The following is a 113,531-nucleotide window of genomic DNA, read 5'->3' as shown; positions in this document are numbered from 1 at the left end:
CTGAACACCTTCACCCCGGTGGGCACGGCGATCACCATCGTGGCCAGCATGAAGTAGGACTGCTGCGTCAGCGACATGCCCACGGTGTACATGTGGTGCGCCCAGACGACGAAGCCCAGAACCCCGATGGCCACCATCGCCCAGACCATCGGCAGGTAGCCGAAGATCGGCTTGCGCGAGAAAGTCGCGATGACATGGCTGATGATGCCAAAGCCGGGCAGGATGATGATGTAGACTTCCGGGTGGCCGAAGAACCACAGGATGTGCTGGTAGAGGATCGGGTCACCGCCACCGGCCGGGTCGAAGAAGGTCGTCCCGAAATTGCGGTCGGTCAGCAGCATGGTGATGGCGCCTGCCAGAACCGGCAGCGACAGCAGGATCAGCCAAGCCGTGACGAAGATCGACCACGAGAACAGCGGCACCTTGAACAGGGTCATCCCCGGCGCGCGCATGTTCAGGAAGGTGGTGATCATGTTGATCGCGCCCAGGATCGAGCTGGCGCCCGACACGTGGACCGCGAAGATCGCCAGATCCATCGACATGCCGGCCTCGGTCGTCGAGAGCGGTGGATAGAGCACCCAGCCCACCCCTGAACCAAGCTGGCTGTTGCCCCCCGGTGTCAGCATCGAGGCAACGCCCAGGCAAACGCCGGTGACATAGAGCCAGAACGACAGGTTGTTCAGACGCGGAAACGCCATGTCCGGCGCGCCGATCTGCAACGGCATGAAATAGTTGCCGAAACCGCCGAACAGGGCCGGAATCACCACGAAGAACATCATCAGGACGCCGTGATAGGTGATCATCACGTTCCAGATATGTCCGTTCGGGGTGCAGGGGTCGGCCATGAAGCCTTCCATGCACATGAACTGCACACCGGGGCTCATCAGCTCCAGCCGCATGAACACGGTGAAAAGGACCGAGATCAGACCGACAACACCTGACACGAACAGGTAGAGGATCCCGATATCCTTGTGGTTGGTAGACATGAACCAACGAGTGAACCAGCCGCGCTGGTCTTCATGGTCATGGCCGTGAATGGCTGCGTCCGCCATACGTGCCTCCCGATTGCTAATTCCTACCGGACGCAGGGGTCCGGACTTCACGATGTTTGTAGTCGTCCGCCCATGCCGGTGCAATGACAGACAGCGGTTTGATCTGTGTCATTGTACCGCCACTGTGTGCGCCCTTAGCGTGGCAGTCTCGGCGCGTAAAGCGCCATTGAAGCTTGGAAAATCAGACTATCGCATATGAGCATGCGAAGGCCGCGACATTTTGTTACGGTTGTTTCGGGCAAGTCTGTATCCAACGGTGTGTGACGCCCTGCGGCATTCGCCTCACCCTCGTTGTGCTTGATCCAGTTTGCACAATCGGCGCAGCAGATCCGCGATGCTCTTGTCGGCGCACGTGACATCGACACCTTTGGACCAGCCCTCCACTTCCGCAATCAACTCTGCCGGCAGCGCGCAATCGCAGGACTGCAAGCGATCGATCATGGCCTTCGCGAGGTCTTGCAACGCCGGAGGCTGGTTGTAGGTGTCGGGATCCACAAGGGTGCGGGCCTTGTAATACTCATAGTCCCACCACTTGGGATCCTTGTCGACGGCGGTGCGGTCGGCGGGACTCATCCGGCCCATCAGGTTCCGGTTGGCCGGATACAGATGGTGGAGCGCATAGGCTACAAGATCCTCGCGCAACACCCAAGGCGTCGGTTCTTTCCAGTTCAGCTGCCGCGCCGCGATGAATTCCACCTGTGGTGTGTGCGCGTTTTCCCGGAATTCCCGGTTGCGGGTCATGAAGTACAGCAACGACGTCGGGATACCCGAGTTGCTGTTGGCCAGCGCCGGCGGCTCTGCATCCAGAATGTCATAGAAGGAACTGACCGCATCCGAACTGGCCAGCCGGACCGACACACGTTCCACACCCGGTACCTGGGACCAAACATGCGCAAGCGCGTTCCAACGCGCCGACTCGATATTGGCGCGCACAAACCGGTCCAGCGTGACATCGGACCACACGCCCCATTGCCACCAGGCGCTGTTGAGCCATTCCACCGGCGGCCGGACGAAGACCACCGCATGGGCTGACAGGTTTTCCTTTTCGAGGAAACGTGCTTCGGCGAACTGTTTGGCGCGATTGATCCAGCCCTCGGCTGACAGGATGGGCGTGCGGCCGTCCTCGACAATCTTGCGCAGGTGGCCCGGCATCTGTTCCATCCAAGGGTTGGGCTGGTTCGGGCTGGCATCGGGGGATGATGTATACCCGAAGACCGACTTGCGGGCGTCTTTGGTGATGTCATCGCCCGCGATCAACCCGCCACGATGATGCGCCGCGACATAGGAAAATCGTTGTCCCGTGCGCGACTGGAAGTCCGGCTGTTGCGACAGCGTCGCCTGCAGCGAACTGCTGCCGCATTTCGGCGCGCCAATGTGCAGGACAATGTCTTCCTTGATACTCATGACTGCAACTTTCCATGTCGTGCCCATGGGGCGGGGCGTCACCACTTACATCGTGGTTTGGTACGATTTCAGTTTCGACCGTTCAAACGTCTTGCAAACGTCTTGCGCAGGGCAGCGTCCACATCGTCCATGGTCACCGGAAGCCCCAGATCCACAAGGCTGGTGACGCCATGTTCACGAATGCCACAGGGGACAATGCCGTCGAAATGGCTCAGGTCGGGTTCCACGTTGATCGACAGGCCGTGGAAGCTGACCCAGCGGCGCAGGCGCAGGCCGATGGCGGCGATCTTGTCTTCTTGCGGGGTGCCATCCGCGTTCAGGGGTTTGTCGTGGCGCACCACCCAGACCCCGACGCGGCCCGCGCGGCGTTCGCCCTTGACGTTGAACTCGGCCAGCGTGTCGATGACCCAATCCTCGACCTGCGCCACGAACTGGCGCACGTCGCGCCCGCGCTTTGTCAGGTCCAGCATGACATAGGCCACGCGCTGGCCCGGCCCGTGATACGTGTATTGCCCGCCCCGGCCTGCATCAAAGACCGGAAAGCGGTCCGGATCGGTCAGGTCGGCGGGATCGGCGCTGGTTCCGGCGGTGTAGAGGGGCGGATGCTCCAACAACCAGATCTGTTCATCGGCGGTGCCGTTGCGGATGGCCGCGGCACGGGCTTCCATGGCCGCCAAGGCGTCCGGGTAGGGCGTCAAGCCGTCTGTGATGGTCCAGGTAACCACGCGGGTCCTCATGCGTTTTCGGGGGTTCTAGCGGGCGCCGGGGCGCGGGGCAATCGGCAAAGCCGCGCGGTTTGACGGTGTGAATATCCGTCCCAAAGGCCGGGATCCCATGCTGCGAAAAAAGTGCCTTTCGGGCCGGGAAAACCGCTTCACATCCTTGAAACGGTCGGATACACCCCCGCCACTGTCACTGAGATGCGGTCGTGGCGGAATTGGTAGACGCGCAGCGTTGAGGTCGCTGTGGGGTAACTCCCGTGGAAGTTCGAGTCTTCTCGACCGCACCAGGACAGTCCTTCGGACATGATGACTTTGCTTCTGCCCGACCTGGCAGAGGTCGACGGTCTCTAGCCGAGCACTTGCAGCCAGAACCAGACTGTTCCCACCGACACTGTCGTGCCCAGCAAGACCGCTGACGCCGCGACCCGGCGGGCCGAACCGTACATGTCGGCAAAGACATATGTGTTGACGCCCGGCGCCATGGCGGCGGTAAGAACAGCGGCGCGGAACGCGTCGGGCGGCAGGTTCAGAACCTGACCCATGATCCAGACGATGGCCGGATGCACCAGCACCGAGATCGCCACGATAAAGGCGATGGCCTTGGCGTCGCCTTCGGGGCGATAGCGGGTCAGAACGCCGCCCAATGCAAACAGCGCCGCCGGAAGGGCGGTGCGGGCGATAAGGTCGGCGGAGTCGTTCAGTGCGCCGGGCACCGGCAGCCCGGTCAGGTTGACCAGCAGACCCAGCGCCAGCCCGATCACCAGCGCGTTCGAGAACATCGCCTTGAGAATGCGCAGCGAGGTGCGCCAGGTGCTCTGGCTGCCGCCGCGCACAATCTCCATCGCGGTGATGCCCACCAGGTAGCAGAACGGCGCGTGGATCGAGATGATGGCGAAATTCGGGGCCAGCGACTCGGCCCCATAAGCGCGTTCAGCGATCGGCAGTCCCAGCATGACCGAATTGGAAAACAATCCGCAAAAGCCGATGGCGACGCAATCGCTCCAGGATCTGTGAAACAGGAAGCGCGCGCCCAGAAGGCCCAGCACGAACCCCGAAAACGCGCCGACATAAAAGCTGGACAACAGGCGCAGATCAAAGCCTGCCGACAGGTCCAGCGTGGATATCGCGCGGAACAGCAGGCAGGGGATGGCGAATTTCTGCGTGAACTGCATCAGCCCGTTCACGTTGCTGTCACTGAACAACCCGCGCGCCGTGGTCAGATAGCCCGCCCCGATCACCAGAAAGACGGGCAGGACGACCTCGATCAGCGCGCCCAAGGATCAGACCGGAAAGCTGAGGGTGAGGCCGTCATGCGCCGGTACCACGTGGTCCGGGGTTTCGGCGGCCACCGTGGCATAGTCCAGATCGATATGCATGTTGGTCAGCACCGCGCGGCGCGGGGCCAGCTTGGCGATCCATTCCAGGCTGCGCGCCAGATGCGCATGGGTGGGATGGGGTTTGCGGCGCAGGGCATCGACGATGAAACAGTCCAGCCCTTCCAGCATTGGCCAGGCAGCATCCGGAATCTCGGAGACATCCGGCAGATAGGCCACGTCCCCGATGCGAAACCCCAGCGCCTCGATGCCGCCGTGGGCCACCGCGAAGGGCCGCAGCACCACATCGCCGCCGGGGCCGGGCACCACCACATCACCGCGGATGAGCTTCAGGTTCAGGATCGGCGGATAGGGAGAGCCCTCGGGCTGCACGAAGGCATACCCGAAGCGCGACAGCAGGTTGTCGCTGGTTTCCTCGTCGGCCCAGACATCCAGACGCTCGCGGGTGTTGAACACGATCTGGCGCAGGTCATCCAACCCGTGCACATGGTCGGCGTGGCTGTGGGTATAAACGACGCCGTTCAGCACACCGACGCCGGAACTCAGCAATTGGTCGCGCATGTCGGGCGAGGTGTCGATCAGCACCGTCGTGGTTCCCGCGTCGCCCTCACGCTCGACCAGCAGTGAACAGCGCCGCCGCCGGTTGCGGGGGTTGTCGGGGTCGCATTCACCCCAATGCCCGCCCAGTCGGGGGACCCCGCCCGACGATCCGCAGCCCAGGATGGTCAACCGGATCTCGCCCATCAGGCGGCATCCGCGGCACGCCAGGCGGCGGCCTTGGCGAACAAGCGGTCGAAATTTTCGCTGGTCTGGCGGGCGAACTCTGCCGTGCTGACGCCGAAAACCTCGGCCCCGACGGCGGCGGTCTTGGCGACATAGGCCGGTTCATTGCGCCTGCCACGATGCGGCGGTGGCGCGAGGTAGGGGGCGTCGGTTTCGACAAGGATGCGGTCCAGGGATGCTTCCTTGAAGATGTCGCGCAGCTCTTGCGAGCGCGGGAAGGCCGCGATGCCTGACATGGACAGGTAGAAGCCCAGCTCCAGCATCGCCAGTCCCAGGTCGCGCCCCGACGAGAAGCAATGCATCACGCAGTCGAAGGCCCCGGCCCGGTGTTCCTCGGTCAGGATGCGGGCCATGTCGTCGTCGGCGGCGCGGGCATGGATGATCAGCGGCAGGCCGGTCTGACGGGCGGCCTCGATATGGATGCGCAGGCTGTCCTGCTGCACGCCCGCGCTTTCCGAGGTGTAATAATAGTCCAGCCCGGTCTCGCCGATGCCCACGAATTTCGGATGCGCGGCCAGTGCCACCAGATCGTCGACCGCGGCCAGAGGCTCCTCTGCCGCGCTCATCGGGTGGGTGCCCCCGGCCCAGAACACCGGATCATGGGCCTCGGCAATGGCGCGCACCTGCGGGGCGTTGCGCAGCCGGGTGCAGATGGTGACCATGCGGCTCACGCCAGCCTCGGTGGCGCGGGCAATCACCTCGGGCAGCTCGTCCTGGAAATCCGGGAAATCAAGGTGGCAATGGCTGTCGACCAGCCGGGGCTGTGGGGAATCTGTCATGACGCGATGGTTACCTTCCGGCGGCGCAGTCTGCTGCCAGCTTGTCTATTCTCAGAACCATATCGAGGATGAGGCTGTGAGCGTCAAGATTGACCGCCAATCCGCGCCGAACCCGCGCGGATTCGTCCTGCTGTGCCTGCGCCCATCGGCGACCCGCATCCGGGCCGGGCGCCAACCGCGCCAGCGGGTCGTCACCGCCCAGAACACCGGCGCGGGCGATCCGCGCCATGGCCTGATCCATCAGGTCCAGACACAGGCTGCGCTTGTCCTGGGCATCGCGCGCCGACAGACCCGCGGCCAGCGCCACCGCCCGCATCCGGTCGACACCGGGCATGGAGGCCAGAAGCGCGTCGATCTCGCGGCCCAGCGACACCCCGTCATGGACCTGCAGGCGCAGCGCGCCGCCGGGGCTGCCGTCGGCCAGTTGCGCAAGTGCTGTGCGTTCTTCCGCAGGCGTGTCGGGCAACAGGCGCGCCAGCACCTCGGCCATCTGCGCCTCGGGCAACCGGGCGCAGGGCAGGGTGCGGCAGCGTGAACGGATGGTCGGCAACAGGCGCGAAGGCATGTGGCTGACCAGCAGGAAAACCGTCTGCGCGGGCGGTTCCTCCAGCCGTTTCAGCAGCGCGTTGGCGGCATTGGCGTTCATCTCGTCGGCGGCATCAACGATCACCACGCGGCGGCCGCCGTCGGGCCGCGACAGGGCGAAAAACCCGTTCAAGGCGCGCACTTCGTCCACGGTGATGACCGTGCGCAGCTTCCTGGTCTTGGCGTCCCAGCCGCGCCGCAACAGGAACAGGCCAGGTTCGGAAAGCGCCTCGATCCGGCTGAGCGGCGCGGGATCGGGACCGGGGTCAAGGCTGGTCAGCGGCTCGGGTGCCCCGAACAGGCCCGCATCCGAGGATGGCTCGGGCGAGGTCAGTAGGAACCGCGCCAGCCGCCACGCCAGCGTGGCCTTGCCGATACCGGGCGGGCCGGTGATCAGCCATGCATGGTGCAACCGGCCGGTATTCACCGCTTCCAGAAACTGGCCTTGTGCCCGCTCATGGCCCACCAGCGACGGCGCAAACCTTGGATGCGCGGCCCCTTCGGCGCGGTCGGGTTCGGGCAGGTCCGGGGCGGTGCCGATCATGCCTTTTCGGTCTCGAACGCTGCCCGTACACGGGCGGCCACGGCGTCAAGCGACCCGGTGCCGTCGATCAGGCGCACACGCTCCGGCGCTTGTCGGGCAAGATCGTGAAACCCGGCGCGCAGACGTTCCTGAAAGCTCAGGCCGAACCCTTCGAACCGGCTTTCATCCTGCGCCGCGCCGGCCTCGCGCGCGACAGCGCGGTCCAGGCCTTGCGCCGGGGGCAGATCAAGAACGAATGTCAGGTCAGGCTGCACCCCGATCATCAGCGTGTGCAGCCGGTCCACCATGTCGGTCAGGTCGCCGCGCGTGGTGCCCTGATAGACCCGCGTGCTGTCGGCGAAGCGGTCGGTGATGACCGTGGCACCCCGGTCAAGGGCCGGCTGGATGGTGCGTTCCCAATGATCGCGCCGGGCGGCGGTGAACAGCAGGATCTCGGTTTCCGGCGACCAGCGGTCGGGTTCGCCGCCCAGGACCAGACGGCGGATGTCCTCGGCCCCGGGCGAGCCGCCGGGTTCGCGGGTCAGCACCACCTCGCGGCCCTGCGCCCGCAGATGCTCTGCCAGCAACCGCGCCTGTGTGGACTTGCCGCTGCCGTCGATGCCTTCGAAGCTGATGAACCGGGGCGGCTGGTGCGCGGCGCTCAAAACAGCCCTTCCGCCTGACCGATGACCCGCGACACCAGCACCTGACCGGCGCTGCGCAGGCGCGGGACGAATCCGCCGAAGGTCACATCCTGATCCGACACCAGCGGCAGGCGGGCCTCGGGCAGGCCGGGGCGGGTGATGACCAGTTCGGCCACCGGCTGACCTGCGGCGATCGGCGCCTGCAGCGGGCTGTCAAAGACCACTTCTGCCGCGACATCGTTCTGCACAGCGCCGGTCAGGACCTTCAGGTCATCGGGGACCACCAGTCCGATCTTCTGGACGTTGCCCATCCAGACATCCGCCTCGGCGATGCGTTCGCCTGCCTCGGCCACCTCGACCTCGACGAACTGGCGGAAGGCCCAGCTGACGATGCGCTCGGCCTCCTGCGCGCGGGCGGCCGCCGACGTCAGGCCGGTGACGACAAAGACAATGCGCCGTGTGCCCTGCCGGGCCGAACCGACCAGCCCGTAACCGGCTTCCTCGGTATGGCCGGTCTTCAGCCCGTCGGCGCCGATATCCAGCTTCAGCAGCGGATTGCGGTTGAACCGGTTGTCCGGCGCGCGACCGTCGAATTCATACTCGGGCATGGCGAAGAAGCCATAGTATTCCGGGAAATCCTCGATCAGGTGCTCGGCCAGAATGGCCAGATCCCGCATGCTCATCCGGTGGTTGGGATTGGGCCAGCCCGACGCGTTGGCGAAGGTGGAATTTTCCATCCCCAGCTCTTTCGCGCGGGCGTTCATCATCCGGGCAAATGCGTCTTCGGTGCCCGCCAGCCCTTCGGCCACGACCACGGTGGCATCATTGCCCGATTGCACGATGATGCCCTTGATCAACTCTTCGGACGAGGGGCGGTCACGTTCGTTCAGGAACATGGTCGAGCCGCCCATCTGCCGCGCCTTGGTGGACACGCCAAAACGGGTGTCCAGCGTGACGTTGGGATTGTCGCGCAGGGCCTCGAACAGCATCAGCAGGGTCATCAGCTTCGACATGGAGGCCGGCGGCAAGGCAATATCGGGCTGCTTTTCCAGCAGCACGGTGTCGGTGCCAAGATCCACGACAAAGGCCGCTTTGGCTTGCGTTTCGAACGCGGTCTGAGCCGCGGCCGGAAGGGAGAGAAGGGCCAGAGTAAGGCCGGTGGTCACGAAGGCGCGCAGCATGTCAGGTCCTTGTCTGATCCGCATGGCGGCACCCTAGCACCGGGTTTGGGCAAGTCCAACCACGCCGGGCGCGGAGAATCGGGATCCGGTCCGGTGCGGTGACGTACCGGGGAGGGCCGTGGTCTTCGGATCAAAGGTCTTTCGGTTGCGAAAAGTGCGGCGTTCGGCACGCGGACGGCGGCAAGGCAGGGGATCCGGGCGCAATGCCACCCTTTCCTGACGCGGGCAGTTGGCCGCTTGCGACAAAAACCGCGCCCTCCAGCGACAGCATTGCCTGCCGCGGGTCAGGGGATCAGGATAACATCAACGGCGCATGACAGCGGCACGACCTTGGGTCGTTTCCCGAAGATGCCGCCCGAACCCTGTTGGAAAGGCGTGCCAATGGCAGAGATCAACTGGGACACGCATCGCCGTGAGGAACACGGGCTGGGGCGGCTGCAGGAGTTTCTCAAGCAGATCGTCTACGGCGGCAATGACGGGATCGTCACGACCTTCGCCATCGTCGCGGGTTTCGCCGGGGCTTCGGCCGAGGGGGCTGCGCAGATCGGGGCGCTGGCGGTTCTGGTGTTCGGTCTGGCCAATCTTTTCGCCGACGCGGTGTCGATGGGGCTGGGCGAGTTCCTGTCAACCCGGTCGCAGCGGGATCTGTACGTGTCGCAGCGCCGGGTCGAACTTGCGGAACTGCGAACCAACCCCGAGCAGGAGCGGCGGGAGATCGTGCAGATGCTTGCCGAACGCGGGATGCCGCTTGAAACGGCAGACCGTGTCTCGCACGACCTGATTGATTGCCCGGAACTGGTTGCCGACATGATGATGAGCTACGAATTGCAGATGCAGGACATGCGCAACGGCTCCCCGGCGCTGGATGGCCTGATGACCTTCCTGTCCTTCGTCGCCTTCGGGGTGATTCCGCTGACGCCCTATTTCCTGTTCGATCCCAGTCAGGCGGTGTTCCTGGCCTCGGTCTTGGCAACGTTCACCGCCCTTGTATTGCTGGGTCTGCTGCGCTGGTGGTCGACGCGGGAAAGCGTCTTGCGCTGTGTCGGAGAGACGGTTCTGGTGGGCACCACCTGCGCCATCGTGGCCTTTGCCGTGGGCGCGATTGTGGCAGGCTAGAACGATCAGGGGTCAAGGGCCGTGCCGGAGTTTGCGGGGATAAGGTGCCGCGCCGCCGCGCGGTATCCGTTCGGAAAGCAGGCGTGATGCGTCTTCTGTTTCCCGGCGGGTCCGGAAACGCCGGGCGGCATGTCGGCCGGCACCTGAGGGATCTCGGTCAGCAGAAGGTCAACACGGACCTGCTGCCCGTGGACAGGGATCAGGGTGTTTCCAACCGCAAGATCAGGACGATGCCGGGCTTCAAGGAACAGCCCGACGGGCAAACCCCCATCGCAGAGGCTGACCGGAAAGCGTGCGATCCGCGCCAATGTGCGAGGGATCAGAGCCGGCCAGCTAGGCCAGCACCTTGATGCGGGTCATCATGCCCGAGGCGGCATGGGCCAGCATGTGGCAATGGAACACCCAGTCGCCGGGATTGCTGGCCACGAAGGCGATCTCGCGCTGCTCGTCCGCGAACATCAGCAGCGTGTCGCGCAGCGGACCCAGGGTGCCGTCGGGGTGAACCTCGCGGAAGTGATGGCCGTGCAGATGCATGGCGTGCGGAAACATGGTGTCGTTCTGCAGTGTCACGCGCACCGTCTGGCCCCGCTCGGCCACGAACAGCGGTTCCTCCGGCATGCCGACCATCCCGTTGAAAGCCCAGAACTGGCCATTTTCCGCCGCCTCCCGGAAACTGACCTTGCGGTCGTCCATCCGGGCCGAGGCAAAGCCCCGCATCGCGCCGCCATCCATCTGAAGATGGCTTTGCAACGCGCCGTCCAGCCCCGCGACCACCATGTCCGGATTGGGCGGCAAGGGGGACGGGGTGCCCCTTGGCTGAGTCGCGGCCACGCCACGCACCTCGAAAAGAACCTGCGAAAATGCTTCGTCGCCCTCGATCCGCACAAGATGCGCGGCGCTGCCATCTCCGGCGGTGACGTCGACGATCAGGTCGATGCGTTGCGCCGGGGCAAGCAGAAGTGACTCGTTCAACGGGCGCGGGGTGTCGAGCGGCATTCCGTCCAGCGCAACGACCCAACCCGCCAGCCCCTGAACGTTCAGGTCGAAAATCCTGGCGGTGGCCACATTGATCAGGCGCAGGCGCAGGCGTTCGTTCTGACGGGCCTGCAGGGTCTTGTTGAAGACGCCGTTGGTTATGGTGATGTTGCCGATCCGGCCAGCATGGCTGAAGTCATGCATGTTTCCGAAACCGGCGATCTGGCCGGTCTCGGGATCCAGCCGGAAATCGTCCAGCATCAGGATCTCGTCGCGATCCACGTCGGGGCCTTCGCGTTCCTCGACGATCAGCGGGCCGTGCAATCCGCGCGCCACCTGTTCGTAGGACTGGTTGTGCGAATGGTACCAGTAGGTGCCGGCATCGGGCAGATCGAAGTCATACAGAAAGGTCTCGCCCGGTGGCACGGCCGACTGCGTGACCCCCGGCACCCCGTCCATGGCATTGTCGATACGGATGCCATGCCAATGCACCGAGGTCGGCGCGGACAACGCATTGACCAGCGTGCGGGTCAGGCGGCTGCCCTGCGGCGCGCGGATTTCCGGCCCCGGCAGTTTTCCGTCAAAGCTCCAGACCTGCGTCAGCGGATAGCCTTCCGGCGCGATCTGGGCCTGCGCCAGTCGCGCCTCGATCACCTCGGCGGTCGGTGCGGCGGCCTCCAGGGACTTTGGCACCAACGGCAGGGCCGCAAAGCTGGCACCGGTTTTCAGAAGCGTTCTGCGGGCGATCATCGGGCAGGTTCCTTGCATGTGCGCACAAGTGGTCTGGGTGTTGGCACGGTGTCGACCACGTCTGGATATTCGGACAATAGCACCGCTGGGGCCGCTGGCCAGAGGGCTGGGGCAAACCCCGGCGGAGCGGAGGCAGTTTGCAGGTGTTCGTCAGTGCAGCCCATGAAATCGCCAGCCGTCGGAAACTCCCCTTGCGGGCCGCAAACACCGCCGCGTAAGCTTTGACCATTCAACAGTCAGGCCATGCGACACCCGAAGACTTCACGTTAATCCAGTCAGTTAATCGCGGACGCGCCATGGGGTAACCGGAGAAATCCCGGTCCGGAGCCGGTTCGCCATTTCACTGCGGGCGCCGCAGCACAGGGAGATACTGCTTTGACCACGGAAAAATCGACGGCCGCCACGGACAGCATCGAGGACGAGATCTACGGCGCGAGCGATCAGGCGCGGCAACTTCCGCGGGCACAATTTCCCGATGGGGCACGCCAACCGCAGCATGTCTATGCCGCGATCCGGGATGAATTGATGCTGGACGGCAATGCCCGTCAGAACCTTGCCACCTTCTGCCAGACCTGGGAGGAGCCGGAAGTTCACCAGTTGATGGAAGATTGCATCGACAAGAACATGGTGGACAAGGACGAATACCCCCTGACCGCCGAGATCGAGGCGCGCTGCGTGCGGATGCTGGCGCACCTGTGGAACGCGCCGGAAGGCCCCGCGGTCGGCACCTCGACCACCGGATCGAGCGAGGCGGCGATGCTGGGCGGGCTGGCGATGAAGCGCCGCTGGGAAGCGCGCCAGAAAGCCGCTGGCAAACCCATCGGCAAGCCCAACCTGATCACCGGACCGGTGCAGATCTGCTGGCACAAGTTCACCCGCTACTGGGACATCGAGCACCGCGAAATCCCCATGGAAAACGGCCGCCTGCTGATGACGCCGGAAGAGGTTCTGGCGCGCTGCGACGAGAACACCATCGGTGTCGTGCCCACTTTGGGCGTCACCTTTACCGGGGAGTACGAGCCGGTGCAGGCGGTCAGCGATGCGCTGGACCGCTATCAGGCCGAAACCGGACTGGACATTCCGATCCATGTGGACGGCGCCAGCGGCGCTTTCCTGGCCCCGTTTTGTGCCCTGGATATCCCGTGGGATTTCAGCCTGCCGCGGGTCAAGTCGATCAACGCCTCCGGCCACAAGTTCGGCCTGGCGCCGCTGGGGGTTGGCTGGGTCATGTGGCGCGAGGCAGCGGATCTGCCCGAGGACATGGTGTTCTGGGTCAACTACCTTGGTGGCAACATGCGCGACATCGCGCTGAACTTCTCGCGGCCGGGCGGGCAAGTGGTTTGTCAGTATTACAACTTCCTGCGGCTGGGGCGCGAAGGCTACCGCAAGGTGCATTCCGCCTGCTACCAGAGCGCCGCGTTCATTGCGCGCGAGATCGCCGCGATGGGCCCGTTCGAGATTGTCTTCGGCGGAGAGCCCGACAAGGGAATCCCGGCAGTGTCGTGGAAACTGAAAGACGGTGCAGACCCCGGTTTCACGCTGTTCGATCTGGCGGATCGCTTGCGCGTCCGTGGGTGGCAGGTGCCGGCCTATACGCTTCCGGCGAACTGTCAGGAACAGGCGATCCAGCGGATTCTTGTGCGCAACGGGGTCAGCCATGACCTGTGTTCGCTTCTGATCATGGACATGAAAAAGGCCATGGAGCACTTCAAGGCGCACCCGATCCAGCGGCCCATGACCGATGAAGATGCCACGGGTTTCCATCATTGAAGACAGGGATGGCGGCAGGCCGGCTGGCTGAGGGCATCGCATGACCGGACATCCGGCGGATTTCAGAACTGCGGGGGCCTGGCGATTTGTCACCCTGCGCCGGTATTCCAATCGCGCCCGCCCCTTGGTCTGGCGCGCCCGCCAGAACCGCAAGGGTCTGCTGCGGGACGAGCGCGGGCACGAGGCCCTCGCCATTCCGTTCTGGCACAGCAGCACCTACAACTGGATCATCGGACTGGTGTTCGCCATCGGGGCGATGCTGTTCATGCTGGGCGCGGGGGCATCCTTGCTGCCGACAAGTTGGGGCGGCATCCCTTCCGGCACCCAGATCGCGGTGATTTTCTTCCTTGGCTCCATCCCGTTCACCACGGCGGGCTACCTGCAGCACTTCCAGGCCGCCAATGCCGATGACTTCCGCCCAGATCCGAAGGACATTCGCCGAGGCGACCGCATCGCGCTGATCGGCTGGCATCCGAAAAACCCCGGCTGGCTGAGCACCTTTGCGCAGTTCGTCGGCACGGTCGCCTTCAACTTCAACACCTTCGATGCGATCAACGCACCGTCGCAATGGCTTCTGCAGGACCTGGTGATCTGGGGGCCGGGCATGATCGGCTCGATCCTGTTTCTGCTGTCCGGCTACCTGGCCTTCATCGAGGTCTGCCACGGCTACTGGGCCTGGCGACCCAAGGACCTGGACTGGATCATCGTGAGCATCAACATGCTTGGATGCGTCTTTTTCCTGGTGTCCAGCCTGTTGGCCTTCGTGCCCGCGCAGGCAGAGCCGGGATGGATCCTGATCGTGGCCAATGCGCTGCTCGGGCTGGGCGCGCTGTGCTTTTTCATCGGGGCGGTGCTGCTGATGCGTGAAAGCGCCCAAGCTCGCAGGGCGGGAGCGCCCACATCAGCCTAGGGTGACCATCACAACCGCCCCGCTGTCAGCTTGCCTTCCGGGTGAGGTAGATTGGACGGTACGCGATCTGGGGCGCAATTCTGGCCTTTGAAGTCAAACCACGCCCCCATCGCTTGATATGTATCAAGCGGGGAGATGCTTGCGGCGGCGTATCATGCCCTAACGAAGCCGTTTGAGGCCGTAAGAATGACACGGACGAAATCGGAGACCGGGCGTTGCCACCGGCTCTGGCCGTTCCGCAGAGGCACTTCGCCGGTCGTCACCAGAGGCAGCAGAAATGAAGAGGTCCAGATGAAATCCACAGCCCTCACCGGGACAATCGCGGCGACATTGATTGCCAGCGTCCTGCCGGCCGCCACACGGGCCGACGAGGCGGACGCGCGGCGCATCCTTCAGTCCATGTCGAATTACCTTGGGGCGCTCGACGCGTTCTCTTTCAACTTCGACACGGAACAGGATGTGGTCACCGTCGATGGCGAGAAACTGGGGCTTGCGCACTCGGGCCATATCGCCGTGGCGCGCCCCGGTCAGGTCCATGTGACCAGCAAGGGCGGCTTCACCGATCTTGAGATGGCCTTTGATGGTACGATCCTTGCCGTGGCCGACGCCGACACCGCGCTCTATACCAGCGTGCCGTTCGCGGGCGATCTGGCCGGTCTGATCGACGCCCTGCGCGACACCTACGCCCGGCCGCTTCCGGCGGCGGATCTTCTGATCCCCAATGCAGCGGCAACGCTGATGGAGGGGGTGACCGAGGTGAAGGATCTGGGCAGCGGTGTGATTGGCGGCATCGAATGCGATCATCTGGCGTTCCGCAACCCCCAGGCCGACTGGCAGCTTTGGGTCGCGCAGGGGGACACGCCGTACCCGTGCCGCTTTGTCATCACCTCGCGCGACGTGGCCCAGGCCCCGCAATACCGCGTCACCGTGCGCGACTGGCGCGAAACAGCTGACGGCGCCGCGTTTTCCTTCGCACCCGCCGACGGGATGATGGAAGTGGACATGGAAACCTTTGCCCTCAAAGCCCCGAATTTTCCCACCCATCTGACGCTGGAGGCCAGCCAATGACCCGTACTGCGCGCTTTGCTTGTGTTCTCGCCGGCCTGTTCGCCCTGACTGCCGCTGTCGAATTTGCCGGAACCCAATTCGGAACCGGCTCCATTGTCCCGGCGGCAGAGGCGCGCGTCGGACGCCCGCTGACCCCGGTCAGTGTTGCGGGTGTTGGCCGACGCACTGTGCGCCGCTGCGCCGTGGGTGTATACGATTGCTAAGGCCACAGGGGGGCACGCCGTGACATCCCGGCTGTTCCAAGAGTCTCTTCGAAAGGAATGATGACATGATCAGACCGAACTCAAAACTCATCGCATTCTGCGCCGGTCTGGCATTGGCGCCGGCCTGTGCGGGCGCGCAGGACTGGAATTACGCGGCCTCGATCTATGGCTGGCTTCCCGGCCTTGGCGGATCCGTCGACACTGCGTACGGCAAGGTTGATCTGGAAAGCAGCGGCGGCGATATCCTGGACAACCTCAAGGGCGCGTTCATGGGCACCTTCGAGGCCCGCAATGATCGCTGGGGCTTCGTTCTGGACGGGGTCTATGCCAATCTTGGAAAGAAGGAAGACGCCCCCGCAGGAACCGCTTTCGACACCGTAGAAGTGAACACCAAGGTCACGGCGGTCAGCGGCTATGCGCTGTATCGGGCCTATGATGCGCCCAATGCGGATTTCGACGTCGGGATCGGCTTTCGATCCTTCGGCGTCGAATTGGAGACCGATTTCAACGCGTCAGGGTCTTCGGGCAGCCAGTCCAACAAGGCCGACTCCAACTGGACCGTTCCCCTGGTGGTCGCACGTCTGCGGGTGCCTTTCGGCAACGATTGGTACGGCAGGGTGGTCGCCGATGTGGGCGGATTGTCGTCCGACACCTCGACCTGGCAGGCGCTGGCCAGCGTCGGCTACCAGTTCAATGAAAGCTGGTCGGCGGAAGTCGGCTATCGCTACATGGACATCCAGAAGAAGATCGGCGGTTCGCAAGCCGATCTCGGTCTTGGCGGTTTCCTGATCGGCGGCACCTATCGCTTCTGACGCACCGTTTGATCCCGGATGATCCAGACAAAACGCCCGACCGAAATCCGGTCGGGCGTTTCTTGTTGGTCGCATCAATGCGTGCCGCAGAGAGTGCTCAGAACATGAACTCGTCGACCGGCGCATAAAGCTGGCTGGGATTGTACCAGGCCGGATCCATGTTGACGTTTTCAACCGACAGGGTGGTGCCGTCGTACCGGTAGAATTCCCAGCCGGTTTCATAGGTGGCGGCGCGGAACACCAACTCGCCATCGATGACATCCAGGTTGGTGACGCCGGATCCGCCGGGACCGTCTGCGATGTTGAAGACCATCTCGTCGACGCCAGTGGTGCCGTCGATCCGCCAGAGCTCCTGTCCGTGTATCCCGTTGTCGGCGGCGAAATAGAGGTCGCCGTCGAACACGGTCAATTGCTGCGGGTTCGATCCCGCGCTGCCGCTGTTGATGTCGGCCACAAGGCTGACCGCGCCGGTGGTGCCGTCCATCTTGTGCAATTCGGTGCCGCTGGTCGGACTGTCGGCGGTGAAATACAGATCCCCGTTGAAGGCGGTCAGTTCCGCCGGGTTCGAACTGGCGCTGCCGGGCTGAATGCTGGTCACGGTGGTGACGGTGCCGGTGGTGCCGTCCATCTTGCGCAACTCGACCCCGGTGGTCACGGTTTCGGCGGTGAAATACAGATCCCCGGCAAATTCGGTCAGTTGCGAGGGGTTCGAACTGCCGATCCCCAGATACAGGTCCGCAACAAGACTGACCGCGCCGGTGGTGCCGTCCAGCTTGCGCAACTCGGTGCCGATGGTGGCATCGCTGGCCCGGAAATAGAGGTCGCCGTTGAATTCGAACAGGTTGCTGGCATAGGAGCTGCCGTTGCCGGCATTGATGTCGGCGACAAGGCTGACGGTGCCGGTGGTGCCATCCATTTTGCGCAGCTCGAATCCGTTGGTCGGATCGAAGGCCGAGAAGTAGAGATCGCCGTTGAACGCGGTCAGATCCATGGGGCTGGAACTGCCACTGCCGCTGCTCAGGTCGGCCACAAGGCTGACGGTGCCCGTGGTGCCATCCAGCTTGCGCAACTCGGCCCCGTTGGTCAGATCGAAGGCGGTGAAATACAGGTCGCCGTTCAACGCGGTCAACTGGCTGGGGGTACTGCTGCCGCTGCCGGTGAAGATGTCGGCGACAAGGCCGACATAGCCAGTGGTGCCTTCCAGAATATGCAATTCCGTGCCGCTGCTGCCGTTCGACGCCGTGAAATAGAGATCGCCGTTGAACTCGGTGAACAGGGCCGGGCTGGAGAACCCCGCACCGGGATTGATGTCGGCCACCAAGCTGATCGTGCCTGTGGTGCCGTCCCGCTTGTACAACTCTGCACCGCTGGCCAGATCGTAGGCCGAGAAATAGGTGTCGCCGTTGAAGGCGAAAAACCCGGTGGTGGCGGCATTGGAGGACGCGTCGTTGATCGGCGCGACCTTGGTGGTCGCCGTGCCATCGTGAGAGAACAGGGCATTGCCAGAGCCGTCGTTGGCCTGGAACACAAGCTTCCCGTCGACCACCACCAACTCGCTGGGGAAAGAACTGCCGCTGCCTGCGAACAGATCGGCCACCAGGCTGACCGCGCCCGTAGTGCCGTCCAGCCGGCGCAACTCATAGCCGCTGGTGGCGTCATAGGCGCTGAAATACAGGTCGCCGTTGTACGCCGTCACATGCGCGATGTTGGAACTGGCGCTGCCGCTGTTGACGTCCGCGGCAAGGCTGACCCCGCCGGTGGTGCCGTCCAGCTTGAACAACTCGGACCCATGGGTTGCATCCGTGGCGCGGAAGTATAGGTCGCCGTTCAACTCGGTCATGTCCGAGGGCGAAGCGCTGGCGCTGCCGGGGTTCAGGTCCGTCACAAGTCCGACCATGCCGGTGAGGCCGTCCAGCATGCGCAACTCGGCGCCGTCGGCATCCGAAGCGGAGAAGTAGAGGTCGCCGTTGAACACGGTCAATTCCTTGGGCGACGACCCGAAGCTGCCCGGTTCAAGGTCGGCCACAAGGCTGACCGCACCGGTGGTGCCATCCATGCGGCGCAATTCAGTGCCGTTCGCGGCGTCCTTGGCTGTGAAATACAGATCCCCGTTGAACGCGATCAACTGTGCCGGGTTCGACCCGCTGGCACCAGCGTACAGATCAGACACCAGGCTGACGGCGCCGGTGGTGCCGTCCATCTTGCGCAATTCCTGCCCGTTGGCCGGATCGCTGGCGCTGAAGTAGAGGTCGCCGTTGAAGGCAAACAGCTCCTTGGGGGCAGAGCCGCCGCTGCCGGGGTTCAGATCGGCCACCAGGCTGACCGCGCCGGTGATGCCATCCATCTTGCGCAACTCGGAGCCATGGGTGGGATCGGAGGCGGTGAAATACAGATCGCCGTTGAGTGCCAGCAGGTTGGCGGGTGTAGAGCCGCCGCTGCCGGCATTGATGTCGGCCACCATGGAAATCGCACCGGTCGCGCCGTCCAGCTTGCGCAACTCGTTGCCGTTGATCGGATCGCTTGCGGTAAAATACAGATCCCCATCCAGTTCCGCGAAATTCTTGGGGAAGGTGCTGTCAGTGCCGGCGGCAGAGTCGGCAATCCGGCGCGCGACCCCGTCCTCGTCCAGCCCCCACAACTCGTAGCCGCCAGACACATCGTAGCCCTGATAGAACAGGACATAGCGGTCCGCGCCCGCGATGGTCACGGTCACGGTTGCCGTATCGGTGCCGCCGTGGCCGTCGTCGATGGTATAGGTGAAGCTGTCCAGGGCGCTTTCGCCGCCGTGCAGGGCGTCGAACTGGCCGTTGGGATCATAGGTGAAGGTGCCATCGCCATTGTAGCTGACCAGCCCGCCTTCCACCGAGACCGCGTCGAAACCCGTCACCGTCAGCGTGTCCGAGGTATCCGGATCGGTGTCGTTGGCCAGCACATTGATGGTCACGACGGAAGAAGCCTCGCCGGTCGCCGCAGTGTTGTCCTCGGCGGTGGGGGCATCGTTGGTGCCGGTGATGGTGATGGTCACGGTGGCGGTATCGGTGTCGCCATTGGCGTCGGTGGCGAGATAGGTGAAACTGTCGGTCAGGGTTTCGCCCACCGCCAGCGCCTGCACGGCCGGATCCCCATTGTTCAGGCTGTAGGAATAGCTGCCATCGCCATTCAGGGTCAGGCTGCCCAGGGCAGGGCCCGTCACCAGACTTACCGTCGCCGGGGCGTCCAGAAGGCTGTCGTTGTCGGTGACATTGCCGGACAGGTCAGGGCCATCCTCGGCCACGGTCACCAGATCATCGACAGCGATGGCAGGCGGGTCGGTGGGATCGACCGGGTTGCCATCGACGTAGACCTCCAGGTTCTCCACCCGGTTGACCCGCAGCGTCTGTCCTTCGAAGCAGGTGAAGTAGAAGAATTCCTTCTCGGCTTCCTGGGTGCCGCCGGCGGTCTTGTCGGACATGAAGACCAGGTAGGCGGCGATCTGCGTCTGAACCTCAGGATCCAGCCACTCGGCCGATGACATCAAAAGTCGCAGGGTGTCGTAGCCAAGACCGCCATCAATGGTGTCCGTTGCTCCAGCATTGATGGCCACGTCATAGAGCAAGACGTCATCGCCCCGTCGCCCGCGCAGCGTGTCGCTGCCCGCGCCGCCCGACAGCACATCGTCGTCGCGGGTACCATGTATGTCTTCATCCGCCGGTGTGCCGTTGATGATAATTCCGGACATGGGCAATTCTCCTTGAACGTCATGCCTAAAAACAACTTAGAGGATACACAATCTTTACCTGTGATTGTGCGGAGATTTGGACAGATTCGTATCGATCTGGCGCTGAAATCTAGGGAAAATGCTGATTTGAGGGTGAAAACTGGTCGGGAGGGGGCTGCTGGACCCCGTGGTGCCTGCCCGAATCGCACAGTGCCCTGCTGTGCGCGGAAGGCCGCCACGTCCCGCGCGAACGCGGCAATTCCGAGGGATTTCAGTTCACGATCGCGACCCGGATGCGGTCGATGTCCCAACCCGCGTCACATTGGGCGGCGGCCGATCACCGCTGTTCTACAGGCGGCGGTCGGGGCAGTCCCGGCGGTATCGCAGGGCGGCCCGGAGGGTCAGGCGGTTTTCCCGGTGAATGCCTCGCGCAGCAGGTTCTTTTGCACCTTGCCCATCGTATTGCGGGGCAGTTCATCGAGAATGCGAATGGCGCGCGGGTGCTTGAACCGGGCAAGTTGCGGGCGCAGCGCCTCCAGCAACGCTTCCGGGTCGGGGGTGGCGCCGGTGGCGGGAACAACGGCAGCGATCACCGCCTCGCCGAAATCGGCATCCGGCACGCCGACCACGGCGGATTCGCCCACGCCGGGCAAGGTGTCGAGCAGAACCTCGATTTCCTTGGGGTAGATGTTGTAGCCGCCCGAGATGATCAGGTCTTTCTGCCGGCCGACAATCGACAGATACCCAAGCTCGTCGATCTGGCCGAGATCGCCGGTGATGAAAAAGCCGTTCTCGCGCAGTTCCTCGGCGGTCTTTTCCGGCATCCGCCAGTAGCCCTTGAAGACGTTTGGACCGCGCACTTCGATCATGCCGATGTCGCCGTCGGGCAGCACCTTGCCGGTCTCGGGGTCGGTGATGCGCAGATCGACGCCCGGCAGTGGAAAACCGACGGTGCCGGCGCGGCGGGCGCCGTCGTAGGGGTTTGAGACGTTCATGTTCGTCTCGGTCATGCCATAGCGTTCGAGGATCCGGTGACCGGTACGGCTTTCGAATTCCGTGTGCGTTTCTGCCAGAAGCGGCGCCGAGCCGGACACGAAAAGCCGCATATGCGCCACCAGATCCCCGGTGAACCGATCGTCGCCGAGAAGCCGGGTATAAAAGGTGGGCACGCCCATCAGCGCCGTGGCGCGGGGCAGGTCGGCGATGATGGCATTGATTTCGAACGCGGGATGAAACAGCATCGCGCCGCCCGTCAGCGCGACCACATTGACGGCCACGAACAGCCCATGCGTGTGAAAGATCGGCAGCGCATGCAGCAGCACGTCGCTGTCCGAAAAGCGCCACAGATCGGCCAATGACTGGGCGTTCGACAGCAGGTTGTCATGGCTCAGCATGGCGCCCTTGGAGCGTCCGGTGGTGCCGGATGTATACAGGATCGCGGCCAGGTCTTCGGGGCCGCAGGGCAGGGGCGCCTGGTCCGCGCTTGCCGCCTGTGCCCGGTCCATCAGGCTGCCCGCGCCTTGTGCGTCGAGGGTCAGCAGGGTCGTGTCTTGCGACAGCAGAGGCGCAATCGCGTCTTCCTTGCCCGGATCACAGATCACCAGTCCCGGCTCGGCGTCGCCGATGAAGTACCCAAGCTCGGACGGCGTATAGGCGGTATTGAGCGGCAACAGCACCAGACCGGCGCGCAAACAGGCGGCGTAGATGGCCAGCGCCTGCGCGGACTTTCCGGTTTGCACCGCAACCCGGTCCCCCTTTTCCAGCCCCAGATCGGTAAACACATTGGCCATGCGCGCCGAAAGCGTGAGGAAATCCCTGTAGGTCAACGCCTCGCCGTCGGGCAGCAGCAGAAAAGGCGCCTCGCTTGTCGCGTGGCGTCCGAAAAGGCTGTCGAAAAGATAGTTGGTCATGTCTGGTGTCTCAGTTCTTTGTCTTGGCGGCATGTGATTTCAGCAGGCTGGCCAGCGCGCGTGTATGGGCGACCGAACCGCTGGCCGAATGGCCCTCGATATTGCGGTCGATCTGGGCGGGATCATAGAGATAGTTGACCATCGCCCCGCAGGATTGCCGCAGCCCGTTGGCGGACAGATCGGCGCCGAGGTTGATCTCATGCACCAGTGCGCCATTGCCGAGGTGAAAGCGCGCCACCGGATCGAGCGGTCCGCCGCGCGGGTGTTTTTCCTCGATCAGGTAGCGGGCCACATAGCCGCGCAAGGCTTCGGCCCCGGCTTCACCGTCTTCGGCGGCGGCCATGGCGCGGGCCAGCGGGGCGGTGTCTGCCGCACCTTCTGGCAGTTCGGCAAGCTGACGTTCAGCCCAGCAACGAAAGCCGGGGATCGGGGAAAGGGTGACGAAGGTGGTCAGGCCGGGCAGGGCGGTCTTGAGGTCTTCGACCACCTGCTTGATCAGCGAATTGCCGAAGGAAATGCCGCGCAGCCCCTTCTGGCAGTTTGAGATCGAATAGAAGACCGCGGTATCGATCTTCTCGGGCGACAGCGCAGGCCGGTCCTCGGCCAAAACATCTTGGATGTTGCCCGCAATGCCCTCGGTCAGCGCGACCTCGACGAAGATCAGCGGCTCATCCGGCATGGCGGGGTGGAAATAGGCGTAGCAGCGGCGATCCTCGGGCAGAAGTCGCCGGCGCAGTTCTTCCCAACTGTTGATCGCATGGACCGCCTCATAAGCGATGATCTTTTCGAGAATGCTGGCGGGGGTGTCCCACGAGATCCGGCGCAGCACCAGAAAGCCCTGGTTGAACCAGGACCGGAACAGATGCAGGTAATCGAAATCGATCACCTCAAGTTCGGGTGCATCGCGCATCGCGGCCAGAAGTTCCAGACGCATCGCAACCAGATCGGCCGTGGCCCCGGACACCCGGTTCAGCCGGCGCAGCAATTCCTGACGGCGTGGCTCGGCGCAGGCGATGACCTTGGCCAATGTGTCGGCCGATTTTTCTGCGGCGTACTGCGTCGCCAGGTCGGCAAGTTGTGGGGCATCAATGTCGAAGTCTCGCGCCAACATCTCGAAGAAGGCAAGTTTTTCTTCGGCGGTCAGGTCACTGTATTTCGCCAGCAGGGCGCGCGAGACCTGGCTTGACTGCACATCGCCAAGATCGGTCAGCAACAGATCGCACAGTTCTCGCAGAGAGCGGCGGTCGGACGGCCGACCACCCAGACGCGGACGGGCCGTGATGGTCGAAAGCAGATCGACCAGATAGCTCGATTGGATTTTCTGCATGTCGATCTAGAGCCTCGCGCTATAAAATCGATAATTCAAGACGAATAACATTTTTGTCGTCAACAAAATGGAAAGAGGGCCAACGGATCGCGCCGTCCGACCGCCTTCCTGCCTTCCGGACCGGGGCGACGGCGCGGCCCGCCCAGACTGGGATTACTCCTGCAACGCATCCGGGGTCTCGGCCAGAAAGGTTCCGGTCTTTTGGTAGTGGTCGAGCAGCCGTTCAGAGGCGAGATCGGCATCCCGTGCCACGGCGGCGTCCAGGATGCCCTGATGTTCCCCGGCTACGTCGCGACGAATGTACTTGCGCGACCGCGCCGCAAGATACCGGTAGCGCACGTTGAGATCATAGAGCTGGCTGCAATAGCGCAGCAGGATCGGCGAGCGGCACCGCGCCAGCAGCGCCATGTGGAACGCCTTGTGGCAGGTTTCAAAGGTGGTCAGCTCGCCGCCGTTGACACGGGCCATGCGGTGATGGGCCAGCACCAGCGCTTCTTCCCACGGGTTGTCGCCGCAGGCGAGGGAGTCGCGCAGGGCCATATCCTCCAGCGCGCAACGCAGCTTGAGGATTTCGCCGAAATTCTCCTGGCTGACCGGGGCGGCGCGAAAGCCGCGCTGGTCAAGCCGCTCGACCAGTTGGTCCGAAACCAGAAGCGTCAGCGCCTCGCGGATCGGCGAGGCACCGGTTTTCATCCGGTCCTTCAGGTGCTCGATCTTCAGCTTCTCGCCCGGCGCCAACTCGCCGGTGATGATCATCTGACGGATCGCCTGATAAGCGCCTTGCGTGGCCGACACGGACGCTGGCGGTACTGCGGGGGAGGTCTCTGGAAGCGGCTCGATCATGAACATCTCGTATCCTGCTCGATCTGCAAAGCAAAGCGCTTGCGTTCGTCGTGCGGGGCGAAGCGCGAATAATCGCAATCAAAATAATACTGTTGAATGGCCATTGTCATGCCTCGGTTGTCGCAAGCGCCGGATGTTCCCGGCGCCTGCCCGATAAGGGAATTCAGCGTGTGTCAGCCGTGCCGACCCGGATTTCGTCGCCGATGGTGATCGTCATCAGATCCTCGCCGATCTCAAGCGGACCGTCATAGGTCGTACGTGTCAGAGCCAGAACGTCGCTGGCCGTTGGCGCGGCACCCGGCGGGCCAAGCAGAACGAAGTGCGAGAAGACCGCAAGCCCCGGTTCCGCCGAGGCGAACACCTCGCCCGCTTCGTTGGGCAGGGTATGGTGCCCCATGATCGCCTTGATCGGGGGTCTGTCAGCGATGGCCTGTGCCGCCATAGCCACCTGGTGCACAAGCAGGTCCGCGCCGGTGGCGGCGTCGATCACCGCGTTATCCTTCCTGGTGTCGCCGCTGAGCACCACCGAGTGCCCCGCGTAGTCGATCCGGTAGCCGACGGCAGGCTTGATCTTTTCACCGTGGTTCACGGTAAAGGCGGTGACGGTCACGCCGTTCTTGTCAAAAACCACCCCATCCTCGGAGAACTCGTTCAGGTCAAACGCGACCCCGGCGGCGGGCAGGTTCTGATCGGCGACGCGGATCCTGATATCGTCACCGTAGGCCATGGTCAGGCCTTCTGTCAGCTTGGACAGACCCGTGGGCCCGGTGATGCGGAACGGCTCGGAATTTGCACCATAGGGCACCAGCCAGGACGTCAGCCAGAGGTCGGGAAGACCGATCACATGGTCCGAGTGGTAGTGGGTGACAAAGACCTCGTCCACGTCGCCGGGCAGAAGGCCGACCTGCCACAGCCGCTGGGTGGCGCCGCGGCCGATGTCAAACAGCAACAGATGCCCGCCAGCCGATACCAGCGTGGAATAGCCGAAACGCGTCAACACCGGTGCCGGCGTGCCAGTGCCAAGAAGGGTGACGACCATGTCGGTTCCGGTTGCGGTGACGCTGTCGGCCTCGGCGAGCGAGGGCAGTTGCGCCATGCCCAGGGTGGCAAGGGCCGCAGCAAGCGCGGTCAGGCGTCGTTTCGGGCGTTGGGTCATGATCTTCCTCCAGTTGCGGTGTCGGGCCGGATCACGACAGGGCCACGGCATTCGTGGACAATCCGACAGTCAGGGTGATGGACCCTTCATTGATCATCCAGCGACGAAGCACATAGGACCGGGCGCCGGACAGGTGCATCGGATCCTTGTCAGCAAGCGCACGCGCTGCCTCCAGGCTGTCGGCGCGATAGATGATCAGTCCCATGCCTTCCATCTGCTGGCCGCTTTCGTCGGACATGGGGCCGGCAAAGGCGAGGCTGCCGTCACGCTCCAGCTGACCCTGGTAGGCCAGATGATCAGGCAGGGAGGCCTTGACGTCCTGGGGAGCTTTCGCCGGCGTGGATATCGCGACGTAGAGCTCCAGCGCCAACGCCCCGCGTGACTTGGCTTCTGCCTTGTAGTCCGCCCATGCAACCATGGTTGGCCTCCCTCTAAAAAATCGATATAAGTTGACATATACAGAAATAATAGGCAAAAATCCTTCAACTGACAAGGAAGAAGAATATGCGATATCTGGTTGGTTCTGACCATTCTGGTGCGGCGGTGTACGCTGTCGAGGGCGATACAGCGGTGAATCTGACCGCACTGAACCCGGCGATCGGGGTCGATCTCATGGCACTGATCCGCGATCCGTCCTTGCTGGATTCGATTGCGGGAGACCTTGCCGACGCCCCCCGTGTTGCGGTCACGTCAATCATTCCTGCGCTGCCCGTTGCGACACCGGGCACGATCATCTGCCTCGGCTTGAACTACACCGACCACATCAAGGAAGGGGGCTATGACATCCCCGACTACCCGGCGCTGTTCATGCGTGGCCGGAATTCGGTCATGGCTGCCGGTGCGCCCATGGTGCGTCCAAGCTGTTCGGAACGGCTGGATTACGAGGCCGAGCTGATGCTGATCGTCGGCAAGGGCGGGCGGCATATTTCCGAAGCCGATGCGCTGGATCATGTCTTTGGCTACACGGTGTTCAACGACGGCTCGGTGCGCGACTACCAGCGCAAGACGCATCAATGGACCCCCGGCAAGAACTTTGACAACACCGGCGCGATCGGCCCGTTTGTCGTGACGCCGGATGACCTGCCCCAGGGTGCTGGCGGTCTGAAGATCGAAAGCCGGGTCGGGACGGAGATCCTCCAGTCCTCCAACACCGGCAACATGATCTGGTCGGTGGCCCAGACCATCGCCACGATTTCCGAATACACCACGCTGGAACCCGGCGATCTGATCGCAATGGGCACACCGCCGGGTGTTGGCCATGCCAAGAAGCCCAATCCGCGCTGGCTGAAGCCCGGAGAGGTTGTCGATATCGAGATCGAAGGCATCGGCATCTGTTCCAGCCCCGTCATCGACGAAAAGGACCTGCCCGTGAAAGTGGCTGCAGAATGACCGCGCCCGTCGGCAAGGCGCTGGAAGAGGCGCGGGCGAAGGCGCAGGCCGATGTTCGCGACTTGCGGCAGCGGCTTGAACGCCTGTCTGACGACGCGATCGACGTGGTGCTGCGCGGCGCCCGCTCACACTATGCGTGGACGGACAAGCCGGTCAGCGATGAGCTGCTGCACGAGCTGTTCGAGATCACGATCAACGGGGCCACCAGCATGAACACGCTGCCGGCACGCTTCGTTTTCGTGAAGTCGCCAGAGGGCAAGGCGCGGCTGGCCAAATCCCTCAAGGCAAAGAACATCGACAAGATGATGGCCGCGCCGGTCACGGTGATCGTGGCCTATGACATCGATTTTTGGAAGCATCTGCCGTTCCTCTTCCCGCACGAAGACCGCCGCCCGCATTTCGAAGGCAAGCCCGAGCATTGCGAGACCACGGCGTTTCGAAACGGCACGCTGCAGGGCGCGTATCTGATGATCGCGGCGCGGGCGCTTGGTCTGGATGTGGGCGCGATGTCAGGGTTTTCGAACGCCATCGTGGATGAGGAGTTCTTTGCAGGCACACCGCTGAAATCGAATTTCCTGTGCAACCTCGGCTACGCCGACGAAAGCGCGTTGTTCCAGAAGTTGCCGCGGTTCTCGTTCGATCAAGTCTGCAGCTTCGCCTGAAGGTGGGAAAGACCATGGCAATCAAACCAAAGTCTGTCGTGACATATCGGACCACGGCGCAATGTCCGACACATGCGCGCACCGAAATTCCCCTGCGCGATCTGCAGGTGGTCATCGATGAGCCAAAGGAACGCGGCGGCACCAATCTGGGACCGTCGCCGACCGAGGCCGCGGTGGCGTCCCTGATCGCCTGCACCAATGTGATCGGCCACAAGAACGCGCACCGTCTTGGCATCGATCTGGGCGACGTGACCATCGACGCGGCCGCCCGGTTCGATCGGCGCGGCGTCCTGATGGAAGAGGAAATCGACCTGCCTTTTCCCGCGATCGCCCTGACCGTGAACTGCACCACGCCGGCGAACCAGAAGGACCTGGATCGCGTCGGTGCCGAAACCGCAAAGTACTGTGCCATCGCCAAGCTTTTCGTGGCGGCAGGGACGGACCTGACGGTGACCTGGGTGAAGACCAACTGAAGCAACCGGGCGAAACGTCCGAATTTCTGGGAGGAAAACAAATGATCAACTGGAGCAAACGCTGCCTCATGGGGGTTGCCCTGGCGGGCATGACCGCGATGCCCGTCGTCGCGCAAGAAACGATTTCCGCGGTCGTGATTGACGGCTACCCCGACCGCTCGCTCTGGGTGCGGGAATTCAGCAATTTCTTCATTCCCGAAGTCGACCGCCGTCTGGCCGAGAACGGCAACTACGTCATGGACTGGCAAGAGAACTATGGCGGGTCCATCGTGAAGCCGCGCGGGGTGCTGGAAGGCATCCAACTGGGGCTGGGCGATATCGGGATCGTCACAACGATCTTCCATTCGTCCAAACTGCCCAGCCAGGGGATTTCCGCCGTGACGCCCTTCGTGTCATCGGATGCCCGCGCCGTGGCAAAGGCCGTGGACGAGATCGCGCGCGAATTCCCCACAATGCAGAACGAATTTGCGGCCCAGAACCAGGTCTACCTGGCGACCGGAGTGGTGCTGGACAGCTATCAGGTGTTTTCGTCGTCCGAAGTCGCCAGCCTCAAGGATCTTGAGAACAAGAAGATCGCGGGCGCGGGGATGAACCTGCGCTATCTCGAAGGCATCAATGGGGCGGCCGGCGTGCGTGGCGGGCTGACCGATTTCTACAACATGGTGCAGACCGGCCTTGTCGATGCTGCCATGCTTTGGCCCGAAGCCGGCGCGACGTTCAAGATCTCGGAAGTTGCGCCCTATATGCTGAGCGTCGATCTGGGCGCGGTGAACACCAAGACGGTCACGGTCAACCAGGACTATTGGAATGGCCTGCCCGACGAAGTGAAAGGCGTGCTGCAAGAGGTTGCCGTTGCATACCGCGACCATCTCGCCGGCATTGCCATGGATATCGCGGCGGACTCCGAAGCGGCCTATGTCGCGGCAGGTGGCACCATTGTCGAAGTCTCGCAAGAGGATCGCGCGGCCTGGGCAGCAGCGATGCCCAACATTGCGCAGGAATGGGCGCAGACCCTGAATGATGCGGGCGAACCGGGCAGCGAAATGCTGGCAGCCTATCTGGCCAAGCTGGAAGCCGAAGGCTTTGTCGGCGTGCGCGACTGGACCCAGCCCTGATCCCATGGCGACCCGACAACCGAGGCCGACAACATGCTGAAAACCGTGACGCTCGGCCTGAGCCGGGTCGCCAATGCCCTTGCGATCGCTGCCAACGCCATCGGAACCCTCGCGGTTCTGGCGTTGGTGGTCATCCTCAACGTCGATGTCATTGCGCGGGGGGTCTTCAGTTCCCCGCTCAAGGGCACCTACGAAATCGTTCAATTCTCGGTGGTGTTTATCGTCTTTCTGCAACTGGCCGATGTGGTGCGGGTTGACCGGCTGACACGCTCGGACGGGTTTCTGAACCTGCTGCACGACCGCAGACCGCGCCTGACCTCTGGACTGCGGCGGATCATCAACGCGGTCTCGGCCATCTTCATGGCGCTGATCGCCTACATCATGTTCCCCGAGTTCCTGCACATGTGGGAAACGCAGGACTATTTCGGCGTTCCGGGGCTGTTCACCCTGCCGTGGTGGCCGGTGAAACTGGTGATCGCGCTCGGCTGTGCCCTGTCCTGTGTGATCTTCATCCTCAAAGTTGTCTCAGCGCAGGATCGGCCGCAACTGGTCCGCGTTCCCGAACATGACGAGCCCAAAACATGAGCCCGATTGAAATTGGCCTGATCTCGGTCGCCGCGATCGTTTTCCTGATCTATGCCGGGGTCTACATTCCCGTGGCCCTGGGGATGGTGTCGTTCATCTCGATCTGGTTGATGCGCGACAACTTCACCCTGGCCCTGAACCTGCTGAAAGTCGCCGTTGGCGATTCGGCGATGGAATACAGTTTCGCCACGATCCCGCTGTTCACCTTCATGGGGCTGATCGTTTCAAAGGCCGGATTGGGCAGGGACATCTATGAAGTCATGACCTTGCGGTTCCGCAAGGTGAAGGGCGGCATCGGCATGGCAACGGTTGGCGCCAATGCCGTCTTCGCCGCGGTGACCGGATCCTCGATTGCCTCCGCCTCGGTCTTCACCAAGGTCTCGGTTCCGCAGATGATCGCCCAGGACTACAACCCGCGCTTTGCGGTGGGCGTAGTCGCGGGATCCTCGGTGCTGGGGATGATCATCCCGCCCTCGGCGATGCTGATCATCTATTCCTTCGTGTCCGAGCAATCGGTGGGCGACATGTTCCTCGCCGGTGTCATCCCCGGCATCATGCTGGCCATTGCCTATGTGGGGGCGATCTGGGTCATGGGCCGCTACACGCCCGGTTTCGTCGGGGGCCGCATGGTCGAGGACACCGAATGGATGTCGGGGCGCGAGATCGCCTCCAAGACCCTCCCGACGGTTTTCCTGATCACCATCGTACTGGGGGGCATCTACACCGGCTGGCTGACCGCGGTCGAGGCCGGCGCCGCCGGTGCTCTGGTCGCCCTGATCATCGCTTTGGTGCGCCGCTCGATGAGCTTGCGAACCTTCTGGGACGCCTTGCTGGAGACCGGCCACATCACCGCGGCGATCCTGTTCCTGATCACCGCCGCCTCGATCTACAGCCGGATGCTGGGCATGGCCGGTCTGCCGAACCAGTTGCAGGACCTGCTGGCAGGCAGCGAGGCTTCGTTCTGGGGCATCATGATCCTGTACATCCTGCTCATGCTGTTTCTGGGCACGCTTCTGGACACCGCCTCGATCATCCTGATCGTCGTGCCCCTGTTCCTGCCGCTCGTCGAAGCCCTTGACATGTCCCTGATCTGGTTCGGCATCGTCACGGTCGTCGGTGCCGAGATCGGGCTGCTCACGCCGCCCCTGGGGATCTCGTGCTTCGTGATCAAATCGACGCTGAATGATGACAGCATTTCGCTCAAGGACGTGTTCATGGGCGCACTGCCCTTCGCCTTTGTCATGCTGATCATCCTGCTGATCCTGATCCAGTTCCCAATTCTCAGCCTTGCTCTCATCTAAGGAGACATCCGATGCGCAACGTCACCAAGGACAACATCACGGACGTGTTCAAAGGCTATCTGGCTAACGACATGGCACCCCGAACGCGGGAGGTCATGAGCGCATTGGTTCAGCACCTTCACGACTTCGCGCGAGAGACCAACCTGACGCACGAAGAATGGCGTCACGGCATCGCGTTCCTGCAAGGCTGTGCCGCGGTCGAGGCCGAGGACAGGCACGAATTCGTTCTGGCCTCGGATGTGCTGGGGCTGTCGTCGCTGGTGGACATGCTGCATTCCCAGGACAACGCGACATCCTCGTCGGTGCTGGGGCCGTTCCACGTATCGGGGGCCCCGCCGCTGGCGGTTGGCGGCGACCTGAAGCGCGATTTCGGCGGGCCGGTGTTGCTGGCCGAAGGGGTTATTCGGGATACCGATGGCAATCCCATTCCGAACGCCGAGATCGATATCTGGCAAACCGCCCCGAATGGTCTTTATGCCAGCCAGGACGAGAACCAGGACACCTATTCCTTTCACGGTCTCATGACCGTCGGTGCGGATGGCCGCTATGCCTTCACGACGGTCAAGCCGGTAGAATACACCGTGCCGTCGGATGGTCCGGTCGGTGAAATCCTGCGGGCCTGCGGTCGCCATCCGTGGCGGCCATCGCACCTGCATTACATCGTGAAGGCGCCCGGATTCCGGACGCTCGTGACGGAAATTTTCCCCGACGATGATCCGTATCTTGACGAGGATACCGTCTTTGGCGTGCGCGAGGATCTGGTCATGACCTATGTCGAAAAACCCGCCGGTGAATTCCCCGATGGGATGGAACTGTCGGGCAAGATCGATGCGCCCTTCCTTTACGTGAACTTCGACGTCATCCTCGCGGCTGAATAGAGCGGGCGGCGGCTTGACGACCGTTAAGGGGGCGCCGTGAACGGCGTGTCCGGCACGCGATCACCCCAGTGTCACCTTCACAGCGCACCACGCAACAAGGGGCCGACGGAGCGATCCATCGGCCCTTTATCCTGCCCACAAGCTTCGGGCCACAGCACTGCCAGCGGCGGCGGGCTCTTTTCCTCAGCCAGGTTCGTGGTTTTCAGAATTGCGCAAGATCCCGGATGCCCCGCGCGAACCCGCGCTGTGACGTCCAGGTCAAAAAGTGTTCAGGCTGTCTTGTCGTCCGGGAAAGGAAGGGCAATCCCGCAATCCGCCGCCAGGGTGTTCAGATCCCGGCGCAGCGCCGGGTTCAGCGTCAACCCGGTGGTGCGGCGCATCGCGGCCATGGCGGTCTTGCCATCCCCCGGTATGCGCACGGGATCACGGTCGGGCAGCGGGGTTGACGCGCGCATCTCGGCAAAGACCCTCGCCGCGGCTTCCGCGAAATCGCCGTGCAGGCCAAAGGCTGCCGGATCCAGCGCCACGACGAATTGCCCCGTGTTGGTGGAAGATGTCGTATCCTTGGTGAAATCCACCACGTCAGACCCGAAGGCGGCGCCGTTCAGCACCCCGGCCAGAAGGCCGATCGCCAGCGACAGGCCGTATCCCTTGGGCCCGCCGATGGGGAGAAGGAAGCCTTCGGACTTGCGGGCGGGATCGGTCAGGGGTTGACCGTCGCGACCCACCATCCAGCCCTCGGGCATGGGTTCGCCCTGTTGCAACAGGGTCTTGATCTTGCCCATGGCCGCCACGGTGGTCGCCATGTCGAAGACAAAGGGATCAGGCCCGGTCGAGGGGGCAGAGAAGGCAATCGGATTGGTGCCGATCAGCAGATCCGTGCCTCCATAGGGGGGCACGTGGTTGGCACTGCCCACGGCGGCCGAAAAGCCCAGCAAGCCGGCCTCGGCCAGCGGACGGACGTAAAGCGCCAGTGGGCCTGCGTGGTTGCCGCGCCGAACGCCCACCCATCCGACACCGACGGCCCGGGCCTTTTCGATGGCCAGATCGCGGGCGGCAACCATGGACAAATGCCCCAGACCGTCATCGCCATCGATCACCGCCGTGGCGACGGTTTCCTGCGCGATGGTGATGTTGGAGGCGGGGTTGCAGCCGCCTCCCGCAAGCCGGGCAAGGTACTGGCGCAGACGAAAGACGCCATGGGTGCCGTAGCCGTAGATATCCGCCTCGACCATGAGGGATGCGACCGTTTCCGCATCCGCCGCAACGACACCGCGCGATGCAAGCGCCTGCGCCACGAACGCACGCAGTCGGTCGACGGCAATGGGAGAAAGCTCAGTAGTCACCGGCGCCAACCCTTTCCTTGTGCCAGAAGACAACCTTGCGTTGGGTCCATTGCACGATCAGGTACAACGCCAGTCCGACAAGGCTGAGATAGAGGATCAGGGAAAACACCCGGGGCGTGTTGAGCTGCGAGGCCGCGACCCGGATCAACTCGCCAAAGCCCTTGCCGCCACCCAGAAATTCCCCCGTGATCGCGCCAGCCATGACGCCAACGGCGCCGATTTTCACGCCGGTGAAGATCTGCGGCAGGCCCGTGGGCAGCTTCATCTTGATCAGGGTCTGCATCCGGGTCGCCCCCATGGTCTTGAACAGCATCCGCGCGTTTTCATCTGCGGCGTGCAGACCCGCCGCGGTTCCGACGACAATGGGGAAGGTCGCGATGAAGGCCGCCAGGGCGACTTTGGATTCGATGCCAAAGCCCAGCCAGGCGACGAACAACGGCGCGAAGGCGACCTTGGGCATGGTGTCGATCGCCACCAGATAGGGCATCACGGCTTTTTCACCAAAGGCCGTTTCACCGACCAGAACGCCCAGCGAGAACCCGATGGCGATGGCCAGCGCGAAGCCATAGATCACTTCCTTGATCGTGATCCAGAGCGAGGTGAGCATATAGCCGCCGGTCAGGAGGTTCTTGCCCACGAAGATCATGTCGTTCAGCGTTTCCAGCGGCGTCGGCAGGATGATCGGGGACACAAGGCCAAAGCTCGTCACCAGTTGCCAGGTGCCGATGAACATGACGAAGACGAAGGTCATGGCGATCGAACGCGGAACCGAGTCGATGAAGGCGATTTCCTGGACCCAGACAGTGTCTTGCACCGTCTCGACGTCGGCGGACTGGTTGGTCTGAAGCTCGGTCACATGTCCTCTCCCTTGTCCAGCATGCCGCGGATGTGATCCACGATTTCGCCGAATTTCGGCGTCGTCATCATGTCGAGCGTGCGTGGGCGCGGCAGGTCGACCTTCACGATCTCGGCGATCCGGCCCGGCCGTGGTTTCATCACGACGATGTCGTCGGACAGGATCACGGCCTCCTGAATGGAGTGCGTGACCAGAAAGGCCGTCGCGTTCTGCTCCATGCAGATACGCTGCAATTCCATGTTCATCATGTCTCGAGACAGCTCATCCAGCGCGCTGAACGGTTCATCCAGCAAAAGCACGGCGGGTTCGGTGATCAGCATCCGGCAGATCGAGGCACGCTGTGCCATGCCACCCGACAGCTCGTTCGGATAGACGTTTTCGAACCCTTTCAGACCCACGATGTCCAGAAGCTCATGCGCCTTGTCCATGGCCTTCCGGGCAGCGGCCTTGCCGTCGCGGATTTCGATCGGCAGCACGATGTTCTCGACAGCCGTCTTCCATGGAAACAGCGTCGCCTGCTGGAACATCATCCCGATGTCGCGGCGGGGGCCGGTCACCGGCTTGCCTTGCAAGACAACACGGCCCTGCGTCGGCGGGATCAGTCCCGCCATGACCTTGAGAAGGGTAGATTTTCCACAGCCACTCGACCCGATGACGGACGTGAAGCTGCCTTTCTTCAGGGTCAGATCGACCTTCTCCAGCGCGACCACCAGGTTGCGCGCATAGGTCTTGCTGACGTTGGTCAGCTCATAGACCGGCGCGCCTACGGGCGCGCCGGAGTAATCAGTTGCCACTTCAGCGTTCATCCGCCGGCGGCCTCGCTGCCCATGGCGGCGAACTCGTTGGTCCAGGCGGCATCCAGGTCATCAAGAGGGGCCGCAATCTCGCCCCCGGCGACAAGGGCATCCTGCCATTCGGCCCAGACCTCTGCCGGGTACCAACCCAGATGCGGGCTACCTTCGGGCGGGATCGTCTTGGACCGGACCGCATCGAACAGGGCGGACTGGAATTCAGGATCTTCGCCTTCCTGCGGATTGCCCGCTGCCAGATGCGCAAGCACGGCTTCCCGATTGGCGTCATCCAGTGCGAATGCATGACCACGGGCGAAGGCCCGGCTCCAGGCCTCGACCAGTTCGCGGTCATTGGCGATGGTGTCGGCCATGGTTGCAATGCCATTGCCGAAGAAGCGTCCGAATTCAGGGGGCGTGATGTCACGAACCTTCATGCCACGCTGGTTCAGGATGGCCGTGTCGGCGGTCGAGGCGGAATAGGCCGCGATTTCATCGTTCAGGAAGGCCGCAGTTGCGGGGCCGCCATCGCCTACGGTGAGGAATTCGAAATCTTCACCTTCGACCATGCCCGCGCTGGTCAACACGTTGCGGGCAAAGCCCACTTCTGCGCCATCGGCGGTGCCGGTGCCGATGATCTTGCCGCGCAGTTCCTCGACGTTCTGATAGTCGGAGTCTTCCTGCACGGAGATCCCGAAGTTGCTGCGGGCGGCCACGTTGTAGATGTGCACGGCCTCCACTCCGCGCGAGCGGGCCGCGATAAGCGGGCCGGGGCCGGGTCGCCCGAAATGGGCCTGACCTGCGGACAGGGCCTGCAACACCGCGCCGGAGCCGTTGATCGCCTCGACCGTGACCTTCAGACCTTCCTCTTCGAAGTAGCCTTCGCCAATCGCGACAAAGACAGGGAACGAGTTAATTGCGGACGGGCTTGGCTGAACGAAGGTGATCTCGCGCAAGTCCTGCGCGAAGGCGGTTGCTCCCATCAGGCATATTGCCGGCACAGCCGACAGCACCGAGGCTGTAAATGCTCTTCTCTTCATCATGGTGTTAGGTCCTCCCATTGGTCCTTTGATGAATCCCTTCCTCAAGCCACGCGGTGGCGAGGAAGAGACCTTTTATACGGCGCGCACGGTGTTGCTGAGCGTGCCGATCCCTGAAACTTCACAGACCACCGTGTCGCCGTGCTTGAGGAACTTCGGTGGGTCCATCGCATAGCCGACGCCCGAGGGGGTGCCGGTGGCAATGATGTCGCCCGGTTGCAGCGTCAGCCCTTCGGACAGGGCCGCAACAAGGGTCGGAATGTCGAAAATCATGTCGGCGGTGTTGCCGTCCTGACGTTGTTCGCCGTTGACCTTCAGACCGATCGACAGCGCATGCGGATCGGCAATCGCGTCGGCGGTTTCGATCCAGGGGCCCAGCGGGCAGGAGCCATCGAGCCCCTTGCCCTTGAAATACTGGCCACCGTGACGGCGCTGGATATCCCGCGCGGTGATATCGTTGAGGATCGTGTAGCCGAACACGTGATCCATGGCGTCCGCCTTGGAAATGTTGCGGCCAGCCGTGCCGATGACCACGGCCAGTTCGACCTCGTAGTCGATGCTGGTGGACACCTGCGGAAAGATCAGGACATCGCCACCGGGTGCCACGATGGCGGTCGGGGGCTTGGTGAAGAAGACCGGATGTTCGGTCACGCCGACGTTCTGCTTCTGGGCACGGTCGCCCTCGGCGATATGTTCGGCATAGTTTCGGCCAACGCAAAAGACGTTCTTGCGCGGTGTCGGGATCGGTGCTTGCAGGACAGCCTCTGCCGGGACAATCGCATCGGCGTGCTTGCCGGCCTCGGCATCGGCCACCAAGTCCTTCAGGGCAACAAGCGCATCGGCCCCGCCTTCGATGAGGCGCAGCATCGAGGCCCCTTGAAGCGCCCCGGCGCCGGGGCCTGTCAGACCCTGAGCCGCCTTGGCAATGTCCATCATCTTGTCGTTGTTCAATACCGCCGCGCAAACCTCTTGCCCGTCCACGGAAACCGTTGCCAGTCGCACTCGGCAATCCTCCCTCGTGCTGATTTCTGTGGTGGTTGCGCAAGAAAGCCTGCGACTCACCGCCACACTCCTTGCATGTAGTTTGAACGAGTCAGAGAGTGGATCAATCAACCAATCACTGAATTGGGCGGGCTAATGGCCGGGACGAACGACCTGTCGCAACGACTGCGCGACCTCATCGACAACGCGGGATACCGGCACAATGACCGCATCCCGCCTGAGCGCGAGTTGTGCAAGCGCCTGGGGACGACGCGGAACCAGATGCGTAAGGCGCTGTCCGAACTCGAAGCCCAGGGCCGCATCTGGCGTCATGTGGGGCGGGGCACCTTTGTGGGCGCGCGGCCGGTGCTCAATCTTCAGGACGTTACCTTTCTGCGCGACCTGATAAAGCCCGAACAGGTGGTGGCGGTCCGCCTGAATATCGAACCGGAGCTGAGCCGACTGGCGGCGCTCCACGCCCGGAAATCAGACCGCGAACAGATGAAACTCTGCGCTGACAAATGCCGGAACGCCGTGGATTGGCGCACGTACGAGGCTTGGGACAACAACCTGCACCACGCAATCGCCCGCGCCACGCAGAACCAGTTGTTCCTGTATTTTTTCGAAACGTTGAATTCGGTGCGGCGGTCCATCGTCTGGGGACAGCCGCGTGAAACGCTCGGGCCGGATGCCGACTATTCCAGTTTCCGCGAACATGATGAAATCGTAGCGGCCATCACGGCCGGAAAGGGGGATCTTGCCGCCAGCGCGATGCGGCGTCACCTGCATTCGGTCTACTCTCGTGTCTTGCCCGAAAGCGTTTCGGAGGAGGACTGACCGCGCCGAATGCCTGAACCAATCGGGAAAATGGTTGGCGTCACGGCCGTTGTGACGGCTTGCAAATCCCGCGCATACGCATCGAATAAACCGACATTGGCCGTGTCATGCCGGGGGAGTGCGACGCGTGTCATCACCGGTTCGACGGTTCCGCAACCGGAACCTGGAAATCAAACGCCCAGGAGGAAAGTAATGTCCGACTATGTGATTCCCGCGCCTCAGGTCCATGTCATCCCGACGGAGGGTGGCAAGGAATTCCCGGTGCGGCGCGTCTATTGTATCGGCCGCAACTTTGCGGCCCATGCCGTGGAAATGGGTCACGATCCAGATCGTGAACCGCCGTTCTTTTTCCAGAAGAACCCCAACAACCTGGATGCATCGGGGGAGTTTCCCTATCCGCCGCATACTTCAGATGTGCATCACGAAGTGGAACTGCTGGTCGGCCTGAAATCCGGCGGCACGAATATTCCGCTGAGCGAGGCGCTGGACCATGTCTGGGGCTATGGCGTGTCGCTCGACATGACCCGCCGCGATCTGCAGGGCCAGATGAAGAAGATGGGGCGTCCGTGGGAGATTGGCAAAGCCTTCGAACGCTCCGGTCCGGTTGGCCCGCTGCGCCCGGTTTCGGCGGTCGGTCATCCCGATCAGGGGCGCGTGGCGCTTCTGGTGAACGGTGAATTGCGGCAGGAAGGCGACCTGAACCAGATGATCTGGAAGGTGCCGGAAATGATTTCCTACCTGTCGGAGTATTTCGAATTGGCAGCCGGTGATGTCATCATGGCGGGCACGCCATCGGGTGTGAACGCTGTTGTGGCGGGCGACGTCATGGAAGCCACCATCGAAGGTGTCGGGACGCTCAACGTCAAGGTCGTGTGATCCTGCCACGATATCGGGTCGTGGCACGCCTTGACCCTTTTGGCGCAGCCTTGGGGGGCAAGCGTGCCCGATCTTTCTGAAGCGGTGCCATTGCTGGCATTCCTTGTGGCCATCGGCGCGATGGCCGGCGTCCTTGCCGGCCTTCTGGGCGTCGGTGGCGGCATCATCCTTGTGCCCGCTTTCTACTATGCGTTTTCCTCCCTGGGATACGGGGGCGACTACATCATGCAGATTTCCATCGCGACGTCGCTGGCAACAATCGTCGTGACCTCGCTGCGGTCGGTCGCCAGCCACAACCGCAAGGGCGCCGTTCAATGGGACACCTTGAAAGGCTGGGCGCCGGGCATCGTGGCAGGCGCCATCCTTGGCGTGTCCGTAACCACCGTTTTGCGCACGTCCGTTCTGCAAGGTGTTTTCGGTGTTCTGGCGTTGCTGGTTGGAAGCTACATGCTGCTGGCGCGGGACAGCTGGCGTCTGGGGGAGGCGATGCCCACCGGTGCGCTACGTCATGGCTTTGCCATGGCCGTCGGGGGGCTGTCCGTCGTGATGGGCATCGGGGGCGGGGCCTTCGGGGTCACGCTCCAGACGCTGTTTGGCCGGCCGATTCATCAGGCCGTTGCGACTGCGGCGGGGTTTGGCGTGTTGATCGCCGTGCCGTCGGTTGTGCTGTTCCTGTTCGTCAATCCGCCGACACATGCACTGCCGCCCTACACGGTCGGTGTGGTCAACCTGATCGCCTTTGCCATCATCGTGGGGATGACCTTGCTGACAGCACCCTTGGGCGTCTGGTTGGCGCATCGGACAGACCCCCGACCGCTCAAGCGGTACTTTGCGGTGTTCCTGATCTTCATGGCGCTGAACATGATCCGGAAGGCCGTGGGCTGGTCATAGCCGGCTTGCTGGTCCGGCAACCCGTCGCGCGGGGCTGGCTTACCCGGTGTTGGCGCTGCATCCATTCCGCTCGATGGCCGCGACGGCGCAGCGTTCATCATTGTCCGAACTGTCGCCGGTGATCCCGATGGCCCCGATCAGAATGCCGTCGCGTTCGATCAGGACACCGCCGGGAACCGGAACAAGATGGCCTCCGTTGAGCGCGTTCATCGCATCGATGAAATACGGCTGCTCCTGCGCGCGGTTGAAAAGCGCGCGCGACCCAAGACCCATGGCCACCGCGCCCTTGGCCTTGCCCTGCGCGATTTCGGGTCGAAGATTGCTGGTGCCGTCTTCGCGTTGCAGCGCCACCAGATGCCCGCCGGCGTCGATCACGGCGATTGTCAGCGGGTTCATGCGATTTGCGCGGCGATGGTCAAGCGCGGCGGCGATCAGGGCGTTGGCGAGGTCAAGGTTCATGTCAGGGCTTTCTGAAGGTCAGGTGGCCCGCTGGCAGTTTGTCTGCGCGCGGGGGCACCCATGGGCTTGTGGAAACGGTCAACCAAGAACTGGGACAGGGGGCGAGGTATTTCCGTTCCCATGGTCCCCATCCTAGCGGCATTCTTCTGCGGTGTGCCGGGATTATTCCGAGGTCTTGAGACACGGCATTGCGGCCAGCGCCGCGCCGGGGCCAGATGAGGGCAGGAGGAACACATCCCGCTCGGTCCTGAAGACCAACTTCATCCCCGCAAGGGCCTTCTTGCCGACCGGGGCCAAATCCGGCCTCCGGTGGTTGATGGTTGGCTGGTCGATGGCCTTCAGGCTGCGGTCTGGCACCGCGCTTGGCCCCGGAACCTGGAAGAAGTGTTTTCCCGCCTGACGCATCGGATTTGATCCTCCCAAGGCGCCGTAGGCTGGCGCGAACCCCTGTTGCCAGGGTGTAATTATGAATTCATAATTCAGTCAGTCGCCAATTTCTGCAGTGAAATCGGTGCCGGAATAGGGGAAACCCAAAGACACATGCGTGAAAATGCCCGTCTTTCCAGCCGTTTGCGCGGGGCTGTCACGGGCGATGTGATGGCCGACGCCGCATCACGTGCGCGCTACGCGACCGATGCCTCGATCTACCAGATGGTGCCAGAGGCCGTGGTTGTGCCGCGGTCGGTGGAGGATATCGAGGCAACCATGGCCATCGCCCGCGAAGAAGGCACTCCGATCCTTCCACGCGGTGGCGGCACGTCGCAATGCGGGCAGACGGTCAACCGCGCCATCGTGCTGGACAACACCCGCCACCTGAACCGCATCCTGGACATCGACGCCGAAAACCTCACCGCACGGGTTCAGCCCGGCCTGGTTCTGGACGAGTTGAACCGCGCGCTGAAGCCGCACGGGCTGTGGTTTCCGGTGGATCCCTCCACCGCCTCGCGCTGCACGCTTGGGGGCATGGCCGCGAACAATTCATCGGGCGGCAAGTCCCTGCGCTATGGCATCATGCGCGACAACGTGCGGGCGATCTCGGCCCTTCTACCGGATGGAACGAAGGCGCAGTTCAACCGGGATGATCCCGCGCCGGGGTCCTATGCCGATCTGGTCAGCGACATGCGTGCCCTGGGGCGACGCGAGGCCGATGAAATTGCGGCGCGCTTTCCCACCGTGCAGCGCCGGGTGGGTGGCTACAACATCGACGTGCTGACCGGTGCGGATGTGAACATGGCGCATCTGCTGGTCGGCTCGGAAGGCTCACTGGCCTATTTCACGGAACTTGAGCTGAGCCTTGCGCCGCTGCAGGGGGAAAAGGTCATCGGTGTCTGCCACTTTCCGACCTTCTATGCCGCGATGGAGGCCGCGCAGCATCTTGTCACGCTGATGCCGCAGGCGGTGGAGTTGATCGACGACACGATGATTGCCCTGGGCCGCGAGATCCCGCTGTTCCGCAAGACCATCGAGGCCTTCGTCGAAGGCGACCCGGCCGCGCTGCTTCTTGTCGAATTTGCACAAGGCAGTGCTGCGGCCAATGCCGCCAAGCTTGCAGAACTGGCGCAGCTGATGGGCGATCACGGCTTTGCCTTCACCGGCGCAGGCGACCGCTGGGGCGGCGTTGTTCCTGTAACCGACACCGCCTTGCAGAACGCCATTGCCGAATACCGCAAGGCGGGCCTGAACGTGATGATGTCGATGAAAGAGGCAGGCAAGCCGATTTCCTTTGTCGAGGATTGCGCCGTCGCGTTGCCCGATCTTGCCGACTACACCCAAGGGGTGACCGAGATCTTCGCACGGCACGGCACCAAGGGCACATGGTATGCCCATGCGTCGGTCGGCTGTCTGCATGTGCGTCCCGTCCTCAACATGCGGCAGGACAAGGACGTCAAGACCATGCGGGCGATCGCGGAAGAGTGCTTTGACCTGGTCAAACGCTACAAGGGCTCGCATTCCGGCGAACATGGCGACGGGATCGCGCGCTCGGAATTCCATGAAAAGATGTTCGGCGCGCGGATCGTTTCGGCCTTCGAAGCGGTGAAATCGCGCTTCGATCCGGACGGCCTGATGAATCCCGGTAAGATCGTGCAGGCCCCGGCCCTGGATGACCGCAGGGTCTTCCGCTATGGCCCCGACTACGCCGTGCCGGAGTTTGAAACCGCGCTTGACTGGTCGGCATGGCCGGGTGCCGGCGGCGGGTTTCAGGGTGCCGTCGAGATGTGCAACAACAACGGCGCCTGCCGCAAGCTGAAGGGCGGCGTCATGTGCCCGTCGTTCCGCGCCACCCGCAATGAACGTGACACCACGCGCGGACGCGCCAACACCCTGCGCTTTGCGATCAGCGGGCAGATGCCCGGCGGGCTGACATCTGATGCCATGAACGACACCCTGAAATACTGCGTGTCCTGCAAGGGCTGCCGGCGCGAATGTCCCACCGGTGTGGACATGGCACGCATGAAGATCGAAGTGCTGGCCGCACGGCGCAAGCAACGGGGGATGACCCTTGCCGACAAGATGGTCGGCTACTTGCCGCACTATGCGCCGACGGCTGCGAAATTCGCGTGGCTGATAAACCTGCGCAACAGGATCGGGCTGGTGCGCAAACTGACGGAGCGGATCACTGGCATTTCGCACCGCCGCGCTGTTCCGGTCTGGTCCTCAAATCCTTTCCGTGATGACGAGGCGCAGGAGGCCAACCCGGACGTCCTGCTGTTCGCCGACGTCTTCAACAGGTACTTCGAGCCGGAGAACCTGGGCGCCGCCGTGCGTGTGCTGCGTGCAGCAGGCCTGCGGGTTGCGGTTGCGCGGGATGGCTCGGGCAGGGCGCTGGATTGCGGGCGGACCCTTCTGGCCGTGGGCTGTGTGGAAGAAGCAAGGGCCGAGGTGGCGCGGGTGATCGACGCGACGGCGGCAGCCGTCGCCAAGGGCATTCCGCTGGTGGGGCTTGAGCCGTCGTCGATCCTGACCTTCCGAGATGAAGCCTTGGGTTTGTGTCCCGGACCGGAGGCCGAGGCACTGGCGCAGTCCGCGCTGACATTCGAAGAGTTCCTTGTCCAACGGGCGAACCTGCCCCTGAAGTCTCTGAACAAGACGATCTATGTCCACGGCCATTGCCACCAAAAGGCCCATGATGCGGTGACGCCCTTGCTCGATCTGCTCAACCGTATCCCGCAGGCCGAGGTTTCCCTGATCGAAAGCGGGTGTTGCGGCATGGCGGGGGCCTTCGGCTATGCGCCCGACACCATCGACATCTCGCTCAAGATGGCGAACCTCGACCTGTTCCCGGCGCTTGCAGCGGCTCCGGAAGTCGCGGTTGTTGTGGCCAACGGCACCTCGTGCCGCCACCAAATCGCCGACGGCACCCCGCGCCGTGCGATGCACCTTGCCCGTCTGCTGGATCAGGTGATTGATGATTAGGCCGAAACCCATGCCCCTGACCGAGACCATCAAACGGCCCAGCCTGCACGAGGAACTTGTCGACAGGTTGCGCAACCTCGTGGTCGAAGACGCGTTGAAGCCCGGCGAGAAGGTGCCCGAGAAAGCGCTGTGCGAGTCTTTCGGCGTATCGCGCACACCGCTGCGGGAAGCGCTCAAGGTGCTCGCCTCGGAGGGCTTTGTCGTGCTGCAAGCCAATCGCGGCGCCCGCGTCGCAACAGTGACGCGGCAGGAGTTGGAAAACACTTTTCCGGTCATCGCGCGGCTGGAACAACTGGCCGGGGAACTGGCCTGCGACCATATCGATGCCGCGGGCATGGCATGGATCGAAGCGCGCCACGACGCGATGGCCAAAGCCTTCGACGCAAGAGATCGGCAATCGTATTTCCAGGCCAACCAGGATATTCACCAGGCCCTGATCCATGCCGCGAACAACGACATCCTGAAAGCGCATCACAAGCTTTTGGCAGCAAGGGTGCGCCGCGCCCGCTTCATGGCCAATCTGTCCGACGACCGCTGGGCGCAGGCCATCGAAGAACACGGCCGCATGATGGAGGCCCTGCGCCGGCGTGACGGCGAAAGCCTCGGCCAGGTGATGAAGCAGCACATGATGAACAAATTCGCCGCGCACATCAAAGCGATAGAGGACGAGGCTGACGAAGGCCCGGACAAATAGCACTGGCGGGGACTACCCGGCGCCGAACGCCAGCAGTCTTATCGATGGCGAAGAAGCGCGCTGGGGAGTTGCCCGGTCCAGCGCCGCATGGCACGGGTCAGGGTCGCCTGATTGGCATAGCCAAGGTCGTCTGAAAGCTCCTTGAGGGTCTGCACTTCGCCGCTTTGCAGGCGCTCCAGGGCGATGCGGGCGCGGGTGTTTTCCAACACGTCTGAAAAGCTTACCCCTTCGTCGCGCAAGCGGCGACGCAGGGTGCGCGGGCTCAAGTCCGCAGCGGCGGCGATCTTGTCCACCGTGGGCTTGGTATGGGGCAACATGGCGCCCATCAGCACCGACGCGGATCCCGCCAGACCGCAGCCGTGTGGCACAAGGGGGTGATCCGCGGTCGGGCTTTCCATGGCCGCCTTGATGACAGGCGCCGGGATCGGCCGGCTCGCGACGTCCCGATCGACCCAGATATCCAGTGCCCGGTTGTCCGAAGCCTGCAGGGACTCGCCCAGCCATGGGCGCAGATGCGACAGCCCGGCCCGCGGATGCGGGATCATCGAGACACGTGCGATGCTGGAAATATCCGAAGTGCCGCTTCGGCAGACCACGTCCACGAAGGCCGCGACGTATTGCTGGACCAGATGCAGCACCTCGTCCGAGCCGATGTTCAGGGTCCAGCCATCGCGCACATGCAGCGCGTCCCCGACGCTTTCGACAGAAAACAGCTCGTGCGTCACATGCAGCGGCATCATCCCGACCACACGAAGCAGCCCCTCGCGTACGGTCGGCCCGCGCAGGGCGGCATGGCCGATCAGCCCGATCTCGGCCACACTGCCAGCTCCGACGATGCGCCAAGCGACGTCCGGCCCTTCGGCCTGCGCGACGGCAACCAGCAACCGGATGGCGCCCCGCAACGGCATCGGCAGCAACGGATCGGACTCGGGCAGCCACTCCAGTCCGGCCTGGGCCAGGAAAGGGGCCGGATCCTTGCCTTGGGACCGCAGCCAGCGGCGGATCGGGGTCACCGTTGCACCACGGATCAGGGGAATGCAGATGGACATTGGGGCGGTCCCCTTCCAAAGGCCCACGCAATGGCCAGAAAAGTCAAATCGTGCACAAGTTGGCCTTCGGGATCAAGAGGCACAGGCATAGCCTGCGCCAAGTATCATTTCTGTTTCACCGCAGTTTCATCGCAATGCCCGGCGGGCTGAACCCGGCGGTGCCTTGTGCACAGGAGGCCAAATCCATGGCGCGAAGAAGAACCTTAGTATCCCTGGTCTGTTCCGGCTTGTTCCTGGCGACCGCAGCGGCGACACCGGCGGTCGCGCAGGCCCCGGTCGGATCCCCCGATGCGACCCGCACTCTCAGCGGCACGCAACTGCCCGCCCCGCCCATGGAATTCGGCGGCAAGATCGAACACGAAGCCCTGAAGTCCGAACCATGGTGGGCACCGCGCATCGTGCCGCCCAAGGATGCGCCCAACATCCTGCTCATCATCACCGATGACTCGGGCTTTTCGGTGCCCAGCACTTTCGGCGGGGTGATCCCGACCGACACCATGGACAAGCTGGCCGCCGAGGGGTTGAGCTATACGGCCATCCACTCCACCGCACTGTGTTCGCCGACCCGTGCCGCGCTGATCACCGGGCGCAATCACCATTCGGCAGGCTTCGGGGTAATCTCCGAGCAATCCACCGGGTACCCCGGCTACAACAGCATCATTTCCAAGGACAAGGCGACCATCGGGCGGATCCTGCTCGACAACGGTTATGCAACGTCGTGGTTCGGTAAGGATCACAACACCCCCGCCTTCCAGGCCAGCCAGGCCGGGCCCTTCGACCAGTGGCCCACGGGCATGGGGTTTGAGTATTTCTACGGGTTCGTCGGCGGCGACGCCAACCAGTGGCAGCCCAACCTGTTCCGCAACACCACCCAGATCTATCCGTTCAACCAGGCCGAGGGAGAATGGAACCTGGTCACCGCGATGGCCGATGACGCCATCGAGCACATCACGAACCTGCATCAGATCGACCCGTCGAAGCCCTTCTTCGTGAAATACGCGCCCGGCGCCACCCATGCCCCGCACCACCCGACCAAGGAATGGGTCGAGAAGATCGAGGCGATGCACCTGTTCGACGATGGCTACCAAGCGTTGCGCGAGACCATCTTCGAGAACCAGAAGAAAATGGGACTGGTGCCGCAGGATGCCACCCTGACCGAATGGCCCGCCGACAAGCTGAAGCCCTGGGACGCGCTGACCGATACCGAGAAGAAGCTGTTCATCCGCCAGGTCGAGGTTTTCGCCGCCTATGCCGCCTATAGCGACCACGAAATCGGCCGTGTCATTCAGGCGGTCGAAGACATTGGCGAACGCGACAACACGCTGATCATCTATATCAACGGCGACAACGGCACGTCGGCCGAAGGCGGCCCGCTGGGTACCTTCAACGAGGTGGCCTTCTTCAACGGGCTGAACGAAATCCCCGCCGAAACCCAGATGAAATGGTACGATGTCTGGGGCACCGAAGCGACCTACAACCACATGGCGGCAGGCTGGGCCTGGGCCTTTGACACGCCCTTCGACTGGTTCAAGCAGAACGCCTCGCGACTGGGCGGCATCCGCCAGAACATGGTGGTGTCCTGGCCCAATGGCATCGAGGAAAAAGGCGGACGCCGCGACCAGTTCATGCATGTGATCGACGTGGTGCCGACCATCCTTGAGGTCACCGGCATTGCCGCGCCCGAGGAGGTGGACGGGATCGCCCAGAAACCCATCGAAGGCACCAGCTTTGCCTATACCTTCGACGCTGCCAATGCCGACTCCCCCAGCCAGCACACGACCCAGTATTTCGAGATGTTCGGTCAATGGGCGCTGTATCACGAAGGCTGGCTGCTCAGCACCAAGGTGAACCGCGCGCCTTGGGAAATCAGCGGCGCCGCAAACCCCGATCCGCTGAACAATCAGGTGCTGGAGCTTTATGACCTGACCAGCGACATGAACCAGACAACCGACATCGCCAAGGATCACCCCGAAAAGGTGAAGGAACTGAAAGCGCTGTTCATCGATGAGGCGAACAAGTACCAGGTGTTCCCGCTGGATGCCTCGGTTCAATCGCGTCTTGTTGCGCCGCGTCCGAATATCACTGCCGGCCGTGACGAATTCGTCTACATCAAGCCGATGGTGGGTCTGCCGCAGGGCGACTCGCCGCTGCTGCTGAACACCTCCTACACGATCACCGCCGAGATCGACGTGCCGGAAGGCGGCGCCGAGGGCATGATCCTGACCTCGGGCGGGCGTTTTGGTGGCTATGGTTTCTACCTGAAGGATGGCAAGCCGGTGTTCCTGTGGAACATGGTCGATCTTGAGCGCATCAAATGGGAAGGCAAGGACGCCCTTGCGCCGGGCAAGCATACCGTCGAATTCGACTTCAAATATGACGGGCTGGGCACCGGGACGCTGGCCTACAACAATTCCAGCGGCATCGGCAAAGGCGGCACGGGCACCCTCAAGGTCGACGGCACGGTGGTCGACAGCAAGGCGATGAAGAACACCTTGCCGATCATCCTGCAGTGGGATGAGAGCTTTGACATCGGATCCGACACGCTGACCGGGGTCAATGATGCCGACTACACGCCGCCCTTCGCCCTGACCGCAAAGCTGGACAAGCTGACCGTCAAGATGGATCAGCCACAGTTGAGCGAAGCCGACAAGAAGACGCTGGAAGAAGCGCTGCAAAAAGCCAGCGATTGATCCGCAACGTCGGCCGGGGTGTGACCCGGCCGACGTCTCCCTTCGGGGTTTGGGTCATCGAGTTCGCGCCAAGCGCGGCCTTTGGCCAAAAGCTCCCGAGGTGGCATCACTGCCCAAATCGCCTTGAGGGAGACACCGCGTGATCCCAGCATGTGCGGTAGGCAACCGGGTTTGTGGAAAGCCTCTTGCGGCTGGCAAGGAAAGCTGAACAAGAGAGTGCCTTGGCCCGCTGAACGTTCTGATCCACAGCACCGGCATCAAGGCCGCCAGCAAAGTGGCACACGGGTGCCACCTTGCCTGTTGGCAGCTCAACTTTCGTCGGGCAGCGCCACAACGGCGATCATTTCGACCCGCATGCCCGGACGGGCCAGTGCAACACCGCCGGTCGCGCGGGCAGGCGGGGCGTCACGGCTGACCCATTCATCCCAGACGGCGTTCATGCCCTGGAAATCCGCCATGTCGGACAACCATACCTGGACAGAGGCGATATCGGCCTTGGTTGCGCCAAGTTCTTCGACAACCTTGTCCAACTTGCCCAGGACCTGGCGGGTCTGTTCCGTGATATCCGCGGCCAGATCATCCGGAACCTGCCCGGCAAGGAAGGCAACATTTCCGATACAGACCGCTTGGCTCATGCGGGGACCTGGGGTGAGGCGTTTGAGTGACATCTGGTTTCCTTTCGAGTCAATCGTTGTCGTCAAGAGTAGATCCAGCGCCTGCGCGCGACTGTTCCGACGCCGGAACCGTCGTGCGCATGGCAAAGGTGTTGAGCATGGAAATGGTGTCAGCGCCGGTGTTGGCTTTGGGCGATTGGCCTGCGGGCGGGTCTGTCGCCACACCCTGCTGTGCGGTCAGCGAAAGCTCAGCCTCGGACGGCAACGCGGCAAGCGCGCCTGATGCTGTTTCCGGCCAATCTGACCCCTGCCCAACAACGACCGAGCCGCCGGCCCAGGACACGGTGATCGAAACACCGTTCTTCTGGGCGATGTTGGCAAGGAAGGGCAACATGAGGATCGGACAATCCACCTTGCCTAGGGTGATCGAACAGTCCGCCACGGGACCGTCCGACAAGGCGGCGTAGTCGCACAGCGTTGCACCCAGAACGATCGGACACAGCGCGCGACCGCCTGCGGCGCGCCAGTCGCCCCGCGCAACACTCGGGCACAGCTCTGCCCATTCGCGCCCCTGGGCCTGCTTGAGATGGGTGCAAAGATAGCCGGGGCCGTCGATCCCGTGCATGGCCAGCCAGGCGGCAGCGAACCCGGCCTCTTCGGCCATGCCCCAGCTCATCCCCGCGCCGCGGGCCGCCTTCATGCAAAGCGATGCAACTTCATTGCGCGACAAGGGTGCTGCTTGGTTGTCCTGGAAAAAAGGCGTGGAATCGCCGCGCGTCTGGTCGTGAGGTTGCGTGTTCATGTGGACTTCTCCGCTTGGACGTCGTCGGGATAGGGCGCGCCCTGAAACAGGTTGATGCGAACCCAGCGATCCGACCGCGGATCGAACTGGTTTGCCCCGAAGAATGCCAACTTGCAGCGCAAAAGGTCGATGGGCAGCATGTCGGCCGCTATCAGGTTGTCATGGACTTCCGCAAAGGGGTGGTGCTGCGCGATCTGGGCACGGCGCACGGTGTAGCGATGCTCAGGGTGGGCCAAAAGAAGGGATGCGACCGGGGTCGCGTCGTCAAACCCCTGCAATGCCGCATACAACTCGGCGATCAGTCGGGCGATGCACAGCGGTTGTTCCAGGGTCGCCCCTTCTTCCGAGGCGCGCTCGCCCAGGCGAGGTTCCAGCTTTTCCTCGGACACGTACCAGAACCGAGCGATGTTCTCGGGCGAGGTGAAATCGATCGACAGCGCCCAGGCGTATTCGGATTCCAGGATGGCCCGCAAATCCTTGATCGGCATTGACCCGTTCAACCGGAAGGTTGCCGCTTCGTCGGCCCCCATATGATCGGCAAGATCGTCCACCAGGTCTCCATGCGGCTCCAGCATCAGAGCCAACAGCGCCTCTTGCCCTTCGTGACTCAGGGTCTCGGAGCCCCATGTCCACAGCGCATCCCAGGGACGGGGTTGCTGTGTATCCCAGTCAGACAGTTTGTCCGATACCATGGCAAGATCACGGCGCAGGTCGTGCAGTTTTTCGACTTGAACAGGATGCACCGACCGCCAGATGTCGGCATTCCGGATCGCCGCATCCAGGGCTTTGCCCATCCCGGCCACGGCGTCGTCTGCCGCGCCGGGCTGAGCGCGCACCCGCGCCAGTGCCTCTTCGCGGGCCATGATCCAGTTGTTCAGGAGCACCGGATGCCGGACGATGAACGGTGCCATGCCCAGCCCGGTGGAGTTGCCGACACCAAGCATCCGGCGGATCTCGGGGCTCAGCCCGACCGTGCGATCCCCGCCTTTGACGGCCGCCATGTGTTCAGCAATATCGACCGTAAAGGCACGGATCAGCCACACTGTCAGCATCTCGACCTGAAACGGGGCCGCAAGTTCGGGGCGCGCGGCAATGTCGTCACGGTCCGCCGCGCCGAATTTTCCGGAACCGTAGACAGCCGTCGTCCGCATCAGATAGCCGACAGCGGCGATTTCCTCGGGGTCCGGCTGTTGGCCTTGCGAGAGCGCGCCGACCACATGGTCGAACAGCCGAACCGAGCGGTTCGCGCGGGCCAGGGTGAGTTCCGTGGGGCTGATCCGGCCGGCTTCCTGCAAGGGGACATTGTCGCCAAGCCGGGCAATATCCTCGGGCGACGGATCACCGTCGAACAGTGTGAAAGTCGCATCCCAGGCGGTCGCGATCACCCGGTCCGAGCGCATCTCGGCAGGCAGGTCATGGGAAAATGCGACAAGGCTGTAGGTCCGTTCGGGACCCTTGACCCGGTACACCGCATGACCGAGCCCCTTCGCATCAACTTCCCAGACCGGACGGTCGATAACCCAATCCTCGTCGGTCAGCCGCCGCAGAAGCACACGGAGGAAGGACAAACGGGTCGGATGGCTGCTGCCCATCCGCGCAAGTCGCATGACTTCTGATGCCGGACGCCGGAATGCGGCGGTTTCCGAAGACGAATTCTGATCTTGTAGGGACATCGCATTTCCTCCTGGTGTTTCTGGGGTGAAGCAGGTGTGGCGCAGGCGCGCCGCGCCACACCGAGATGTCAGGTCTGCACTGGTTTCGGCGAGCGTCCGAGCATCCAGGTGATCCGCAAGGCATCCCAAAGCGAGGGCAGCAGGATCAGGGACACGGGCACCGCCGTGATCACGATGAAGCTCTGAAGCTTTCCGATGCCACCGGCGCCGGTCGAGATCAGGATCAACGCCATCACCCCCATGGCAATCCCCCAGAACGCCCGCAGTCCGGTCGAGGGTTCCCCGTCGCACATGGTGGTCGAGATCACATAGCTCATCGAGTCGCTGGTCGTGGCCACGAAGCACATCGTCAACGCCAGGAACAGAACCGACAGGATGAAGCCCAGCGGCATCGCCTGGGTGATCGCCAGCAGGCCGGCGGGCAGGTTGAAGCCCTCGAACGGCCCCGAAATGATACCGGGCTCGGCGATTTCGAAGAAGATGCCGGATCCACCGATGATCGTGAACCAGAAGTTGGTGATGATCGGTGCGACGATCGACAACATGATGATGATTTGGCGGATCGAGCGCCCTCGGCTGACGCGCGCAATGAAGATCGCCATCAGCGGTCCGTAGCCCATGAACCAACCCCAGAAGAACACGGTCCACCAGCCCAGCCAGCCGGGATCACCGAAAACGCCCGCGTCGCCACGGTAGAGTGTCAGATCGATGAAATGGGCAAGATAGACCTGCATACCGCCAAAGAAGCCGGAGAATATGTCGGTTGTGGGACCAGCGATCAACATGAACACCAGCAAGGCAACCGCAAGGATCACGTTGATCTGGGACAGCACCTTGATGCCTTTGGCCAGACCGGTGATCGCGGACACCGTATAGACCCCCACAAGCGCCAGGACCGCGACGGCCTGCGTGGTGAAATTGTCGGGAATTCCCGTCAATGCGTTCAGGCCATAGGACATCTGCAGACCCAGAAAGCCAATCGGCCCCACGGTGCCCGCGACCACCGCGATGACACAGGATGCGTCGGCGATCAGGCCGATCGGCCCGTGCAGCGCGCGGTCTCCGAACACCGGATAGAGCAGGGTGCGCGGTGCCAGCGGCAGACCCATGTCATAGTGATAGTGCATCAGCATGACGGTGGTCAGCGATCCCAGGATCGCCCATGCCAGAAATCCCCAATGCAGGAAGCTCTGTGCCAGCGCCGCGTTCGCGACGGCCTGCGGATCGTCGCCCAGATCACCAAAGACTGGTGGCGTCGACAGAAAATGTGCAATCGGTTCCCCTGCGGCCCAGAACACGCCCCCGCCTGCAAGCAGGGTGCACATGATCATGGCGGCCCAGCTGAAGGTGTTGAATTCCGGCATGGTCAGCCCGCCCATCACGGTCTTGCTGCCAGGCAGAACACACAGCACAAGGCCGATCAGGAAGGTCGCCAACAGCAGGATTTGCCAATACAGGCCGAAATACCGCGCCGAAAATCCGAACCCGGCATCGACAAGCGCAGAAAGCCCTTCGATGTCAAAGAATGCATAGGCGCAGAACAGGGCGATAAACCCGCCGGTGATGGCAAAAAGCGCTTTGTCTATCCCTCCGGATACGGCGCCTGATTGTGGTGTCGCTGAACGTGTCATCTGTGGTCCTCCCAGATCATGTGAATGCTGCGCCTTACTCGGCGGCGCGCGTCTTGTCGGTTGATTGCGCAGAGAGTGCGCCGAAGCTCTTGCCGAAAAAGGCGTGCCAGTTGTTGCCCATCACGCCGTCAGTCGTTGCCGCATCCAGCCCTGCGGCGCGCAATCCGTGACGGATCGCAGCCAGATCGCGGTTGTCATGGAACCAGCTGGGCATGGGCGGGAAGCCGGGCGCATCCGCACTGCCTTCGCCATAGTCGATGGTCTTGGTCCACCGGCCGACGCGCATCCACTCGACAATGCTGTCTGGATGGTCCTGGCAAAGATCAGTTCCGATCCCGACGCTGCCCGGTCCGACCAGATCGACCGCAAGAGCCGCCATGTCGCACCAGGATTGCAGCGTGCAGCCGCTGCCGTCTTTCAGGTGGTGCGGATAGGTGGAAAGCCCCAGAAAGCCGCCGCTTTCCCCCAGTGCACGTAGCAGAGCATCGGATTTGTTGCGCAAAGCGGGGTGCCAGCTTGCCGGGTTGGCATGGGTGATCGCGATCGGGCGCGTCGAATGCTCGATCGCCTCCAGAGTGGACTTCTCGCCTGAATGGCTCATGTCGACCACAAGGCCGACGCGGTTCATCTCGGTGACAACGGCGCGGCCCATGCGGGTCAGACCGGTGTCCTCGTCCTCGTAGCAACCCGATGCCAGCAGCGACTGGTTGTTGTAGGTCAGTTGCATGAACCGCAGGCCGAGCGTGTGCATCACCTCGACAAGTCCGATGTCATCCTCGATGCAGGACGGGTTCTGCGAGCCAAAGAAGATCGCCGTGCGCCCGGTCTTGCGCGCCAGGTCTACGTCGGCGGCTGTCCGACCCTGAAAGATCAGGTCCGGATAGGTCTCGAACCAGCGGTTCCACCGCTCGATCTGCAGCACCGTTTCGCGGAAGGTTTCGTGATAGGTGATGGTGACGTGGACAGCATCCACGCCCCCCTCTCGCATCTGGCGAAAGATCTTTTCGGACCAGTTGGCGTATTGCAGCCCGTCGATCAGAAAGCTCATTGCGGCTCTCCCGCGGCGACATAGGCGGTCTTGACGGTGGTGTAGAATTCGGCGGCATAGGTGCCTTGCTCGCGTGGGCCAAAGCTCGACGCGCCGCGCCCGCCGAAGGGAACGTGATAGTCCGTGCCCGCCGTCGGCAGGTTCACCATCACGCAACCCGCCCGCATGTTCGCGCGGAAATGGCTGGCCCGGGCGAGCGAGCGGGTCATGATGCCCGCCGTCAGCCCGAATTGCGTGTCATTGGCCAGCGACAGAGCTTCCTCGTAGCTGTCGGCCCGTTGTACCGCGGTGATCGGCGCGAACATTTCCTCGCGGTTGATCTGCATGTCGTTGCGGGTGTTCGCGAACACGGTGGGGGCCATGTAGTAGCCGTTTGTCGGCATATCCAAACGATCGCCACCACACAGCAACTCGGCGCCTTCGGATTTTCCGATCCCAACATATTCGAGGTTCTGCGACAGTTGCCCTTCGCTGACGACCGGACCGATCTGGGTGCCGTCCTCCAGCGCGTGACCGACCTTCAGCGCCTTGGCCGCCAGAACCAGCTTTTCAACGAAGGCGTCATGCACCGAGGCATGCACGATCAGGCGGCTGGCTGCGGTGCATTTCTGCCCCGTGCCCCCAAAGGCAGAGCCGGCGGCCAGGGTGACCGCCAGATCGAGATCGGCGTCATCCATGACGATCAACGGGTTTTTCGAACCCATTTCCATCTGCACTTTGGTCATGTTCTGGATGGCCGTCGCCGCGATGCCGCGCCCGACAGGCACAGATCCCGTGAAGGTGATTGCGTCGACCTGATCGCTTTCCACCAAGCGTTGGCCGACATCGCGGCCCGGTCCGGCGACCAGGTTGAACAGGCCCTTGGGAATGTCCTGACGTGCAATGATCTCGGTCAGCGCGACAGCGCTGGCGGGCGTGACGTTGGCAGGCTTCCAGACCACGGCGTTGCCAAAGGCCAGCGCCGGCGCGATTTTCCACGCAGGCGTGGCGACGGGGAAGTTCCACGGGCTGATGATGGCAACCACGCCGACAGGCTCGCGGCGCACGTCAATCTCGATGCCGGGGCGTACACTCTCGGCCAGATCGCCGTGCTGGCGAAGGACTTCGCCGGCAAAATAGGTGAAGAACTGCCCAGCGCGGTACACTTCACCCTTGCCCTCGGCGAGCGGCTTGCCTTCTTCGCGGGACAACAGGCGGCCGATTTCTTCGGCACGGGCCATCAGTTCGGTCCCGATCGCCATCAGCACATCATGCCGTTTCTGGATGCCGGCGGCCCACCACTGTGGCTGCGCGCGGCGGGCTGCGGCGAGAGCCTCGTCAAGCTGCGATGCGTCGGCCTGCGCATACATCCCGATCAGGTCGGATGTGTCTGACGGGTTGCGGTTTTCAATTTGCGAGGCGCCGTCGCTCCAAGTGCCATCGATATAGAGTTGCGTGCGATCGGTCATGGGAGTCTCCTGTTTGGCTTACAGGCACCTAGACCATTCAGGAGAATTCAGTCATTCTAAAAGAAATGAAGTTTTCTTCAGGATTTTTGAATGAACATCAAGCTAGAGATGCTCCGGACCTTCTGTGTCGTGGCTGAAAAGGGCACGCTGTCCGGCGCCGCCAAGGCGTTGGGGCGCACGCCTTCTGCCATCTCGATGGTTCTGACCCAGTTGGAAGAGCATGTCGGCGCACCGTTGTTTGAAACGGACCGGAAAAGCCGCCTGACCCCTTTGGGGCAGCTTGTGCTCGAAGAAAGCCGTCGCGCAACGGATGTCTTTGACAGGAGTATAAAGGCGATTGGTCGGCACGCGGTTTCATCGGTTGGAATCGTGCGCATCGCAGCGGTGCCTTCGGCGACGGTTGCGCTGTTGCCAAAGGTGATCGAGATGTTTCGGGAGACCCACCCGGATGTCCGCATCGAAATCAGTGATGTCGACAGCGCCGCTGTGCGCCGCCGGGTTCAGCGTGATGAAGCCGATATCGGCATCGTCTCGGCCCGACCGGACGATACCGTGGAGGGTGAGCCAATTCTCTGCGATGACTTGGGCATCGTGTGTGCCGAAGGCGGCCCGGTTCACAAAGCGCACCTTGCAGCCAAAGGTCACTCGGACTGGAGCCTGCTGACGCATGAACCCCTGATCGCGAATCCGCTTTGCAATCTGGTGGACGACCCTTTGATCCCTTTGCTGCTGGCTGGCAGCACGCTCGAGGCGCGCAACACGACGGCAATCCTGTCATTTGTCCGGCGCGGCCTTGGGGCCAGCATCCTGCCGTATGATGCCGTCAGGAACCAACCGGATGGGGTCGAGTTCTTTGTCCCATCAACGCGCGTGAACAGCCGTGAGTTGCGCAAGATCAAACAAGACAAGGACCGCACCAGCGCGCCAATCACCGTGTTTTGGGCGCTTTTGAAGGAATATCCAAGACCCCCTTGAACCAAGACAAGACGGTCACGGCACGTCTGGATGCTCGGGTCGATATTCGTTCAACACATCCTGGCGCTGAGCATTCAGGCGGGAACTCATGCTGTTTGGAATGCTCTCCTGACTTTCGTTGAATCCTGTTCGGAGCGCCCCTGGCCCAGCAGTTTTCTTGGGCTGTAGCGGCAGTGTGAGGCGCACCTGGATTCACAAACGCTGGACCCTCTTGCTTTGACGCGAGGAAGCGGACATGGGAGCAAGCATCTACAGCGACGAGTTCAAGCGGGATGCGGTGCAACAGATCACGCTGCACCGCGCCCATCGCGGGTGCATCGTCATCCTGGCGTGTACCAGATCGGCGACGTGTAGGCGCGCTCCTGATGGGTCGGGTCCACGAAGTCGGGAATGTCAGTGCCGAAGAAGACCGCGTCATAGGTGGTCCAGCGCGGTGTCGGGATCTCGAGCACGCGGACATAGTAGAAGGCGCGCAGGGCCGGATCGAAGTCCGGATCCTCCCAATAGGTTTCAAGGAACGGCGCGCCAATGGCGTTGGTGTAGGTCGCGGTGGCCACGTCCACGGTGTTGCCTACATCACCGTCACAGGCACCGTTCTCGATGGCACGGGCGTCCGAGCACGCCACGTCATAGACCCGCTCCTGCGTTTCGCCGGCGGCATCAACCCAACCCTTGATGACCTGAACCCGGTCGATATTGGCCCCATCGGGATCGCGCAGCGCGCGGATCAGCATACCCGGCGTGTCACCCTCGTCGAACCCGGTCAGGTCGCCGCCCATCGGCACGCCGTTGTCATAGCCGTAGGCCGCAAAATCGGACCGTGCGAGGTCATCCGCGCCGAACATGGCTCCGGCGAAGACGCGCACGCGCAGGCGGGTTCCGGTTGTGGCATAGACTTCCTTGTTGTTGAGAGAGTCCCAGATCGCCTCGCGGGTGTTTTCGCGCGCCCAGACAGCCGCAACGCCGGAAGCAAGGCCGATGCCGTGAATCTGGTCATCGGCGGGATCGTCGGGCGTGAGGCGGCCGGTAATCTCTTCCTCCCAGCGCAGCGGTTCGCCGGTCGGTTCGACCATCGGAGCCTTGCCGAAGAAATTGTCCTCTTGCGCGGTCGACAGGCCGGTATGGGAATCCGTCGAGCCGACCATGCCGAACTTGAACGGGTTGGCGCCAAGTTTGGCTTCGTAGGCCATGCCGCGCTTCAGCGCCTCGCGGGCATATTCCCGTGGCAGCATCTTGGGGGTCTTGAGCTCTGGACCAAAGCTGCCGACATCCCATGTTCCGTAGTCTGCGAAGGCATCATCGGGTGACAGCATCGGGTGTGCCTCGCCGTCGCCCTTGATCTGGGTGACTTCGTACAGTGGTTCCCACCGCATCCGGCGCTTGGCATAATCGGCGTCGATCGGGGTCTTGTCCGTCAACGTCACGTCATCAAACATCAAGCCATTCGACAGATTGCCATTATGAGGAATGGCCAGCACCTGCCCGCCGGTTAGCGTTTCGTACCGCTCCATCCAGTCCCAGAGATCTTCGGGGTCGTCACTGTCATAGGCGCTGAACGGGGTAACCTGATCGGCCTCTGCCTTGCTGTCCCTGAAAATGAGGTTGCGGTGCAGGTTGTTGCCGTCCGGGCCGGACGTCCATTCATAGCCGATCAGGGCGGTAAATGCGCCAGGATCGTTGTGCTGCTCGGCGGCCTCGGTAATGCGATTCCACATGGTCTGGACAAGCGGACTGTCAGCCAGTGGATCGCCGCCACTTGGACCGGACGAGAATGCGCTGCCCCAATAAACATAGGCTTCGTCCTTGGCCTCCTTGGTCCGGGGCGCAAAGATGTCGCGCAAACCGGCGGCCCAGTCGTTGCCCTCGAGTAGCGGGCTCTCTTCGTCGAGCGCGAGATAGAGACCGAGATTTTCGGCGTGGTCGGCAACAACCAGAAAATCCAGCGGCCGCTGCAGGCGCGCCGGGATGCCGTTCGACGACGTGACGACCTGCCCCTTGGCAAAGCGATAGGCATCGTCAGGTGTGGTTGTTGCACCGGTAAGACCTGCATCAGCGGAATATGCGGTGTGCAGATGCGTATCGCCAAACAGAACCTGATCGGGATAGTCGTGCTGGAGATAGGGCACGTAGTCTGTATTGGGGCTGGGTGAGAGCGTCCCTACGTCTTGTGCGGCGACCGGCACCGCTGCGGTTGCACAGACCAGAGCCGTGATTGATGTCCTGAGCATCTAAATTTCTCCTAATTCGAGCGTCCGCCTTGACGATTGAACGGGTCAGGCGACCTGTGCGATCTGCTGGATCCGCGAAAACGACCCGACCGATGAATCCCGCCATCCGTCGGCGGAACCATGGTCAGCGTCCGTCAACGGCGATTGGAACCAGACGTAACACAGCCGCTCCGGTCATTTTGCGACAATATTCTGACCCATAAGGCCGGTTTCATCGTTGTCAGCCGGCACAACGTCCGGATGATCAATCGGATGGCTCCGCGGGTTGATGGGCGATTCAGCCGCGCCTGAGATGCGTGGTCGGCGGCGCGGAGGGTTTCTCTTCTGCAGTCGCTTCGTCTATTGGGGCATCGTCGTCCAAGCCCGCCGCTTCATCGGCCTCGGTCATGGCGACTTGCAGACCCTCAAGCGCCGGTTCCAGTTGTTCGATCTCGCGATCGATCTTTTCGGAATTCTTCCCAGACGCGTGCTATTGCAGCTTGGCAATGCGCATCTGCAGGGTATGAGCCGACGGATCATGGGCCCGCAGCGTGGTTGAGAGTTTGGCTGTCTCAGCCACCAAAGAGACGACGATCGTCTTCAGAACGGCCGGATCGTTGGACGGAGTTGGCGTGCCGCCGGACATGAGCATGACTGCCATGGCACCCCACTTGCCTCCACAAAATTTAGCAATATCAGTGCAGAAGGTTGGCCTGCTCGCGCAGGCAGTACGCCCCGGTCCGGCCGGTGCCAGTCAATCCTATCCCACAGCATGGCCAAATGCGCAGACGTCAGGCGCATACCTTCAAGGGACAGGACGGACCGTAGCTGGCCGGAATTTTCTGACCAAGGGCTATTGTATCCCTATGCCGCGTCGTAGCTTGTAAACACCTCGGTGCTGCCGTCGCGTCGGATCAAGAATACGTCGTATGCTTCGCGCTGCTCTTCAGGACCCATGCCGGGTGACCCGTAAGGCATGCCAGGAACAGCGAGGCCGACAGCATCTGGTCGTTCTTCCAGTAGACGGCGGATGTCGGCAACCGGCACGTGCCCCTCGATCAAGTAGCCTTTGACCCTGGCTGTGTGGCACGAGATCATGTCTTGCGGGATACCGTTGTCCAACTTGTAGCGGATCAGCAGCGTCCCAGAGCTGCGCTCCACGGTAACACGAAAGCCCTCCTGGCGAAGGATGTCGACCCAAACTTGGCAGCAGCCGCAATTGGGGTCTTTGAGAACCTGCACAGCGGGCGCGTCCTGCGCAAACGCTGCGAACGGCGCGGTGCTGGCAAAACCTGCCATGGCGGCGACAATCTGGCGGCGCGTCATTTGCATCACGAACTTCCTTCTTCCGTGTCTTGGTGTAGATGGGAGCATGGCCCGATATTGCTGGTTCCGGGGACATCCTGGCCATCAGGCATGCTGTTGTTCTTCCGTCTCTTCGTAGTGAATGACCACTTGGTGCGCAATCTGGAACGCGGAAGGTACTTGCGGCAAACCGGGCTCAGAGCAATGGCTTGAGCGAGATCGAAGTATCGGCACTGCGGAGTGGGGGGTGAAACGGGGGGCAAAAGAATGCCAGTCACACCCAAATCATTGCAATAACTGGAATTTTTGGGGTGATGGCGGAGACGAAGGGATTCGAACCCTCGAGACCCTTCCGGGCCTACTCCCTTAGCAGGGGAGCGCCTTCGACCACTCGGCCACGTCTCCGCGGACGGGTCTATCGGGAATTGCGGGGCAGGGGCAAGAGCAAAACCACAGGTTTCGCGACAAAGCGGCGGCCCTGCGGCTCTTTTCTTTTGGCAGGCGGCTGCGTATCACCGGCGCAACACGAACACAGGATGCCCCCATGCTGAAAACCCGCATCATCCCCTGCCTGGACGTCAAGGACGGCCGCGTGGTGAAGGGCGTCAATTTCGTCGATCTGATCGATGCCGGCGACCCTGTCGAGGCCGCCAAGGCCTATGATGCGGCGGGTGCTGACGAGCTGTGTTTCCTGGACATCAACGCCACCCATGAAAACCGCGGGACCATGTACGATCTGGCCACCCGCACCGCCGAGCATTGCTTCATGCCGCTGACCATCGGCGGCGGCGTGCGGACCCACGAGGATGTGCGCAAACTGCTGCTGGCGGGGGCCGACAAGGTCAGTTTCAATTCCGCTGCCGTGGCCAATCCCGACGTGGTGGCCGAAGCCGCGGATCGTTTCGGCAGCCAGTGCATCGTGGTGGCCATCGATGCCAAGACCGTGGAGCCGGGGCGGTGGGAGATCTTTACCCATGGCGGCCGCAAGCCCACGGGTATCGATGCGGTGGAGTTTGCACGCACGGTGGTCGAAAAGGGCGCGGGCGAGATCCTGCTGACCTCGATGGATCGGGACGGGACGCGGGCCGGGTTCAACCTGCCGCTGACGCGGGCGATCTCGGATGCGGTGCATGTGCCGGTGATCGCTTCGGGCGGGGTCGGCACGCTGGATCATCTGGTCGAAGGGGTGACCGAGGGCAGGGCCAGCGCGGTGCTGGCGGCCTCGATCTTTCACTTCGGCGACTACACCATTGGCGAGGCCAAGGCGCATATGGCGCAGGCCGGAATCCCTGTGAGGCTTTGAGAGATGCACACGCTGGACCGTCTGTTCGAAACCATCCAGACCCGCCGCGACGCTGATCCCGACAGCTCCTGGACGGCCCGTCTGTTCGCCAAGGGACCGGAAAAATGCGCCGAGAAATTCGGCGAGGAAGCGATCGAGGCCATCATCGAAGCGGTGAAGGATGACAAGCCGGCGCTGACCAGTGAAGCAGCCGATGTGCTGTATCATCTGCTGGTCATGCTGACGGCGCGCGACGTGGCGCTGGCCGACGTGCTGGACGTGCTGGAAGGCCGGATGGGGACCTCTGGTGTGGCAGAAAAAGCCGCCCGTCCTTCCGTATAGACGGTTGACGCATCTTGCCCTGACCGGTCATTGATCACAGGCCCCTTGGATCAGGATTTGAAGCCGCGCCATGTTCAACACCCTTCTTGAAGAATTCATCACGTTGTGGGTGGTGATCGATCCCATCGGCACAATCCCGGTCTTCATCGCCGTGACCTCGGCCCTGACCGCCGCCGAGCGCCGCAAGACCGCGCTTGTGGCCTGTCTGGTCAGTGCCGCGATCCTGATGTTCTTCCTGGTCTTCGGCCAATTGCTGATCGATGCCCTGGGCATCGGCCTGCTGTCGTTTCAGGTTGCGGGCGGCATCATCCTGTTCCTGTTCGCACTCACCATGATTTTCGGGGAATCCAAGGCGGAAACAGATCGCAAATCAGTCGAACTGGAAGAAGGGATTACATCAGATCGCCCGTCCCCGGCGGTTTTCCCTCTGGCCGTTCCCTCGTTGGCCTCGCCCGGCGCCATGCTGGCCATCGTGATCCTGACCGACAACCACCGTTTTTCGGTCGGGGATCAGGCGATGACCGCAGGGGTCATGGTGCTGATCGTGGCCATTGCCTATGCCTGCATGCGTCTGGCCGATCCGATCATCCGGCTGATCGGAATATCGGGGAGCGCCGTTGTCAGCAGGGTGATGGGGATGGTTCTGGCGTCCGTGGCGGCCAATGCGGTCCTGTCGGCGATGCTGGAGATCGTGAAGACCGGGGCGCTGTAGCCCCGCACGGGCCTTCCAGGATGAGCTTGCCAAGTCGCGAAGGCGTGGCACCGTGGCCCTTGTGCGTCTCTTGGGCGGGCATCGGTGGTCAGAATTCCTCCAACTACAAAATCGCATATGAGATTGCATTTACATATTAAAGAAACATGTTCTTTTGTTCCGTCTCGTTATTTACCATAGGTAAGGCAGGGTGCATTGCCTGCGATCCGGCAATGACCGGGAGGAGATATTGACATGGAAATTGATCGATTGAAGGGGCGGATCGGGCTTGCCGTAGCAAGCATTCTTGCCATTGCCAGCGCGGATCCTGCCGTGTCGTTGAGTCTGGAGTTCTTTGAGTCGGGCAACCCGACGTCCTTGTTGAGGTTTACCGATGGCGACGCGACGGATCAGAACGGCAAGGTTCGGAACTTTCAGTTCTCATCCACATGTACCACTTGTCCGGGGGCACTCTCGGTGGGCGGATTTCAGATTTCTAAGATCAGCGCAAAGAGAACCAGGCCCGGCAAAGGCCTCGGCGCGCACCTGAGTTTTTCGTTTGAGGGAACAAGTTCTCCGGGGACAGATGCCGACCTTATTGCCAGAGTGTCCGACATCAATTTCTACAGGATCCTCCACCACTTTGACACAACTCAAGCAACGCTGTTCGGATATGCAGCCACGCCGGATCGTGGCAACAAGATTTCAGTCGTGAATTGGACATCATGGATCTCCAGTTCCAACTATCTTTTTGATCCGCAGCAGGTTGTTGGCAGCGTCACGGCAACATCGTCCGACTTTTTCGATGTGGGGAGTGTGAACGCAGCTTTCGCCTCGGCGGGAAACCCTGCCGTGATCATACCGTGGGGTACATACTCGATGACCCAGACGGTGCGCATTGGTACCGACACCAATGTCGATTTTACGGCCTTTGCATCCACACAGGCTGTCCCGCTGCCAGCGGCACTGCCGGTGCTTGGTGGGGCGCTTGGCGCGCTTGGTCTGCTGGGCTGGCGGCGCACACGGTCCACCTGAACAACGTCCGCATCGCAAGACATCCCTTTTGGTTGCGTGTCTTTCCCCCGGTCTTTCCGGGTCCAGAAGGTGTGCGCCCACTGGGCCAACGGACGACTACTTGTTCAAGTTGAAATCAAATATTCGAATTAATTAACACAACGGAAGTACATGTTTTTCTGACACCTTCTTGCCGATTACGCTTGGTCAGGCGGATGCTCAAAGCCCGCCATCCGGAAGAAATCGGGAGGAGTTTGCAAAATGACACACGGAATTTCAAAATTTCGGTCGGGGATCGCCGCGGCAAGTTTGCTGACGCTGGTCGGCGCCGGGCCCGCCTTGTCTCTGGGGTTGGAGTTTTACGAGGCGGGAAACCCGGCGTCGTTGCTGACATTGATGGACAACGACCTGACCGACCAGAACACCAACAGCGGTGTCTTCCAGTTCTCGTCGACCTGCGCGGGCTGTCCCGGACCGCTGATGGTCGGGGGCTTCCAACTCTCGCAGGTCATTGCCAATAGCGGGATTGGCGGGGCCGCGCAGTTGAGCTTCAGCTTTTCAGGCTCCAGCCCGGCACAGGGCAATGCCGACCTGTTCGCACGGGTGACAGACACCGGATTTTACGCCTCGCGCGGATTGCCACCGGGCAGCCCTTTCGTGACATTGGCCACGCTGAACGGCAATGCAGCGACGCCCGACACCGGGAACAAGATCGCGGACATGAGCTGGCGGTCCTGGGTGGCCACATCGAACGCGCCCTTCGACACTTCGCAGATCGTCGGAAACGTGGTCGCGACATCGGCGGATTTCACGGACATCGGCAACGTCAACGCAGCTTTTGCGTCTGCGGACAATCCGGTGGCGGTGATCCAGGGGCAGCCGTTTTCCCTGACCCAGACCGTCCGGATCGGGACCGAGAACGACGTGGACTTTTCGGCCTTCGCGTCGACCCAGGTGGTTCCCCTGCCGGCGGCACTGCCGGCCCTCGGTGCCGCACTAGGCGCACTTGGTCTGTTGGGCTGGCGCCGTCGCACGGCGGCCTGACCTGCACCCACAAGGCAAGAAAAAAGGGAAGGCGCGATGCCTTCCCTTCGTGTCTCAGTTGCCAGAGCGGGCTTGCCGCTTGCGCTCGTGCGGGTCCAGGAACCGCTTGCGCAGACGGATGGCCGTCGGCGTGACCTCGACCAACTCGTCATCGTCGATATAGGCGATGGCCTCTTCCAGCGAAAACTCGATATGCGGGGTCAGGCGCACCGCGTCATCGGTGCCCGACGCGCGCACGTTGGTCAGCTTCTTGCCTTTCAGCGGGTTCACTTCCAGATCGTTGTCGCGCGAATGCTCGCCGATGACCATGCCCTGATAAATGGGGGCCTGCGCACCGATGAACATGCGGCCGCGCTCTTCGAGGTTCCACAGCGCATAGGCCACCGAAGTGCCGTTTTCCATCGAGATCAGCACGCCTGCGCGGCGGCCCGGAATCGGGCCCTTGTGGGGTGCCCATTCGTGGAACACGCGGTTCAGCACGCCGGTGCCGCGGGTGTCGGTCAGGAATTCGCCGTGATAGCCGATCAGCCCGCGCGACGGCACATGGGCGATGATCCGGGTCTTGCCGGCATTCTGGCGCATCTCGGCCAACTCGCCCTTGCGCACGCCGGTCAGCTTTTCGATCACCGCGCCGGAGTATTCGTCATCCACGTCGATGGTGACTTCCTCGATCGGTTCGACGCGCTCGCCGTTGATTTCGCGGAACAGAACCTGCGGGCGCGAGATCGACAGCTCGAACCCTTCGCGGCGCATGTTCTCGATCAGCACGCCCATTTGCAGTTCGCCGCGACCGGCGACCTCGAAGGCTTCGCCGCCCGGCGTGTCCTTGACCTGGATGGCGACGTTGCTTTCGGCCTCTTTCATCAGGCGGTCGCGGATGACGCGGCTTTGCACCTTCTTGCCGTCACGGCCTGCCAGCGGGCTGTCGTTGATGCCGAAGGTGACCGAGATGGTGGGCGGATCGATGGGCTGGGCCGGGATCGGATCGTCCACGGCCAGCGCGCAGATGGTGTCGGCCACGGTGGCCTTCTGCATCCCGGCGATGGACACGATGTCACCTGCGTGCGCTTCGTCCACGGGCTGCTGCGACAGGCCGCGGAAGGCGAGGATCTTGGAAACGCGGAAATGGTCGATCTGCTCGCCCAGACGCGACAGGCCCTTCACGGTGGCGCCGGTCTTCAGGGTGCCGGTTTCGATGCGGCCGGTCAGCAAGCGCCCCAGGAAAGGGTCGGCCGACAGGGTCGTCGCCAGCATCGAGAAATCTTCTTTGACATGGGCCAACTGACGCGGGGCAGGGACGTGATCGACGATCAGGTCGAACAGCGCCGACAGATCCTTGCGTGGTCCGTCCAGTTGGTGATCGGCCCAGCCCGAGCGGCCCGAGGCATACATGTGCGGGAAATCAAGCTGGTCGTCATCGGCGTCGAGCGACGCGAACAGGTCGAACACCTCGTCCAGCGCGCGGTCGGGTTCGGCGTCGGGCTTGTCGACCTTGTTAAGCACAACGATGGGACGCAGGGCAAGCGCCAGCGCCTTCGAGGTCACGAACTTGGTCTGCGGCATCGGGCCTTCGGCGGCATCCACCAGCAGGACAACGCCGTCGACCATGCTCAGGATACGCTCGACCTCGCCACCGAAATCGGCGTGGCCGGGGGTGTCGACGATGTTGACGCGCTTGCCCTTCCATTCCACCGAGGTCGCCTTGGCGAGAATGGTAATGCCGCGCTCCCGCTCCAGATCGTTGCTGTCCATGGCCCGTTCGGCCACGGCCTGGTTTTCACGAAAGGAGCCGGATTGCTTGAGCAGTTCGTCCACAAGCGTGGTCTTGCCGTGGTCCACGTGGGCAATGATTGCGATATTCCGCAGGTCCATGTTCGTCAGCCTTGAAGGGATAAGTTGGACGCGCCTTACTGCGAGTGCAGCATAAAGGCCAGAGGAATCCCGTGATACAGGCCGGAAACCGGGCGTCTAGTGGCCCGAGGACGACGAGAACAGGTTGATGACAAGCACGCCCGAGATGATCAGCCCCATCCCGGCCACCGCCGCCAGATCCAGCTTCTGGCCGTAAAGCACCAGCCCGATCAGCGCCACGCCGATGATCCCCAGCCCGGACCAGATCGCATAGACGATGCCCACCGGCATGACCTTCAGGGTTCCCGACAACATGTAGAAAGAGACCGCATAGCCGACCACGACGATGATCGAGGGCCCAAGTCTGGAAAACTGGTCCGACGCGGCCAATGCGGTCGTGGCGATGATTTCGCTGACGATCGCGGCGAGCAGGTAATAGATGTGCTGGGGCATGGGTCTAGACGGGCAGGGCCGTGCTGTCCTTGAGATTTTCCAGCACGAAACTGGCAGATATCTCGGCCAAGTCCACCCGCGAAATCAGCGCCTGGTGCAGGGCGTCATAGGCCACCATGTCGCTGACCTGCGCCTTCAAAAGGAAGCCCGTGTCGCCGGACAGGCGATAGACGCACAGGATCTCGGGCATGGGGCCGGTCACCTCGGCCAGGGTCTTGACCCATTCGGGGCTTTGGTGCGGCGCGCGCAGGTGAATGAAGGCCGTCAGCGGGCAACCGACCGCCGTGGGATCGATCAGCGCCACCCGTCCGCGCACCACGCCCGCGGCTTCCATGGCGCGGATCCGCCGCCAGCAGGCATTGCGGGACAATCCGGCACGGCCTCCGATCTCTTCGAGAGGGAGGCTCGAATCGCTCTGCAGGATACGAAGTATCCGGCGGTCTGCGTCATCAATTTCCATGCTCAAGCCCCACTCGTGAGAGAGTTTCCCGATGATTTTCGCCAAGGCGGATGGCGTGGGAAAACTGCCCTTCAAGATGCGTGTTTACAGGATACCAGACCGGAAGGGTGGGCGTATAGACGAAAGAAGTTGCCAATTAACTCGCGCAATGCGGGAAATTTACTCGCTATGGGGGAGATATGGGAAAAACCGGCGGAAAGACGCCGTTTGCCCGGCAAGTCAGGGGGCGATGTAGCGATCCCGACGATGGTTGAAGGCGATCATGCCGTTCAGCACCACGGCGCCCAGAAGCGAATAGGCCACCACCGATGCCGGGAACAGGAAATAGGCGATGGTGAAAATCACCACGTCCACCGCCATCTGAACGTGGCCGGCACGAAATCCGGTCTTGTCCTGGATCAGCAGGGCCACCACCCCCAGCCCGCCAAGGCTGCCCTTGTGGCGGAACACCGCCAGCAACCCCAGCCCGGTGACGACGCCAAACAGAACCACGCCCAGAAGCGGGTTCAGGCTGTCCAGCACGAATGCCGTGGGCATGTAGTCGGTCAGCAGCGACAGGGCAGCAACACAGGCCAGCGACTTCAGCGTGAATTCGCGTCCCATCTGGGTCCAGGCAAGCCAATAGAACGGCAGGTTGATCAGGAAGAACCATGTGCCGAAGGACCATCCGGTCAGATAGGACAGGATGATCGCGACCCCGGCGGTCTGCCCGGTGATCAGCCCCAGGTGGGTCAGCAGGGTCATGCCAAGGCTGCAAAGCAGAACCCCGGCACTGAGACCCTGAAGGTCCTCGAGCGGCGAGTGGCGGACGAGATCGGGATCGGGAAAGGGAACGGGTGCTGGCATGGGTCTGCCATAACGCAGACGAACTAGGGCAGCAAGGCTGACTTAAGTTGCCAGGCCCACCGTGGGGCCTGGCCGACAAAATGCGCTCCTTGTTGGCTTAACCAACCAGCGCCTTGTTCAGATTTTCATCGATCTTCTCAAGGAAGCCCATGGTCGTCAGCCAGCCCTGATCGGGGCCCACCAGCAGCGCCAGATCCTTGGTCATGAAGCCCGACTCCACGGTGTCCACGATCACTTTTTCCAGCGTCTCGGCAAAGGCTTTCAGGGGGGCGTTGTTGTCCAGCTTGGCCCGATGCTTCAGGCCGCCGGTCCAGGCGAAGATCGACGCGATGGAGTTGGTCGAGGTCTGATGCCCCTGCTGATGCTGACGATAGTGCCGGGTGACCGTGCCATGCGCGGCCTCGGCCTCGACGATCTTGCCGTCCGGAGTCATCAGTTGCGAGGTCATCAACCCGAGCGAGCCGAAGCCCTGCGCCACGGTGTCGGACTGCACGTCGCCATCGTAGTTCTTGCAGGCCCAGACATAGCCGCCCGACCATTTCAGCGCCGAGGCCACCATGTCGTCGATCAGCCGGTGTTCGTACCAGATCTTGGCGTCGGCGAACTTGTCCTTGAATTCCGTCTCGTAGACCTCTTCGAAGATGTCCTTGAAGCGGCCGTCATAGGCTTTCAGGATGGTGTTCTTGGTGCTCAGATACAGCGGCCATTTCAACCCCAGCGCATAGTTGAACGACGCCCGCGCAAAGTCGTAGATCGACTTGTCGAGGTTGTACATCGCCATGGTCACGCCCGAGCCGGGTGCATCGAAGACCTCGCGCTCGATGACCTCGCCGTCCGCGCCTTCGAACTTGATGGTGATCTTGCCGGGGCCGGGGAAGCGGAAATCGGTGGCGCGATACTGGTCACCATAGGCGTGACGACCCACCACGACGGGCTGGGTCCAGCCCGGCACCAGGCGCGGCACGTTGCGGCAGATGATCGGCTGGCGGAAGATCACACCGCCGATGATGTTGCGGATGGTGCCGTTGGGCGAGCGATACATGCGCTTGAGCCCGAATTCCTCTACCCGCGCCTCGTCGGGCGTGATGGTGGCGCATTTGACCGCGACGCCGACTTCCTTGGTCTTTTCGGCGGCATCGATGGTGATCTGGTCATCGGTGCGATCACGCTCCTCGATGCCCAGGTCGTAATACAGAAGATCCAAATCCAGATACGGCAGGATCAGCTTGTCCTTGATGAATTGCCAGATGATGCGGGTCATCTCGTCGCCGTCCATCTCGACGATGGGGTTGTCTACCTTGATCTTGGTCACGGGGCACCTCGTTTGCGGTGATGCTGAGTCTCGGTGTCCTTGTCATATCGAATTCGGAGGCGCGGGGAAAGGGTTTGTATGCCGTTGTATACAAAAATGCCGTGCAGGACGCACCCGAAACGAAAACCCCGCGCATGATGCGCGGGGGGACTTGGGTCAGTTGGTCTGGAAAAAGGGCAGGATGCGGTGCCGGACCCGCTCCCAAAGCCCTGGCGCTCCGCGCTTGGCCGGGATGCCCACGCGGGTGTCGATGTTCTCCAGCGTCACGTTGTGCAAGATCCAGCTTCCGCCGCCCGAAGCCATGTTCAGCAGCGGCGGCTGGCAGCGGTCCAGCGCGCGGGCAAAACGGGCGTCGGGGCTTTCGCCGGTCTCGAACTCGTCCCAGAGCCTGCGCAGGTCGGATCCCTGATCGGCGGGCAGCAGTCCGAACAGCCGATCGGCGGCCTTGCGTTCGGCGGCTTCCTTGGCGGCTTCGTCATGCGCTTCGTGGATCGGGAAGTCGCCCGCGTCGATCTCGACGATGTCGTGGATCAGCAACATGCGGATGACCCGGTCGATCGAGACCTCGGGCCCGGCCTGATCGGAAAGGATCAGGGCGAACATGGCCAGATGCCAGCTGTGCTCGCCCGAGTTTTCGCGGCGCGAGCCGTCGGCAATGGGCGAGGCCCGCACGATGGTCTTCAGCTTGTCGATCTCCACCAGGAAATCGAGTTGCCGGTCCAGACGGTCGCCCGTCGTGCTGCCGTCGGCCATCAGCGCGAGGTTTCGGTCAGGCGGCGGCGGACATAGTCGTCCACCGAACCGATCATCGTGTCCATATGCGGATCTTCGAAGAAGTGCCCGGCGCCGTCGATTTCCTCGTGGGTGACGGTGATGCCCTTCTGCTCGTGCAGCTTGCCGACCAGCGACTGGGTATCGGCGGGCGGTGCCACGCGATCGTTCATGCCGTTGATGATCAGGCCCGAGGACGGGCAAGGCGCCAGGAACGAGAAATCGTACATGTTGGCGGGCGGGCTGACCGAGACAAAGCCGGTGATCTCGGGACGCCGCATGAGCAGTTGCATTCCGATCCAGGCACCGAAGGAAAACCCGGCAACCCAGCAATGCTTCGAGTTCTGGTTCATCGACTGCAGGTAGTCGAGCGCCGCGGCAGCATCCGAAAGCTCGCCCACGCCCTGATCGTATTCGCCCTGGCTGCGCCCTACACCGCGGAAATTGAACCGCAGCACGGTGAAGCCCATGTTGAAGAACGCATAGTGCAGGTTATAGACGACCCGGTTGTTCATGGTCCCGCCAAATTGCGGGTGCGGGTGCAGAACGATGGCGATGGGGGCGTCTTTCGCCTTCTGCGGATGATAACGACCTTCAAGACGGCCTTCGGGGCCGGGAAAGATTACCTCGGGCATCGGGCGGTTGACTCTCCTTGCGCTGACGGCTCTGCGAGGTGGCTTGACGCCCGATCCTCGGAAACTTAGAACAATTCTAATGAACTCAGCGGGTTTTGTTTCTCGGGATTTGCAAGTAACCATCCCGGCGAGAATGGTCAATGGCGCAGGGGGTTTGGAGCCATGAAACTCTCCACAAAGGGCAGATATGCCATGGTGGCTCTGACGGATCTGGCGCTTCAACCCGCAGATACGTTGGTCACCCTGGGTGAAATCGCGAAACGGCAGGACATTTCGCTGGCTTATCTGGAGCAATTGTTTGTCAAATTGCGCCGGGCCGGGCTGGTGGATTCCGTGCGTGGTCCGGGCGGTGGCTATCGGCTGTCGCGGTCGCCGACCGATATCCGGGTGTCGGAAATTCTGGGGGCGGTGGATGAAACCGTCAGCGCCCTGCACACCGGGGGGGCGGCTTCGGGCGGGCTGTCGGGGTCGCGGGCGCAGTCGCTGACCAACCGGTTATGGGAAAGCTTCTCGGCGCATGTCTATGTTTTCCTGCACCAAACCCGCCTGTCGGACATCGTCAGCAACGAATTGGCGCCCTGTCCGGCGGTGCCCAGCCTGTTGAAGATCGTCGACGAATGAGCCGCCGATCCCGCGTCTATCTGGACTGGAACGCCACGACGCCGCTGCGCCCCGAGGCGCGCGCGGCGATGATCGCGGCCATGGATCTGGTGGGCAACCCGTCGTCTGTCCATGCCGAGGGCCGTGCCGCAACGGCGGTTCTGGAAAAGGCGCGGGCGCAGGTGGCCGAAGCTTTCGGGGCGCAGGCGGCGGATATCGTGTTCACGTCGGGCGCGACCGAGGCCGCGGCGCTGGCGCTGGCAGGTCGCGATCTGTCGTCGTCGAACATCGAACACGACGCGGTGCGTGCCTGGACGCGGTGCGATCTGGCCTGCGACAACAATGGGCAGGTTGCGGTGGGCGATCCGGCGGCCACAGCCTTGCAGGCCGCCAACAGCGAAACCGGCATCGTGCAGCCGCTGCCCGAGGGGCTGGCGGTCTGCGATTTCACCCAGGCCTTTGGAAAACTGCCGGTGGCTTTCGATTGGTCCGGGGTCGAGATGGGCCTCATCTCTGCGCACAAATTGGGCGGCCCGAAGGGGATCGGTGCATTGGTGCTGAAACGCGGCACCGAGGTCGCCGCCCGGATCAAAGGCGGCGGGCAAGAGATGGGCCGCCGTTCCGGAACCGAAAACCTGATTGGAATCGCGGGCTTCGGGGCCGCAGCTGAAGCAGCGGCGCGCGAACTGGCCGATGGGATCTGGGAAAAAACTGCGGAAATTAGAAAAGTTCTAGATTCATCATTGGAAGCCGGAACGAATGAGACTATTTTTGTCGGGAAATCGGTGGAGCGACTCCCCAACACCTCCTGCGTGATTGCTCCCGGCTGGAAAGGCGAGACTCAGGTCATGCAGATGGATCTGGCCGGGTTCGCGGTTTCGGCGGGGTCGGCGTGCTCGTCCGGCAAGGTGCGCGAAAGCGCCGTGCTGCGGGCGATGGGCTATCCGCCGGAGCAGGCGTCTTGCGCCCTTCGGGTGTCGCTGGGACCGACGACGACATTGGACGAAGTGGAACGCTTCGCAGAAACCTGGACCCGCGCCTATGCCAAGGTCCGAAACCGCGCCGCCTGAGCGCAGCAGATGAACCCGCCGACCGGCGCGGACAAACAAGCGGCACGACAGTGCTGACGGAAGGAACGGAACAACAGGATGGCTGCATTGGACACCCAAACCGAAGTTCGCGAAGGCGTCGATCGGGAAACCGTCGAAACCGTCCAGTCGATGGCGGGCAAGTACAAATACGGGTGGGATACCGAGATCGAGATGGAATACGCTCCCAAGGGCGTGTCCCCCGACATCGTGCGGCTGATCTCGGAAAAGAACGAAGAGCCCGAATGGATGACCGAATGGCGTCTGAAGGCCTTCGAACGCTGGACCCAGCTGGACGAACCCGACTGGGCGATGGTCAGCTATCCCAAGATCGACTTTCAGGACCAGTATTACTACGCCCGTCCGAAAAGCATGAGCGAGAAGCCCAAGTCGCTGGACGATGTCGATCCCAAGCTGCTGGCCACCTATGAAAAGCTGGGCATCCCGCTGAAGGAACAGATGATTCTGGCCGGGGTGGAAGGCGCCGAGGATGCCCCGGCCGAGGGCCGCAAGGTCGCCGTGGACGCGGTGTTCGATTCCGTGTCCGTGGGCACCACCTTCCAGAAGGAGTTGAAGCAGGCCGGCGTGATCTTCTGCTCGATTTCGGAAGCCATCAAGACCCACCCCGATCTGGTCAAGAAGTACCTTGGGTCGGTCGTGCCGGTTTCGGACAATTTCTATGCCACGCTGAACTCGGCCGTGTTTTCGGACGGCTCCTTTGTCTACGTCCCGCCGGGCGTGCGTTGCCCGATGGAACTGTCGACCTATTTCCGCATCAACGCGGAAAACACCGGCCAGTTCGAACGGACGCTGATCATTGCCGACAAGGGCAGCTATGTCTCCTATCTGGAAGGCTGCACCGCGCCGCAGCGCGACGTGGCGCAACTGCACGCGGCGGTGGTCGAGATCATCATCGAGGAAGACGCCGAGGTGAAATACTCGACCGTCCAGAACTGGTTCCCCGGCGACGAAAACGGCAAGGGCGGCATCTACAACTTCGTGACCAAGCGCGCCGATTGTCGGGGCGACCGGTCCAAGGTGATGTGGACGCAGGTTGAAACCGGCTCGGCGGTGACGTGGAAATACCCATCCTGCATCCTGCGCGGTGATGACAGCCAGGGCGAGTTCTATTCCATCGCCATCACCAACAACTATCAGCAGGCCGACACTGGTACCAAGATGGTGCACCTGGGCAAGAACACCAAGTCGCGGATTGTCTCGAAGGGGATCTCGGCGGGCAAGGCCCAGAACACCTATCGCGGGCTTGTGTCGATGCATCCCAAGGCCAAGGACAGCCGCAACTATACCCAGTGCGACAGCCTGTTGATCGGCGGCGAGTGCGGGGCGCATACAGTGCCCTATATCGAGGTGCGCAACAACTCCAGCCGGGTGGAACACGAGGCGACGACCTCCAAGGTGGATGACGACCAGCTGTTCTATTGCCGACAGCGCGGCATGGACGAGGAAGAAGCGGTGGCCCTGGTGGTCAACGGATTCTGCCGCGAAGTGCTGCAGGCGCTGCCGATGGAGTTTGCCATGGAGGCGCAGCAACTGGTGGCGATCTCTCTGGAAGGCTCGGTGGGCTGATGATGCTATACTCCGGCCATGGGCCATCTGCGAACGCGTTGGGCGCCCTGGCGATTCCCGGCGTGGTGCGCGATGGCGTGGCTAGCGGAGGAAAGATCATGCAACCTGTTGTATTGCTTGTGGGCAAACTGCCCGGCATCGTCGGACATCTGGCCGATCAACTGGAGGACCTGCCGGTGCGCTGGCTGGGCGCCCATGACCACGGCGAGGTCATGCGCCAGCTTGATACCGAACCCTCGATTTCCTGCGTCATCATGGGCGCGGGGCTGGACGACAATATCCGGGGCGATCTGGTCGGGTTGATTGCCGAACAGCGCCCGGATGTGTCGATCCACCTGAAAGATCGGGCCTCGGGTCCGGAAGGCATGGCCGATTTCGTCCGCAAGGTCGCCGGCGCCATGGTTCTGAACAGGGGTTAGACGGTGGCAGGTCACGCGAACACCCATCCCGTGGTCAGGTTGGCCGATCTGGAGTTGATCCAGCGCGGCCCCGACCGGCCCTCGACCCGCTTCGGCGCGGCGCTGAACTCTTTCGGCACGCGGCTGGGGATGGGCAATCTGGGCCTGATGTATGTGACGGTCGAACCGGGCAAGCGGGCGTTTCCCTTCCACAACCATCTGGGCAATGACGAGGCCTTCGTCATCCTGGAGGGAAGCGGGATCTATCGCTTCGGCGCGGGCGAGCATCCGGTGCAGGCCGGCGATGTGTGCCTTGCCCCAAGGGGCGGTCCGGACACGGCGCATCAGTTGATCAACACCGGCACCGACACGCTGCGCTATGTGGGGATCAGCACGACGCATGATCCGGACATCGCGGAGTATCCCGACAGCGGCAAGTTCGCCGCCATCGGCATCGCGCCCGGCACCAGCTTCATGCAGGCCCATCTGCTGCATGTGGGTAAGCGCGAGGACGGGCGCGGGTATTGGGACGAAGAGGATCTGGGATGATCGTGACCACCACCAATACAATCGAAGGCCACAAGATCGCCCGCTACCACGGCATCGTGGTGGGCGAGGCCATTCTGGGCGCCAACGTGTTCCGCGATGTGTTCGCGGGCATCACCGATATCATCGGCGGCCGGTCGGGCGCCTATGAGAAGTCTCTGGGCGAGGCGCGCGCTACGGCGCTGGCCGAAATGGAACATCGCGCCAAACAGGCCGGCGGCAATGCCGTGGTCGGCGTCGATCTGGACTATGAAGTTGTCAACAATATGCTGATGGTGTCCGCCTCGGGCACCGCCGTCAGCATCAGTTAAACCGGACAGGCCCCGGCCTGTTCATGGAAATACGTCAGAAGCGGAACCGATTCATGTTGGAAATCAAGAACCTCCACGTCAAACTTGAAGAAGAGGACAAGCGAATCCTCAAGGGTGTGGACCTGAGCATCGAGCCCGGATCGGTCCATGCCATCATGGGCCCCAACGGCTCGGGCAAATCGACCCTGTCCTACGTGCTGTCCGGACGCGACGGCTATGAGGTGACCGAGGGCGCGGCCACTCTGGATGGCCATGACCTGCTGGAGCTTGAACCGGAAGAGCGGGCCGCCCTTGGCCTGTTCCTGGCCTTTCAGTACCCGGTGGAAATTCCCGGCGTCGGCAACATGACCTTCCTGCGCACCGCGGTGAATTCGCAGCGCAAGGCGCGCGGCGAAGAGGAACTCAGCGCCGCCGACTTCCTCAAGCTGATCCGCGCCAAGGCCAAGGCCCTGAAGATCGACGCCGACATGCTGAAACGCCCGGTCAACGTCGGCTTTTCGGGCGGCGAGAAGAAGCGCAACGAGATCCTGCAGATGGCGATGCTGGAACCGAAGATGTGCGTGCTGGACGAAACCGACTCGGGCCTGGACGTCGATGCCATGAAACTGGTGGCCGAAGGCGTGAATGCCCTGCGCAGCCAGGGCCGGTCGTTCCTCGTCATCACCCATTACCAGCGTCTGCTGGATCACATCAAACCGGATGTGGTGCACATCATGGCCGATGGCCGCATCGTGAAATCCGGTGGCCCGGAACTGGCGCTTGAGGTTGAGCACAACGGCTATGCCGACATCCTTGCGGAGGCGGTGTGATGGCGCTGACGCAACCGAAACTGGATGCCACCGAGGCGCGTCTGGCGGGGTTGACCCTGCCAGAGTCGCGCGCGCTGGCCAGCAACCGGGCCGAGGCCCTGACCCGGCTGCGCGCCATGGGTCTGCCCGGCCGGCGTGACGAGTACTGGAAATACACCCGCCCCGACACGCTGGTCGCGCCCGAGGCGGCGCCGGCAGCCGTCTTTGACACTTACGAGACACCGGTCTTTGGCGAGGTCGATCGCGTGAAGATCGTCTTCGTGGACGGCGTCTATGATGCCGAAGCCTCGGATAATCTTGATCTGGCAGGGGTGTCCATCGAACGGCTGGCCGATGCGGAAGGCCACGACATCCATTGGTCCAAGGATCTTTACGGTGTGCTGGAAGCCCGCGGGCAGGATCCGGTCGATCGCCCGCTGGCGGCTCTGAACACGGCTTTTGCCACTGATGGCGTGCTGATCCATGTCACCGGCAAGGCTGCCAAACCGGTGTCGCTGATCTATCTGCACGCGGACGCGAACTCCGATGCGATCCTGCATCACGTGGTGCGTCTGGATGCCGGTGCCGATCTGACCCTTCTGGAAAACGGCCCCGCCGCTGCCCGCTTCAACAAGGTGCTGGAGGTGGATGTGGCCGATGGTGCCGCCTTCCATCATGTACGCGCGCAGGGGCGCGATCACGAGCGCCGCGCCGCGACCCACATCTTTGCCCGTCTGGGCGCGGAATCGGTGTTCAAGTCCTTCACCCTGACCGCCAATGGCGTGCTGACCCGCAACGAGTGCGTGCTGGAACTGACCGGCGACAATGCGGTGGCCCATGTGGCCGGTGCCTGTGTCGGGGATGGCGATTTTCACCATGACGACACGGTGTTCATTACCCATGACGCCCTGAACTGCGAAAGCCGCCAGGTGTTCAAGAAGGTGCTGCGCAACGGCGCCACCGGCGTTTTTCAGGGCAAGATCCTTGTGAAGGCGGGTGCGCAGAAAACCGACGGCTACCAGATCAGCCAGTCGCTGCTTCTGGACGGCGACAGCCAGTTTCTGGCAAAGCCCGAACTGGAGATATATGCCGATGACGTGGTCTGTTCACACGGGTCGACCTCGGGCGCGATCGACGAGGAAGGGCTGTTCTACCTGCGCTCCCGCGGGATCGAGGAAGGTCCGGCCACCGATCTGCTGACGCTGGCCTTCCTGGCCGAAGCCATCGAGGAGATCGAGGACGAGACCCTGGCGGCGGAAATCCTGGCGCGTCTGGAAGCCTGGCTTGCGCGGCGGCGCGCCGGTTGATGGCGGTCACCACCGACATCCTGGCCACCTATCGCCACCCGCGACAGGTGCTGCGGCGGCTGCTGGCCGGTCCGGCGCATGAAGGTCGGGCGCTGGCCTACCTGATGCTGGGATGTGTGTTGGTGTTCGTCGCGCAATGGCCGCGTCTGTCGCGGCAGGCGGCACTGGATCCGAACCACGACATGGCCGAACTGGCCTCGGGCGAGGTTCTGGTCTGGATCTTCATGGCGCCGCTGGCGTTCTATGCGCTGGCGGCGCTGGCGCATCTGGTGGCGCGGTTGCTGGGCGGACAGGGCACCTGGTACCGTGCCCGCATGGCAACCTTCTGGACGCTTGTGGCGCTCAGCCCGTTTTGGCTGCTGCGGGGCATGGTGTCCGGATTTCTTGGACCGGGGGTCGCGCTGGATGCGGTCACGCTGGTCTCTCTTCTGGTGTTCGCGCTGCTATGGGTCGCAACCCTGCGCGAGGCCGAACGCGCGGAACCGGTTGCGTCCGACGTGGCAGGCTCCTAGGTCAGGATCTATGGTGAACAGTACGTTTGATTTGACGCTTGGGGGGCTCATCCGGGCCGCCGTGGCAAGCATCCGCGACCCGCGCGCTGGCGCGCGTGCGGTGATCGGGGCGCATTTCCCCAACCAGATCCTGTGGATGGCCCTGGTGGCGGTGGTCACGGCCTCGGTGGTGATCGGGCAGGGCAGTCTGCTGCTGGTAGCCGGCGAGTCGGCGCTCAACAATCCGTTCCTGATGTATCCGCTGGCCATGTGTGGCATCCAGTTGGTGCTGCTGGTGGTGATGGTCCATGCCACCTATCGCATCGGGCGGATGATGGGCGGCACCGGCAGTTACAACGGCGCCCTGTCCATCGTGGTCTGGCTGCAGTTCGTGCTGGCCTGCCTGCAGGTGCTGCAGACCCTTGCCCTGTTGCTGGCCCCGCCGCTGGCCGACGTGCTGGGCATCGTCGGCCTGGTCCTGTTCCTGTGGCTGTTCACCAACTTCGTGGCCACGCTGCACGGGTTCAAGTCGCTGCCGCTGGTCTTCGTGATGATCCTGGTGTCGGCCTTTGCCCTGACCTTCGTGCTGTCCATCGTCCTTAGCCTGCTTGGTATTGTCGGGCCCGGAGCTCTGAATGTTTGACATAGAAACGATCCGCGCCGATTTCCCGATCCTGTCGCGCGAGGTGAATGGCAAGCCGCTGGTCTACCTGGACAATGGCGCCTCGGCGCAGAAGCCGCAGGTGGTCATCGACGCGGTGACGCGCGCCTATGCCGAGGAGTATTCCAACGTTCATCGCGGGCTGCATTTCCTGTCGAACCTCGCCACCGAGAACTACGAGGCCGTGCGCGGCACCATTGCGCGGTTCCTGGGCGCGGCTTCCGAGGACAGCATCATCATGAACTCGGGCACCACCGAGGGCATCAACATGGTGTCTTACGGTTGGGCAGCGCCACGGATGCAGGCCGGCGACGAGATCGTGCTGTCGGTCATGGAGCATCACGCCAACATCATACCCTGGCACTTCCTGCGCGAACGGCAGGGGGTGGTGCTGAAATGGGTTGATGTGGACGCGCGCGGCGATCTGGACCCGCAAAAGGTCATCGACGCCATCGGCCCGAAGACCAAACTGGTGGCCATCACCCAGCTTTCCAACGTGCTGGGCACCGTGGTTGACGTGAAGACGATCATCGCGGCGGCCCATGCCAAGGGTGTGCCGGTGCTGGTGGACGGCTCTCAGGGGGCGGTGCACATGCCGGTGGATGTGGCCGATCTGGACTGTGATTTCTACGCGATCACCGGGCACAAGCTGTATGGGCCCTCGGGGTCCGGCGCGATCTATGTCAAGCCCGAGCGCATGGCCGAGATGCAGCCCTTCTTGGGCGGCGGCGACATGATCCGCGACGTGTCGCGGGACTGCGTGACCTACAACAGCCCGCCGATGAAGTTCGAAGCCGGCACGCCGGGCATCGTGCAGATGATCGGGCTGGGGGCGGCGCTGGAGTACCTGATGGGGTTGGGCATGGACAATGTCGCGGCCCATGAACAGGCTTTGCGCGACTATGCCCGCACCCGTCTGGATGGGCTGAATTGGTTGAACGTTCAGGGGCAATCCGCTGACAAGGCTGCGATTTTCTCTTTCACTCTGGAGGGGGCTGCCCATGCGCATGACATTTCGACAGTGCTGGACAAAAAGGGCGTCGCGGTGCGCGCCGGGCACCATTGCGCTCAGCCGCTGATGGAATACCTGGGCGTCCCGGCCACCTGCCGTGCCTCCTTCGGCCTTTACAATACCAAGGCCGAGGTCGACGTTCTGGTCGATGCCCTTGAGCTTTGCCACGAATTTTTCGCCTGACGGGGCTCGCGCGCGATTTCCAAGTTGCGCGGTCCCGCGGCTTTGCCTATACGGACCCGCACGCACCTGTAGCTCAGCTGGATAGAGCGCTGCCCTCCGAAGGCAGAGGCCAGAGGTTCGAATCCTCTCAGGTGCGCCACCTCACATTCGTTGCTGTAGAACTCACCGAAGGCCTTGAAAAACAGGGCTAGACTAGGTGTTCGAAACCCCTCGTTCCGGCCGCAGGGCAAAGGCACTGCAAAAGCCAGTCTCAGGACCATTTTCTTCCGGAGCAGGCCGGAATAATCCCATATTCCCCAATGCTTTGAGGGAAATTACGTGGCACATTCGAGCGACTCCTCAATGGTATGATGAGGCCGGTCAACCGGCACCCCATATATGTCATCGACATATCAGGCTAATTGCATCCCAACACCTTGCGCGGGAACGTGTTTCTCGGGCCGATGGGTCGGAACCTGCCGCACCTCTGCAGTACATTTGACCCGCACGGCCCCTCGGCACCGTTTCGAATTTCCCGAAATTGTCGTTTGATCTGCGCCCTTTGCTGGGCCACAGTAGGGTCGTGTACCGTTGCGCGGTGCCTTGGACCGGTGGGCTGCAAGAGCATGGGCTTTCGCGAAGCGCGCCGGAAGGCTAGTGTTCTCATGGCCGCATGGCCGTCTGGTACAGAATAGGAGTGATGTCTTCTTGCAGTCACGCTTTTGCCAAACCAATGAAGCAAGCTAGGTTTCTTCCCAAACACGTATCGGCGTAACCGGACAGTCTTTGAAGAAAACAACAGGGAGTAATTCGAATGCAATCAAGAGCCGTCAGGATCGGCTTTTCGGCAGCGACAGTGGTCTCGTTGGCCCTTGCGGCCAGCATGGCCGTGGCGCAGGACGAAAAGCCGAACATACTTGTGATCTGGGGCGACGATGTCGGCCAGTCCAACATTTCCGCCTATACGCGCGGTCTGATGGGGTATCACACGCCCAACATCGACCGCATCGCCGAAGAAGGTCTGATGTTCACCGACTATTACGGCGAACAGTCCTGCACCGCCGGGCGGTCATCCTTCATCATGGGGCAATCTGTGTTCCGCACCGGCCTGTCCAAGGTTGGTCTGCCGGGCGCCGAAGAAGGCATGCAGGTCGAAGATCCGACCATCGCGGGCCTGCTGAAGGCCCAGGGCTATGCCACCGGCCAGTTCGGCAAGAACCACCTGGGCGACCGGGATGAGCATCTGCCGACCAACCATGGCTTCGACGAGTTCTTCGGCAACCTCTATCACCTGAACGCCGAGGAAGAGCCCGAGAACGAGGATTACCCCGGCGATATGGTGCTGCCCGATGGGTCGACCTTCCGCGAGTCCTTCGGTCCGCGCGGCGTGGTCAAGTCCTCGGCAGACGGCAATATCGAAGACACCGGCCCGCTGACGAAGAAGCGCATGGAAACCGTCGATGACGAAACCGTCGCCGCGGCACTGGACTTCATCGAGCGTCAGGAAGCCTCGGACACCCCGTGGTTTGTCTGGTGGTCGGGCACCCGGATGCACTTCCGTACGCATGTGAAGCCCGAAATGCGTGCCAAGGCCAATGAAATGGCCGGTCGCAATGTCGACGAATACACCGCAGGCATGATCGAACACGATCTGCACATCGGTCAGTTCCTCGACAAGATCGACGAGCTTGGGATCGCCGACAACACCATCGTGTTCTATTCGACCGACAACGGTCCGCATATGAACACCTGGCCCGATGCCGCGATGACGCCGTTCTGGGGCGAAAAGAACACCCAGTGGGAAGGCGCATGGCGGGTTCCGGCAATGGTGCGCTGGCCCGGCAAGATCGCCGAAGGCGGCGTCGTCAACGAGATCGTGCATCATATGGACTGGCTGCCAACGTTCCTGGCCGCGGCCGGCAATGAAACGGTCAAGGAAGATCTGCTGACCGGCGTGACGGTTTCGGAACTGGGCCGTGACTACAAGGTGCACCTGGATGGCTACAACATCCTGCCGCTGCTGACCGGTGAAACCGACAAGAGCCCGCGTCGGGAGATCTTCTACTTCACCGATGATGGCGACCTTGCCGCGCTGCGCTTCGACGACTGGAAGATCACCTTCCTGGAGCAGAAGGCCTGGGGCACTTTCCGCGCCTGGATGGAGCCGCTGACACCGCTGCGGGTGCCGCTGATCTTCAACCTGCGCCGCGATCCCTACGAGCGCGCCTATCGCACGTCGAACACCTTCTACGACTGGATGCTTGACCGGGCCTACTTCCTGGTGCCGGCACAGCAGTACGTGGGTGCCTTCCTTGAGACCTTCCAGGAATTCCCGCCGCGTCAGGAAGCTGCCTCGTTCAGCCTCGACAAGGTGATGGAGAAACTGACGGCCCCGGCCGGCACGCCGTAAGCGTCCGACTGGGACAGAAAAAGACCGGATCCGCCACCGCGGGTCCGGTCATTTTTTTTGGGGGGCGTCGCGCCGTGGTTGATGTGCTCCGGCGGCCTTGCTTCCTAGGGCTGAAGCTCCAGCAGATACTGTCGCAGGATCGCGCTGTCAGGGTTCTTGATGAGCCCGCGCCGCACCGTCGCCCGCGCGCCTGTCACGTCTCCCACGGCGGCCTGGATGCGGATCATCATGACCCAGGCGTCCTCCATCTGCGGATCCTGCTCCACCGCTTCGCCAAAGGCGGCAAGCGCGGCCGGCATGTTGCGCATGGTCAGGCCAAGACCACCAAGGATCATCTGGGTTTCGGGGAAATCCGCGCGTGCGGTCAGCCCGCCTTGCCATTCCGCCATGGCGCTTTCCAGGTTACGCTGAAGCCGGTCGGGCAGGCGCATGGGCGGCGCGTCGAGGAACTCGCGCACCGTTGCCAGCCGGACCAGTTTCACCGGATCGCCCAGAAGGTTGGCCAGCCGCTGCACCCGCGTGACCGGCTCGGCCCCGCGTTGCACGGACACGGCGGCGGCGCGCACCAGCGGATCTTCGTCGGCCAGAAGCGGCTCCATCAGGTCAGCAATGTCAGGCGTGCTGGCCAGGCCCAGAAGATCCAGCGCCGAGGCGCGCACGATGCCCGGCATCGAGGTTTCCCGCGCGATGTCCATCAGCGCCGAGGTCTGCGTCGCCGGTGCGACCCGCGCGGCAGCAAAGGTGGTTGCGAAATGCGGTCCACGATGTGCGCTGTCGGGGAATTTCTCGTCCAGAACCTGCGCGGCCCAAGCCGCGGTCTGGTCGGTATGGCAGTCGTTGCAGGCGTTGGGGGTGCCGATCTCGACCGTCAGATCGGGGCGCGGCACCCGGAACGAGTGATCGCGGCGCCCGTCGGTCCCCATGTAAACCCGTTCGATCATGTGGCAGGATTTGCACTGGGCGCCGTCGCTGGCCTCGGGATGGAAATGATGCTCGGGGCTGTCATAGTCGGCCAGTGGCAGGGTCGGGAACCGGGTGTTGCCGGCGGTCGAATGACATTGGGTGCAGACCGCGTTGCCGTCCGCCTTCAGGCGCGCGGCATGGGGATCGTGGCAGTCGCTGCACCGCACGCCCTTGTCATACATTTTCGATTGCAGGAACGAGCCGTAGACATAGACCTCGTCCTGGATCTGGCCGTCGGCGTGATAGGCACCCTCGCGCAACAAGGCCAACCGATAGGAATCGTGAAACGGGGTGCCCGGCTCGGGGCTGCGATCCCCGAAGGGCTCGCGGCGGGAATGACAGCCGGCGCATTGCGATATTTCCGCGGCAGCATCCAGCGCGTCGAAATTCAGGGTCAACCCCTTCAAGCCCACGTCTGTCCAGGCGGCATGATCAAAGTTGTCCTGCAATTCGGCCCATTCCAAATGCGCCTTTGACGGGCCATGGCACGCTTCGCAGCCGACGCCGATCTCGGCCTGGCTGCTGGAATAGGTCGCGGTCAGCGGATCATAGGCCTTGTCATAGTCGGTGGCGTGACATTCGGCACACCGTGTGTTCCAGGTCTTGTAGGGTCCGGTCCAGTGCAGGCCTTCTCCGGGCTTCAGCTCCTGATCCGGATAGAGATGATACCAGCGGCCTTCCTCGGTATCCCAGACCACGTCGAAGGACTGCAACTTGCCGGGCGCGGTTTCCAGAAGGTACTGCTGAAGGGGTTCGATCCCGACGACACCGGCCAGCGGATAGCGCGTGTCCTTCCCGTCCGGGCCGGGGGTCGTCACATAAGACGTATCGCCTTCCCGCTCGAATTTCGAAATCTCACCATTCAGCGAAAAGCGGGTGCCCTCGAAATCGGCAAGGATATTGTCCGGTGTGGGCGCGGTCCAGGCCAGCGCGTGGTGCGAGCCGGACCAGGCCTTGAAAGCGTCGTCATGACAATCGACGCAGGCGTCGCTGCCGACATAGCTGGGCAGCCGCGGGGTTTGCGCATGGGCGGGGCTGGCGGCACACAGGGCACCAACGCCAAGAATTGCGCTGGCAAGGGCAGGGCGGAGCATTGCAGTCGTGAGGGGGATCATTGGGCTTCCACCGTAATATTGATCTGCTGGCGCAGTTGACCCGTGGCCTTGTCGAAAATCAGGATCTCATCCTGCGCTGTCACCACCGCATACCATGCCGCGCCATAGGTCACGGCCACCGGCACGGTGCCATCGGGCAGGGTGATGATCTCGGGCAGGGCCGGGGCGGTGTCACCAGAGAATTTCCAGATCATCAGACCGACGATCGTCACGATTCCCAAGATCATCACCGCCGTCAGTACCGAGACGAGAACTCTCAGAAAGCGCAGGTTGGCGGGCTCCGATCCGGCCGCGTCGCTGTTGTCTACAATGCCTGTCATTTTCTGCCCTGTCTCTTTGAGCGCCTTGATACGCGTCATGAACCAATTTCGCCAGTCAGCGCTGATCAAATATTTGCGCCCACCGGCCAAGATTGCTTGCGTCGAATTTGTCCCGGCGGTACGGCTGACCACCCCATTCAGGACCCGACATGACCCAGCCGCTGGCCATCACCGTCATCATTTCCGCCGACCCGCCAAAGCGGCTGGACAAGGCGCTTGCCCGCGATGTGCCTGACGCCGCGGCGCTCAGCCGGTCGCGGCTGGCGCGGCTGATCGGCGACGGCGCGGTGCGGCGGGCCGGCACGGTGCTGACCGATCCCAAGGCGCGGGTGTCCGAGGGCGACGAGATCACCGTGCTGGTCGATGCCCCGGCCGAGGTCGAAACCCGGCCCGAGGACATCCCGCTGGAAATCCTGTTCGAGGATGACGATCTGATCGTCGTCAACAAGCCCGTGGGCATGGTGGTGCATCCCGCGCCCGGCACGCCGGGCGGTACGCTGGTCAACGCCTTGCTGCATCATTTCGGCGACAACCTGTCGGGCGTGGGCGGCGAGAAGCGGCCCGGCATTGTGCACCGCATCGACAAGGACACCTCGGGCCTGCTGGTGGTGGCCAAAAGCGACCGTGCCCATCACGGGCTGGCCGCGCAATTCGAGGCGCATACGGTCAACCGCCGCTATGTTGCCTTCGTGCATGGCGTGCCGGATGCGGGCGATCCGCGCCTGCGCGGGCTGCCCGGTGTCGGGTTCGAGCCTGGCGGCATCCTGCGGCTGACCACCCAGATCGGCCGCCATCGGACCGAACGGCAGAAACAGGCGGTGCTGACCAGCGGCGGGCGCCACGCCATCACCCGCGCCCGTGTCGCGCAGACCTTCGGCGATCCGGCGGGGGCGGCGCGCGTGGAATGCTGGCTGGAAACCGGGCGGACCCATCAGATCCGGGTGCATATGGCCTATGCCGGTCACGCGTTGCTGGGCGATCAGACCTATGGCGCACGCCGGCGGCTGCCGAAAAAGGGCTTCCCGCCCGAAGCCCGCGCCGCCGCCGATGCGTTTCCACGTCAGGCCCTGCACGCCGCGACACTTGGTTTTGAACATCCCGTGAGCCACGAGATGTTAAGCTTTTCCGCAGAGTTACCCGCAGATATGATGGCGTTGGAATGTCATCTTTCTGCGACTTCGGGGCCTTGACGGGTTCGTGAACATTGGCGAAACATCTTGATCCGCCATGATTGCGCCACCATTTAATGTAAAAGAGCGAAACATAAAACGATAGGGACCGTCCAGTTGAACAAGTTTGCCAATCTTCCCGCGCCGTCTCCCGAACAGGGGCTGAACCGGTATCTTCAGGAGATCCGGCATTTTCCGATGCTGGAACCGGAAGAGGAATACATGCTGGCCAAACGGTGGGTCGAGGATCAGGACACCGAGGCCGCCCACAAGATGGTCACATCGCACCTGCGGCTCGCCGCCAAGATCGCCATGGGCTATCGCGGCTACGGGCTGCCGCAGGCCGAGGTGATCTCGGAAGCCAACGTCGGGCTGATGCAGGCGGTCAAGCGGTTTGATCCGGAAAAGGGTTTCCGTCTGGCCACTTACGCCATGTGGTGGATCCGCGCTTCGATCCAGGAATACATCCTGCGGTCGTGGTCGCTGGTGAAGCTGGGCACCACTTCGGGCCAGAAGAAACTGTTCTTCAACCTGCGCAAGGCCAAGGCGCGCATCGGCGCGCTGGAAGATGGCGACCTGCGCCCCGAGAACGTCAAGCGCATCGCCAATGATCTGAACGTGACCGAGGATGAGGTCATCTCGATGAACCGCCGGATGTCGGGCGGCGATGCCTCGTTGAACGCCATGGTCGGATCCGAGGATGACAGCGCGACCCAGTGGCAGGACTGGCTTGAGGATGAAACCGCTGATCAGGCCGGCAGCTATGAAGAGGCCGACGAACTGGCCGTCCGGCGCGAGCTTCTGGAAGAAGCCATGGACGCGCTGAACGATCGCGAGAAAGACATCCTTGTGCAGCGACGCTTGCAGGATCGCCCGGTCACGCTGGAAGAGCTTTCGGGCCAATATGATGTCAGCCGCGAACGCATCCGCCAGATCGAGGTGCGGGCCTTTGAAAAGCTGCAAAAGCGCATGAAGGACCTGGCCCAGAAGAAGGGTCTGACGGCGATCTAGCCGTTGCCATCGCCCCCTGTTAGCGTCTAACACTTGGCGCAAAACAGGGGGTTTTTCATGTCACACGTTTCCTGGGGCGTTCTTGGCGCCGCGCAATTTGCCCGCAATTTCATGGCGCCTGCGCTGCATCTGGCACCGGGCGGCAAGCTGGCCGCACTGGCCACGCGTTCGACCGACAAGATCGACGGATTTCAGGCCATCGCGCCCGATCTGACGGTGCATGACAGCTATGACGCGCTTCTGGCCGATCCGGCCATCGATGCGGTCTATATCCCGCTGCCCAACACGATGCATGTGGACTGGACCCTGAAGGCACTGGCGGCGGGCAAGCACGTGCTTACCGAAAAGCCGATCGCGATGCAGGCCGGGGAAATCGACCGGCTGATCGCGGCCCGCGATGACAGCGGTTTGCTGGCGGCCGAGGCCTATATGATCGTGCATCACCCGCAGTGGCAGTTCGCCCGCGACCAGATCAAGGCCGGGGCCATCGGTGATCTGGTGCATGTGTCGGGCATGTTCTGTTTCGACAATGCCGATCCCGACAACATCCGCAACAAGGCCGAAACGGGCGGCGGCGCCCTGCGCGACATCGGTTGTTATGTCATGGGCGGCGCGCGCTTCGCCACCGGGCAGGAACCCGGCGAGATCCGGTCCGCCATCCGCTGGGAAAACGGCTATGATGTGTTCAGCCAGATCGACGCGCAGTTTCCGGGCTTCACCTATCACGCGGTGGTGTCGACCCGCCTGTCGCCCGCGCAGGAAATGGTGTTCTACGGCCGTACCGGCACGCTGCGTCTGACCACGCCCTTCAACGCGCAGGTGTTCGGAGAGGCCAAGGTCGAGATTCAGCGTGGCGGGGCCGAGGTGCAGATCCACCGCTTCGGCGCGGCCCGGCAGTACGAATTGCAGGTCGCGGCCTTCAACACCTCGGTGCGGACCGGTGCGGCCTATCCCTGTCCGCTGGAGTTCTCGAAGGGCACGCAGATCGCCATCGATCAGGTCTTCGCCAACGCCCGTACGCTGGACTGAGCGCCGCGCGTGGGTCGAGGGTCAGTCCTGAAGGACGCCTTCGGCCTCGATGATCAGATAGACCTCGTCGCCAACCAAGCCGTTGGCGACGCCATAGTCCATCCCGAACTCCGACCGTTTCACCATTCCACGCGCCGAAATGCCCACGGTCTGCTTGCTATGCCCGAACGGGTAGTCGGCGACCTGGTTCAGGGTCACGTCCAGGGTCAGCGGCTGGCTGACGCCCCGCAGGGTCAATGTGCCCGTAACGGTGCCGGTGGTGTCGGTGATCGGGGTGCCGCCATCGGCGGTAAAGGTGAAGGTCGGATGCGCCTCGGCCGACAGGAAATCCTGGCTGCGCACATGGCCGTCGCGGGCATCGTGATCAGTCTGGACAGAGGCGGCGCCAATGGTCACCTCGACCGCGCCCAACACCTTGGTGTCCGGGTCAAAGTCGAAGCCCCCTGACACATCTGGGAACCGGCCCAGTACATTGGCATACCCGATGTGATCCACCAGAAAAGCCACCACCACGTGATCGCGGTCCAGCGTGTATCGGGCCATGTCGGCCTGTGCGGTCAGCGGCAGAACCGTTGCGAGGGCGAGAAGGGCGAGGCGTTTCATGGGACGGTCTCCTTGGGCAGTCAAGCGGCTTTCAGAATTTCGGGGCGGGTCTCGTCGCGGTCCCTGTGGTCATCCTCGGGAATGTCGAAGATGCCGTTGCGGATCGACCAGGCGCCCCAGGTGGGCAGGGTGGTCAGCACCGCGATCGGGATGGCAAATGTCAGGGCCAGCAGCACCGGCGCCCCGAAGATCATCGCCCAGGGCGCGGTGCTGGCCAGATACAGGCTCAGCCCGGTGCCGGTGATGGTTTGCGGCCAGAGCATTCGCGTGGCCTCGTCCCAGCCCAGCCGGTGACGCTCGCGGGTCTGGGCGCGCCACTGAATACGGCGGCCGAACAGCAGACCCACCGCGAAGATCGAAATCGAGAAGGCCACCGCCGGCGCGGTCAGCATCGACAGGGCCAGTTCCAGCAGGCCCGAGGTGACGACGCGTCTGCGCCCGCCATAGCGGCGGGCCTCGTCCGGGTTCAGCCAGACCTGGGCCAGCCCCATGATCTTGGGAAACAGGTTCAGGGTCATGATCGCGGCGAACAGCGCCAGCCCATAGCCGATGGGCACCCCGGCCAACTGGCCGCTGCCGCCCGCCAGGATCGCGCCCATCAGGATGAAGGCCATCCAGGCGGGTGCAGTCAGATACATCAGGATCGCCAGCACCAGTTGCAGCCGACTGACGGGCATCAGACCGGGGGTGGCCAGCAGGCGGAAATACTGGAAGTTGCCATTGCACCAGCGCAATTCCCGCAGGATGAAATCGGTCAGGCTGGGCGGGTTTTCCTCATAGCTTTCGTCTTCTTCGGCCAGCACCCGCACCTCGTACCCGGCGCGGCGCAACAGGGCGGCTTCGACCTGGTCGTGACTCAGGATATGGCCCGACAACGGTCCCTTGCCGGGCAGGACCGGCAACATGCAATTGTCACGGAACGGCGCGGTGCGGACCACCGCGTTATGTCCCCAGTAGGGGCCGCAATCGGCTTGCCACCACGCCGAGCCAAGGGTGAAGCTGCGCATGCCGTGGCGCATGCCGAACTGGAAGGCGCGGGTGAAGAAGCTCTGCGCCGGGCGGCCAACCACCAGACCTTGCAGAAGTCCCAGTTCCGGGTTCGCCTCCATCACGCGCACAAGGCGCAGGACGGCGCTGGCGCTCATGACGCTGTCGGCGTCCAGTGGCAGGAAGAGGTCGTGATCATCGCCGCAACGGGACAGGAATTCGGCGATGTTGCCGGCCTTGTAACCGCTGTTGTCCAGCCGCTGACGATAGACAATGCGGGCGCCGGGGGCGCGGGTCCGCCAAATGTCCACGCGTTGACGTTCGGCGGCGGCGATGGCGGGCAGGTTGGTGTCGCTGAGCACATGGAACTCGAATTGCCCGGCCCAGGGCGTGCGGGCGAGGTCGCGCTGGACGGCCTCGAACCGGCTCAGTGCGCCGTCGGCGGATTCGTTGCGCAGCGGCATGATGATGGCGCAGCGCAGGGTGATGGGGGCGTCGGGATCGGTACGGCGCAACTGCGGGGTCACATGGCCCGCCGCATCCTTGTGGCGCAGGTCCAGGTACAGGCCGATGATCGCGTTCCAGAAGCCGATGCTGAGCCAGGGCAGGGTCAGCGCATAGACAACCAGCATTGCGCCTTCCAGCGGCGAGACCCCGTTGAAGGCCAGAAGACGCGCCATGGCGGCCAGAAGCGCCAGGACGGTTCCGGTATTCAGGGCCAGCACCAGCAGGCGCCGCCGCCGGATGACGGCGGTCAGTGTGGCGTCGGACGGGCTGGCAGGGCCGGACACGGAAAGACTTGGATCGGTAATGGCCAAACGGATCGTCCTGTGTTTGCGTCCCGCGCCAACAACTCGGCGCAGGTGTCAACCGATGACATGACGGATGCGCGGCTCAATGCAAGCCAAGCCTGATGACATTTCCGACAGCGCCGGCGGGAATACGCGCAAGTGACCCCTTGCACGCCCTGTCGTGCCGGGAAATGCTGCAACCTCAGGCGTTTCGCGGATGGGTGCAGGCGCCGGGCGACAGGAGACGGCTCATGCCCCCCAGATGCGCAGCACTTGCGGTGCCCGGCGACATTTCCACCAAGACCGGCGGCTATCTGTACGATGCGCGCCTGATGGCGGCGCTTTCAGGGGCCGGGTGGAACATGCGCCTGATCCGTCTTCCGGACGGGTTTCCTCATCCCGATGCTGCCGAACGGGCCGAGGCACAGACGGCCCTGGCCGGGCTGCCGCCCGATTGCCCGGTGATCGTCGATGGGCTGGCCTATGGCGCGATGGACACGGGCAGGCTTCGCGCGGTGGCGGCCCCGCTGGTGGCGCTGGTGCATCATCCGCTGGCGCTGGAAACCGGGCTTGCCCCCGAGGTTGCCACCGCCCTGGTCGAGCGGGAGCGGGACAATCTGGTGCTGGCCCGTCACATTCTGGTGCCCAGCCCGCACACCGCCCGGGTTCTGAAGGCGGACTACGGCGTGCCGGGGGACAAGCTGACCGTGGTGGAGCCGGGCGTAGTCCGGCCTGCTCTGACGGCCGCGACAAAGGCCGAGCCGCCGCTGATCCTGTCCGTGGGCATTCAGGCCGCACGCAAGGGCCATGACGTGTTTCTGCGGTCGTTGGCGCATCTGTCCGATCTGGAGTGGCAAGCGGTGATTGTCGGGCGCGTGCATGACGCAGCGGTGGCGCACGCGCTGGCGGAGTTGCGGGACGCCTTGGGATTGACCGACCGGGTGCGTCTGGCCGGCCTGGTTGGGGACGTCGAGTTGCAGGACCTTTACCGCGCAGCGCGGGTCTTTGCGCTGGCCACCCGGTACGAGGGCTATGGCATGGTCTTTGCCGAGGCCCTGGTGCACGGGCTGCCCATCGTGACCTGCCGCGTCGGGGCTGTGCCCGACACGGTGCCGGAAGGGGCAGGGATATTGGTGGAGGCGGAGGATGCTTGTGGCTTTGCCGATGCGTTGCGCCGGGTGCTGAGCGTTACAGACACGCGCCAATCGATGGCATCGGCCTCAAGCCAAGCTGGGCAAAAGCTGCCCGATTGGGCGATGCAAGCGCAGCGGGTCGGTGGCGTTCTGAAGGGATTGCTGAGCGGGGAAAGTGGCAGTCCGTAGGGGAATCGAACCCCTCTTTCCAGGTTGAAAACCTGGCGTCCTAACCGATAGACGAACGGACCGCGCTTGGCGTGAGGGGCTATCTATCGGCTGGACCGCATCGGCGCAACCCCTGATACGCGCGGATTTCCCGGTTTTTCAGGGCGGCGTTTCCATGGCCTGCGCGGCCTTGCAATGGCTGCTGCGGTGCCTGTGGTGGACTAGGGAAATTGAGTACTTGCGCCAAGAAGAAAGACACGGCGCGCGTCACTTTACGGGCGCTCATATGGGGCGGTGTCGGGGAAAAGTGGCAGTCCGTAGGGGAATCGAACCCCTCTTTCCAGGTTGAAAACCTGGCGTCCTAACCGATAGACGAACGGACCGCGCTTGGCGTGGGGCGGTATTTAGGAAAACCGGCCTCGGCACGCAAGGGGAAAATCGCGCGAAAGATGGATTTTTTCAGCCCGGCAGGGCGGCATCTTCCAGGCGCAACTGCACCTTTTCCCGACCGCCCCAGGTGTTGATTTCTAGGCGGCCGGCGACATGAATGCGGGCGCCGGTGCGCGCCTCGATCGCGGGGCCAAGATCGCTGTCGAACGCGCCGAAGCAGATGGCGTCCATGCGCGCGCCCATGTCATCGCCCAGCGTCAGTTTCAGGTGGGTCTGGCCGACCCGGCGGGCGTAGGTGACAAGGCAATCGGGCAGCGCAAAACGCGGCGCCGGGGCACTGGCACCGAAGGGGCCGGCCTGTTCCAGCGCGGTGACCAGATCGGGTTTGGCGGCACCGGGCATGAGCATCGCGTCAAGTTTCAGATCACCGGGACCGGCGCGGCCCGCGCCCTGTTTTTCCATCAGCGCGGAGAGGGCCGCCATGGCGGGTTCCAGTTGCGCGCGGCTGAGGCTGAGACCGGCAGCCATCTTGTGCCCGCCGCCTTTTTCCAGCAGCCCCTGGGCCGCGATGCGGTGGATCGAGGCGCCAAGATCGACGCCGGCGATCGAGCGGCCCGAGCCCTTGCCCGAATCGCCTTCGAAGCCGATGACCACGGCGGGGCGATTGGTGGCCTCTTTCAGGCGGGCGGCGACGATGCCGACCACGCCGGGGTGCCAGCCGTCGCCAGCCGCCCAGACCAGCGGGGCATCGAACCCGCGCGCTTCGGCCTGCGCCATGGCGGCCTCGCGGACGCGGGCCTCGATCTCGCGGCGCTCGCTGTTGAGCTGGTCGAGGCGGGCGGCCAGACCGGCGGCCTCTTGCGGATCATCGGTGGCCAGCAGACGCGCGCCAAGATCGGCGGTGCCGACCCGTCCGCCGGCGTTGATGCGCGGGCCGAAGACGAAGCCGAGGTGGTAGCTGGCGGGCGCCGTGTCCAGCCGCGCCACATCGCCAAGCGCCACAAGGCCGAGGTTACGGCGTTGGCCCATGACCTTCAGCCCCTGTCGCACCAGCGCCCGGTTGACCCCGATCAGGGGCGCCACATCGGCCACGGTGGCCAGCGCCACCAGGTCCAGCAGTGCCATCAAGTCGGGGCCCTTTTGCCCGGCAGCGCGCATCTGGCGGTTGACCTCGACCAGCATCAGGAAGACCACGCTGGCCGCGCAGAGGTGCGCGAGGTCGCCGCTTTCGTCCTGGCGGTTGGGGTTCACTACGGCGCGGGCCCGGGGCAGGGTTTCGCCGCCCAGGTGATGGTCCAGAACGATGACCTCGGCAGCGGTGGCCGCTTCCAGCGCGTCATGAGAAAGCGTGCCGCAATCGACGCAGACGATCAGGTCGTGCGCGGCAGCAAGCTGCGACATGGCTTCGGGGTTGGGGCCGTAGCCCTCGTCGATGCGGTCGGGCACATAGAGGGTTGCCGCCTGTCCCATGTCGCGCAGCCAGCGCAGCAGCAGGGCGGCGGACGATCCGCCATCCACGTCGTAATCGGCAAAGATGGCGATCCGCGCCCCGGCCTTCGCGGCCTTCAGGAACACCGCGGCGGCGGTCTCCATGTCTTTCAGCACACGCGGATCGGGCAGCAGATCCTTCAGCTTCGGCGCGAGAAAGGTTTCGGCATCTTCGGGGGCGACGCCGCGCCGTGCCAGAACCGCGCAGACCGGCAAGGGCAGGCCGGCGCGCTGGTGCAGCGTTTCCGCTGCGCGTTGCAGATCGGGCGTCGGCCCGATCCAGCGCCGCCCGGTCAGGGACCGGGTGACGCCCAGAAACCCGTTCGGGTCAGTCACCTCAGGCGGTGGGGTTGCGATAGATCATGCGCCGCACAGACCCGGTTTTCGACCGCATCAGCAGGGTTTCGGTCGTCAGATAGCCCACTTCGCGTTTCAGACCGGCCACCAGCGAACCGTCGGTGACGCCCGTGGCCGCGAAAATCACGTCCTCGGTGACCAGTTCGTCGCGGGTATAGACCTTGTCCAGATCGGTGATGCCGGCCTTGGCGGCGCGGCCACGCTCGTCATCGTTGCGGAACATCAGCTGGCCGTAGATCTGGCCGCCCATGCACTTCAGGGCCGCTGCGGCCAGCACGCCTTCGGGTGCGCCGCCCGAGCCCATGTACATGTCGATGCCGGTGACGGCGGCTTCGGCGCAATGGATCACACCGGCCACATCGCCGTCGGTGATCAGGCGGATGGCGCAGCCGGTGGTGCGTAATTCGGCCACCATGTCGTCATGGCGCGGGCGTTCCAGCGCGCAGACGGTGATGTCGGACGGATCGCAATTCTTGGCCTTGGCCAGGGCCGCGACGCGTTCGGCCGGAGACATGTCCATCGTCACGGTGTCGGGGGCGAAGCCCGGCCCGATGGCCAGCTTGTCCATGTAGACGTCGGGGGCGTGCAGCATCGAGCCGCGCGGCCCCATGGCGATCACGGTCAGCGCGTTGGGCATGTCCTTGGCGGTCAGTGTGGTGCCTTCCAGCGGATCCAGCGCGATGTCCACGGCCGGGCCCGCGCCGGTGCCGACTTCCTCGCCGATATACAGCATCGGGGCTTCGTCCCGTTCGCCTTCACCGATGACCACGACCCCGGCGATGTCGAGCATGTTCAACTGCGTGCGCATGGCGTTGACCGCGGCCTGGTCGGCGGCTTTCTCGTCTCCGCGCCCGATCAGCTTGGCCGAGGCCATGGCGGCCGCTTCGGAAACCCGGGCAAGGCCCAGCGAAAGCATGCGGTCGTTGAAATCTCTGGGTGTGGCCATGGAACGGTCCTCGTCTTGGATGTCTGTCGCCTTGCGGGGGCAGGGCTGGTGAACGGGTTACACTTCTTCGATGCGGATGGCGACGGGCTGTTCCGCCAGCACGCCGGTGGCATCGAACCGGGACATCGCCTGATCCAGTGCTTCGCGCGTGGTTTTATGGGTGACGATCAGCACCGGGGCGCTGCCCTCGGCATGGCCGTACTGACGCATCCGGTCGATCGAAACTCCGGCATCGCCCAGCGTGGTGGCGATCTTGGCCAGCGCGCCGGGTTTGTCCAGCAGGCTCAGGCGCAGGTAGAAGGGGGCCGGGGCCGCGCTGGTGGCTGCCGGGGCATCGGCCAGGCTTGTGGCGGGCTGGCCGAAGACCGGCATCCGCAGGCCGCGGGCAATGTCAATCACGTCGGACATCACCGCAGACGCCGTCGGGCCTTCGCCTGCTCCTGCGCCGCGCAGCACGATCTGGCCGCAGCTGTCGCCTTCGATCACCACCATGTTGGTGGCGCGTTCCAGCCGTCCCAGCGGCGACCCCTTGGGCACAAGGCAGGGCGTCATGCGCTGAACCAGCCCGCGTCCGGTCATCTGCGCCACGCCCAGCAGCTTGACGCGGAAGCCCATGTCCGAGGCGCGGTTGATGTCCTCGATGGTGATGCGGTCGATGCCTTCCAGATGCACGCCGTCGAAATTGACCTTGGTGCCGAAGGCCACCGCCGACAGCAGTGCCAGCTTGTGGCCCGCGTCGATGCCGCCCACGTCCAGGGTCGGGTCGGCTTCCAGATAGCCCAGGTCCGAGGCTTCCTTGAACACCTCGTCATAGCTGAGGCCTGCCTTTTCCATCCGGGTCAGGATGTAATTGCAGGTGCCGTTCATCACACCCATGATCCGGGTGACCTTGTTGCCAGCCAGGCCTTCGGTCAGTGCCTTGACCACCGGAATGCCCCCGGCAACGGCGGCTTCATAGCGCAGCACGCAGCCATTGGCCTCGGCCAGTTCCGCCAGCTCCTGCCCGTGGACGGCCAGCATCGCCTTGTTGGCGGTGATCACATCCTTGCAGGCGTGCAGCGCGGCTTCGGTGGAGGCCTTGGCCGGACCGTCTTCGCCGCCCATCAGTTCGACCACCACATCCACGTCATCGCGCTTGGCCAGCGCCACCGGATCGTCTTCCCAGCCATAGGTCGACAGATCAACGCCGCGCTCCTTGTGGCGGGTGCGGGCAGAGACGGCCGAGATGGCAATCGGGCGTCCGCAGCGTGCCGACAGCAGGGCGGCATGTTGCTGAACGATCCTGACCACGCCGACGCCGACGGTGCCCAGACCTGCAATTCCAAGACGAAGGGGCTGGCTCATAACTAATCCTCAACTGCCGTCGCGTGACCGCGCTGTTAGCCGCTTCCGGCGGTAACTGCAACGCGATGTCATCGCGGGACGGCGGGCCTGCGCCGGGTTCACGGCGCGTTGCGCAGATCCTCGGCGCGGCGGCGCAGATCCTCGCCGCGCGCGGTCAGTTCGGTCTGGATCGCGTCGGGTTCAGAATCGACCGGGTTGGCGTCCAGAACCGCCAGGGTCGAGCGGATTTCGGGCACCTCCAGCGTTTCGGGCGGCGCGAACAGCGGGTTGTCGTCATAGCCTTCGGGCGCGCAGCCGGACAGACCCACCGCGATCGCCACACCACCGAATATTCTGGTTATGAACATCCGTTCACCTCTTGGCCCTCTCCTGTCTCACCGTTACAACGGCAACCATGGCAAGAACAGCAGGATCCTTCGGCGGCGTCACCGGACCGCGCGTCCTCAGCACAGCACAGCGGCTTTTCGCGCGCCATGGTTACGCGGCGGTGTCGATGCGCCAGATCGCATCCGAAGTGGGGGTGCAGGCGGGTGCTCTTTACAACTACATCCCCGACAAGCAAAGCCTGCTGTTCGACCTGATGCGCACCCACATGGACGAGGTTCTACAGGCCTGGGCGGACGAACCGCGCCCGACCGGCGACCCGCTGGCCGAGCTGGAAGCCTTTGCCCGCTTTCACGTCCGCTTTCACCTGGAACGGCGCGAGGCCGTGTTCATCGCCTATATGGAGTTGCGCAATCTCGATCCCGAGAACCTTGAGGCGCTGTTGCAGCGCCGGAAGGCCTATGAGGAGTCGCTGACCGATATCCTGCGCCGGGCCCGGGCGGCGGGTCTGGTCTCGGTCTCCGACCCCAAGGTGGCGGCCTATGGTGTGATCGCCATGTTGACCGGGGTCCAGACCTGGTTCAAGGATGGCGGCGATCTGAGCCGCGAGATGGTCGCGGACATCTATTGGGAAATGACCCGTGGCGCCGTGGGCGCGACCCGGAGCTGACCCCACCCTATTTCCTGACAGGATCCCTGAATGACCTCCTCTCCCATCGCCACGCTCAACGCCTCGGTCCCGCGCCGCTATCTGGCCGGATTCGTTCTTCTGTCGATCGGCGGGCTGCTGCTGTGGATCGGCCTGACCAAGCCGCCGGCCTCGATCGGCTGGCAGATCTACATGCTGGTGCTGGGCGGGCTGGCCCTGTGGCTGACCGCGCGCTTCTGGCAGGCCACGGCAGGCAGCATCCTGCTGACCCACGAAGGGCTGTTCGACGAAAGCGGGCAATGCCTGGTGCGGCTGGACAATATTGAGAAGGTCGAACGCGGCACCTTCGCCTTCAAGCCTTCGAACGGCTTTCTGCTGGTTCTGAAGGAAAAACTGCCGCGCGGCTGGCAACCGGGCCTTTGGTGGTGTCTGGGCCGGCGCATGGGATTTGGCGGGGTGACACCGCCGTCGCAGGGAAAATTCATGGCCGAGATGCTGGCGATGGAGCTGGCGAAATAGCCGATAGGCGCCGATCTGCACAAAAAAACACCGAAATGAAAACTTTAGGGTGGCCCCGTTAGGTATCTCTGCCAAGGATTGGACAAGCGCGATTCCAAGAACGTGCTGCCCTGCGACAGACAGAGAGGTCATCGAACCATGCCCGACGGAATCATCAAGGAACCGAGCTTTCGCGAATCCGTGGATCTGATGTTCAACAGGGCCGTGTCCCTGATGGATCTGGAACCGGGTCTGGAAGAGAAGATCCGCGTCTGCAATGCCACCTACACCGTGCGTTTCGGGGTGCGCCTGCGCGGCAAGATGCACACCTTCACCGGCTACCGGTCGGTTCATTCCGAACATATGGAGCCGGTCAAGGGCGGCATCCGTTATTCGCTGGGGGTGCATCAGGACGAGGTCGAGGCGCTGGCGGCGCTGATGACCTATAAATGCGCGCTGGTGGAAACCCCGTTCGGCGGCTCGAAAGGCGGGCTGTGCATCGATCCGCGCGAATGGGAAGAGCATGAACTGGAACGGATCACCCGACGCTTTGCCTATGAGCTGGCCAAGCGCGACCTGATCAACCCCTCGCAGAACGTGCCGGCCCCCGACATGGGCACGGGCGAGCGCGAGATGGCCTGGATCGCCGACCAGTACCGCCGCATGAACACCACCGACATCAATGCCGCTGCCTGCGTGACCGGCAAGCCGCCCCATGCGGGCGGCATCGCCGGCCGGGTCGAGGCCACCGGGCGCGGCGTGCAATACGCCCTGCGCGAGTTCTTCCGGCATCCCGAAGACGTGGCCCTGGCCGGGCTTTCGGGCAAGCTGGACGGCAAGCGCGTGATCGTGCAGGGGCTGGGCAACGTGGGCTACCACGCCGCCCATTTCCTTGAGACCGAGGATGGCGCGAAGATCACCGGCATCATCGAACATGACGGCGCGCTGTTCTCGCCCAACGGGCTGGACGTGGACGCCGTGCGCGCCTGGATCGTGAAATACGGCGGCGTCACCGGCTATCCGGACGCCACCCACACCAGCGATGGCGGCACCGTTCTGGAGCAGGAGTGCGACATCCTGATCCCGGCCGCGCTGGAAGGGGTGATCCATCTGGGCAATGTGGCCAACATCAAGGCGCCGCTGATCATCGAGGCCGCCAATGGTCCGATCACCGCCGGGGCCGACGAATACCTGCGCGAAAAGGGCACCGTCATCATTCCCGACATGTATGCCAACGCCGGTGGTGTGACGGTCAGTTACTTCGAATGGGTCAAGAACCTCAGCCACATCCGCTTTGGCCGGATGCAGCGGCGCCAGGAAGAAGCGCGCCACCAGCTGGTGGTGGACGAGTTGGAGCGGCTGGACAAATACCTTGGCGATGCCTGGTCCATGACACCGGATTTCAAGCAGAAGTACCTGCGCGGCGCGGACGAGCTGGAACTGGTGCGCTCGGGTCTGGATGACACCATGCGTACCGCCTATCAATCGATGCGCGAGGTCTGGCATGGCCGCGATGATGTCACCGACCTGCGGGTGTCGGCCTATCTGGTGGCGATCCACCGGGTCGCGGACAGCTATCGCGCGGCGGGTCTCTGACGCGCGGGACCGCTGGACAGGGCGCAGGCTTGGGTCAATATAGGGACCATGAGTCTGCCCCCCGGTTTCCTTGAAGAACTGCGCACCCGCACCAGCCTGTCTGGGGTCGTGGGGCGCAAGGTTCTGTGGGATGCCCGCAAGTCCAATCCCGGACGCGGCGACATGTGGGCGCCGTGTCCCTTCCACGAGGAAAAGACCGCCAGCTTTCATGTCGACGACCGCAAGGGATTCTATTACTGCTTCGGGTGTCAGGCCAAGGGCGACGCGATCAGCTTCCTGCGCGAAACCGAGAACATGGAGTTCATGGAGGCAGTGCGGGCGCTGGCCTCGGACGCGGGCATGACCGTGCCCGAGAACTCGCCGCAAGAGCGTGAACGCGCCGAGCGCCGCAACACCCTGACCGATGTGATGGAGGAAGCCGTGCGCTTCTTCCGGCGGCAACTGTCCGGCGGCGGCGCGGCACAAGCGCGGGCCTATCTGGAGCGTCGCGGCCTGGACGCCGCCGCGCTGGACCGGTTCGAGATCGGCTTTGCCCCCAACGGGCGGCAGGTCTTGCAGCAGCATCTGGTGGGCAAGGGGATTTCCTTTGACCAGATGGCGGCGGCGGGTCTGGCGCGCAGCCCGCAGGATGGCCGTGGCAGCCCCTATGACGTGTTTCGCGACCGCATCATTTTTCCGATCCGCGATCCGCGCGGGCGCTGCATTGCCTTCGGGGGCCGCGCCATGGCGGCGGATGCGCAGGCCAAGTACCTGAATTCGCCCGACACCGACCTGTTCGACAAGAGCCGCACGCTTTACAATCACGGGCCCGCTCGCACCGTTTCGGGCAAGGATCACCCGCTGGTGGTGGCCGAAGGCTACATGGATGTGATCGCCCTGTGCCGCGCCGGGTTCGAGGGTGCGGTGGCGCCGTTGGGCACCGCCGTCACCGAACATCATCTGCAAATGCTGTGGCGCATGTCGCCAGAGCCGATCCTTGCACTGGACGGTGACACCGCCGGGGTGCGGGCCGCGATGCGGGTGATCGACCGGGCGCTGCCGCTGCTGGAAGCCGGGCGCGGGCTGCGCTTCTGTCTGATGCCGCAGGGCAAGGATCCCGACGATCTGATCCGCGAGCAGGGGCGGGAGGCAATGCAGACGGCGCTGGACAGTGCTTGCCCGATGATCGACCTGCTGTGGCTGCGCGAGACCGAGGGCAAGAGCTTCGACGGCCCCGACCGCCGCGCCGCGCTGGACGCCCGCTTGCAGCAACTGGTCGGGCAGATCCCCGACAAGACCGTGCAGCATCACTACCGCACCGCGCTGCGCGACTTGCAATGGCAGGCATTCCGCCCGCCGCGCAAGGCCCGCGCCGCGTTCCGGGCCGACCCCAAGCCGGTGCCCAGCTCGTCCACCCGCAACTCGTTGCTGGCAGGCTCCGATGGGCGCACCGAAGTTGCGCTGCGCGAGGCGGTGATCCTGGCCACGGTGATCTCGACCCCCGAGGCGCTGGACGAGGTGGCCGATACCCTGGCCGAGATGAGCTTTGCCGGACCCGATCATCAACGCATTCTGGATGCGGTGCTGATGTGGCACATGCGGCAGGAAAACGACCTGCGCGCGCAGGTTCTGGCTGCGGTCGGGGCCCAGTGCCTTGAAAAGCTGTTCACGCAGGGCCATGTGGCAGTAGCCCCCGCCGTGCGTGCGCCCGGCAACCTTGAGATCGCCGAAATGTGCCTGTCCGAGGAACTGCCAAAACTGCAAAGCCGCGCCGGGCTGGAACACGAACTGCGCGAGGCCGTGGAATCCCCGCAGGCGATCCCGGCGGACCGGCTGGCCTGGCGGCTGGCCAAGGCCAGCGAGGCGCGCAATCAGGCCGACCGCAGCGTGCTGGACGACCGCACCGAATACGACACCGGCGCCAATGGCGCGAAACTGAACCGGGATGAGAAAGAGGCGTTTGGCAAACTGATAGACCGAATCAGCTTCTCCAAACCGAAGCGCAGGTAGGCAAACCATGCGTTTTGGTGAGGAAATCCCAAAAAAAAACAGTTAGACGGAAGACCGAATCACTTGGGCGTACTATGTGATTCCATGAGACCCGTCGCGAATCAGCGAATCCACCGAGGAGCCCCGCATGGCAGCCAAAGACGCCGACGATCGTAAGCAAGACGAGACCGAAGCAGAGCCGATGCTGGACATGAGCCAGACAGCGGTCAAGAAGATGATCGCCGAAGCCAAGGATCGCGGCTTCATCACCTACGATCAGCTCAACCAGGTGCTGCCCCCCGATCAGGTCTCGTCGGAACAGATCGAGGACGTGATGTCGATGCTGTCCGAAATGGGCATCAACATCATCGAGGAGGAAGAAGCCGAAGACGCGGACACCAGCAAGTCCACCGGCCTGACCACCACCTCAAGCTCGCGCGAAGTCACGGTTGCGCAGACCGAAACCGAAAAGCTGGATCGTACCGACGATCCGGTGCGCATGTACCTGCGCGAAATGGGCTCGGTCGAGCTTTTGTCGCGCGAAGGCGAGATCGCCATCGCCAAGCGGATCGAGGCCGGGCGCAACACGATGATCGCGGGCCTGTGCGAAAGCCCGCTGACCTTCCAGGCGATCACCATCTGGCGCGACGAACTTCTGTCCGAAGACATTCTTCTGCGCGATGTGATCGATCTGGAAACCACCTTCGGCAACGCCATGGACGAAGACGGCGAGGAAGAGACCACGCCCGTTGTCGCGCCGGTCAATGCCGATGGTACGGCCAAGCCTGCCGAGGGCACGCAGGCGCAGGAACTGGATGCCGACGGCAACCCGATCCAGGCCGATGATGACGACGACGAGGACGATCAGGCCAACATGTCGCTGGCCGCGATGGAAGCGGCGCTGAAGCCGCGGGTTCTGGAAACCCTCGACCGCATTGCCGACGACTATGAACAACTGTCCGAGTTTCAGGACCAGCGGATCTCGGCCACGCTGAACGAGGATGAAAGCTTCTCGGCCTCGGAAGAGGCGCGCTATCAGAAGCTGCGCTCGGAAATCGTGGAGCTGGTCAACAGCCTGCATCTGCACGCCAACCGGATCGAAGCGCTGATCGACCAGCTGTACGGCATCAACCGCCGGATCATGTCCATCGACAGCTCGATGGTGAAGCTGGCGGATCAGGCGCGGATCAATCGGCGCGATTTCATCGACGCCTACCGCGGCTACGAACTGGATCCGAACTGGATCGAGCGGATGCAGGAAAACCCCGGCCGGGGCTGGCAGGCGCTGTTCGAACGCTCGCTGCCCAAGGTTGAAGAACTGCGCTCGGAAATGGTGCAGGTCGGCCAATACGTCGGTCTCGACATCAGCGAATTCCGTCGCATCGTCCAGCAGGTCCAGAAGGGCGAGAAGGAAGCCCGTCAGGCCAAGAAGGAAATGGTCGAAGCGAACCTGCGGCTGGTGATCTCGATCGCCAAGAAATACACGAACCGCGGCCTGCAATTCCTTGATCTCATTCAGGAAGGCAACATCGGCCTGATGAAGGCGGTGGACAAGTTCGAATACCGCCGGGGCTACAAGTTCTCGACCTATGCGACGTGGTGGATCCGCCAGGCGATCACCCGATCCATCGCGGATCAGGCGCGGACCATCCGGATTCCGGTCCATATGATCGAAACAATCAACAAGCTGGTCCGCACCGGCCGCCAGATGCTGCACGAGATCGGTCGCGAGGCGACACCGGAAGAACTGGCCGCCAAGCTGCAGATGCCGCTGGAAAAGGTTCGCAAGGTGATGAAGATCGCCAAGGAACCGATCAGCCTTGAAACCCCCATCGGGGACGAGGAAGACAGCCAACTGGGCGATTTCATCGAGGACAAGAACGCCGTTCTGCCGCTGGACAGCGCCATTCAGGACAACCTGAAGGAAACCACCACGCGGGTTCTGGCCAGCCTCACCCCGCGCGAGGAACGGGTTCTGCGGATGCGGTTTGGCATCGGCATGAACACGGATCACACGCTGGAAGAGGTGGGGCAGCAGTTCAGCGTGACCCGCGAACGGATCCGCCAGATCGAAGCCAAGGCGCTGCGCAAGCTCAAGCATCCCTCGCGGTCGCGGAAATTGCGCTCGTTCCTTGATCAATAGTCGGGCCTTGTCCTTGAATGTGATCTCGCGCCCGCTGGTAACCCGGCGGGCGTATGCTATTTTACCTGCAACAGATCGTGGAGCAGTCGTATGAAACTCAAGGCCGTCACCGCCCTTACCCTCCTGACCCTGGGAGCCTGCAGCGGAGCCGACACAAGCGGCATCTTCATGGCCGCAAACGGCTACCGTGTCTTGCCAACGGCGGATCCCAACCGGTTTGAAGTGCTGGCACGGGCCGGGGCCGGCGGGTCGGATTACTACTGCGCGGCGGCGGACTATGCGTTTCGCCGTCTGGATGCGAGCCCGGCCGACCGGGTGGTTGTTCAGTCGTCGCCGTCAGTCGGTCAGCGCACCGGATCGCTCAGCGCCTTTTTCTCGGTCGCAAAGCAGGGCAGCGTGCCGCGCTCCAACACGCTCCATTACAGCATGCAGCCCGGCCAGAACGCGCAGATCGGTCTGGCACGCCAGAACTGCCGAAAGAACACGTTCAAGAATGACAACGACTAGGTCCACAACGGTTGCGGCTTGTGGTGGTGAGTTGACCAAACACTAAGGGTGGCGTTGCCCCGCAAGAGGCGGTAGACTTTTTGCGAGGGCGCGCAACCCGGCGCGTCGCTGGACGATTGGGAGACGCCCATGCGCTGTCCGTTTTGCGGCAATGTCGACACCCAGGTGAAGGATTCACGCCCCGCCGAGGATCATGTAGCGATCCGCAGGCGGCGCTTCTGTCCCGAATGCGGCGGCCGGTTCACCACCTATGAACGGGTGCAATTGCGCGATCTCGTGGTGGTCAAATCCAATGGCCGGCGCGAGGATTTCGACCGCGACAAGCTGGAACGCTCGATCCGCATCGCCCTGCAGAAGCGACCGGTTGAGCCTGATCGCGTCGAGAAAATGATCTCGGGCATCGTGCGGCGGCTGGAATCGCTGGGCGAGCAGGACATTCCCTCGCGCGCCATCGGCGAGATCGTGATGGAAACCCTGGCCCGGATCGACACTGTGGCCTACGTCCGGTTTGCCAGCGTTTACAAGAACTTCCAGGCTGCGGATGATTTCGACAAGTTCGTGTCGGAACTGCGCCCGGATCATCCCAAGGACAAGTGATCCGGTGACAACGGCGGATCAGCGCCACATGCGCCACGCGCTGACCCTTGGCGCGCGGGGGTTGGGCCGGTGCTGGCCAAACCCGGCGGTGGGCTGCGTGATCGTGCGTGAGGGGCGGATTGTCGGCCGGGGCTGGACCCAGCCCGGCGGGCGCCCCCATGCCGAGGCCGTTGCCCTTGCGCAGGCGGGCGCCGCGGCGCGCGGGGCCACAGCCTATGTCACGCTGGAGCCCTGTGCCCATACCGGCAAGACACCGCCCTGCGCCGACGCGCTGGTGGCGGCTGGCATTGCCCGGGTTGTGGTGGCCCTGCGCGATCCCGACCCGCGCGTGGATGGCGGCGGGCTGGCCCGGTTGCGCGCTGCGGGCCTGATCGTCGATGTCGGGGTTTGCGCGCGTGAGGCTGCGGCCAGCCACGCCGGTTTCCTGCGCCGCATCCGTGATGGCCGCCCCATGGTGACGCTGAAACTGGCCAACAGCTTCGACGGGCGGATCGCAACGCAGACCGGCGACAGCCAATGGATCACCGGCCCCGCCGCGCGGCGGCTGGTACATCTGGAACGGGCCGCCCATGACGCGGTGCTGGTGGGCGGTGGCACGGCGCGCGACGACGATCCCTCGCTGACCGTGCGCGGTCTGGGCATCTCGCATCAGCCCGTGCGAGTCGTGGCTTCGACACGCTTGGATCTGCCGCGCGACGGCCTGCTGGCGCGCACTGCAAGGCAGGTGCCGGTCTGGCTGCTGCACGGGGCAGGGGCGGACCCGGATCGCGTGTCGGCATGGACGGACCTGGGCGCGCACTGCCTGTCCGTGGAAACTGGCCCGGATGGTCATCTTGATGCCGCGGCCTGCCTGCGGGCGCTGGGGCAGGCCGGTCTGACGCGCGTGTTCTGCGAGGGCGGCGGACAGTTCGCGGCGGCGCTGCTGCGCGCCGACCTGGTGGATCGCCTGATCGGTTTTACCGCTGGGGTGGCGATCGGGGCCGAGGGCCGGCCCTCGCTGGGGGCCATGGGCCTGACCGCGCTGCGGGGCGCACCGCGCTTCCATCTGAGCGACAGCCGTGCCATTGAGGGGGACGTGTTGCATGTCTGGCTGCGCCCAGGCGCGGACCAGTCCTGAGCCGGGAGAGTGCCCTTGTCCGTCATCGTTTCCGTGCAAGAGCTGCACAAGTCCTATGCCGACGGCTTCGAGGCGCTGAAAGGCGTCAATCTTGAAATCGAGGAAGGCGAGATTCTGGCGCTGCTGGGGCCGAACGGCGCGGGCAAGACGACCCTGATCTCGACCATCTGCGGCATCGCCATCCCCACCTCGGGCAAAATCACCGTCGGCGGACACGACGTGATCGACGACTTTCGCGGCGCCCGCCAGATGATCGGTCTTGTGCCGCAGGAAGTGGCGCTGGAACCCTTCGCCCGTGTCTGTGCGACGGTGGCCTTCTCGCGCGGCCTGTTCGGCAAGAACCCGAAGGATCCGATTGTCGAGGACGTGCTGAGGCAACTGTCGCTGTGGGACAAGCGCAACGCTTCTACCCGTGAATTGTCGGGCGGCATGCGGCGCCGGGTGCTGATCGCCAAGGCGCTGGCGCATGAGCCACGGGTGCTGTTCCTGGATGAACCCACAGCCGGCGTCGACGTGGAACTGCGCCGCGACATGTGGGACATCGTCCGCCGTCTGAAGGCGCAGGGCGTGACCATCATCCTGACCACCCATTACATCGAGGAGGCCGAGGCCATCGCCGACCGCATCGGTGTCATCAACGACGGCCGGATCCTGCTGGTCGAGGAAAAGGCCACCCTGATGGAACGGCTGGGCAAGAAGCAGCTGCGGCTGGAGTTGCGCGAACCGGCGGACACTCTGCCCGACACCCTGTCGGACTACGCGCTGGAACGGGTCGAGGATGGCAACGCCCTGATCTACACCTATGACGTCATGGCCGAACGCAGCGGCATCACCCGGCTGTTGTCGGACCTGTCGGACGCAGGCCTGCATTTGCGGGATCTGCAAACCAGCCAAAGCTCTCTGGAAGATATCTTCGTGGATCTGGTGAAGGATCGCCCATGAACCCGCAAGCCATCCTGACCATGTATCGCTTCGAAATGGCCCGGTTTTTCCGCACCCTGTCGCAAAGCCTGATTTCGCCAGTGCTGTCGACTTCGTTGTATTTCGTGGTCTTCGGCGCCGCCATCGGCTCGCGCATCGACGAGGTCGAGGGCGTGGATTACGGCGCTTTCATCGTGCCGGGGCTGATCATGCTCAGCGTGATGACCCAGTCGATCTCGAACGCCTCCTTCGGGATCTACTTCCCGAAGTTCATGGGCACGATCTATGAACATCTGTCGGCGCCGGTGACATTCCTGGAAATCGTCATCGGCTACGTCGGCGCGGCGGCCACCAAGTCGTTCCTGATCGGCATCATCATCCTTCTGACGGCCTTCTTCTTCGTGGATCTCGACATCCAGCACCCGATCGCGATGCTGCTGTTCCTGATGCTGACCTGCCTGTCGTTCAGCCTTCTGGGCTTCATCATCGGCATCTGGGCCGACAATTTCGAACAGTTGCAACTGATCCCGTTGCTGGTGATCACGCCGCTGGTGTTTCTGGGGGGCAGTTTCTATTCGATCACCATGCTGCCGCCGTTCTGGCAGGGCGTGTCGCTGTTCAACCCGGTGGTCTATCTGATCTCGGGTTTCCGCTGGTCGTTCTTCGGGGCTTCGGATGTGGCTGTCGGGTGGAGCCTTCTGGCCATCGCCGGGTTTACCGCGATCTGCCTTGGCGTGGTCTGGTGGATCTTCAAGACCGGTTATCGCCTGCGCGACTGAGCCGCCAACCGCCGTGGTCTATCCCAGCGCCGGGCGCGCCCAGGCCGGCAGGCGCGTGTTCTGCACCAGAGACACCGACGGCGCATAGCGTCCGCCCAGGGCCAGCGTCGCCATGCGCAGCATCTCGATCCCCTCGTCGGATTTCGCGGGCAGCGAGGCCGGGGAAATCGGCTCTCCGACGGTGATGCGATAGGGCTGGCGGTGCTTGTTCAGCGTCTCGTGGAACAGGGTGATGTCGCGCAGGGTCGGGTGGATCAGGTCGAACAGGTAGAACAGCGCCGAGTTGCGCGCCCGCACGTTGACCGGGATCACCGGCAGGTCGAACTTGCGCGCGATCATCGCCGCCGAGGCCATCCACGGCCGTTCGTACAGCTTCAGCCCGCGCCGCTTGGCCAGGCGGCCGGACGGGAAGATGACGCCAAGCCGCCCCTGTTCCACCGCCTTGCGGGTATAGGCCATGGTCTCGCGGGTCTTGGCATGGCTGCGCTTTTCCTTGCGCCATTCGACCGGCGCGATCAGCGTCTCCATCTGCGGCAGCACCTTCAGGATATCGCTGTTGGCGTAGAAATAGCTGTCCTGCCGGATGCCGCTCAGCACCGAATGCAGGATGATGCCATCGGCGATCCCGGTGGGGTGGTTGGCCACGATCAGGGCAGCACCTTGGCGGGGGATGTTTTCCAGCCCCGAGACCTGCACGTCCCTGGCCAGCATTTCGCCCATGGTGCCCATGATCACGTCCATGGGCTTGTCTTCCAGGTATTCGCCCAGGCGGATGGTCTTGTTGTAGCCCAGCATTCCCGTCAACAGAATCCGCGAAGGCGCAGACCACGGATGGCCCGCGTAAAGCCACGGGGCGCGTTCTTCGATCAGGGGGTCGATTCTGTCTTTCATCGGGGCACCCAACCACGGTTTTGCAAAGCCGGTGTGACGCAAGTCTACCGCAACACCCTGCACGGTTCCATCCACGCGAACACGATGGCGGGCAGGGCGGCAGTAAACCGCGCCCTGCTGCAGTCTTAGCCGGCCAGTATTCGTGTGACCATCTCTTTGGTATCCCGCGACAAAACCGGGACTGCGGCAATCTTTTCCAGGGCGTCGCGCATCAGCGCCTGACGATCGGCATCATAGTGTTTCCAAGTCCCGAAGGCGGTGGTCATGCGGGCCGTGGTCATCGGGTTCAGGCGATCCAGACGGATCAGCCAGTCCGCCATCAGCGCATACCCCTCGCCCGAGGGATCGTGGAACCCCGCAAGGTTGCTGGAGAACCCGCCAAAGACCGCGCGGAAGCGATTGGGGTTCTCCCATGTGAAATCCGGATGCTCGGTGAGGCGGCGCACGGTGGCGACGGCCTGCGCCGGTGGGGTTAGGCTGGATTGCAGGCCGAACCACTTGTCCAGAACCAGGCGCTCGTGCTGCCACTGGCTGTGGAAATGCTCCAGCGCGTCGTGGGCGGCATCGATACGCTGCAGCGCCGACAAGGCGGCCATCTGCTGGGTCATGTTGGCAGCGTCAGAATATTGCACCTTGGCCCGCGCGCCCGCGTCGGTGCGGCTGAGCAGCGCCAGCGCCCCATTGGCCAGCGCCCGCTTGCCCGCGTCCTCGGCCACGGGGCGGTAGGGGCCGGGCACCTGATGCGCATCGAACAGCGCCACCAGATCCGCCTGCAGATGGGTGGCCATGGCGGTTTCCATGGCTGTCAGTGCGTCATGGATGGCCAGCGGATCGGGCACATGGCCCGCGTCGAACAGGGCCTGCGTCAGGTCCTGCTGGCTGGGCAGACGCAGCACCAGCGCCCGGAACGCCGGGTCCAGACTGTCGTCGGCCAGCAGCGCCTGAAGCGCCTCCAGATAGGCCGGATCGGGCGCGGCCCGGTCGGTCAGCATTGCCAGCAGCGCGTGACGCGCCAGCGCCCGCCCGGCTTCCCAGCGGTTGAACGGGTCGGTGTCATGGGCCAGCAGCAGGCGCTTTTGCGCGGCCGTCAGGGGGTGGTGCAGGTTCACCGGGGCCGAAAAGCCGCGCAGGATCGACGGCACCGGACGTGTGGACAGACCGTCGAAGGTGAAGCTCTGCCGGGCCTCGGTCACTTCCAGCACGCGGGTCGGCACCACTTCGGTGCCATCGGTGTCCAGCAGGCCGACGGCGATGGGAATGACCATGGGCGGCTTGTCGGTCTGGCCCGGCGTGTCTGGAACGCTTTGCTGGAAGGTCAGCGCATAGGTGCCATCGGTCCAGTCGTCGGTGACTTTCACATGCGGTGTACCGGCGGTGGAATACCAAAGCTTGAACTGGCTCAGATCCCGGCCCGAGACGTCTTCGAAAACCTTCAGCCAATCCTCGATGGTGCAGGCCTGCCCGTCGTGCCGGTCGAAATACAGGCCCAGCGCCTTGGCATAGGTGGCGTCGCCCACCAGCCGGTGCAGCATGCCGATCACCTCGGCGCCCTTGTCATAGACCGTGGCGGTGTAGAAATTGTTGATCTCGACAAAGCTCTCGGGGCGGACCGGATGGGCCAGCGGGCCGCCGTCCTCGCGGAACTGGGCACTGCGCAGCACCAGCACATCGTCGATCCGCTTCACCGGCTCCGAGCGCACGTCCTTGGTGAACTGCTGGTCGCGATAGACCGTCAGACCTTCCTTCAGGCACAGCTGGAACCAGTCGCGGCAGGTGATGCGGTTGCCGGTCCAGTTGTGGAAATACTCGTGCGCGATGATCGACTCGATGCGTTCGAAATTCGCGTCCGTGGCGGTTTCAGGACTGGCCAGAACGGCGGCAGAGTTGAAGATGTTCAGCCCCTTGTTCTCCATGGCACCGGCGTTGAAATCATCCACCGCCACGATGTTGAATACGTCCAGATCGTATTCGCGGCCATAGACACGCTCGTCCCAGGCCATCGAGGTTTTCAGGGCTTCCATCCCGAAGGCGCATTTGTCCTGATCGCCGTCGCGCACCCAGATCGCCAGGTCCACCGGTTTGCCCGAGGCGGTTGTGAAACTGTCGCGATGGGCGTGCAGATCGCCCGCCACCAGCGCGAACAGATAGGCCGGTTTCGGCCAGGGATCGTCCCATTCGGCCCAGCCGTCGCCGGCGGCGGCCGGATTGCCGTTGGACAGCAGCACCGGCAGATCGCTTTCGATGCGCACGGTAAACGGCGCCATCACGTCCGGGCGGTCGGGGTAGTATGTGATCTTGCGGAACCCTTCGGCCTCGCATTGCGTGCAATACATGCCGTTGGACATGTACAGCCCTTCCAGCGCCTTGTTGGCCTCGGGATTGATCTCGACCTCGGCTTCCCAGACGAAAGGGGCGTCGGGCACCGGGCAGGTCAGGCCGTCGCCGGTCAGCGTCGGGGTCACTTCGGTGCCGTCGATGGTGGCGCGGATCAGGGTCAGATCCTGTCCGTGCAGGGTGAACGGGCCGGGCGCGTCGGGGTTGGGCCGGAAGGCGATGCGCGACAGCACCCGCGTTGCCGTGCGATGCAGGCGGAAGGTCAGCTCGACGCGATCCACCTGGAAGGCCGGCGGGGTGTAATCGGCCAGAAAGATCGGTTGCGCGCTGTCTTTGGTCATGTCCTGCTCCTTTTGGCCGCCTCGTGTCAGGTGTATCCTGTTGCCGCGCCGGTACAAGGGGCGCCTGCTGAAGCCTCCTGACAGAATGCTGTCAGGAGGGGTGTGTCACAACGGGCATGTCACCAACCCCGAGGAAAGGATCAACCATGAGCTTCACGCCGGATCATGCCACCGTCTGGATCGAAATCCCCGTCACCGATCTGGGCAAATCCATCGCCTTCTACGAAGCCGCCACGGGCGGCAAGCTGGAACGCCAGCAGATGGGCCCCAATGAGACCGCCGTTTTCCAGACCGCTGACCCTGCGGGCGGTGTCGCGGGGCATCTGTACGAAGGCAAGCCAGCCGCGCAGGGGCAGGGGCCGACCATCCATCTGGCCATTGCGGGCACGCTGGAAGAGGCACTGGAACGTCTGCGCAAGGCCGGCGGCTCGGTTCTGTCGGACCCGATCCCGATCCCGGCGGGCCGGTTCGCCTATTGCCAGGATCTTGACGGCAATTCCATCGGCCTGTTCGAGGGCACCTGATGCGTCGGGCCGACCGCCTGTTCCAGATCGTGCAGTATCTGCGGGGCGGTCGGCTGACCACGGCGGCCGCCCTGGCCGCACGCCTTGAGGTGTCCGAACGCACCATCTATCGCGATATTGCCGATCTGCAATCCACCGGCGTGCCGGTCGAGGGCGAGGCCGGCATCGGTTATGTGATGCGCGAAGGCTTCGACCTGCCGCCGCTGATGTTCACCCGCGACGAGATCGTGGCGCTGGTGGCCGGGGCGCGTCTGTTGCGCGCCTGGGGCGGCGCCAGCATGGCCCGCAGCGCCGAGGAAGCCCTGGTCAAGATCGAGGCGGTCCTGCCCGAGACCGAGCGCAACCGCGCCCGGCAGGTGCAGATCCATTCCTTCGCGCCGGAGATGACCGAGGCCATCGCCTTGCGGCTGGATGACATCGAGGCCGCGATCGAGAGCCGCCAACGGCTCGAACTGTCCTATATGGACGTCGAGGGTGCGCAGACGACACGCACCATCCGGCCGCTGGGCCTGTGGTTCTGGGGCAAGGTCTGGACCCTGGTCGCCTGGTGCGAATTGCGGCAGGACTTCCGCATGTTCCGGGTCGACCGAATTGCCAGCAGCACCCCGGCCGGCACCTTCCGACCCGAGCACGGCCGCACCTTGCAGGACTTTTTCCGAATGATGGAACATTGCCCGCCGTTCTGACAGGCTGCGGAACAATCGGGCCGAAAAAAACGCGCCGCCCAGTCGTGGCAGTGATCTCGACGCGCCAATCAAAACCGAATACGGTTGAGCGTCGTAGCTTCGCGAGGTTCCCATGACGCGCCCGATGGTCGGCATTATCGGTAATTCCTACCTGTTGAATGACCAGTACCCGGCCCATGCCGGTGGCACCATGAACTCGCAGGCCATTGCCGAGGTGTCCGGCGCCATGCCGTTGCTGATCCCCGCCGATCCGCGCTTTGTCTCGGTCGAGGAACTGTTGGCGAATTTCTCGGGCTTCCTGTTCACCGGTGGACGACCCAACATCCATCCCGAGGAATACGGCGAGGCCGAGACCGAAGCCCATGGCGCGTTCGACCGTGCCCGCGATGCGATCACCCTGCCGCTGATCCGCGCCTGCGTCGAGCGCGGCCAGCCCTTCCTTGGCATCTGCCGCGGGTTCCAGGAGGTCAATGTCGCCCTGGGCGGCAGCCTGCATCCGGAAATCCGCGATCTGCCGGGGCGGATGAACCACCGGATGCCGCCCGATGGCACGCTGCACGAGAAGTTCGAATTGCGCCACACCGTCCGCTTCACCGACAACGGGCCGTTCAACCGCCTTCTTGGCACGCGCGAAGTTTTCACCAACACGTTGCACGGGCAGGGCGTGAAAACCCCCGGTCCGCGCATCGTCATCGATGGCTGGGCCGAGGACGAGACGCCCGAGGCGCTCTATGTGCGCGATGCGCCCGGCTTCACCCTGTCGGTGCAATGGCATCCGGAATGGAACGCGGCCAACGATCCGGTCTCGCGCCCCCTGTTCGAAGCCTTTGGCGCGGCGGTGCGCGACTGGGCCTTGGGTCAGCGCAGCGGCAGTTTGCGCAGCGCCTGAAGCGGCTTTTCCATGATCGCGTTGTCCAGCTTCTGGCCCCGGATTTCGACGGTCTGATGCGTGACCAGCCGCCAGCCCATGCGCTGAAAGAACGGCTGCGCCCTGAGACTGGCCTCGGTCGTCAGGCGGGACAGGCCGCGCGCCTGCGCTTCGGCCAGAACCCTGTCGTGCAGGGCGTCGGCGACACCTTGGCCCATGACACGCGGCAGCACGAATGCCAGATCCAGATGGCCGTCGCGACCCAGTGTCATGAACCCCACAGGATTGTCGTGCTGTTCCGCGACGAAGGTCAGGTGATCGCCCAAACGGTCGCCCCAATCGGGTGGGCAATGCTGCGCCGCGCCCGACCACGCGTCCCGCTGTGCTGCTGAATATTGCGCTTGTGCGCCGACCTGCACGGCTTCGACGAAAATCCGGCGCAGCGCGGGTGCATCGGTGGCGATATAGGGACGAACGCGGGTCATGGAGCATCCTTTCCAGCCTGCCTGCGCAGGCGCAAGCGAAACTCGGTCGATTGGGACGCGTGTCGGTCATCCGGATCAGGTGGGCTTCTCCTTCTTTGGTCTACAATTGCTGCACTGCGGCTATTTGTGTTTGAAATATTCGCCTGAGCCGTCTAAGAGACGGGAAATATTGTTGCGCCAGCCCCGGCGCGGAACAGGTGAATCGGACCGATCGCTATGGACCTGCTGTCAAAATGGCTCGATTGGCCGCCACTCTGGCTGGCGCTGTTCCTTGGGCTCGCGCGGGTCCAGTCGCAAAGCCTGCCCCTGGGTGGGTTTCCTGGTGCCGGCTTCGATCTGTTGGCCGGTCTGTGTATCGGCGCGGGGCTGATCGTGATGGCGCTGGCCGTGCTGGAACTTCGGCGTCAGCGCACAACGATCGTGCCGCACCGCGTACCGGACCAACTGGCGCAGGAAGGCATCTTCCGGCGCAGTCGCAACCCGATCTATCTGGGCGACACGCTGGTTCTGGTGGGGTTCGTCCTCTACTGGGACGCCGTGCCGTCGCTTCTGCTGGTGCCGTTGTTCATGTGGGTGATCACCGATCGGTTCATCCAGAAGGAAGAGGCGGCAATGGCCGAGAAATTCGGACCGCAGTTTGATGCCTACGCTGCGAAAACAAGACGCTGGATCTGAGACTTGCGGGGCGCGGCCCCGGACGCAACATCTGAAGGGAGTTGGAGTTTTGAAGTTAGGAGTACCCAAGGAGTTATATCCTGGCGAGTGTCGGGTTGCCTTGACGCCGCAGTCTGCGGGTCAGTTGGGCAAGCTGGGCTATGCGTGTCTGGTTGAGTCCGGGGCCGGGGCTGCGGCGGGG

106 protein-coding genes and 5 tRNA genes (1 of these 111 running past the window's edge) are annotated in these 113,531 nt (G+C 63.2%); 58 read left to right on the top strand and 53 right to left on the bottom strand.

All coding sequences use genetic code 11. The features are described from left to right. The 3 genes from ctaD to lipB all read right to left on the bottom strand — a co-directional run. A protein-coding gene (ctaD, locus tag H8B03_RS13685; protein ID WP_193142433.1) for a cytochrome c oxidase subunit I crosses the window boundary here: on the bottom strand, positions 1–1,052 show its 5' portion. It extends 607 nt beyond the left edge of the window; 1,052 of the gene's 1,659 nt are visible here — the first part of the coding sequence; its start codon is at positions 1,050–1,052; the stop codon falls past the left edge of the window. Positions 1,053–1,334: 282 nt separating this feature from the next. Then, positions 1,335–2,456: a hypothetical protein gene (locus H8B03_RS13680; RefSeq protein WP_193142432.1), complete on the bottom strand. Its 1,122-nt coding sequence runs from the start codon at positions 2,454–2,456 to the stop codon at positions 1,335–1,337. 68 nt (positions 2,457–2,524) lie between these two features. Next, positions 2,525–3,193, bottom strand: a complete 669-nt coding sequence (gene lipB, locus H8B03_RS13675; RefSeq protein WP_193142431.1) for a lipoyl(octanoyl) transferase LipB — start codon at positions 3,191–3,193, stop codon at positions 2,525–2,527. Between the two features lie 185 nt (positions 3,194–3,378). Here lipB and H8B03_RS13670 point away from each other — a divergent pair. Next, positions 3,379–3,465 (top strand) — tRNA-Leu (locus H8B03_RS13670). A 60-nt stretch (positions 3,466–3,525) separates the two neighbouring features. Here H8B03_RS13670 and H8B03_RS13665 read toward each other — a convergent pair. Genes H8B03_RS13665 through H8B03_RS13640 form a run of 6 tightly spaced genes read right to left on the bottom strand, consistent with a single transcriptional unit; the run spans position 3,526 to position 9,031 of the window. Beyond that, positions 3,526–4,455 carry an AEC family transporter gene (locus H8B03_RS13665; protein ID WP_193142430.1) on the bottom strand — a complete coding sequence of 310 codons (930 nt, stop codon included), beginning with the start codon at positions 4,453–4,455 and terminating at the stop codon, positions 3,526–3,528. Positions 4,456–4,458: 3 nt separating this feature from the next. Beyond that, complete coding sequence (locus H8B03_RS13660; RefSeq protein WP_193142429.1) at positions 4,459–5,256, bottom strand: MBL fold metallo-hydrolase; 798 nt, start codon at positions 5,254–5,256, stop codon at positions 4,459–4,461. Further along, positions 5,256–6,074 carry a TatD family hydrolase gene (locus tag H8B03_RS13655; protein ID WP_193142428.1) on the bottom strand — a complete coding sequence of 273 codons (819 nt, stop codon included), beginning with the start codon at positions 6,072–6,074 and terminating at the stop codon, positions 5,256–5,258. The genes H8B03_RS13660 and H8B03_RS13655 overlap by 1 nt, the downstream gene beginning before the upstream one ends. Before the next feature lie 10 nt (positions 6,075–6,084). Then, positions 6,085–7,203 carry a DNA polymerase III subunit delta' gene (locus H8B03_RS13650; protein WP_193142427.1) on the bottom strand — a complete coding sequence of 373 codons (1,119 nt, stop codon included), beginning with the start codon at positions 7,201–7,203 and terminating at the stop codon, positions 6,085–6,087. After that, positions 7,200–7,847, bottom strand: coding sequence for a dTMP kinase (gene tmk, locus H8B03_RS13645; RefSeq protein WP_193142426.1), 648 nt, complete (start codon positions 7,845–7,847; stop codon positions 7,200–7,202). The genes H8B03_RS13650 and tmk overlap by 4 nt, the downstream gene beginning before the upstream one ends. Then, positions 7,844–9,031: a D-alanyl-D-alanine carboxypeptidase family protein gene (locus H8B03_RS13640; protein WP_394355474.1), complete on the bottom strand. Its 1,188-nt coding sequence runs from the start codon at positions 9,029–9,031 to the stop codon at positions 7,844–7,846. Before H8B03_RS13640 ends, tmk begins: the two co-directional genes overlap by 4 nt. A gap of 357 nt (positions 9,032–9,388) precedes the next feature. On the opposite strand from H8B03_RS13640, the gene H8B03_RS13635 reads away from it, so the two are divergent. Further along, positions 9,389–10,123, top strand: a complete 735-nt coding sequence (locus tag H8B03_RS13635) for a VIT1/CCC1 transporter family protein (protein ID WP_193142425.1) — start codon at positions 9,389–9,391, stop codon at positions 10,121–10,123. Positions 10,124–10,456: 333 nt separating this feature from the next. On the opposite strand, the gene H8B03_RS13630 is transcribed toward H8B03_RS13635, so the two are convergent. Further along, positions 10,457–11,848: a multicopper oxidase family protein gene (locus H8B03_RS13630; protein ID WP_193142424.1), complete on the bottom strand. Its 1,392-nt coding sequence runs from the start codon at positions 11,846–11,848 to the stop codon at positions 10,457–10,459. 375 nt (positions 11,849–12,223) lie between these two features. On the opposite strand from H8B03_RS13630, the gene H8B03_RS13625 reads away from it, so the two are divergent. The 4 genes from H8B03_RS13625 to H8B03_RS13610 all read left to right on the top strand — a co-directional run bounded on the left by H8B03_RS13625 (position 12,224) and on the right by H8B03_RS13610 (position 16,611). Further along, positions 12,224–13,618 carry a glutamate decarboxylase gene (locus H8B03_RS13625; protein WP_193142423.1) on the top strand — a complete coding sequence of 465 codons (1,395 nt, stop codon included), beginning with the start codon at positions 12,224–12,226 and terminating at the stop codon, positions 13,616–13,618. 40 nt (positions 13,619–13,658) lie between these two features. Then, positions 13,659–14,528 (top strand): hypothetical protein, encoded by an 870-nt coding sequence (locus tag H8B03_RS13620; RefSeq protein ID WP_193142422.1) that lies wholly within the window; start codon positions 13,659–13,661, stop codon positions 14,526–14,528. A gap of 291 nt (positions 14,529–14,819) precedes the next feature. Next, positions 14,820–15,596, top strand: coding sequence for a DUF2092 domain-containing protein (locus tag H8B03_RS13615; protein ID WP_193142421.1), 777 nt, complete (start codon positions 14,820–14,822; stop codon positions 15,594–15,596). A 268-nt stretch (positions 15,597–15,864) separates the two neighbouring features. Continuing rightward, positions 15,865–16,611: an outer membrane protein gene (locus H8B03_RS13610; RefSeq protein WP_193142420.1), complete on the top strand. Its 747-nt coding sequence runs from the start codon at positions 15,865–15,867 to the stop codon at positions 16,609–16,611. Positions 16,612–16,708: 97 nt separating this feature from the next. Here H8B03_RS13610 and H8B03_RS13605 read toward each other — a convergent pair whose 3' ends face one another. The 6 genes from H8B03_RS13605 to H8B03_RS13580 all read right to left on the bottom strand — a co-directional run bounded on the left by H8B03_RS13605 (position 16,709) and on the right by H8B03_RS13580 (position 25,962). Then, positions 16,709–20,329, bottom strand: coding sequence for an Ig-like domain-containing protein (locus H8B03_RS13605; RefSeq protein WP_193142419.1), 3,621 nt, complete (start codon positions 20,327–20,329; stop codon positions 16,709–16,711). A gap of 380 nt (positions 20,330–20,709) precedes the next feature. Continuing rightward, on the bottom strand, positions 20,710–22,218 hold the full coding sequence (locus tag H8B03_RS13600) for a malonyl-CoA synthase (RefSeq protein WP_193142418.1): 1,509 nt from the start codon (positions 22,216–22,218) through the stop codon (positions 20,710–20,712). Positions 22,219–22,228: 10 nt separating this feature from the next. Further along, positions 22,229–23,545: a malonyl-CoA decarboxylase gene (locus H8B03_RS13595; RefSeq protein ID WP_226925928.1), complete on the bottom strand. Its 1,317-nt coding sequence runs from the start codon at positions 23,543–23,545 to the stop codon at positions 22,229–22,231. Between the two features lie 153 nt (positions 23,546–23,698). Next, positions 23,699–24,388 (bottom strand): GntR family transcriptional regulator, encoded by a 690-nt coding sequence (locus tag H8B03_RS13590; RefSeq protein ID WP_193142417.1) that lies wholly within the window; start codon positions 24,386–24,388, stop codon positions 23,699–23,701. 163 nt (positions 24,389–24,551) lie between these two features. Beyond that, complete coding sequence (locus tag H8B03_RS13585; protein ID WP_226925926.1) at positions 24,552–25,544, bottom strand: MBL fold metallo-hydrolase; 993 nt, start codon at positions 25,542–25,544, stop codon at positions 24,552–24,554. Positions 25,545–25,575: 31 nt separating this feature from the next. Further along, entirely contained in the window at positions 25,576–25,962 is a 387-nt protein-coding gene (locus H8B03_RS13580) for a YciI family protein (protein ID WP_193142416.1), read from the bottom strand. An 86-nt stretch (positions 25,963–26,048) separates the two neighbouring features. Here H8B03_RS13580 and H8B03_RS13575 point away from each other — a divergent pair, with 86 nt between their 5' ends. Genes H8B03_RS13575 through H8B03_RS13545 form a run of 7 tightly spaced genes read left to right on the top strand, consistent with a single transcriptional unit; the run spans position 26,049 to position 31,947 of the window. Then, entirely contained in the window at positions 26,049–26,933 is an 885-nt protein-coding gene (locus H8B03_RS13575; protein WP_193142415.1) for a fumarylacetoacetate hydrolase family protein, read from the top strand. Continuing rightward, complete coding sequence (locus tag H8B03_RS13570; protein WP_193142414.1) at positions 26,930–27,595, top strand: malonic semialdehyde reductase; 666 nt, start codon at positions 26,930–26,932, stop codon at positions 27,593–27,595. The genes H8B03_RS13575 and H8B03_RS13570 overlap by 4 nt, the downstream gene beginning before the upstream one ends. Positions 27,596–27,609: 14 nt before the next feature. Next, positions 27,610–28,068: an OsmC family protein gene (locus H8B03_RS13565; RefSeq protein WP_193142413.1), complete on the top strand. Its 459-nt coding sequence runs from the start codon at positions 27,610–27,612 to the stop codon at positions 28,066–28,068. A gap of 41 nt (positions 28,069–28,109) precedes the next feature. Further along, positions 28,110–29,183 (top strand): C4-dicarboxylate TRAP transporter substrate-binding protein, encoded by a 1,074-nt coding sequence (locus H8B03_RS13560; protein WP_193142412.1) that lies wholly within the window; start codon positions 28,110–28,112, stop codon positions 29,181–29,183. Between the two features lie 33 nt (positions 29,184–29,216). Continuing rightward, the gene (locus H8B03_RS13555; protein ID WP_193142411.1) at positions 29,217–29,768 is read left to right on the top strand and encodes a TRAP transporter small permease subunit; all 552 of its coding nucleotides are present in this window, start codon (positions 29,217–29,219) and stop codon (positions 29,766–29,768) included. Further along, positions 29,765–31,069: a TRAP transporter large permease gene (locus H8B03_RS13550; RefSeq protein ID WP_193142410.1), complete on the top strand. Its 1,305-nt coding sequence runs from the start codon at positions 29,765–29,767 to the stop codon at positions 31,067–31,069. Before H8B03_RS13555 ends, H8B03_RS13550 begins: the two co-directional genes overlap by 4 nt. A gap of 11 nt (positions 31,070–31,080) precedes the next feature. Further along, the gene (locus H8B03_RS13545; RefSeq protein ID WP_193142409.1) at positions 31,081–31,947 is read left to right on the top strand and encodes a dioxygenase; all 867 of its coding nucleotides are present in this window, start codon (positions 31,081–31,083) and stop codon (positions 31,945–31,947) included. A 269-nt stretch (positions 31,948–32,216) separates the two neighbouring features. Here the strand turns inward: H8B03_RS13545 and H8B03_RS13540 are convergent, their stop codons facing one another. From H8B03_RS13540 to H8B03_RS13520, 5 genes are all read right to left on the bottom strand, one after another. Further along, positions 32,217–33,293 (bottom strand): Ldh family oxidoreductase, encoded by a 1,077-nt coding sequence (locus H8B03_RS13540; RefSeq protein ID WP_319022486.1) that lies wholly within the window; start codon positions 33,291–33,293, stop codon positions 32,217–32,219. Beyond that, entirely contained in the window at positions 33,283–34,149 is an 867-nt protein-coding gene (locus tag H8B03_RS13535; protein ID WP_319022485.1) for an ABC transporter permease, read from the bottom strand. The genes H8B03_RS13540 and H8B03_RS13535 overlap by 11 nt, the downstream gene beginning before the upstream one ends. Beyond that, positions 34,146–34,955 carry an ABC transporter ATP-binding protein gene (locus H8B03_RS13530; protein WP_193142408.1) on the bottom strand — a complete coding sequence of 270 codons (810 nt, stop codon included), beginning with the start codon at positions 34,953–34,955 and terminating at the stop codon, positions 34,146–34,148. The genes H8B03_RS13535 and H8B03_RS13530 overlap by 4 nt, the downstream gene beginning before the upstream one ends. After that, complete coding sequence (locus tag H8B03_RS13525; protein ID WP_193142407.1) at positions 34,952–35,980, bottom strand: ABC transporter substrate-binding protein; 1,029 nt, start codon at positions 35,978–35,980, stop codon at positions 34,952–34,954. The genes H8B03_RS13530 and H8B03_RS13525 overlap by 4 nt, the downstream gene beginning before the upstream one ends. A 72-nt stretch (positions 35,981–36,052) precedes the next feature. Further along, entirely contained in the window at positions 36,053–36,979 is a 927-nt protein-coding gene (locus H8B03_RS13520) for a fumarylacetoacetate hydrolase family protein (RefSeq protein ID WP_319022484.1), read from the bottom strand. Between the two features lie 135 nt (positions 36,980–37,114). Between H8B03_RS13520 and H8B03_RS13515 the strand changes: the two genes are divergently transcribed. The 3 genes from H8B03_RS13515 to H8B03_RS13505 all read left to right on the top strand — a co-directional run bounded on the left by H8B03_RS13515 (position 37,115) and on the right by H8B03_RS13505 (position 39,562). Beyond that, positions 37,115–37,795, top strand: coding sequence for a FadR/GntR family transcriptional regulator (locus tag H8B03_RS13515; protein ID WP_193142406.1), 681 nt, complete (start codon positions 37,115–37,117; stop codon positions 37,793–37,795). 192 nt (positions 37,796–37,987) lie between these two features. Next, complete coding sequence (locus tag H8B03_RS13510) at positions 37,988–38,671, top strand: fumarylacetoacetate hydrolase family protein (protein ID WP_193142405.1); 684 nt, start codon at positions 37,988–37,990, stop codon at positions 38,669–38,671. Between the two features lie 63 nt (positions 38,672–38,734). Next, positions 38,735–39,562, top strand: coding sequence for a sulfite exporter TauE/SafE family protein (locus H8B03_RS13505; RefSeq protein WP_319022483.1), 828 nt, complete (start codon positions 38,735–38,737; stop codon positions 39,560–39,562). Positions 39,563–39,601: 39 nt separating this feature from the next. Here the strand turns inward: H8B03_RS13505 and H8B03_RS13500 are convergent, their stop codons facing one another. Beyond that, the gene (locus tag H8B03_RS13500; RefSeq protein WP_193142404.1) at positions 39,602–40,021 is read right to left on the bottom strand and encodes a heme-binding protein; all 420 of its coding nucleotides are present in this window, start codon (positions 40,019–40,021) and stop codon (positions 39,602–39,604) included. 162 nt (positions 40,022–40,183) lie between these two features. Next, positions 40,184–40,426 (bottom strand): hypothetical protein, encoded by a 243-nt coding sequence (locus H8B03_RS13495; protein WP_193142403.1) that lies wholly within the window; start codon positions 40,424–40,426, stop codon positions 40,184–40,186. Between the two features lie 135 nt (positions 40,427–40,561). On the opposite strand from H8B03_RS13495, the gene H8B03_RS13490 reads away from it, so the two are divergent. Continuing rightward, positions 40,562–43,435, top strand: coding sequence for an FAD-binding and (Fe-S)-binding domain-containing protein (locus tag H8B03_RS13490; protein ID WP_193142402.1), 2,874 nt, complete (start codon positions 40,562–40,564; stop codon positions 43,433–43,435). Next, on the top strand, positions 43,428–44,129 hold the full coding sequence (locus tag H8B03_RS13485) for a GntR family transcriptional regulator (protein ID WP_226925925.1): 702 nt from the start codon (positions 43,428–43,430) through the stop codon (positions 44,127–44,129). Before H8B03_RS13490 ends, H8B03_RS13485 begins: the two co-directional genes overlap by 8 nt. A gap of 38 nt (positions 44,130–44,167) precedes the next feature. On the opposite strand, the gene H8B03_RS13480 is transcribed toward H8B03_RS13485, so the two are convergent. Further along, positions 44,168–45,178 carry an AraC family transcriptional regulator gene (locus tag H8B03_RS13480; RefSeq protein ID WP_193142400.1) on the bottom strand — a complete coding sequence of 337 codons (1,011 nt, stop codon included), beginning with the start codon at positions 45,176–45,178 and terminating at the stop codon, positions 44,168–44,170. Positions 45,179–45,363: 185 nt separating this feature from the next. Between H8B03_RS13480 and H8B03_RS13475 the strand changes: the two genes are divergently transcribed. Beyond that, the gene (locus tag H8B03_RS13475; protein WP_193142399.1) at positions 45,364–47,868 is read left to right on the top strand and encodes an arylsulfatase; all 2,505 of its coding nucleotides are present in this window, start codon (positions 45,364–45,366) and stop codon (positions 47,866–47,868) included. 308 nt (positions 47,869–48,176) lie between these two features. On the opposite strand, the gene H8B03_RS13470 is transcribed toward H8B03_RS13475, so the two are convergent. The 6 genes from H8B03_RS13470 to H8B03_RS13445 all read right to left on the bottom strand — a co-directional run bounded on the left by H8B03_RS13470 (position 48,177) and on the right by H8B03_RS13445 (position 55,084). Continuing rightward, positions 48,177–48,536: a RidA family protein gene (locus tag H8B03_RS13470; RefSeq protein WP_193142398.1), complete on the bottom strand. Its 360-nt coding sequence runs from the start codon at positions 48,534–48,536 to the stop codon at positions 48,177–48,179. A 16-nt stretch (positions 48,537–48,552) separates the two neighbouring features. Then, entirely contained in the window at positions 48,553–49,284 is a 732-nt protein-coding gene (locus H8B03_RS13465) for a DUF3726 domain-containing protein (protein WP_193142397.1), read from the bottom strand. Continuing rightward, complete coding sequence (locus H8B03_RS13460; RefSeq protein WP_193142396.1) at positions 49,281–50,957, bottom strand: hypothetical protein; 1,677 nt, start codon at positions 50,955–50,957, stop codon at positions 49,281–49,283. The genes H8B03_RS13465 and H8B03_RS13460 overlap by 4 nt, the downstream gene beginning before the upstream one ends. Positions 50,958–51,025: 68 nt before the next feature. Then, on the bottom strand, positions 51,026–52,588 hold the full coding sequence (locus H8B03_RS13455; protein ID WP_193142395.1) for a BCCT family transporter: 1,563 nt from the start codon (positions 52,586–52,588) through the stop codon (positions 51,026–51,028). A gap of 34 nt (positions 52,589–52,622) precedes the next feature. Beyond that, positions 52,623–53,636 carry a membrane dipeptidase gene (locus H8B03_RS13450; protein ID WP_193142394.1) on the bottom strand — a complete coding sequence of 338 codons (1,014 nt, stop codon included), beginning with the start codon at positions 53,634–53,636 and terminating at the stop codon, positions 52,623–52,625. Then, on the bottom strand, positions 53,633–55,084 hold the full coding sequence (locus tag H8B03_RS13445) for an aldehyde dehydrogenase family protein (protein WP_193142393.1): 1,452 nt from the start codon (positions 55,082–55,084) through the stop codon (positions 53,633–53,635). Before H8B03_RS13445 ends, H8B03_RS13450 begins: the two co-directional genes overlap by 4 nt. Positions 55,085–55,174: 90 nt before the next feature. On the opposite strand from H8B03_RS13445, the gene H8B03_RS13440 reads away from it, so the two are divergent. Next, positions 55,175–56,059 carry a LysR family transcriptional regulator gene (locus H8B03_RS13440; protein ID WP_193142392.1) on the top strand — a complete coding sequence of 295 codons (885 nt, stop codon included), beginning with the start codon at positions 55,175–55,177 and terminating at the stop codon, positions 56,057–56,059. A 320-nt stretch (positions 56,060–56,379) separates the two neighbouring features. Here H8B03_RS13440 and H8B03_RS13435 read toward each other — a convergent pair whose 3' ends face one another. Further along, positions 56,380–58,287, bottom strand: coding sequence for a DUF3604 domain-containing protein (locus H8B03_RS13435; RefSeq protein ID WP_193142391.1), 1,908 nt, complete (start codon positions 58,285–58,287; stop codon positions 56,380–56,382). A gap of 268 nt (positions 58,288–58,555) precedes the next feature. On the opposite strand from H8B03_RS13435, the gene H8B03_RS13430 reads away from it, so the two are divergent. Further along, complete coding sequence (locus H8B03_RS13430; protein WP_193142390.1) at positions 58,556–58,825, top strand: hypothetical protein; 270 nt, start codon at positions 58,556–58,558, stop codon at positions 58,823–58,825. Positions 58,826–59,130: 305 nt separating this feature from the next. Here the strand turns inward: H8B03_RS13430 and H8B03_RS13425 are convergent, their stop codons facing one another. Together H8B03_RS13425 and H8B03_RS13420 are read right to left on the bottom strand one after the other, a co-directional pair. Further along, complete coding sequence (locus tag H8B03_RS13425) at positions 59,131–59,598, bottom strand: DUF411 domain-containing protein (protein WP_193142389.1); 468 nt, start codon at positions 59,596–59,598, stop codon at positions 59,131–59,133. Between the two features lie 288 nt (positions 59,599–59,886). After that, positions 59,887–59,976 (bottom strand) — tRNA-Ser (locus H8B03_RS13420). Between the two features lie 139 nt (positions 59,977–60,115). Here H8B03_RS13420 and hisF point away from each other — a divergent pair. The 5 genes from hisF to H8B03_RS13395 all read left to right on the top strand — a co-directional run bounded on the left by hisF (position 60,116) and on the right by H8B03_RS13395 (position 63,944). Then, positions 60,116–60,874 carry an imidazole glycerol phosphate synthase subunit HisF gene (gene hisF / locus H8B03_RS13415; RefSeq protein WP_193142388.1) on the top strand — a complete coding sequence of 253 codons (759 nt, stop codon included), beginning with the start codon at positions 60,116–60,118 and terminating at the stop codon, positions 60,872–60,874. A 3-nt stretch (positions 60,875–60,877) separates the two neighbouring features. Then, on the top strand, positions 60,878–61,195 hold the full coding sequence (locus H8B03_RS13410; protein ID WP_193142387.1) for a phosphoribosyl-ATP diphosphatase: 318 nt from the start codon (positions 60,878–60,880) through the stop codon (positions 61,193–61,195). Positions 61,196–61,265: 70 nt separating this feature from the next. Further along, positions 61,266–61,907 carry a MarC family protein gene (locus H8B03_RS13405; RefSeq protein WP_193142386.1) on the top strand — a complete coding sequence of 214 codons (642 nt, stop codon included), beginning with the start codon at positions 61,266–61,268 and terminating at the stop codon, positions 61,905–61,907. Positions 61,908–62,141: 234 nt separating this feature from the next. After that, positions 62,142–62,921: a hypothetical protein gene (locus tag H8B03_RS13400; protein ID WP_193142385.1), complete on the top strand. Its 780-nt coding sequence runs from the start codon at positions 62,142–62,144 to the stop codon at positions 62,919–62,921. A gap of 240 nt (positions 62,922–63,161) precedes the next feature. After that, entirely contained in the window at positions 63,162–63,944 is a 783-nt protein-coding gene (locus H8B03_RS13395) for a hypothetical protein (RefSeq protein ID WP_193142384.1), read from the top strand. A gap of 54 nt (positions 63,945–63,998) precedes the next feature. On the opposite strand, the gene typA is transcribed toward H8B03_RS13395, so the two are convergent. The 7 genes from typA to H8B03_RS13360 all read right to left on the bottom strand — a co-directional run bounded on the left by typA (position 63,999) and on the right by H8B03_RS13360 (position 70,272). Then, a complete protein-coding gene (typA, locus tag H8B03_RS13390; RefSeq protein WP_193142383.1) occupies positions 63,999–65,816 on the bottom strand; it encodes a translational GTPase TypA in 1,818 nt (605 codons plus the stop codon). A 96-nt stretch (positions 65,817–65,912) separates the two neighbouring features. Beyond that, positions 65,913–66,248 carry a multidrug efflux SMR transporter gene (locus H8B03_RS13385; protein ID WP_193142382.1) on the bottom strand — a complete coding sequence of 112 codons (336 nt, stop codon included), beginning with the start codon at positions 66,246–66,248 and terminating at the stop codon, positions 65,913–65,915. Between the two features lie 4 nt (positions 66,249–66,252). Beyond that, the gene (locus H8B03_RS13380; protein WP_193142381.1) at positions 66,253–66,708 is read right to left on the bottom strand and encodes an Lrp/AsnC family transcriptional regulator; all 456 of its coding nucleotides are present in this window, start codon (positions 66,706–66,708) and stop codon (positions 66,253–66,255) included. Positions 66,709–66,927: 219 nt separating this feature from the next. Beyond that, the gene (locus H8B03_RS13375) at positions 66,928–67,554 is read right to left on the bottom strand and encodes a YitT family protein (RefSeq protein ID WP_193142380.1); all 627 of its coding nucleotides are present in this window, start codon (positions 67,552–67,554) and stop codon (positions 66,928–66,930) included. A gap of 97 nt (positions 67,555–67,651) precedes the next feature. After that, a complete protein-coding gene (locus tag H8B03_RS13370; protein ID WP_193142379.1) occupies positions 67,652–68,866 on the bottom strand; it encodes an NADP-dependent isocitrate dehydrogenase in 1,215 nt (404 codons plus the stop codon). Positions 68,867–69,022: 156 nt separating this feature from the next. Beyond that, positions 69,023–69,619, bottom strand: a complete 597-nt coding sequence (locus tag H8B03_RS13365) for an HD family hydrolase (RefSeq protein ID WP_193142378.1) — start codon at positions 69,617–69,619, stop codon at positions 69,023–69,025. Next, a complete protein-coding gene (locus tag H8B03_RS13360; protein ID WP_193142377.1) occupies positions 69,619–70,272 on the bottom strand; it encodes an alpha/beta hydrolase in 654 nt (217 codons plus the stop codon). The genes H8B03_RS13365 and H8B03_RS13360 overlap by 1 nt, the downstream gene beginning before the upstream one ends. A gap of 162 nt (positions 70,273–70,434) precedes the next feature. Between H8B03_RS13360 and H8B03_RS13355 the strand changes: the two genes are divergently transcribed. From H8B03_RS13355 to H8B03_RS13295, 13 genes are all read left to right on the top strand, one after another. Next, positions 70,435–70,893 (top strand): Rrf2 family transcriptional regulator, encoded by a 459-nt coding sequence (locus tag H8B03_RS13355; RefSeq protein WP_193142376.1) that lies wholly within the window; start codon positions 70,435–70,437, stop codon positions 70,891–70,893. After that, positions 70,890–71,942, top strand: coding sequence for a cysteine desulfurase family protein (locus tag H8B03_RS13350; RefSeq protein WP_193142375.1), 1,053 nt, complete (start codon positions 70,890–70,892; stop codon positions 71,940–71,942). Before H8B03_RS13355 ends, H8B03_RS13350 begins: the two co-directional genes overlap by 4 nt. Before the next feature lie 78 nt (positions 71,943–72,020). Further along, complete coding sequence (gene sufB, locus H8B03_RS13345) at positions 72,021–73,547, top strand: Fe-S cluster assembly protein SufB (RefSeq protein ID WP_193142374.1); 1,527 nt, start codon at positions 72,021–72,023, stop codon at positions 73,545–73,547. 98 nt (positions 73,548–73,645) lie between these two features. Then, positions 73,646–73,966 carry a hypothetical protein gene (locus H8B03_RS13340; protein ID WP_193142373.1) on the top strand — a complete coding sequence of 107 codons (321 nt, stop codon included), beginning with the start codon at positions 73,646–73,648 and terminating at the stop codon, positions 73,964–73,966. Between the two features lie 3 nt (positions 73,967–73,969). Then, positions 73,970–74,494, top strand: a complete 525-nt coding sequence (locus H8B03_RS13335) for a cupin domain-containing protein (RefSeq protein ID WP_319022482.1) — start codon at positions 73,970–73,972, stop codon at positions 74,492–74,494. After that, positions 74,491–74,802, top strand: coding sequence for a heavy metal-binding domain-containing protein (locus H8B03_RS13330; protein ID WP_193142372.1), 312 nt, complete (start codon positions 74,491–74,493; stop codon positions 74,800–74,802). The genes H8B03_RS13335 and H8B03_RS13330 overlap by 4 nt, the downstream gene beginning before the upstream one ends. A gap of 53 nt (positions 74,803–74,855) precedes the next feature. Beyond that, positions 74,856–75,611 (top strand): Fe-S cluster assembly ATPase SufC, encoded by a 756-nt coding sequence (sufC, locus tag H8B03_RS13325; RefSeq protein ID WP_193142371.1) that lies wholly within the window; start codon positions 74,856–74,858, stop codon positions 75,609–75,611. Continuing rightward, positions 75,611–76,897 (top strand): SufD family Fe-S cluster assembly protein, encoded by a 1,287-nt coding sequence (locus tag H8B03_RS13320; RefSeq protein WP_193142370.1) that lies wholly within the window; start codon positions 75,611–75,613, stop codon positions 76,895–76,897. The genes sufC and H8B03_RS13320 overlap by 1 nt, the downstream gene beginning before the upstream one ends. Further along, positions 76,897–77,409 carry a YIP1 family protein gene (locus H8B03_RS13315; RefSeq protein ID WP_193142369.1) on the top strand — a complete coding sequence of 171 codons (513 nt, stop codon included), beginning with the start codon at positions 76,897–76,899 and terminating at the stop codon, positions 77,407–77,409. The genes H8B03_RS13320 and H8B03_RS13315 overlap by 1 nt, the downstream gene beginning before the upstream one ends. 13 nt (positions 77,410–77,422) lie before the next feature. Then, entirely contained in the window at positions 77,423–78,031 is a 609-nt protein-coding gene (locus H8B03_RS13310) for a YIP1 family protein (protein WP_193142368.1), read from the top strand. Continuing rightward, positions 78,024–79,244: a cysteine desulfurase gene (locus tag H8B03_RS13305; RefSeq protein WP_193142367.1), complete on the top strand. Its 1,221-nt coding sequence runs from the start codon at positions 78,024–78,026 to the stop codon at positions 79,242–79,244. Before H8B03_RS13310 ends, H8B03_RS13305 begins: the two co-directional genes overlap by 8 nt. 62 nt (positions 79,245–79,306) lie before the next feature. Beyond that, positions 79,307–79,383, top strand: a tRNA-Arg gene (locus H8B03_RS13300). A gap of 654 nt (positions 79,384–80,037) precedes the next feature. Continuing rightward, positions 80,038–81,633: an arylsulfatase gene (locus H8B03_RS13295; RefSeq protein WP_193142366.1), complete on the top strand. Its 1,596-nt coding sequence runs from the start codon at positions 80,038–80,040 to the stop codon at positions 81,631–81,633. A gap of 104 nt (positions 81,634–81,737) precedes the next feature. Here H8B03_RS13295 and H8B03_RS13290 read toward each other — a convergent pair whose 3' ends face one another. Next, the gene (locus tag H8B03_RS13290) at positions 81,738–83,711 is read right to left on the bottom strand and encodes a multiheme c-type cytochrome (RefSeq protein ID WP_226925920.1); all 1,974 of its coding nucleotides are present in this window, start codon (positions 83,709–83,711) and stop codon (positions 81,738–81,740) included. Then, positions 83,708–84,031, bottom strand: a complete 324-nt coding sequence (locus H8B03_RS13285) for a DUF6476 family protein (protein WP_193142365.1) — start codon at positions 84,029–84,031, stop codon at positions 83,708–83,710. The genes H8B03_RS13290 and H8B03_RS13285 overlap by 4 nt, the downstream gene beginning before the upstream one ends. Positions 84,032–84,180: 149 nt before the next feature. Between H8B03_RS13285 and H8B03_RS13280 the strand changes: the two genes are divergently transcribed. The 3 genes from H8B03_RS13280 to H8B03_RS13270 all read left to right on the top strand — a co-directional run bounded on the left by H8B03_RS13280 (position 84,181) and on the right by H8B03_RS13270 (position 87,240). Next, a complete protein-coding gene (locus H8B03_RS13280; RefSeq protein ID WP_193142364.1) occupies positions 84,181–85,221 on the top strand; it encodes a pseudouridine synthase in 1,041 nt (346 codons plus the stop codon). A 96-nt stretch (positions 85,222–85,317) separates the two neighbouring features. Beyond that, entirely contained in the window at positions 85,318–86,211 is an 894-nt protein-coding gene (gene rpoH, locus H8B03_RS13275) for an RNA polymerase sigma factor RpoH (RefSeq protein ID WP_193142363.1), read from the top strand. Between the two features lie 57 nt (positions 86,212–86,268). Beyond that, positions 86,269–87,240 carry a Gfo/Idh/MocA family protein gene (locus H8B03_RS13270; RefSeq protein ID WP_193142362.1) on the top strand — a complete coding sequence of 324 codons (972 nt, stop codon included), beginning with the start codon at positions 86,269–86,271 and terminating at the stop codon, positions 87,238–87,240. A gap of 21 nt (positions 87,241–87,261) precedes the next feature. Here H8B03_RS13270 and H8B03_RS13265 read toward each other — a convergent pair whose 3' ends face one another. Together H8B03_RS13265 and mdoH are read right to left on the bottom strand one after the other, a co-directional pair. After that, complete coding sequence (locus H8B03_RS13265; RefSeq protein WP_193142361.1) at positions 87,262–87,843, bottom strand: YceI family protein; 582 nt, start codon at positions 87,841–87,843, stop codon at positions 87,262–87,264. A 20-nt stretch (positions 87,844–87,863) separates the two neighbouring features. Further along, positions 87,864–89,648 (bottom strand): glucans biosynthesis glucosyltransferase MdoH, encoded by a 1,785-nt coding sequence (gene mdoH, locus H8B03_RS13260; RefSeq protein WP_226925919.1) that lies wholly within the window; start codon positions 89,646–89,648, stop codon positions 87,864–87,866. A 224-nt stretch (positions 89,649–89,872) separates the two neighbouring features. Between mdoH and H8B03_RS13255 the strand changes: the two genes are divergently transcribed. Beyond that, positions 89,873–90,943 carry a glycosyltransferase family 4 protein gene (locus H8B03_RS13255; RefSeq protein WP_193142360.1) on the top strand — a complete coding sequence of 357 codons (1,071 nt, stop codon included), beginning with the start codon at positions 89,873–89,875 and terminating at the stop codon, positions 90,941–90,943. Here the strand turns inward: H8B03_RS13255 and H8B03_RS13250 are convergent. From H8B03_RS13250 to H8B03_RS13225, 6 genes are all read right to left on the bottom strand, one after another. Further along, positions 90,931–91,005, bottom strand: a tRNA-Glu gene (locus H8B03_RS13250). The genes H8B03_RS13255 and H8B03_RS13250 overlap by 13 nt on opposite strands. Positions 91,006–91,230: 225 nt before the next feature. Next, positions 91,231–91,305 (bottom strand) — tRNA-Glu (locus H8B03_RS13245). A 76-nt stretch (positions 91,306–91,381) separates the two neighbouring features. Then, positions 91,382–93,136: a single-stranded-DNA-specific exonuclease RecJ gene (gene recJ, locus H8B03_RS13240; protein ID WP_193142359.1), complete on the bottom strand. Its 1,755-nt coding sequence runs from the start codon at positions 93,134–93,136 to the stop codon at positions 91,382–91,384. A 1-nt stretch (position 93,137) separates the two neighbouring features. Continuing rightward, complete coding sequence (glpX, locus tag H8B03_RS13235) at positions 93,138–94,103, bottom strand: class II fructose-bisphosphatase (protein WP_193142358.1); 966 nt, start codon at positions 94,101–94,103, stop codon at positions 93,138–93,140. A gap of 57 nt (positions 94,104–94,160) precedes the next feature. After that, the gene (locus H8B03_RS13230) at positions 94,161–95,447 is read right to left on the bottom strand and encodes a homoserine dehydrogenase (RefSeq protein ID WP_193142357.1); all 1,287 of its coding nucleotides are present in this window, start codon (positions 95,445–95,447) and stop codon (positions 94,161–94,163) included. 98 nt (positions 95,448–95,545) lie between these two features. Then, positions 95,546–95,794 (bottom strand): hypothetical protein, encoded by a 249-nt coding sequence (locus H8B03_RS13225; protein ID WP_193142356.1) that lies wholly within the window; start codon positions 95,792–95,794, stop codon positions 95,546–95,548. A 47-nt stretch (positions 95,795–95,841) separates the two neighbouring features. On the opposite strand from H8B03_RS13225, the gene H8B03_RS13220 reads away from it, so the two are divergent. The 10 genes from H8B03_RS13220 (at position 95,842) to H8B03_RS13175 (ending at position 106,546) form a co-directional block, all read left to right on the top strand. Further along, a complete protein-coding gene (locus H8B03_RS13220; protein ID WP_193142355.1) occupies positions 95,842–96,441 on the top strand; it encodes a TetR/AcrR family transcriptional regulator in 600 nt (199 codons plus the stop codon). A gap of 30 nt (positions 96,442–96,471) precedes the next feature. Further along, positions 96,472–96,939, top strand: coding sequence for a hypothetical protein (locus H8B03_RS13215; RefSeq protein ID WP_193142354.1), 468 nt, complete (start codon positions 96,472–96,474; stop codon positions 96,937–96,939). A gap of 138 nt (positions 96,940–97,077) precedes the next feature. After that, positions 97,078–98,514: a Glu/Leu/Phe/Val dehydrogenase gene (locus tag H8B03_RS13210; protein ID WP_193142353.1), complete on the top strand. Its 1,437-nt coding sequence runs from the start codon at positions 97,078–97,080 to the stop codon at positions 98,512–98,514. Positions 98,515–98,562: 48 nt separating this feature from the next. Further along, positions 98,563–100,503: a DNA primase gene (dnaG, locus tag H8B03_RS13205; protein ID WP_193142352.1), complete on the top strand. Its 1,941-nt coding sequence runs from the start codon at positions 98,563–98,565 to the stop codon at positions 100,501–100,503. A gap of 127 nt (positions 100,504–100,630) precedes the next feature. Then, entirely contained in the window at positions 100,631–102,625 is a 1,995-nt protein-coding gene (gene rpoD / locus H8B03_RS13200) for an RNA polymerase sigma factor RpoD (protein WP_193142351.1), read from the top strand. Positions 102,626–102,715: 90 nt separating this feature from the next. Next, a complete protein-coding gene (locus H8B03_RS13195) occupies positions 102,716–103,132 on the top strand; it encodes a hypothetical protein (protein ID WP_193142350.1) in 417 nt (138 codons plus the stop codon). A 129-nt stretch (positions 103,133–103,261) separates the two neighbouring features. Beyond that, entirely contained in the window at positions 103,262–103,729 is a 468-nt protein-coding gene (gene nrdR, locus H8B03_RS13190) for a transcriptional regulator NrdR (protein WP_193142349.1), read from the top strand. A 4-nt stretch (positions 103,730–103,733) separates the two neighbouring features. After that, positions 103,734–104,846, top strand: a complete 1,113-nt coding sequence (ribD, locus tag H8B03_RS13185; protein ID WP_319022481.1) for a bifunctional diaminohydroxyphosphoribosylaminopyrimidine deaminase/5-amino-6-(5-phosphoribosylamino)uracil reductase RibD — start codon at positions 103,734–103,736, stop codon at positions 104,844–104,846. Positions 104,847–104,861: 15 nt separating this feature from the next. Next, positions 104,862–105,788, top strand: coding sequence for an ABC transporter ATP-binding protein (locus H8B03_RS13180; RefSeq protein ID WP_193142348.1), 927 nt, complete (start codon positions 104,862–104,864; stop codon positions 105,786–105,788). After that, positions 105,785–106,546 carry an ABC transporter permease gene (locus tag H8B03_RS13175; protein WP_193142347.1) on the top strand — a complete coding sequence of 254 codons (762 nt, stop codon included), beginning with the start codon at positions 105,785–105,787 and terminating at the stop codon, positions 106,544–106,546. The genes H8B03_RS13180 and H8B03_RS13175 overlap by 4 nt, the downstream gene beginning before the upstream one ends. A gap of 18 nt (positions 106,547–106,564) precedes the next feature. On the opposite strand, the gene H8B03_RS13170 is transcribed toward H8B03_RS13175, so the two are convergent. Continuing rightward, positions 106,565–107,437: a lysophospholipid acyltransferase family protein gene (locus H8B03_RS13170; protein WP_193142346.1), complete on the bottom strand. Its 873-nt coding sequence runs from the start codon at positions 107,435–107,437 to the stop codon at positions 106,565–106,567. A 125-nt stretch (positions 107,438–107,562) separates the two neighbouring features. Continuing rightward, on the bottom strand, positions 107,563–110,112 hold the full coding sequence (gene pepN / locus H8B03_RS13165; RefSeq protein WP_193142345.1) for an aminopeptidase N: 2,550 nt from the start codon (positions 110,110–110,112) through the stop codon (positions 107,563–107,565). Positions 110,113–110,258: 146 nt separating this feature from the next. Here pepN and H8B03_RS13160 point away from each other — a divergent pair, with 146 nt between their 5' ends. From H8B03_RS13160 to H8B03_RS13150, 3 genes are all read left to right on the top strand, one after another. After that, on the top strand, positions 110,259–110,636 hold the full coding sequence (locus H8B03_RS13160) for a VOC family protein (RefSeq protein ID WP_193142344.1): 378 nt from the start codon (positions 110,259–110,261) through the stop codon (positions 110,634–110,636). Beyond that, entirely contained in the window at positions 110,636–111,322 is a 687-nt protein-coding gene (locus tag H8B03_RS13155; RefSeq protein ID WP_193142343.1) for a YafY family protein, read from the top strand. The genes H8B03_RS13160 and H8B03_RS13155 overlap by 1 nt, the downstream gene beginning before the upstream one ends. Before the next feature lie 112 nt (positions 111,323–111,434). Next, entirely contained in the window at positions 111,435–112,211 is a 777-nt protein-coding gene (locus H8B03_RS13150) for a gamma-glutamyl-gamma-aminobutyrate hydrolase family protein (RefSeq protein ID WP_193142342.1), read from the top strand. Here the strand turns inward: H8B03_RS13150 and H8B03_RS13145 are convergent. Next, positions 112,181–112,675 carry a GNAT family N-acetyltransferase gene (locus H8B03_RS13145; RefSeq protein WP_193142341.1) on the bottom strand — a complete coding sequence of 165 codons (495 nt, stop codon included), beginning with the start codon at positions 112,673–112,675 and terminating at the stop codon, positions 112,181–112,183. The two genes, H8B03_RS13150 and H8B03_RS13145, sit on opposite strands and share 31 nt — an antisense overlap. 216 nt (positions 112,676–112,891) lie before the next feature. Between H8B03_RS13145 and H8B03_RS13140 the strand changes: the two genes are divergently transcribed. Both H8B03_RS13140 and H8B03_RS19220 read left to right on the top strand, forming a co-directional pair. After that, the gene (locus tag H8B03_RS13140; protein WP_193142340.1) at positions 112,892–113,350 is read left to right on the top strand and encodes an isoprenylcysteine carboxylmethyltransferase family protein; all 459 of its coding nucleotides are present in this window, start codon (positions 112,892–112,894) and stop codon (positions 113,348–113,350) included. Continuing rightward, on the top strand, positions 113,316–113,531 hold a 216-nt coding region (locus H8B03_RS19220; protein ID WP_394355477.1), incomplete at its 3' end, for a hypothetical protein. The genes H8B03_RS13140 and H8B03_RS19220, both read left to right, overlap by 35 nt.

Origin of the sequence: Meridianimarinicoccus sp. MJW13 (assembly GCF_014901205.1) — a bacterium.
GTDB lineage: Bacteria > Pseudomonadota > Alphaproteobacteria > Rhodobacterales > Rhodobacteraceae > Meridianimarinicoccus.
This window is presented reverse-complemented; position numbering and strand designations above follow the sequence as displayed.

Excerpts from the sequence above, each read along its gene's own strand:
- H8B03_RS13340 (WP_193142373.1), top strand. The coding sequence starts at position 73,646 with ATGCAACCTGTTGTATTGCTTGTGGGCAAACTGCCCGGCATCGTCGGA.
- H8B03_RS13220 (WP_193142355.1), top strand. The coding sequence starts at position 95,842 with ATGGCAAGAACAGCAGGATCCTTCGGCGGCGTCACCGGACCGCGCGTC.
- H8B03_RS13465 (WP_193142397.1), bottom strand. The coding sequence starts at position 49,284 with ATGAACACGCAACCTCACGACCAGACGCGCGGCGATTCCACGCCTTTT.
- H8B03_RS13295 (WP_193142366.1), top strand. The coding sequence starts at position 80,038 with ATGCAATCAAGAGCCGTCAGGATCGGCTTTTCGGCAGCGACAGTGGTC.
- H8B03_RS13270 (WP_193142362.1), top strand. The coding sequence starts at position 86,269 with ATGTCACACGTTTCCTGGGGCGTTCTTGGCGCCGCGCAATTTGCCCGC.
- H8B03_RS13600 (WP_193142418.1), bottom strand. The coding sequence starts at position 22,218 with ATGACCAACTATCTTTTCGACAGCCTTTTCGGACGCCACGCGACAAGC.
- H8B03_RS13550 (WP_193142410.1), top strand. The coding sequence starts at position 29,765 with ATGAGCCCGATTGAAATTGGCCTGATCTCGGTCGCCGCGATCGTTTTC.
- H8B03_RS13155 (WP_193142343.1), top strand. The coding sequence starts at position 110,636 with ATGCGTCGGGCCGACCGCCTGTTCCAGATCGTGCAGTATCTGCGGGGC.
- H8B03_RS13530 (WP_193142408.1), bottom strand. The coding sequence starts at position 34,955 with ATGAACGCTGAAGTGGCAACTGATTACTCCGGCGCGCCCGTAGGCGCG.
- H8B03_RS13375 (WP_193142380.1), bottom strand. The coding sequence starts at position 67,554 with ATGCCAGCACCCGTTCCCTTTCCCGATCCCGATCTCGTCCGCCACTCG.
- H8B03_RS13425 (WP_193142389.1), bottom strand. The coding sequence starts at position 59,598 with ATGCAAATGACGCGCCGCCAGATTGTCGCCGCCATGGCAGGTTTTGCC.
- H8B03_RS13145 (WP_193142341.1), bottom strand. The coding sequence starts at position 112,675 with ATGACCCGCGTTCGTCCCTATATCGCCACCGATGCACCCGCGCTGCGC.
- H8B03_RS13585 (WP_226925926.1), bottom strand. The coding sequence starts at position 25,544 with ATGACCCAACGCCCGAAACGACGCCTGACCGCGCTTGCTGCGGCCCTT.
- H8B03_RS13680 (WP_193142432.1), bottom strand. The coding sequence starts at position 2,456 with ATGAGTATCAAGGAAGACATTGTCCTGCACATTGGCGCGCCGAAATGC.
- H8B03_RS13410 (WP_193142387.1), top strand. The coding sequence starts at position 60,878 with ATGCACACGCTGGACCGTCTGTTCGAAACCATCCAGACCCGCCGCGAC.
- typA (WP_193142383.1), bottom strand. The coding sequence starts at position 65,816 with ATGGACCTGCGGAATATCGCAATCATTGCCCACGTGGACCACGGCAAG.
- H8B03_RS13395 (WP_193142384.1), top strand. The coding sequence starts at position 63,162 with ATGACACACGGAATTTCAAAATTTCGGTCGGGGATCGCCGCGGCAAGT.
- H8B03_RS13500 (WP_193142404.1), bottom strand. The coding sequence starts at position 40,021 with ATGAACCTTGACCTCGCCAACGCCCTGATCGCCGCCGCGCTTGACCAT.
- H8B03_RS13195 (WP_193142350.1), top strand. The coding sequence starts at position 102,716 with ATGAAACTCAAGGCCGTCACCGCCCTTACCCTCCTGACCCTGGGAGCC.
- H8B03_RS13575 (WP_193142415.1), top strand. The coding sequence starts at position 26,049 with ATGCGATATCTGGTTGGTTCTGACCATTCTGGTGCGGCGGTGTACGCT.
- H8B03_RS13485 (WP_226925925.1), top strand. The coding sequence starts at position 43,428 with ATGATTAGGCCGAAACCCATGCCCCTGACCGAGACCATCAAACGGCCC.
- H8B03_RS13640 (WP_394355474.1), bottom strand. The coding sequence starts at position 9,031 with ATGCGGATCAGACAAGGACCTGACATGCTGCGCGCCTTCGTGACCACC.
- H8B03_RS13365 (WP_193142378.1), bottom strand. The coding sequence starts at position 69,619 with ATGGCCGACGGCAGCACGACGGGCGACCGTCTGGACCGGCAACTCGAT.
- H8B03_RS13445 (WP_193142393.1), bottom strand. The coding sequence starts at position 55,084 with ATGACCGATCGCACGCAACTCTATATCGATGGCACTTGGAGCGACGGC.
- H8B03_RS13490 (WP_193142402.1), top strand. The coding sequence starts at position 40,562 with ATGCGTGAAAATGCCCGTCTTTCCAGCCGTTTGCGCGGGGCTGTCACG.
- H8B03_RS13545 (WP_193142409.1), top strand. The coding sequence starts at position 31,081 with ATGCGCAACGTCACCAAGGACAACATCACGGACGTGTTCAAAGGCTAT.
- H8B03_RS13555 (WP_193142411.1), top strand. The coding sequence starts at position 29,217 with ATGCTGAAAACCGTGACGCTCGGCCTGAGCCGGGTCGCCAATGCCCTT.
- H8B03_RS13620 (WP_193142422.1), top strand. The coding sequence starts at position 13,659 with ATGACCGGACATCCGGCGGATTTCAGAACTGCGGGGGCCTGGCGATTT.
- H8B03_RS13320 (WP_193142370.1), top strand. The coding sequence starts at position 75,611 with ATGGCGCTGACGCAACCGAAACTGGATGCCACCGAGGCGCGTCTGGCG.
- H8B03_RS13265 (WP_193142361.1), bottom strand. The coding sequence starts at position 87,843 with ATGAAACGCCTCGCCCTTCTCGCCCTCGCAACGGTTCTGCCGCTGACC.
- sufC (WP_193142371.1), top strand. The coding sequence starts at position 74,856 with ATGTTGGAAATCAAGAACCTCCACGTCAAACTTGAAGAAGAGGACAAG.
- H8B03_RS13495 (WP_193142403.1), bottom strand. The coding sequence starts at position 40,426 with ATGCGTCAGGCGGGAAAACACTTCTTCCAGGTTCCGGGGCCAAGCGCG.
- H8B03_RS13450 (WP_193142394.1), bottom strand. The coding sequence starts at position 53,636 with ATGAGCTTTCTGATCGACGGGCTGCAATACGCCAACTGGTCCGAAAAG.
- H8B03_RS13560 (WP_193142412.1), top strand. The coding sequence starts at position 28,110 with ATGATCAACTGGAGCAAACGCTGCCTCATGGGGGTTGCCCTGGCGGGC.
- nrdR (WP_193142349.1), top strand. The coding sequence starts at position 103,262 with ATGCGCTGTCCGTTTTGCGGCAATGTCGACACCCAGGTGAAGGATTCA.
- H8B03_RS13175 (WP_193142347.1), top strand. The coding sequence starts at position 105,785 with ATGAACCCGCAAGCCATCCTGACCATGTATCGCTTCGAAATGGCCCGG.
- H8B03_RS13440 (WP_193142392.1), top strand. The coding sequence starts at position 55,175 with ATGAACATCAAGCTAGAGATGCTCCGGACCTTCTGTGTCGTGGCTGAA.
- H8B03_RS13280 (WP_193142364.1), top strand. The coding sequence starts at position 84,181 with ATGACCCAGCCGCTGGCCATCACCGTCATCATTTCCGCCGACCCGCCA.
- lipB (WP_193142431.1), bottom strand. The coding sequence starts at position 3,193 with ATGAGGACCCGCGTGGTTACCTGGACCATCACAGACGGCTTGACGCCC.
- H8B03_RS13480 (WP_193142400.1), bottom strand. The coding sequence starts at position 45,178 with ATGTCCATCTGCATTCCCCTGATCCGTGGTGCAACGGTGACCCCGATC.
- H8B03_RS13330 (WP_193142372.1), top strand. The coding sequence starts at position 74,491 with ATGATCGTGACCACCACCAATACAATCGAAGGCCACAAGATCGCCCGC.
- H8B03_RS13225 (WP_193142356.1), bottom strand. The coding sequence starts at position 95,794 with ATGTTCATAACCAGAATATTCGGTGGTGTGGCGATCGCGGTGGGTCTG.
- H8B03_RS13475 (WP_193142399.1), top strand. The coding sequence starts at position 45,364 with ATGGCGCGAAGAAGAACCTTAGTATCCCTGGTCTGTTCCGGCTTGTTC.
- H8B03_RS13435 (WP_193142391.1), bottom strand. The coding sequence starts at position 58,287 with ATGCTCAGGACATCAATCACGGCTCTGGTCTGTGCAACCGCAGCGGTG.
- H8B03_RS13355 (WP_193142376.1), top strand. The coding sequence starts at position 70,435 with ATGAAACTCTCCACAAAGGGCAGATATGCCATGGTGGCTCTGACGGAT.
- H8B03_RS13210 (WP_193142353.1), top strand. The coding sequence starts at position 97,078 with ATGCCCGACGGAATCATCAAGGAACCGAGCTTTCGCGAATCCGTGGAT.
- H8B03_RS13140 (WP_193142340.1), top strand. The coding sequence starts at position 112,892 with ATGGACCTGCTGTCAAAATGGCTCGATTGGCCGCCACTCTGGCTGGCG.
- rpoD (WP_193142351.1), top strand. The coding sequence starts at position 100,631 with ATGGCAGCCAAAGACGCCGACGATCGTAAGCAAGACGAGACCGAAGCA.
- H8B03_RS13290 (WP_226925920.1), bottom strand. The coding sequence starts at position 83,711 with ATGATCCCCCTCACGACTGCAATGCTCCGCCCTGCCCTTGCCAGCGCA.
- H8B03_RS13570 (WP_193142414.1), top strand. The coding sequence starts at position 26,930 with ATGACCGCGCCCGTCGGCAAGGCGCTGGAAGAGGCGCGGGCGAAGGCG.
- H8B03_RS13455 (WP_193142395.1), bottom strand. The coding sequence starts at position 52,588 with ATGACACGTTCAGCGACACCACAATCAGGCGCCGTATCCGGAGGGATA.
- H8B03_RS13655 (WP_193142428.1), bottom strand. The coding sequence starts at position 6,074 with ATGACAGATTCCCCACAGCCCCGGCTGGTCGACAGCCATTGCCACCTT.
- dnaG (WP_193142352.1), top strand. The coding sequence starts at position 98,563 with ATGAGTCTGCCCCCCGGTTTCCTTGAAGAACTGCGCACCCGCACCAGC.
- H8B03_RS13215 (WP_193142354.1), top strand. The coding sequence starts at position 96,472 with ATGACCTCCTCTCCCATCGCCACGCTCAACGCCTCGGTCCCGCGCCGC.
- H8B03_RS13350 (WP_193142375.1), top strand. The coding sequence starts at position 70,890 with ATGAGCCGCCGATCCCGCGTCTATCTGGACTGGAACGCCACGACGCCG.
- H8B03_RS13595 (WP_226925928.1), bottom strand. The coding sequence starts at position 23,545 with ATGCAGAAAATCCAATCGAGCTATCTGGTCGATCTGCTTTCGACCATC.
- H8B03_RS13315 (WP_193142369.1), top strand. The coding sequence starts at position 76,897 with ATGGCGGTCACCACCGACATCCTGGCCACCTATCGCCACCCGCGACAG.
- H8B03_RS13590 (WP_193142417.1), bottom strand. The coding sequence starts at position 24,388 with ATGATCGAGCCGCTTCCAGAGACCTCCCCCGCAGTACCGCCAGCGTCC.
- H8B03_RS13565 (WP_193142413.1), top strand. The coding sequence starts at position 27,610 with ATGGCAATCAAACCAAAGTCTGTCGTGACATATCGGACCACGGCGCAA.
- H8B03_RS13160 (WP_193142344.1), top strand. The coding sequence starts at position 110,259 with ATGAGCTTCACGCCGGATCATGCCACCGTCTGGATCGAAATCCCCGTC.
- H8B03_RS13305 (WP_193142367.1), top strand. The coding sequence starts at position 78,024 with ATGTTTGACATAGAAACGATCCGCGCCGATTTCCCGATCCTGTCGCGC.
- H8B03_RS13515 (WP_193142406.1), top strand. The coding sequence starts at position 37,115 with ATGGCCGGGACGAACGACCTGTCGCAACGACTGCGCGACCTCATCGAC.
- hisF (WP_193142388.1), top strand. The coding sequence starts at position 60,116 with ATGCTGAAAACCCGCATCATCCCCTGCCTGGACGTCAAGGACGGCCGC.
- pepN (WP_193142345.1), bottom strand. The coding sequence starts at position 110,112 with ATGACCAAAGACAGCGCGCAACCGATCTTTCTGGCCGATTACACCCCG.
- H8B03_RS13470 (WP_193142398.1), bottom strand. The coding sequence starts at position 48,536 with ATGTCACTCAAACGCCTCACCCCAGGTCCCCGCATGAGCCAAGCGGTC.
- H8B03_RS13610 (WP_193142420.1), top strand. The coding sequence starts at position 15,865 with ATGATCAGACCGAACTCAAAACTCATCGCATTCTGCGCCGGTCTGGCA.
- H8B03_RS13460 (WP_193142396.1), bottom strand. The coding sequence starts at position 50,957 with ATGTCCCTACAAGATCAGAATTCGTCTTCGGAAACCGCCGCATTCCGG.
- H8B03_RS13580 (WP_193142416.1), bottom strand. The coding sequence starts at position 25,962 with ATGGTTGCATGGGCGGACTACAAGGCAGAAGCCAAGTCACGCGGGGCG.
- sufB (WP_193142374.1), top strand. The coding sequence starts at position 72,021 with ATGGCTGCATTGGACACCCAAACCGAAGTTCGCGAAGGCGTCGATCGG.
- H8B03_RS13385 (WP_193142382.1), bottom strand. The coding sequence starts at position 66,248 with ATGCCCCAGCACATCTATTACCTGCTCGCCGCGATCGTCAGCGAAATC.
- H8B03_RS13360 (WP_193142377.1), bottom strand. The coding sequence starts at position 70,272 with ATGCCCGAGGTAATCTTTCCCGGCCCCGAAGGCCGTCTTGAAGGTCGT.
- glpX (WP_193142358.1), bottom strand. The coding sequence starts at position 94,103 with ATGGCCACACCCAGAGATTTCAACGACCGCATGCTTTCGCTGGGCCTT.
- H8B03_RS13660 (WP_193142429.1), bottom strand. The coding sequence starts at position 5,256 with ATGGGCGAGATCCGGTTGACCATCCTGGGCTGCGGATCGTCGGGCGGG.
- H8B03_RS13230 (WP_193142357.1), bottom strand. The coding sequence starts at position 95,447 with ATGAGCCAGCCCCTTCGTCTTGGAATTGCAGGTCTGGGCACCGTCGGC.
- H8B03_RS13630 (WP_193142424.1), bottom strand. The coding sequence starts at position 11,848 with ATGATCGCCCGCAGAACGCTTCTGAAAACCGGTGCCAGCTTTGCGGCC.
- H8B03_RS13430 (WP_193142390.1), top strand. The coding sequence starts at position 58,556 with ATGGGCGATTCAGCCGCGCCTGAGATGCGTGGTCGGCGGCGCGGAGGG.
- H8B03_RS13650 (WP_193142427.1), bottom strand. The coding sequence starts at position 7,203 with ATGATCGGCACCGCCCCGGACCTGCCCGAACCCGACCGCGCCGAAGGG.
- H8B03_RS13170 (WP_193142346.1), bottom strand. The coding sequence starts at position 107,437 with ATGAAAGACAGAATCGACCCCCTGATCGAAGAACGCGCCCCGTGGCTT.
- H8B03_RS13405 (WP_193142386.1), top strand. The coding sequence starts at position 61,266 with ATGTTCAACACCCTTCTTGAAGAATTCATCACGTTGTGGGTGGTGATC.
- H8B03_RS13525 (WP_193142407.1), bottom strand. The coding sequence starts at position 35,980 with ATGATGAAGAGAAGAGCATTTACAGCCTCGGTGCTGTCGGCTGTGCCG.
- H8B03_RS13380 (WP_193142381.1), bottom strand. The coding sequence starts at position 66,708 with ATGGAAATTGATGACGCAGACCGCCGGATACTTCGTATCCTGCAGAGC.
- H8B03_RS13510 (WP_193142405.1), top strand. The coding sequence starts at position 37,988 with ATGTCCGACTATGTGATTCCCGCGCCTCAGGTCCATGTCATCCCGACG.
- H8B03_RS13635 (WP_193142425.1), top strand. The coding sequence starts at position 9,389 with ATGGCAGAGATCAACTGGGACACGCATCGCCGTGAGGAACACGGGCTG.
- H8B03_RS13285 (WP_193142365.1), bottom strand. The coding sequence starts at position 84,031 with ATGACAGGCATTGTAGACAACAGCGACGCGGCCGGATCGGAGCCCGCC.
- H8B03_RS13400 (WP_193142385.1), top strand. The coding sequence starts at position 62,142 with ATGGAAATTGATCGATTGAAGGGGCGGATCGGGCTTGCCGTAGCAAGC.
- H8B03_RS13615 (WP_193142421.1), top strand. The coding sequence starts at position 14,820 with ATGAAATCCACAGCCCTCACCGGGACAATCGCGGCGACATTGATTGCC.
- H8B03_RS13255 (WP_193142360.1), top strand. The coding sequence starts at position 89,873 with ATGCCCCCCAGATGCGCAGCACTTGCGGTGCCCGGCGACATTTCCACC.
- H8B03_RS13605 (WP_193142419.1), bottom strand. The coding sequence starts at position 20,329 with ATGTCCGGAATTATCATCAACGGCACACCGGCGGATGAAGACATACAT.
- H8B03_RS13150 (WP_193142342.1), top strand. The coding sequence starts at position 111,435 with ATGACGCGCCCGATGGTCGGCATTATCGGTAATTCCTACCTGTTGAAT.